Consider the following 115,343-nt stretch of genomic DNA (forward strand, 5'->3'; position numbering starts at 1 on the left):
CGCTGCGCATCGTCCAATTCATCCATCACCACCTGGCGCTCGCGGCGCATGGCCGGAAATGCCGCCACACCGCCTTCGCGTGCCAGCCGTAGCGTCATGCCCGCATCCACTGGCGGCCGTTGTGGACTCACGCGAGCACGCCCACGTCGCGCCAGGCCTGTTGCACCATTTTCGACTCGCTGCTGCCGACGCCGTAATCGGCGCTGGCCACGCTGACGGTCAATCCGGCAAAGGTGGCGAAGTCAGCACTGGCGGCGAGCTCGCCGCCAATGAGCGCGCGGTACCAGATGCGGCCAGTCTTTTCCCATGCAGCGCCGCCGATCGCGACCGCTGCGCGATAAAACGCGTGATTGGGAATGCCGGAGTTGTAGTGCACGCCGCCATCGTCCTCCTGCGTATCGATATAACCGGCCATGGTGGGCGATTGCGGATCTTTGCCCAAGGCAGGGTCATCGTACGCGGTGCCGGGTGTTTGCATCGAGCGCAAGCCCACGCCTTTGATGTCGGGCATCAGCAAGCCTGCGCCGATGATCCAGTCGGCCTCGCTGGCGGTCTGGCGCAGTGCGTATTGCTTGATCAATACGCCAAACACATCCGACAGCGATTCGTTCAAAGCGCCCGACTGCCCTCGATAGATCAAGTTTGCAGTGCGCTCGGTCACACCGTGAGTCAGCTCATGCCCGACCACATCGATGGCGATGGTGAAGCGGTTGAAGATCTCGCCGTCGCCATCGCCGAACACCATTTGCTCGCCGTTCCAGAACGCGTTGTCGTAGCCGCGCGCGTAATGCACGGTGCCGATCAACGGCATGCCCGCACCGTCGATCGAATTGCGCCCGTACACGGTCTGGAAGAAATCGTGGGTCGCGCCGAGGTAGTCGTAAGCCTCGGTCACTGCAACGTCATTGGTCGCAGCCACAGCTTCGTCGCGAACGAGCGTGCCGGGCAGCGCGGAGCCTTGGTACGCGTCGTAAATGCGCCGCTGCACCGCTTGCGTGGTGTGGCTTGCAGCCGCAGCGTCGGCACGTGCAAGCAGACCAAGCGCGCTCTGCTGACGCAGCTGGGCGGTGAGCTGACGGGACAGCAGCACACACTCTCGCACATGCTCGGGCGCCGTCTGCGCCACGTGGTCGAGCAGATACGGCGGCAGGATCCCGGCGGGGCGCTGGGTAAGGAACGCGGACATAAGCGACCTCCATAGTGGCTGCGCCCGCGACTATGCGGGCGCCGGCTTCAGAAATTCGTTAGCACGGGCGCGCGGCGCACGCGCTGTTTGTCGCGCTGATGCCTGGCATTCATTGCAGCTGCGACAACGCCTCCTGGATCGGCGTCTGCCCGTCGACAAAACCCACCGTTTTGCCGATGGTGGCCGGTGTTGCAAAAGCAGCGGCGATCACCTTCGCCACGTTGGTACGCGACACGCCGCCATCGGCGCCAGCCGACCACACCACTGCATCGTGGCCCGCGCACTGCACGGAGATGGCATCGGTGTGTTCGATATCGAACACCACCGGCGTGGCGCCATCGGCAATCATGTCCTCTTCGTGGTCGGGATTGCGGAATAACGCCGTCGCCCGATACCCGCCGCGCACCAGCGGCGATGCAAGCAAACGCGCGACCTTGCCATGGCCGCCGATCAACACGATATGCGTCATCCACATCTCCAACAGTGCGCGACGCCAAGTCGCCGTATGCGGCCATCCTCGCCAATACGGTGCTAACGCGGTGTCATCGCAACGTCCACCGACGGCCAACGCATGCTGCTTCATTGAGAGCACCGATTTGCATCGCTTCCCGTCCTGATCACCACCATGATCAACGCATGCGGTACGGCGTCGAAACTGCATATTGCATAGGGCACGCTACGCACGGGCAGCCGTCAGCACACCACTACAAGACACGCAAGCCGCAATGACCGCATCGATCGCATCTGGGACACTACGCCCCCCCTATTTGCGAGATGCCGTATGTCCACCTCCACCGAGTTCGGTCCCCGCGTTGGCTGTGGCGCTTTCATTCGCCGTGGCGATGGCCGCCTGCTGCTGGTGCAACGCGGGCGTGCGCCCGAGCAAGGCCATTGGGGATTGCCCGGCGGCAAAGTGGACTGGATGGAGACGGTGGAACACGCAGTGGTACGCGAAGTGCTTGAAGAAACCGGATTGCGTGTCCAGTTACAAGGTGTGCTGTGCGTGGTCAGTTACCTCGAGCCGGCGCTGTCGCCGCCAGAGCACTGGGTGGCGCCAGTGTATCTGGCCGCGATCGAAGGCAGCGAACAAGCCGTGCGGCGCGAGCCGGAAGCGATCCTGAGCATTGGCTGGTTCGCGCTGGATGCGCTGCCATCGCCGTTGACCACCTCCACATTGCAGGCACTGCAGCAGTTGCACGCGACCAGCGCCGCTGCCCCTGGCGTCTGAGTGGCGCCTCATCGGGCAATGGATATCGGCGGCGTCCATTGGAAACTGCAGCCACACGATCTTCTTCGTACCCATCGCTACGCTGGCGGTTGCTTTCTGTCGTGGGTCGCACCGTCTTCCGATCTTCGCGCCTTTGTGGTTCGTGCCGTCATCGTGTGCATTGTTCGGTATCGGTATCGGCATCGTGCCCGGCCGTGTCGGTGCGTTGTTGGCCGCACCGCTGACGGTGGTGAGCTTTGTAATTGATCAAACGTCTGTACGTGCAGGAAGCGTTGGATACACCGACGGCGATTGCTGGGCAGAAACAGACGTGACACGCGCGTTTTTGCAGTGGTGGATCTGGGGCGTGAATCAGGTCTGCATGTCATGGGACCGGCCGGGGCATGCGTTCCATCTGACCGATAAACTGCCGGAAAGCCAGCAGGCACTGCGCGTGGCCGCACTTTTTTTGAGCAGCCATCTGGGTCTGCCACTACCGCCGCTGGCGACATCGCTCTAACGCCGCGCTGACGCCGGCTAGGCGCGGCGCTTACATCCTTTTGCCTAGGTTGAGGCCGACTAGGTGCTGCACATGCAGCGCCGATATTGATCAGGAGAAATCGGATGAGTCTGCAAATTCCTCAAGGTGCGCTGGTTGTGGTGGCCGACGGCGGCGAAGCGCGTTGGTTCACCAACACCGGTAATGAAGCCAAGGTGGTGCTGCGTCAGCATGCGCGCACCGATGTACAGAACGTCGATGACGACGGCCCCGCCGGCAAGGCGCCGCAGGATCTCACAGGGGCAGACCTGGACGAAATGACCTTCGCCAAGCAGCTGTCGCATGCCTTGAACGATGGCGCGCTGAAGCAGGAGTATACGCACTTGGTGCTGGTTGCCGACCCGACCACGCTAGGCCGCGTGCGCCCGCTGTTGCACAAGGAAACCCAGCAGCGCCTGGTGGGCGACCTTGCCAAGGACTTAACCAACCTGCCGTTGGCAGATATCCAGCGCGCATTGTCATAAAATTGCTAACAAAACGTCGCGAACAGTCGCCAGCTGGGTGCGGGCGGCGCGGAGAAACCACAATGTAAGCGCCGTACATGCCGATTCCGGGCAGCGGGCGCGCCCGCATGGCGGTGAGCGCAGTGGTTTTGTTAGCCACTCTTGGAGCGCAACCGGGCTTATCGATACAACCAAGCTACCACCGTCGCGTTTTTTTGGTGCGGTCGATCTGAGGACTGGTATTCGGCCCGCTCGGCGACCGTTATGGGGCGATGGCAGATCTCAAGATTCATCTTGTGGGCTTTCGCTGCGTAGACGCCGATGATCACGCATTGTGGCTGAAAATTGCGGCATTGCCGCGATAGTGTCCAGTTCGCTCGTCCAGCGCTCACGTGGCGCTGAGTACCATCGGCCCAGGCCCCAACGAACAAGAACAGGCATGACGATGCTTCCGATACCGGTGATGGACGCTGCCGCGCAGCGCGATTTGGTCATAGCCCACGCATTGCTGGAAAACCCCGGCGTAGCGGCGCAATTGGCCAACGCGCTGGGCGCGCCGATCGAGAGTCTGATCACCCGGCGGCTGCCCAAAATAATCACCCGCAGCATCGACGGCGCCACGCGCCGTGTACTGCAGGTGGCGATGAAATCAGCCTTGCTGAGCTTGCGCGACAAAGCCGATACGCAGCGGCCCGCGTCTACCGCGCGCCACATCATGGTGGTGGCAGTGGCCGGCGGTGCAGGTGGCTTTTTCGGACTGCCCGGCCTGATGGTGGAGCTGCCGGTGACCACCACAGTGATGCTGCGCTCCATCGCCGATATTGCGCGTTCCGAAGGCGAATCGCTGCAGAACCCGGAGACCGCACTGGCCTGTCTGGAAGTGCTGGCACACGGCGGGCGCAGTATCAGCGATGATGGCGCCGAATCGGGCTATTTCGCATTGCGTGCGGCGATGGCGCAGCAGCTCAGCGCCGCCACGCATTACGTGGCGGCGCATGGATTCGCCAGCAAGGGCGCACCGGCACTGGTGTCGTTGGTGTCGCGTGTTGCCGCCAAATTTTCGATAAACGTGGGCGAAAAACTCGCCGTGCAGGCGGTGCCGCTGGTCGGTGCGGTGAGTGGCGCCACGCTCAACACGTTGTTTATGCGCCACTTCCAGTCAATGGCGCGCGGGCATTTCATCGTGCGTCGGTTGGAGCGGCGTTTTGGCAAAGAGGCAGTGCGACGTGCGTATGCGGCGTTGCCCGCGTCGGGTTGAACGACTGCGTCTCGCAGTCGCGGAAGATGCTGATCAGGATCATCATCGCATGAGCGGCCAGGCGATGAGCTCGGCGAGGTGTGGGATATTGCTCAAGGTCACCTCCAAAAACCTCGAATCCATCAATTGCGCGCTATGCGCATCAATGACTTGCAAGTGCCTTGGTCGAGTCTTTTGGGGTTATCAGAGGTGCCCATAAGATCGTCAGGACATTTTTCGATGACCAAGCCATTTTCGCCTGCTTCTGCACGTAATCGCGACCCGATCCTGAACGTGTTGCGCACGCACTTTGCCGATCGACATCACGTGCTGGAAATCGGTGCGGGCACCGGCCAGCACGCGGTGCATTTTGCGGCGGCAATGCCGTGGTTGCGTTGGCAGGCCAGCGATCATCCGGACCATCTACCGGGTATGCGTCAGTGGTTGGACGAGGCAGCGCTACCGAATACGCCGCCGCCGATCCCATTGCAGGCGGTGTTGACGCCCATGCCAGGTTTGGCACCAGCACCGCCATTGCCGCCTGTGCAGTCGGGCGAACCGGTTGGCTATGACGCAGTTTATAGCGCCAACACTTTGCACATCATGGGCTGGCCGCAGGTGCAGGCGTTGTTCGCGGGATTGCCTGCGGTGATGGGGCTGCAGGCGGTGTTGGTGGTCTATGGGCCGTTCAATCGCGATGGACAATTCACCAGCGAGAGCAACCGGGCGTTCGATGCGATGTTGCGTGAGCGAGATGCAGCCTCTGGAATCCGCGATGCGGAAGCGGTAGACGGGGTGGCGGCGGAGGTGGGATTGCGGTTGGTTGAGGAAGTGGCAATGCCGGCAAATAATTTTTGTCGGGTGTGGCGACGGAGTAAATAGTAGGGTCTGAACAAGTATGCGGCAGCAGCAACCCGCACCACCGATGTCGGACAAGGTGGCGAAGGTACGACGGTCCATAGCGGTTCTCCGTTCACTGCGCGCATCCCATTGCCGGACGCCAGTGGTTGAGCCGCACGGCGCGGGCGGGTTTGGTCAAGTGCAGATGACCGCCCGTTTTGGTATCCCGTATGCCGGGCCAGAATTCAAGTCGCCCATACCGAACGCGACTGCTGCTTGTGGCAACGGCCAATCCTCTAGCATGCACCGGGGCGATGGTTGAGCGCATCGCAGCCGCCCTCGTTCGTGTGTATCTGCGGCAGGCACACGCTCTATCTCTGCCGCATCACTTTTTTGGACTCTTCGATGAACACAGTTTCGCGTGCCGCGTTGGCAATCGCGTTTAACGTTGCCGCGCTGCCTTCGATGGCATTGGCCGCCGATTGGTACGTCTCTGCGACAGGTTCTGACAGCAATCCCGGAACACTCGCCGCACCGTTTTCCAGCATCATGGCCGCGCAAACTGCGGCATCCGCTGGCGACACGGTCTACCTGCGCGGCGGCACCTATCGTCTGAGCAATACCAGCATCAGCACCGTCGGACCAGTACGTGCGGTGGTCAACAATATTGTAAAAAACGGCATTTCCTACGTCGGCTATGCGGAAGAATGGCCGGTGTTCGATTTTTCCTCGGTTACTCCAACGGATCGGCGCGTGGTGGCCTTTCGCGTAGCCGCCAGCAACTGTGTCTTCAAAGGCTTTGACGTCGTTGGCGTTCGCATCACCATCGCCGACCGGCCGACCCAGTCGAAAGCCTTCTTTGTCGACGGCGGCAATAGCAACCTGTTCGAAAACCTCGCCATCCATGACGGCAATGCGATTGGCTGGTATGTGGTCGCTGGCAGCAACAATCGCGTACGCAATGTCGATGCGTACAACAACAAGGGTTTGAACGCATTTTCGGATGGCAATATCGATGGATTTGGGGCGCATCCGACTCTTGCGGGAAGTACCGGCAACATCATTGAGACCAGCCGCGCTTGGTTCAACAGCGATGATGGCTTCGACCTCATCAATGACGCTGCGGCAGTCACCCTGCAGAACAATTGGTCGTTCTATAACGGGTACGACACCGATTTTACTCCGCTGGGCAACGGCGCCGGTTTCAAGGCAGGTGGCTATGGCCGCAATGGTGCAGCCTATCCCAAGCCGGTGCCACGCCACGTGGTTCGCTTCAATCTCGCCGTTCGCAATCGCACCAACGGTCTTTATGCCAATCACCACATCGGCGGGCAAGACTGGATCAGCAATACGGGGATCAGTAACGGACGCGCCAACTACGATATGCAATCCACGCTCGATGACAATCGTACCGATGTCCCGGGCTACGATCACTATCTGGCCAATAACCTCGCTTACGGTACCCGTCTGGAAATCACCAACCTGGGATCGGCGGCGGAAAACGACATAGGACGCAATTCCTTCACCCTGCCGCTGAGCGTTGTGACCAGTGATTTCGTCAGCCTGGATGACCGGCAACTCATGCGTCCACGCCAGCGTAACGGCTATCTGCCCGCGATCACCTTCGCGATACCAGCGCCAGGCAGCGCACTGATCGATGCCGGCACCAATACCGGAAACCCCTTCAACGGACGCGCACCGGATCTTGGTGCATTTGAATCCCGGTAAATGCGGCACAGATGCAATGGTGCTGCGGCACAGCATCAGCGTGGCAACACTGCTCACAGAAGCTGCGTTGCAACCGCTGCACGTGGCGAGGCATCGGTATGAGGCAGGCCAGGCAGGCAGTCCTGGACGCTGTGGTGCAATCCGTTGTGGAGCCGGCGCGCACGTCTAGTGAGACGTGAAAGTTGATTGGGCCGCGACGGGCCGCAGCCTTGCGGCTTGTCGCAGATGCGCACAACACCACCCGAACGCTGGTGTTGTGCTGTTAATCAATCTTGGTCTGATGCCGGCCCGGCGCACATCCTTGACCCTGCGCCTCATCAAATTCAAGGTGATACCGCGTGGCCTCATTCACTTCGTTCTTCGAGCCCAAAAACACCGGCACACGTTGATGCAACTGCGTGGGTTGAATATCCAGAATGCGTTTGCGCCCCGTGGTCGCGGCGCCGCCGGCCTGTTCGACCAGCATGCTCATCGGGTTGGCTTCGTACATCAGGCGCAGTTTGCCGGGCTTGGATGCGTCTTTCTTGTCCCAGGGATAGATGAAGATGCCGCCGCGGGTGAGGATGCGGTGCACGTCGGCGACCATGCTGGCGATCCAACGCATGTTGAAGTCCTTGCCGCGGCTGCCCTCCTTGCCGGCGAGCAGGTCGCCTACATAGGACTGCATGGCCGGTTCCCAGTGACGTTGGTTGGACATGTTGATAGCGTATTCAGCAGCGTCGTCGGGCACGCGCATGTTGGCCTGGGTCAGCAGGAAGCTGCCTTCTTCGCGCTCCAGGGTGAAGGCGTGGGTACCGTGGCCGAGCGTAAGCACCAGCATCGTGCTGGGGCCATAGATGCAGTAGCCGGCGGCAACCTGTTGGGTGCCCGGCTGCAGGAAGTGTTCGTCGCCCGGCTTCTGGGTGCCTTCCGGAGCGCGCAGCACAGAGAAGATGGTGCCGACCGAGACGTTGACGTCGATGTTGGAGCTGCCATCCAGCGGATCGAACAGCAGCAGGAAATCGCCGCTGGGGTATTGGTCGGGTACCGGTTGGCTGTGGTCCATTTCTTCCGACGCGCACGCAGCCAGATGGCCGCCCCAGGCGTTGGCTTCGAGCAGGATGTCGTTACTGAGCACATCGAGCTTTTTCTGCGCCTCGCCCTGCACGTTGCCGGTGCCGGCATCGCCGAGCACGCCGCCCAGGGCACCCTTGCTCACGGCAATGGAGATGCGCTTGCAGGCGCGCGAGACGATGGTGATCAGCTGGCGCAATTCCGGGTCGATACGGCCGGCGTGTTGCTCTTCGATCAGGAAGCGGGTCAGCGAGGGACGCGACATGGGAGTGGGCAGCCTGTGTAGGAAGTGGTCCGTCATTGTCGCCATTGCGCTGTTAGATTTCGATTACTTGATGCGCGTTTTGCATCGAAACTGATCGAACGTGCGCGAATGTTGCGGGCGACCTTGGAGGCCGACATGCTCCATCTGCCCTTCGTCCCCCTTCCCACCGCAGGTGGGAGAAGGAGCGGCGAACGGCCACGAAAAACCGGAAGGCTTGCGCGCTCCCGGTCTGGTGTTTCAAGCAAGCGCTGCGATCACATCCGGCTGACAGTCGCCACCGCCTGTGCCACATAGTCGAGGTTGCGCTGGCTCAGTGCGGCCACGCAGATGCGGCCCGTGCCGACGGCGTAGATCGCAAACTCGTCACGCAGGCGATCCACCTGCGTTCTGGTCAGGCCCGAGTACGAGAACATGCCGGCCTGGCGCTGGATGAAGTCGAACTCCGGTGCGCCCAGCGTGGCGAGTTTTTCCACCAGTCCGGCACGCAAGGCGTGGATGCGCTCGCGCATTTCGGTGAGTTCCTGCTCCCACAGATCGCGCAGCTCCGGGCTGGTCAGCACCCCGGCCACCAGTGCAGCGCCATGCGTGGACGGGCTGGAATAGATCGTGCGGATGATGCGCTTGACCTGCGACTGCACGGCCTTGGCTTCGGCGGCGGTAGCCGAGACCACCGACAGCGCGCCCACACGTTCGCCATACAGCGAGAACGATTTGGAGTAAGAGCTGGCGACGACGTAGTTGTCGATGCCTTCGGCAGCGAGCAGACGCACCGCGTAGGCATCGGCCTCGATGCCCTTGTCGAAGCCCTGGTAGGCGATGTCGACGAACGGGAACAGTGTGCGTTCCTTCAACACGCCGGCGACCTGCTTCCACTGTTGCTTGCTCAGATCCGCACCGGTCGGGTTGTGGCAGCAGGCGTGCAGCAGCACCACGGTGCCCGGCGCGAGCTTGGCCAGATCGGCGAGCATGCCGTCGAAGTTCAGACCATGGCTGGCGGCATCGAAATAGGTGTAGTCGACAACCTCGAAGCCGGCCGCGCCGAATACCGCGCGATGGTTTTCCCAGCTGGGGTTGCTGATGGCGATGGTGGAAGTGGGCAGCAGCTTTTTGAGCAGGTCTGCGCCCACGCGCAGTGCACCGCTACCGCCGACGGTCTGCGAGGTCGCCACGCGGCCGGCGGCCACCAGCGCCGACTCGGCGCCGAACAGCAGCTCCTGGGTGGCCTTGTCGTACGCGGCCAGGCCGTCGATCGGCAGATAGCCGCGCGGTTTGGCGTCCTGCGCGAGCTGCTGCTCGATCTTGTGCACGGCGCGCAACAGCGGGATGCGCCCGTTTTCGTCGTAATAGATGCCCACACCCAGGTTGACCTTGTTGGGGCGGCTATCGGCGTTGTAGGCATCGGTCAGGCCCAGGATGGGGTCGCCTGGAACCTGTTCCACGTTTGCAAAGAAGGACACGGCATGACTCGCTGAAGGACGAAAAAGTGAAGGACTTCCGGGGTGCTCGACCGCGGCAGGGTCAAAGCCCTCCATCGTATCAGGGCATGGCAGGCAGAGCATGCTTGGTTCCGTACGCAACGATATCGATGCAGCGATACGCAATGGACGCACCCGTCACATCTTCATTTCGGCGTGTGTGGCGCGGCTGATGCGCGCAACGCCGCCACTCGCATGGACTGGACGCCGGTGAGCGATTTCATCGTCGGCGACCGCGATGCGCTGCCCGGCGTGTTGTTTCAGTTACCTTTTCAGTGGTCTGTCTCGGCTGAAGGCGCGGTACCCGGCTTCTTGGCCGGCGTGTCGCCATCGGCCGGAATCAACCGCTCGGGCGCATCGCCCGCACCGCGGTCTTCGTAGTGTTCGGCATCGCGTTTGCCGTGCTGTTCGCCCAGTTGGGCGGGCTGGTCGCGCAGTGGGTCGCGGGACATGGCGTACTCCTGGATGCAAGATGGGCAGCCAGTTCACCGCGCGCGCGGTGAAGAGCACGCAAATCGCAAGACGCATGTGTATTTCTCACGCATGGATCACCGCAGCGGCATTACTGATGTGGCCCCCCAACGCCGCACCGTGGAGCAGACCCATGCGCCGCCTGGACCGCCGCCCCGATCGTCGCCTGTTCACTGCTCATGTCCACCCCGCGCCGGTCGACCCCACGCTGGCCAAGCGCGCTGCAGTCAACCATGGCAATACGACAACGGCCACCGATGCATCTGCACGCAAGACACCAACCGAACGCGTGCGTTCGACGACATCCAAGGCCACTGCAACATCGACAACGACGGCGTCCGGATCCACCGCCTCCAAATCCGCATCCTCCACCTCCGCATCTGCAGACGGGGTGACCATCACCCATCCCGAGCGCGTGGTGTTCCCCATTATGCGAATCAGCAAGAGCGATGTGGCCGACTATTACCGCGCAGTGGCACCGCTGATAGTGGCGGAGATTGCACGTCGCCCTTTGTCGTTGCTGCGTTGCCCGGACGGCGCCGGTGGCGACTGTTTTTTCCAGAAGCACAAAGGCCGTCACTTGGGCGCACATATCAAGGCGATCGCACTGCAGCAAAAAAGCGGCACTGTGGATTATCTGTACGTCGAAGATATCGCCGGCCTGCTGGAGCTGGTACAGATGAACACGCTGGAGCTGCATCCATGGGGCGCGCAAGTCGACGACCCGGAGCATCCCGATCGGTTGGTCTTGGACCTAGACCCTGGCGAAGAAGTCGCATGGCCAGGCGTGGTTGCTGCAGCGCGCGAAATTCGCGCCAGGTTGCGTGCAGCCGGGCTCGAAAGCGCAGTGCGCCTGTCCGGCGGCAAGGGCCTGCACGTGGTGGTGCCGATCGTACCGGAAGCGAGCTGGGACCAGGCACGTGACTTCTGCTAAGCCTTCGCGCAAGCGTTGGCGACGCAGGCACCAGAGCGCTACATGGCAACCATGAGCAAGGCCAAGCGCCACGGGGTGATCTTCGTCGACTGGCTACGCAACGGCCGCGGCAATACCAGCGTGTGCTCGTGGTCGCTACGCGCCCGCGACAAGGCCACTGTGGCAGTGCCGTTACGCTGGGAAGAGCTCGGCAAGATCAGCGGGCCGGATGCGTTCCCGATGGACAAGGCATTGCAGCGTGCCCAGCGTCAGCGCGCAGATCCATGGGCATCGGTACTGGCGCTCAAGCAACGCCTGCCGACGGGCAATGAAAAAAATTAGCGACAGCGACCAGACGCAACGCCACCGTCGTCGTGTTTTGCCCGAGCCGCAGGCCATGCATGCGGCCGGAGTCGCATTGTCACCGGTCGATTTCCGAGTCGATTCCCGTCAAGGCGAAACCACAGTCTCCCGCGTCACCCGGCTCAGCGCATCGCCGCTGATCTCGGCAATCGAATGCGTACCGGTCAAGGTCATCGCCACGCGTATCTCGCGCTCGATCAGGGAGAGCAGATTCTCCACACCGGCCTGGCCAGCGGCCGCCAGTGCGTACACGAACGCACGCCCGAGCAGCACCGCGTCGGCGCCCAGCGCGAGCATGCGAACCACGTCCAGGCCGCTGCGGATGCCCGAGTCGGCCAGGATCTTCAGCTGCCCCTTCACCGCATCGGCAATCGCCGGCAACGCACGCGCGCTGGACAACACGCCGTCGAGCTGGCGGCCGCCATGGTTGGACACCACGATGCCGTCGGCGCCGAAACGCACCGCATCGCGCGCATCCTCCGGGTCGAGGATGCCCTTGATCACCATCGGCCCGGTCCAGAACTCGCGGATCCATTCCAGGTCTTTCCAGGCGATGGACGGGTCGAAATTGGCGCCCAACCAGCCGATGTAATCCTGCAACCCGGTCGGGCTGCCGCGATAGGTCGAGATGTTGCCCAGATCGTGCGGCTTGCCGAGCAAGCCAACATCCCACGCCCAGCGTGGATGCGTCACCGCCTGCAACATGCGCCGCAGCGCCGCGTTGGGCCCGCTCATGCCCGAGTGCGCATCGCGGTAGCGCGCGCCGGGCGTAGGCATGTCCACGGTGAACACCAGCGTGGTCACCCCAGCGGCCCTGGCGCGCTCCAGCGCGTTGCGCATGAACCCGCGGTCCCTGAGCACATATAGTTGGAACCACATCGGTCGCTCGATCGCCGGCGCCACTTCTTCGATCGGGCACACCGACACCGTGGACAACGTAAACGGAATCCCGCACGCGGCCGCCGCACGCGCCGCCTGCACTTCGCCACGTCGCGCGTACATGCCGGTCAGGCCGACCGGCGCCAACACCACCGGCATCGCCAGGGTTTGGCCGAATAACTCGGTACTCATGCTCAAATCGGACATATTGCGCAGCACCCGCTGGCGTAGTGCGATATCGGCCAGATCCGAGACGTTGCGCCGCAAGGTGTGCTCGGCATAAGCGCCGCCATCGATATAATGAAACAAAAACGGCGGCAAGCGCGCCTGCGCGGCAGCACGGTAATCGGAAGCGGCAGAAATGATCATCGAAGACGAACGGCAGCTGCGGGGTGTCTCTGAGTGTAAGACGATCCGTGGTGCGGGTGGACCGCGCTGTCGTGCATGCTGATGTGTGCCTGGGCCGTAGCAGTCGATCAACGCGAAGAGCGATGAGAACGAGATTGGAGTTCCCAAACGTGCTCCAGCGCAATCTACTGCACTAAGGAAGGTCTGAACAACTCCCTCTGATCCTGCGACAATCGCACAGAGCCCAAGGAGACGACGACGATGCAACTGTCTTTCGGCGACGCGGAGTACAACGGCAAGCGCAAGCGGACGCGTCGGGAGGTGTTTCTGTCGGAGATGGATCAGGTGGTGCCGTGGAAGAGCCTGCTGGAACTGATCGAGCCACACTACCCGAAGTTAGGCCAGCCGGGCCGACAGCCTTACCCGCTGGAAACGATGCTGCGCATCCACTTTTTGCAGCAGTGGTATGCACTGAGCGACCTAGGGGCCGAAGAAGCCTTGTACGACACGGTGTCGATGCGCCGTTTCGCGAAGATCGGCGGGCTAGACGATGTGCCGGACGAGACCACGATCCTCAGCTTCCGCCGGCTGCTGGAGACGCACGATCTGGCGCGCAAGCTGTTCAACCGGGTCAATGCGCATCTGTCGCGCAAAGGGCAGAGCCTGCGCGGCGGAACCATCGTGGACGCCACGATTATTGCCGCGCCCAGTTCGACCAAGAACCGGGACGGGCAACGTGATCCGGATATGCACCAGACGAAGAAAGGCAACTAGTACTATTTCGGGATGAAGGTGCACATCGGCGTGGATGGTCAATCCGGCCTGGTGCACCACGTGGAATGTACGGCGGCCAACGCTGCGGACATCACGCAGGCGCACAAGTTGCTGCACAGCTAAGGAAGATACGGTGTGCGGGGACAGCGGCTACACCGGACTGGAGAAGCGCGAGGAGATGGCGACCAAGCGCGAGCTGCGCTACCTGATCGCGGAAAAGCCCTCGAAGCTGAAGCAGATCAAGAACAAGCGCGAATTGAAATGGGCCAAGCGTTGGGAGCACGCCAAGGCCAGCCTGCGGGCGAAGGTGGAGCATCCGTTTCGAGTGATCAAGCGTCAGTTTGGCTACGTCAAGGTGCGCTATCGCGGCCTGGCGAAGAATACGGCGCAGGTGCTGACGCTGTTTGCGCTGTCGAACCTGTGGCTGAAACGAAAGCAGTTACTACCTGCTGTGGGAAGCGTGCGCCTGTAGCCCGGGGATTCCCCTCGAAATGCGCCGAAAATGGCGCAAAATCCGATGATCCGAACGCGACTTTGAGCAACGATGCCACATCCCGCGTTCTCAGGCCTCGTTGATCAGAGCATCCTTAGCTAACGGCTACATTCAAAATTTGTAGAAGATATTTTTACGCAACCAACGCTCGAAAAGCGTCGGATCGCGCATCCAAGGTTGTTAGTGCGTGATTATGGTCTCGCATAGTCTTTTTCTCGTTTAGCGGCCCAAGTGGGGTTTTTGATAAGGATAGTGTCGAATTCATAATTCGACCTGTGGGTGTATGCGTTGCAGCTGAGGCAGCAGCCGGTGCCGGCTCGATCCTGAGGCCGAAAGTACAATCGCCACCGGCGCGGTGATTCAGGCAGCGGCAGCAAAATGTCCATGGAATCCTAACGGCAGCGCGTACGGCAGCCATGCTTCGGCAATCGGCCCGGCATCGATGTGGCGTGCGTCCAGCACCATCAGCCAACTGCGTGCGCGAGTGGTGTCCAGCACGGTGCCGACCAACCACCCGTCGTCGGGGCGCTCACTACCGGGCTTGGGCACGAACACGTGCTCTTCGGCCAGCACATCGGCACCATAGCGATGCACCTGGCGGCGGTCACGCTCCAGGTCGTAGCCGGCGACTGCGCTGAGAAATGGCGACGCATTGGCCCCATCGCTGCACGGCGCATACAGGCGGGCGCCACGCGTGCCTAAGGTGCGTGCGTCAAATGTCGGCAGTTCTAGATTATCCACTGCATGCGGCTGCCAGCGCGCGCTGCCGTCGGCCAGATCCAGATGCAGGCTGCGCAGTTGCACCGCAGCAGGTTGCGCCGACGCGTCGCCCAGCATGGCGGCACGCATCGGTGAGCGCGCCTCCTCCGGGTCGGTATGCACCACAGCGCGCACGACGATGCGTTTGCGGTGTTCGTAGGCATCGGCGAAATGATAGGCCACCGCAAAGTCGGCCTCGAACCAGCGTGGCTGGTCCAGCGCTTCCTTGGGCACCACTGCGATCCGACACGGCGCATCCGGTGTGAAACGCATCTGCTCGAAGAAAGCGCCGTCGCCGTCGAGCCGTCGATACGGCGCCAGAACAAAGACCAGATGGCGTTCGGTCATCGCAAAGCTGTGCAGGTAGCCGGGCGCATCGGTGCGCATCAGCTGCACCGTACGTAGCGTGGCGTTGGCATTGAGGTGCCAGATCACCACACCGGTGGCGCCGATCAGGCCGATCGAGCCGAAGTTCCAGACACTGCCGTCGTGATCGATCAGCGGGTGCGCGGAGAACGGCATCGCGGCCAGATCGTCGCGCCAGGTCACCGGACCAAGCGTGTCCAGTGCGTCCGGGTCCAGCTCGATCGCCGATCCCGCCTCCCAAAGCGCGAACAGCCGGCCATTGAGCATCGCCACTGAAGTATTGGCGGTGTTGACGTCATCGTTGTTGCGCGCTGGCTGCATGTCCGGCACCGAGGTTCCGGCAGCGCGATAGAGGAAGCGACCTGCCTGCTGTTCCTGGGTGAACTTGTGCGTGGCCACCATGCGTGCACGGTGCTGCACCTGGGCACCATTGAGCCGCCAGCGGTGCACCATACCGTCGCCGTCGGACCAGTGCGCGTAGCGAAAACCCGCCCGTTCGGTCCATGCCGGACTGTTGCGATACAAGCTGCCAGCAAGGCCGTCTGGCAGCTTGCCGCGCAGGGCTGCGGTGGTCGGTCCGAATGTCGGGCTGGTCACGCTGCGCCATCTCAGCAGCCACGGCGTGCGCTGCAGCTGATCGTGAAACCGCGCCGCCTCGGCAGCCTGCGCTGGCAGGCTGCGCAGCGCCAAACCGCCAAATGCTGCACTGCCGGTAGCGGCCAACAAGGACTGTAGGAAACGACGGCGGTGCATGCACGGCTCCTTATGGCCAGCTCAGAGAACTCAGCGCATTTCCACGCTGATGTGTTTGCCGCTCGCAGGCAGGTCGAAGGCCGCCTCGTCGAACGTTGGCTTGCGCATTGTGTGTGGGTTATTGCTGAAACCGTAACCTTCCACCGGCATGCCAATCAGATTGGTTTCGAGCTTGCCGTTGCTGTTCTCGTCGTGATTGACCATCACCGCGTAACGGCCGGGCGGAAGGTTCTTGAACTGGATGTGCGGCGTGCTGCTGGTGATCGGTACGGTCTGCGCCTGCACCGGTCGTTGTGCACCATCCAGCTGTGCGGTTGAGGCAATCACCACCACACGCAACATGCCTTGCTGTGAGCGCAGGCCGCTCAAGCCCACGTCCAGATCCGCGGCGTGCGCGATGCCGCCGAGGAGCAAGCCCAAGATGCCGACCAGGGTGCAGGTCCTATACCGCATGCAAGTCTCCTTCAGTGCGCCGGATGCAACACGTACCCGGCCGTGCTACGCAACTGGGCAGGTCCTTGCAGTGGCGACCATCGCAGTCTCGATCCGCGCAACAATGCCTTGCGATGCACAGTGCCGCCATCGCGTTGAGCACGCGCGCCGCAAACCGACGCCATGCGCGGTTCCAGCACGATGGTCTGGCCGTTGCCTCCATACAGCAGCGTGTGTTGCGCATCCGGCTGTTTCGCGCGCAGGCCAGCGATTAAGATGCCCCCAGCATCCTGCTGACGAGGAGAACACGTTGATCATCCATCCCAAAGTGCGCGGCTTCATCTGCACCACCACGCACCCGCTTGGCTGCGAGCGCAATGTACTTGAGCAGATCGCCGCAACCCGTGCGCGCGGCGTGCGTCACGACGGCCCGAAAAAGGTGCTGGTGATCGGCGCGTCCAGCGGCTACGGCCTGGCCTCGCGCATCACCGCCGCGTTCGGCTTCGGCGCCGACACACTGGGCGTGTTCTTCGAAAAACACGGCAGCGCCACCAAGGCCGGCACCGCCGGCTGGTACAACTCGGCAGCCTTCGACACGCAGGCCAAGGCTGCAGGCCTGTACAGCAAGTCGATCAATGGCGATGCGTTTTCGGATGCCGCGCGCGCGCAGGTGATCGAGTTGATCAAGACCGAGATGGGCGGGCAGGTCGACCTGGTGGTGTACTCGCTGGCTTCGCCGGTGCGCAAGCTGCCGGGCACGGGTGAAGTGAAGCGTTCTGCGCTCAAGCCGATCGGGCAGACCTACACCGCCACCGCCATCGACACCAACAAAGACACCATCATCCAGGCCTCGATCGAGCCGGCCACCGAGCAGGAGATCGAAGACACCATCAACGTGATGGGCGGGCAGGATTGGGAATTGTGGATCGATGCGCTGGAAGGCGCCGGCGTGCTCGCCGATGGCGCGCGCAGCGTGGCCTTCAGCTATATCGGCACCGAGATCACCTGGCCGATCTATTGGCACGGCGCACTGGGCAAGGCCAAGGTCGATCTGGACCACACCGCGCAGCGCTTGAACGCGCGCCTGAGCAAGTATGGTGGCAGCGCCAATGTGGCGGTGCTCAAGTCGGTGGTGACCCAGGCCAGCGCCGCGATCCCGGTGATGCCGCTGTACATTTCCATGGTCTACAAGATCATGAAGGAAAAGGGCCTGCACGAAGGCACCATCGAGCAGCTCGACCGCCTGTTCCGCGAGCGCCTGTATCGCGAAGATGGCCAGCCTGCCGAAGTGGACGATGAGAACCGCCTGCGCCTGGACGACTGGGAACTGCGCGACGACGTGCAGGACGCCTGCAAGGCGCTGTGGCCGCAGGTCACCACCGAAAACTTATTCGCACTGACCGACTACGCCGGCTACAAATACGAGTTCCTCAAACTGTTCGGCTTCGAGCGCAACGACGTGGATTACGACGCCGATGTTGCGACGGACGTGACCTTGGATTGCATCGAGCTGGGTTGATTGCCGGGAGGGGAGATTCGGGACCGGGGATTCGCAACCGCGGCGTGTTGCGTCGCTGATCTTCAGCCAACCCGAAGACGTTGCAGCGACGGCAGCCGGCATTCGATGCCGGTTGTCGTTGGCTGATGTAACGAATCTCCTCTCTCCAATCCCGAATCCCCGGGAAGGCAATCGCCAATCTTGCGGTCACTACGGCCGTGGTGGTGGCATGACTTAGTCGCCCCTGAAAAACCCCAACCACCCAACGACCGCAAGGCCTTGATGTCTGCACCGGCGTTGATACGCCCAGGGTTTCCTAGACATCTCAAGGCCATGGAAAATGGTCGATTCGGAGGTGTCCATGAGCAGCAAGCGGTATACGGATGAATTCAAGATCGAGGCGGTCCGGCAAGTGACCAATCGTGGTTTCAAGGTGGCAGAAGTCGCGGAGCGACTAGGTGTCACCACGCACAGCCTTTATGCCTGGCTGCGCAAGTTCGGCAAGCCTGGCGTGGTGCAGCGCGCCGAGGTTCGGCGGCTGAAGGCAGAGTTGCGTCGAGTGACCGAGGAGCGCGACATCCTAAAAAAGGCCGCCGCGTACTTTGCCAAGGGGTAAGGGCAAAGTACGCCTTCATGCAAGCCCACTGTGGGGAATTCAGGGTGTGTGCGATGTGCCGGGTATTGCGGGTCAACCGGTCGGGCTATTACGCCTGGTTGTGCTCGCCCAACAGTGAGCGCGCCAAGGAAGATGAGCGCTTGCTTGGACTGATCAAGCACCACTGGCTGGCCAACGGCAGTGTCTATGGGCATCGCAAGATCACCAGGGATCTGCGCGATCTGGGTGAGCGTTGCAGTCGCCATCGGGTGCATCGGCTGATGCGCACCGAGGGACTGCGTGCCCAGGTGGGCTATGGTCGCAAACCGCGCTTCCATGGAGGAATGCAGTGCAAGGCGGCGGCCAACCTGCTTGACCGACAGTTCGACGTGACTGAGCCGGACACGACCTGGGCGAGCGATTTCACCTTCATCCGCACGCATGAAGGCTGGATGTACCTGGCTGTTGTGATCGATCTGTTTTCCCGGCAGGTTGTCGGCTGGGCGATGCGCGATCGGGCCGACACCGAGTTGGTCGTGTAGGCCTTGTTGTCTGCGGTGTGGCGGCGCAAACCCAACGCTGGTTGCTTGGTTCATTCGGACCAAGGGTCTGTCTACACCAGCGATGACTGGCGCAGTTTCCTGGCGTCCCATGGCTTGGTGTGCAGCATGAGTCGGCGTGGCAACTGCCACGACAACGCACCCATGGAGAGCTTCTTCGGACTGCTCAAACGCGAGCGGATCAGGCGGCGGACCTATTCCACCAAGGACGCCGCTCGCGCCGAGGTATTCGACTACATCGAGATGTTCTACAACCCCAACCGCCGCCACGGTTCAACTGGCGACCTGTCCCCTGTAGAGTTTGAACGGCGCTACGCGCAACGAGGGTCTTGAGTGTCTACGGAACCCTGGGCGTATCACCTACGAAGAAGGCATCAACCTCAACAGCGCCCTGCTGTATCTCAACTGGGGCGACCCGCGCACCGTCGAGCGCCTGATGCAAACCGTCAAAGCCTTCGACACCATTATCCAAGTGAATCCGCAGCGCCACCTGCTATTCGCCAGCAACTGGTTCGGCGGCCGCAAGGTCTACCGCGAACCCAACTGGCAATGGCAAAAGCCCTATTCCTTTCCCATCGTGCACCCCGCCCTGCTGCTGGGCGGCTATAACGCCGACCCCAACAGCCGCCGCATCGTCACAGGATTAGCCGACGGCTATCTCGCCCACGCCTACACCAACGCCAAGGGCAACTGGGCGCTGCCCAACGAGATCAACTGGCAAACCGGCAAAACCCGCGGCGGCGAACTGTTCGAAGGCAGCGGCGGCGCCGACACCTTGCACACCTTCTGGGCCGCCTACCGCTGGACCGGCGAGGCGCGTTATCTCAAACCGATTAACTACCGCGTCGCCAACAGCGGCCCCACTGGCCTGGCACTGCTCAACGAAAACTTTCTCGATGTCATGGGCAAGCGTAGCGCATGGAGCGGCAAGCTCATCGACGCTGTGAACAAACAAGACGGCAGCACCCCGGATTTTCCGCACCATGTAGCCTGGGAACAGACCGGCAACCTCGATTATCTCGCCACCATTTACCGCGCCGAAACTCGCGAGAAACTGCAAAACGTCTACATGAACACCGAAGGCCACTGGTGGAGCGACCGTGTCGAATCCCCCACCGTCAACCTGCAACGCGCACGCCTTGGTGGCGTGGCCCTCAAGCGCAATCAAACCTACCCCGGCCACACCGTGAGCTGGCGCTTCAATGACCCGGAAGCCGCCACCCAAGTCGCCATCGCCATCCCCGCCCCACAGCAAGGGCGTTTCACCGTCATCGCCTACAACAGCGCACGCATGACAGGCTGGAATGTGGCGCCGGGCCAATGGCGCATCACCCAAGGCGTGGACCGCGATAACGATGGCAAGATCGACGGTGCAGGCAAAACGTATGAGGTCGCTTTCGAGAAAAGTGCCTCGCTAGATATCGAATTCCCCGCGGGCCGCACCACCCTTCTGCAACTCGAACGCATTGCCGAAGCTAGCCCGGTGGAGCTGCGCCCGGATCTGGGTATCGGCTATGGCGATGTGCGCGTGACTGAAGATGCCATTGAAGTGACGGTGCATAGCCTCGGCCATGCCGATGCGCCGGCCGGGTTTGTGGTGCTGGAGAATGTGCGTGGGAGGGAGCTGGTGCGGGTGGGGTTTCCGGCACTAGCAGCCCCACGCGATCTGCACCCAATAACAATGCAGGTACGGCTGCTGCTATCCAATGCGGCAAACAAGCAAGCTGCGCAATTGCGCTTGATCATCGAGGGCGAGGTGGCAGAGATTACCGAACGCAACAATACGCTTCCACTATTGGCGCCAACCAACTTGATAACGCCAAAACAAAGCCGGTAGTCCCGACAAGCCTTAAGCCTTTCTCCCGCCTGCGGGAGAAGGTGCCCGAAGGGTGGATGAGGGAAAAGTAGACGGAATTCTCGTCAGTTGCTCAAGCAGATTGACGCAGCCCCCAAACTCAGCGAGGATCATCAATCGCCATATTTATGTTCATATTTTCTCTATTCCAAAGCCATGAACCTGAGCAAATCAGATATAGCAAAACGTCAAATTGAGACAGCCTGTGAGATCTTTCTCAACGAAGGTGATTTTCTCGCCATCGTGACGCTTGCTGGCGCAGCCGAGGAAATTCTTGGGAATCTCCTGAAGCGTGCCGGTAAAGCAAACAGCATGGACGACATCGTCGCACTGGATCAGCGGCTTTCTGGCGGGCTTCCTTTTAAAGATGTAATCGCTGAGGTCAACGCTGCCCGTAATGCCCTCAAGCATGCCCGTGATGCATCCGAGGACACCGTGCAGGTGCGTCCCGAGGATGCTCATGCAATGCTCTCAAGAGCTATCTCAAATTATGTTTCGCTCACGGAAGACATATCGGAATCCATGCTTTTTGTATTTAACAGAATTATTGCCCTGCATCATCCCAGCGTTGCTGGCTAACCATTTATTCAGGCCAGCTCCGCCTCACGGCGCGACTTAACCAAGGTATTAGCCATCATGAAAAATGATCGCCGCGTTTTCATTGACGCCGAAATTCTGGTGCTTGGGCAGCGCCGCTTCATAAAATCGGTAGCTATTCCTCTATATGAGCAGCTGGAAGAAATAGCGCCGAATTTTCCTGAGCCTGATGACAATGACCATTTCGAAAATATAGTTCACTCAAATCTGCAGGCCTTTTTCAATGAACTTGGTGGTGTTGCAACGGTTGGGGTTTTCTTAAGCGAGTGGGCAGCAAAAAAGCTGCTGGATGAGATATACGAAGCAACAATTAGACCTCGCTTCAAAAAAGTCTTTGAGGATTTTTTTAATAGATCAAGCAATGGTAAATTTTATTCCACCGCAATTTCAGCCAAAAGCAGATTAGATAATAACATAATTCTTGTTCTATCCATTGGCCGCAGCATGGAAGAAATTGAAGCTTGCAACAACCTTGTTTCTACCGCCTTCCAGAAAGGAATAGATCAGATCAAGGATCATCCAGATGGGACCGTCCGCTCCTATATCATCGAAGATCGCAACATCAGATTCAGCGGGCATTACCAGTCAAGAGTTCAAGCAGTAGATGCGTTGGCAAAGTCCATGTCGCCTTTTGGAACGATCAAGGCAATGCGACATGATGGCTAACAATTCGTTCAAGCTGATGCCGCTTCGCGGCACGGCTTAACTCATACATTAGGGTGCACTCAGATGATCACGCGATCTATGGAAGAAAAACGTGCCGATTACATCTCATCAATGGGAGAGGAGCTTGGTACTAGCTTCTACGAGCTCTTCCGGAAATTGATCGAGCTTCACGTCCTTTGGCAGCAGTACCGCCAGCTGTTTGAAGATGACACTACGATTCACTTGCTCAATCGAACCGCTGGCTTGTTCTTCAAGATCGTGCAAGACGAGCTTTGGGACAGTGTCTTGCTTGGGATTTCGCGGATGACAGATCCGACAGCAACAGGCAAGAAAAAGAACCTTACAATACAGTCATTGCCTCCGTTGATTATGGATACAGTGATGCGGGCTGAGGTTCAATCACTTTGCAACAAATCGTTGGAGTCAGCCGAATTTGCCCGCGAGCATCGCAACAAGCGCATTGTTCATCAAGATCACGACTACCACAGCAAACGAGATTTGGATCCTCTTAATGGCATAAGCAGGGCTCACGTGGAGCAGATGCTAGCGGCGTTGCAGGCTGTTCTAAACCGAATCGATTCATATTTCAGAGGCATCACTGTTATGTACGAGAAATTTGTGGATGCGAGCGGGGCTAGGACTCTAGTCAACAAACTGAGAGAGCTAGAACGGCTACAGGCTGGGGTCACTTGAGTTGTGCCGCAGGCTCGCCGTAGCTGGCGGGACCTAATAATCCATTCAACCTGTGGCGTGTGTTGATGCACAAGTGCAGAAACGGATGCCATTCCACCTCTGGTGACGCGGCGCGAGTTGTAGCAACACGAGTTGACATCCCAACCAACCCACAGCAATCTCTACCCCAAGGAGCGTAGAAACTCCTCAGACAGCGGTACCCACCTCCGAGATACCGGTGGGTTTTTTGTGCCCGTAGTTTCTTGCGAGCGCAACCGACGCGATGCCTGCGTCGGGAGGGCGGCTAATACAACACCCTTCGGGGGAATATGCCCGCCGTCTGTCTGCGGTTTCTAACCTCCCGACATCCCGTCGCCGGCCGGCGGCGGGGCCTGTTCGTCAAGGAGGCCCTTTGCCATGCGTCAGCCGCCATCTCGCACCACCACCACCGCCCGCAAGCGGGCACCACGCCAACCACCGCGCGACGCGGTCTGGCACATCAGAGAGTCGCCGCGCACCCTGATGCTCACGCCCGAGCAAGTGGCCGCCGCCAACGCGGCCGATCTTGCCAAACAACAGCGCGCACTACGCCGCCCGCGCCCACCGCAACACTGCACCGTCGGCTATGGATATTACCCCGCCAGCGGCCAACGCATCCCCACGCTGCGACTACGCGGCCGCTGGCTGGAACAACTGGGCTTTGCCATCGGCTGCAAACTCCACATCCGCCTGCGCGACGGCGAGCTGGTCGTCAGCGTTGCAAGCGCAGATTGAAAGGGGGAGTCGACAGCTGCACCGCGCTTGAAACGCAGGCGTGTGCGTCCGGCATATGCCGGACAACGAATGCCCTACGGCCAACGCCAATGGTAAAGCGCGCAATAGCACGTGGCTTTGATGCCGTTGCGTGCAAAGAACGTTGGCATCGCTCATCCCGCTTGCAACTGCACGGCATGCACGCGCATCACGTTCTCTCGTCGGCTTCAGATGGTCATCGCATCCACGCCATCTGGCGCTGTCTTGCCGCTGGCGGAAGAGAGCCAGTGCTGATCAGGAACAGTTTTCACCGCATCCGCATCCGCATCCGCATTGCGATGTGATGTGATGTGATGTGATGTGATGTGATGTGATGCGAGAGCAACCCATACATGCAATGCGTATACACAACGCGTGTGGCTGTTTCGCATTTTTGAGGCTGCATGACGGTGGCGTGCCGGGTGGCGTTATTGCCCGGCTGCTGCTGTGCCGGGTCTGCACATGCCGGGCTTTGATGGCAGGCACGTTCGGGGATACGGCCCGGTGAGCTGCGACACATCGTCTGGCAGGCTGCCGTGGACGCGCCGCCTCTGAGGCTGGTGGCCCCCTGAGGCCGCAATTGGGGCGGTGAAAGCCGCGTCAGACTGAATGGAATTATTCGAAGCATTTACACACCCAGCGCTCTAGATCGCCCATATACTTCGGATTGCGTCACGCTTCCATAGTGATCTGTGTCGCTTATTCTAGGTAGACAAAGGATCTGGATATGATTGACGACACGTTAGACATGGTGGTGCTGCCACCGGTTGGGTCGCTGGCCGTCGGCCGGCTGTTGGCGTCGCTGCCGGCGCCCTCACTTACTTGCGCAACCCGGCAAGCTGCAGGGCTACCTGCCCCGTATGCAGCGCCCGTCAGTGCGCCGACGCTCAAGCGGTTGCTTCGCAAAGGTGTGCGCCGGCTGGTCAGGACGCTGCCTTGGCGGCACCAGGACCGGATCTATTATTTCAATACGTTTGGCCGGCTTCCGAATCTGTACAACCCGACGTGCTTCAATGAGAAAGTGCTGTATCGCAAGTGCGTGCACGGCGATTACCCGGTCTATCAGCGCCTGGCGGACAAGGTCGCGGTGCGGCCGTATGTGGCCTCCAGGATCGGCAATGCGCATCTGATTCCGTTGCTGCTGGACAGCAACAACCCGGAAGACCTGCTCAGCCTGCCGCGCTGGCGGCAGACGGTGATCAAGGCCAACCACGGCGCGAGCATGGTGGAGATTGTGCGCGACGAGCCGGATGCGGTGCAGCGGCGACGCATCATCGAGCGCTGCGGCCAGTGGCTGCGCCGCGACTTCTCCGAAATGGAACGCGAGATCCATTACCGCAACATCCCGCCGCGCATTCTGGTGGAGCACTACATCGGCGATGCGCAAAACGCGCCGGTGGACTACAAGTTCCATATGTTCCGCCAGGTGGATGGCAGCTTTCACTATGTGCTGCAAGTAATCTACGGCCGCTTCGACACGCCGGCGTTGTCGATGACCTTCTTCGTTGGCAACCTGCACGAGGCTTTCCACCGCATCCGCGACGACGGCCGGCAACCTCCGTGCGCACCGCAGCTACTGGAGCAGGCGCTGGAACTGAGCAAAGTGCTGGCCAGCGATTTCGATTATGTGCGGGTGGATTGGTATATCCAGAACGGCCAAATCTATTTTGGCGAACTCACCTTCACACCGGGCGCCGGCCTGGTCACAGGCTTGGGCCGCGGGCTGGACCGGATCATGGGCGATATGTGGGTGCAACGGCGTGCGCCGGTGGAGCCGTGTTTTGCGACGGCGCGCAGGTCGTAGGCATGCTTGAGATAAAGCAAACCTGCCATCAAACGCACCGGCAGTGCGGGACGACCGCCAGCGGCCGCAGTGGCCGGAAAATGTGGCCAAAGCGCCTGTTCCAAGGCGGCCCACGGCATGCGTTGGCTCAGCTGCGAGAGTGGATGACGCAGGTCGATTTGATTTTCCGGCCGCGAACGAAACAACTCGTCGGCGCAAATGCGCCTAGCAGTAGGACGGCGTATCCGCATGGGCGGAAACTGCAAGAAATCAGGCATCAGCGTAGCGAAAACCGGCAGTTCTGGCACGCCTGTGCGGCTTATAAAGCGTGGCGGTGATTGAGTGTTGAGGGTTTTTCAGGGGCGAGTAAGTCAGATGATGGAGTAGGCAAGCGACAGCCACGCCAGATGGAGATCGATCCGTCGCTCGAAGCGGAAGCGTCGCATACCGAATCCGACGAACCAGGCATATGTGCGTTCGACCACCCAGCGGTGCCGTACGAGTTGGTCGTTGCGTTCGATCCCTGACGAGCGATGCGTGAAATGCTGATGCGTGAAATGCTGATGCGTGAAATGCTGTCGCGCCGCTTGCGGTGATCGCGACCGCGGTCTGCATCGCGCGCTACCTTGTGTAGGAGCGGCGCCGCAGACGATAGGTTGTCGCAGGCGGGATGTTCCAATACGTCCGCCCGATCCTGACAGCCTCCAGATCGAGCGCATCGAGAATGTGCGCCGGAACCGAGCATTTGAAGCCGTAGGTAAACAGATACATACGGCCGCCCGGTTTGAGATGCATAAAGGCGCCACGCACGATGGCAGCCACCTGATGCGCCGGCATGTTCAGAAAGCCAAGGCCGCAGACCACCGCATCGACGCAGCTCCCATCGAAGCGGGGCACCGATTCAAGATTGCAGACATCCATCTGCCGCAACGTCGCATGCGGAAAGCGTTGCTTGAGCAACGACGAGAACGTCTGGTTGTACTCGAGCAGAATGAGGTTTTTTTCGCGCACGCCTTTGTCGATCATCGCGCGGGTAAAAACGCCGGTACCAGGCCCAAGTTCGAGGACGCGCCCGGTGCGTTCCGATAGCTCGGACGTGATGGTGGAGGCGAGCGCACGCCCGGAGGGGACGATCGCTGCAATGGAGCAGGGTGCTGTGATCCATTCGCGAAAAAACGAAACCATATACGAACGAGCCATCTATCCTCACAACGTTGAAAGAGTTCGGCCAACCTGCCGTGGGCGCAACTGCCATCCGATCATTGGACGGCAAGCATTCGGCAACGCAGGGCGAGTGCATCAATCTGTCCGCAGTCTATCTTCGATGCCCGATTATTTGGAAAGCGCAGCTGCTCATCAGCATCGACGACCTATCGGCATCAACGCATTGTCGCAATGTTGAGACTGTGCGTCGTAGCAAACTCGTTAAGCGATTGCCGATAGATGTCATTGGCCGAATGCAACGCGGCTGATGAAACTGCACGTCAGACAGGCGAAAGACAACAGCGCAGATCGGCTGCACCGCGCTCGCCGCTGAGTCTGAACGCTTCGCGCAGCGGCATGGCTGCACTTCAAGAATTCTTCAACTGGCTAAATATTCTTTAACAGCCGGCTGAAACGATGCCACGCAGTCACAGTTTGCTGGTGCTTCAGACCCGCTGTTGCTCCATAGCGTTGCGCATGTCGTCAATGTTATCGGTTGATCCACTGTCCCTTGCAACGCCATCCATCGCTCACGCGCGCAGGCATGGCGCGTTGCCTGGTGCGACGTTGGCAGTCGCGCGCAATGGCACACCCGCGGCGTAAGCCATGCAGCGGCTTGATGCAATGCCGCCACCCATCCACTCGACAGTGCGCTCCGGCGCCTGTCTGTTTCTTGCCTCAGAGCTCGCAATGACCATGAATCCAACAGACACAACGGCCAGCGAACACGCCGCCGCTGGTGCATCCAAAGGCGGACAGCGACGCTTCGCATTGCCAGTGGCGTTTTTTCTGTTGGCCAGTGGCGTCATCGCTGCGGGCTGGTGGTGGTCCGCGCGCGCGCAGCCGGAAGCCGAGGATCTTCCGATCGCCGAGTTGTCGGTCACTGCGGTGGCGCCACGGCAGGTGGAATGGCCAGGCACGTTATCGGCGACCGGCATCGTGGCGCCCTGGCAGGAAGCGGTGATCGGTTCGCAAAGCAACGGGTTGCGCCTGTTGACGCTCAACGTGGCGGTTGGTGATGCGGTGAAGCGCGGGCAGCTGCTGGCCCATTTCGATAACGCAACCTTGCTCGCGGCAAGAGATGCCAACTGCCTGCAGCTGCAGCAAGCCGACATCACTGCCCCTGACGATGGGCTCATCAGCGCGCAGAGCGCGACGCTAGGTGCGGTGGCCAACAGCGGCCAGGAACTGTTTCGCCTGGTGCGGCAGGGGCGTTTGGAATGGCGTGGCGAATTCACTCCGGAGCAGATCGCGCGGATCGCGGTGGGCCAGCAGGTCAGCCTCAGGCTGCCCGACGGGAGCGCTGCGGTTGCACGCGTGCGCCAGATCGCGCCGCTGCTGGATGCGCGCTCCCGACTCGGTGTGGTGTATGCGGATCTCCAGCCCGGCAGTCTGCTGCGTGGCGGGATGTACGTCGACGGCGCGGTGGCGTTGCCGGCCACCCGCGCGCTGGTGGTGCCGGCGTCCAGTGTGGTGGTGCGCGATGGCTGCAGTACCGTGTTCCGCATCGTCGGCAGCGGTGCCCAATCCAAAGTGCGCGCGCAACAGGTGGCGGTTTGGGCGGCGCGTCAGTACCGAGGTCGAACTCCTGCAACCGTTGACTGAAGGTGAGCGCATCGTGGCGCAAGGCGCCGGGCTGCTGGCCGATGGCGATACGGTATTGGTCAAAGCGACATCGACCGGCCCACTGGTCGGCATGCAGCTCATTCCACGTGCGCCGCGATGCACGTTGCTACCTGGTCGCTGCGCAATCCCATTCCTGTGGTATTGCTTTCTTTCCTGCTGACGCCGGCGGGCCTGTACGGCTTCAAGAACCTCTCCATCCAGGCGCTGCCGGATCTGGAGTTACCCACCGTCAACGTCACCTTGTTGCAGCCAGGAGCGGCACCAGCGCAGCTGGAAACCGACGTTGCGCGCAAGGTGGAAGACTCGATCGCCACGGTCGGCGGCCTGCGGCACCTGCGCACCACCATCAGCGATGGGCAGGTGCAGATCGTGGCCGAATTCCGGCTGGAAAAATCGCTGTCCGATGCATTGATCGAAACCAAGGACGCGGTCGACCGGGTGCGCTCGTCATTGCTACCGGAACTGCTGCAGCCGGCCATCAGCGCGGTGACCGAGAACAGCACGCCGATCCTGACCTATGCGGTGACCTCGACAACGCTGGATGAAACCCAGTTGTCCTGGCACGTCGACGATGGTGTAGGTGAAGGTGCCCGGCGTGGGGCGCGTGCAGCGCCTGGGTGGTGTGCAGCGCGAGATCCGGGTCGAGGTGGATCCGGTGCAGATGACCGCACTCGGCGTTACCACCGCCGATGTTTCGCGCGCGCTGCAACAGACGCAGCAGTATTCCTCCGGCGGACGCGCGCAACTAAGAGCGGCTAACAAAACGACTATGCTCACCGTCAAACGGGCGGGGCCGGTGCCTGGAATCGGCATGTACCACTCGTACACTGCGTTTCCTCTGCACCGTCCGCACCCACCTGGCGACTGCTCGCTACGTTTTGTTAGCCGCTCTAAGTGGCGCCAAGCAATCGGTGCGCATGGTGGCAGGCGTGCGACAGGCCGCGCAGTTGCCGGGCATGTCGATTGCGCTCGCCACTGGCGGCAGCGTGCGCCTGGATCAGATCGCGCGCGTGCGCGACGGCTACGCCGACCGCCGGCAGGCCGCGCTTCTCGACGGCAAGCCGGTGATCGGGCTCAGCATCTATCGCACCGAGGGCTTCGACGAAACGCAGATCGCCAACGGCGTTGCGCAGGCGCTGCAGCATCTGCAGCAGACCGGCACCCAGCTGCGCATCACTCCGGTCTCCAGCACCGTGGCCTACACCTTGGAGCAGTTCGAAGGGTCGATGTCCATGCTCTACGAGGGCGCGCTGCTGGCGGTGCTGGTGGTGTGGCTGTTCCTGCGCGACTGGCGCGCGACCCTGATCGCCGCATCGGCGCTGCCGCTGCCCATCCTGCCCGCGTTCGCGGTGATGTGGTGACTGGACTACTTGCTCAATACGCTCACCTTGCTGGCCTTGGCGATGGTGGTCGGCATCCTGGTCGATGACGCTATCGTCGAGATCGAAAACATCGAGCACCATCGGCGTATGGGCAAATCGGCCTTTCAGGCCACTGCCGATGCCGTCAACGAAATCGCATTGGTGGTCACGGCCACCACCGCAACCCTGGTGGTGGTGTTTGTACCGACCACGTTGATGGGCGGCATCCCGGGGCTGTTCTTCAAACAGTTCGGGTGGACCGCAGTGATCGCCGTGGTCGCCTCGTTGCTGGTGGCGCGCCTGATCACCCCGATCATGGCCGCCAGATTTCTCAGTTCACGCTACAGCGATCGTCCGGAACCGGCGACCGGCGCAGTGACTGCCAGCTATTTGCGGATGGTGCAGTGGAGCCTGCGCCACCGCGCTGCGACGTTGGGCGCTGCCGGCGTGTTTCTACTGTTGTCGCTAGCCTTGTTGCCGTTGCTCTCCAAAGGTCTGGTGCCGCCCAGCGACCGCGGCACCATCACCGTCAAGGTCGAGCTTGGGCCGGAAAGCGACATCGACCAGACCCGTCAGGTCACCGAGCGGGTACGCGCCGCGGTTGACCGCATCGACGGCGTCGGTGCGGTGTTCACCAACATCGGCGGCAATGCAGCCGGGCGTGATGCCCAGGTCGCGGAAGTGCGCAAGGCTGAGATGACTTTGGTGCTGTCCGAACGCAAAACACGTGCACCGCAAACGCAGATCGAGCGCGAGGTGCGGCGAGTGTTGGTCAATATCACAGGCGCACGCGCCACCGTGAGTGGCAGCGGGCCGGGCGAGCAGCTGTCGATGATTCTGACCAGCGATTCGGAAGACGCGCTCAACGCGACCGCCTCTGCATTCGCAGGCGAATTGCGGGCGGCCGGCTTGTCCGGCGTGCGCACCCCCGCAAGTCTGGAACGCCCGGAACTGGTTGCGCGGCCGATCGAGAGCCAGACCGCCCGTTATGGAGTGAGCAGCGCCGATATCCGCCAGACCTTGCGTACCGCGACCAGCGGCGATTTCGAACCGCAACTTGCCAAGCTCAATCTGGACAACCGGCAGATCAACATCCGCGTGCAGGTGCCTGACCGGGTCAGTGCCGATCTGGATGCGTTGTCTAATCTACGCGTGCAATCACGCGATGGCCTGATGCCTTTGTCCAGTGTCGCGGTATTGGCAATGGAAAGCGGCCCCACCCAGATCGACCGCGACGATCGCCAACGCTACGTCACGGTGAGCGCCGACCTGAGCGACATGCCGTTGAGCAAGGCGCTGGCGCTGGCCAACACGCGCGCCTCCATCCAGCACCTGCCCTCGAATGTGTCGCTGATCCAGTCCGGCGATGCCGAAGTGGCGGCGGATTTGTCGTCGGGATTACTGCTGGCAATCGTGATCGCCAGCGTGTGCATGCTGTGCGTGCTGATTCTGCTGTTCAGCGACTTCTTCCAGCCGCTGACGATCCTGTCGGCCATTCCGCTTTCGCTCGGCGGCGCGTTTGTGGCGCTATTGCTCTTCGGCAGCGAGCTCGATGTGCCGTCGATGATCGGCCTGGTGATGCTGATGGGCATCGTTACCAAAAACTCGATTCTCTTGGTGGAATACGCCGTGATTGCGATCCGCGATGGGGCAGCGTCCGTAGAAGCCGCCTTAATCGATGCATACCACAAGCGCGCCCGCCCGATCGTGATGACCACCATGGCGATGATCGCCGGCATGCTGCCGATCGCATTGGGCTTCGGCGCGGATGCCAGTTTTCGCCAGCCCATGGCCATCGCGGTGATCGGGGGCTTGATCAGCTCGACGTTGCTGTGCCTGGTGGTGGTTCCCGCTGTGTTTAGCTGCATCCACGATGTCCAAGCATGGGTCCATCGACGCTGGCGTAGTGCAGTCGGCACGCAGGCTGATCCAGCAGATTCGCAGGGCCGTGGATGATGTACTGCAAGCGATGCACGTCGCACGCCGGGAGCTCGTCGCGCCCACCGTGCGCGCTTGGCGCAACGCAGGCGCGTTAACGCAGATGCTCAGATCAGATGCTCAGATGCTGCATTCAATGATGAGCGATGCAGCAAGGTTGCAATCACGCGAAAGAACGACGCATGCAGACAACGCCGCATGCGCCCGCTGCCGCAGCCGTCAGACGCACGGCTGCTAGCGGCCGCTATGATCGCAACGCATCTCAGCCACAGTAGATCGCGGTGATGTTGTCGTTCGGGCCGGTCTCGACGGTGAGGTGATCGCCGCCGCTTTCGCTGGCGCCCTGGGCCGGGTCGGCCAGGCCGCTGGCGGTGGTGCCGCCGGTGGCGCGTTCGCCGCGGCGCACGCTGACCTGCAGGCTGTCGCTATCCACGCGCGCACGTTCGATGGTCTGCGCCGCCGCAGCCAGGCCGACCGCACCGCGCACCTTGTCGATATGGCACTGGCCGGAGATGACACCGTCGATGGGCTGCACCTGTGCGACCTGAGTGGATGCACAAGCCGACAACAACACAACGGCAGCGAACGGAGCGAGGGTGCGGATCATCGGGGATCTCCAGCGGAACAATGGTGCAAGCGTGAAGGTGACGTTGTCGGTGTGGCATGAAGACGCCCAGCCGCGGCGCGCGATGGGGCGATCCTGGTGCTGCATGGGATCGTATGCGACCGTGTATGCCGCGCCGACGGCTAGAGCGTGTTATGAACTTTGCCCTTGTCACGCTAACGTATACGGATGAAGCCTCGTAAGCCTTATTCCACCGATATTTCCGACGAAGAATGGGCCTTTGCGGCTCCCTATTTGACGCTGATGGACGTGCAGGCACCGCAGCGCAAGTATGAGCTACGCGCGATGTTCAACGCACTGCGGTGGATCGCGCGCGCCGGCGCACCATGGCGATTGCTTCCCAACGATTTTCCGCCCTGGGAAGCGGTGTATCAGCAAACACAGCGCTGGCTGCAAGCGGGCTGCTTTGAGGCCATGGTCAGTGATCTGCGCTCACTCTTGCGTGTGGCGCAAGGGAAAAAAGGCCAGCCGAGCGCGGTCATTTTCGATGCTCGCACGCTGCAGTCCACCTGCGAAAGCGGGCCGCGTGCTGGATACGATGGCTATAAACGCAAGAAAGGCAGCAAGGTACACATGGCCGTCGATACGCTTGGACATCTGCTCGCTGTCCAGGTGACGCCGGCTAATGAGCAGGAGCGCGCGCAAGTCCGATCGTTGGCACAAGAGGTACAACACGTGACCGGTGAAACGGTCAAGATCGCCTTTGTTGATCAGGGCTACACCGGTCAAGAACCGGCGCAGGCGGCCACGGAAGAAGGCATTGAGTTGCACGTGATCAAGCTGCAAGAAGCGAAAAAAGGCTTTGTCTTGCTGCCGCGCCGTTGGGTTGTCGAGCGCAGCTTCGGATGGGCCAATCGTTTCAGACGGCTGGCACGCGACTACGAGCGATTGCCGGAAACCTTGGCCGGTTTGCACTTCGTCGTCTTCACGATCCTGATGCTTGGAAATGCAGCCACCCTCTTTCAAAGTTCATAACACGCTCTAGAAGATATCCGCTTATGACGCCAGCGCTTTCGGGCAGTGCGCCGTATGACCATCCGACAGACTCAGGCTGTGGCGCGATCCATTGCAGGCAAGCGGTAAGTGACGCATGACCATCGATGCTTCGCGTCCTGCATTGTGCCTGGCTTGCAGCGCACTCGCGCCTGCATGCGGCAACGGCGCCGGTACATTCGACCATGACGCTGGCCGCACTGGAACGAACGGCGCAGATCCGCGTGGACCATTGGGGTGTGGCCCATCAACCCAAGAGTGGCTAACCAACGTAGCGAACAGTCGCCAAGTGGGTGCGGACGGCGCGGAGGAACCGCAGTGTTCGCGTGGTACATGCGCCGATTCCAAGCACCGGACGCGCCCGCCTGGCGGTGAGCGCAGCAGTTTTGTTACCTACTCTAAAGCGCCATGAAGCAAAGCCCCTCTCCTACGGGGAGGGGCTTTGCACTGCGGCACGGTGATGCTTGAAGCCATGATTGAAGTGCACGCCTGAAACAGCGAACCGCACTCGCATAGGCCCAGACACGTCTCCAAACTCAAACCCTCACACCTCACGCACCGCACGAAACGCGTACATATCAGTGAACGTACAAAAGTGGAAATGCGGTACTGTGATCGGGCCGGCAGCAGCCAGCCGCGCTAGCCAGTCGCTCAACGCGAGGCGATACGCCGCCTGTTCTGCTGCATCAAGCGTGTTGCACAGGTAGCCCAGCGTGATATGAAATTGGAAGTTGGTGTAATCCGGTCGCTGCAAGCGGGTCAGCGTCATCAGCGCCTGACGTGCCGCTTGCAGGCGCTGCGCGGTCTGCCCATCAGCGGGCTGTAACGGAATGAGCAGATTGTCGTTGCCACCGGTCCTCGCCGCAGCGGGATCGACCAGGAAGCGGCATGCGCCCAGCGGCGCGGCGGTGCGGTGCGTCAGCCGCGCAAGGAAGCTGGCATTGATGTCGCTTAACGCCACATCGCGCCCCAGATCGCTCGGCCATGGCCCGCGCGCGCGGTCGATTTCATTGACCCCACCGAATAACGTCACGTGGTAACTGCTCGGCGGCAGCAACGCGAGCTTGTTGGCGAAGCGGTGCTCGGGCAGTTCGCGGTAGATATCCAGCACGCGGTCGAAGCTGTCATAGCCATCGCCCTGTTGTTCAAGATGGCCAACAAACGTATTGCCGGCAAACGTCATCGGCCGTCTGGAGCGCAGGAACTTGCGGCCCACATCCGGCAGTGGCGTTGTCTTGGCGAGCGTTGGCAGGGCGGTAGCCGACACCGCGGCGCCGGCAGCGGCAGCCAACAGGCGGCGTCGGCTGATGGTGGTGTCCAGAAGTGACGACATGCGGAGTTCCTCAGAGTTTGACATTGACGCCGACCATCACGGTGGGGGCCATCTTCCAGGCCGATTGCACATATTCCTGATGGCGGCCGATGCGGTATTCGTAGCCCTGGCCGGCCAGATTGAGGACGTCCAGGCTCACTGCCACCGCTGGCGATACATCCCAGGCCAGCTTCAGATCGATGCGATCCAGCGGTTGCTGGTAGCGGTTGCGATAAAACTCCTGCTGGTTGCTGTAGTTGGGGTAGCGGTCGTCCCATACCTCGCCGGTATGGCTCCAGGCCAGCGAGGTGCGCAGCGAGCCACGCGCATAGTTCAGGGTCAGATTCCATAGCTGCTTGGGCTGCTGTGGCAGCACCGCCAGCGTGGTGCGGGTGCCATCGCCAAGCATCACTGGGTAGTCCACATCCAGGAACGTGACATTGGCACCGACCGACAGGCCAGCGAGCGCGGGCAGCCACGGGCCTATTTCCTTGATCGCACCGAGTTCGGCACCACGTATGCGCACCGGCCGGTCGGTATTGCGTGGCTGGGTGACCAGTACCTGCTCGCTGTCGATGCTTTGCAGCTGGCCGTAACGGAAAATCTCATTGTGGATGGTCTTCTGGAACAGCGCGATCGACAGCAGGCTGCCGCCATCGTCGAAGGTCCAGTCGTGGCCAAGGTCCAGGTTCTGCGAGCGGCGCGGTTGCAGGTCAGGGTTGCCCCGGTTGAGCGTTGGCGGGTTGCTGCCCAGCGCGAGCACGCCGCCGTTCAAGGCCATCTGGTCCAGGCGCGGTCGCCCGATCGAACGAGATACTCCAAAGCGCAGCGTTCCGTTGGTGCTGGTCTGCAGTTGGCCAGCAAGCGATGGCAGCCAGTTGCCGTAAGTTCGCACCGCAGTGACGGGCGTCCAGGCGGTTCCGCTCAATTGCTGGCCGGTGCTGCCAAAACGCGTCTGCTCCAGGCGCACGCCGCCAGCCAACCGCCAGCGTTCACCGCGCCATTGCGCCTGGGCGAAGCCGGCGCGCACCTGCTCATCGACGCCGTAACTGCCGCTGTTATGCGCATTGGTGTCCACTACCCCGCTCGCATCGCCAGCGTCGGCATCCCAGCGTGCGTCGGCCAGTGCCGGGTCGATGGTCATCATCGGCATGGTGCAGCCCAGGGCGCAGGTCGGACTGCCCAGCACGTCGGCCAATTTGTAAGGCAACCCATTCCAGGTGGTGCGCTGTACCGATGTCTGCATGTGCGTGCGCACCTGTCGCACGCCCCACGCCAGACCAAACCCACGGCTGTCCTCGTCCATGTTGCGACGCAGCTCCAGTTGCAGGTCGCTGACCCGTTCGGCGTAGCCGGTGCGCTCCTGCTGGTGATAGAGGTTTGGATAGCGCGCCGGGTCATCGGCCAGCGCGGGGTCCAGAGGCGTGAATGCGGGCAGGGTGCCGCTCCAGTCGAAACCGTATGCCAGGCGATTTTGCTGAAAGCGATCCCAAGTTTGCGGGTTGTCCACCGTGGCGCGCGAGGTGCTTGCGCGCAGTGCGCCGCGCCACTGTGCCGGCAGCTCGGCCAGCAGCTCGCCATTGATACCGGTCAGCCCGCGCTTCCAGCGCAGCTGCCCCAGCTCGACGACCTGGTTGAGGTTGTCCAGCGCGCCGCTTTGCGGGCCGGTGCGGGTCAGGCGTGCGTCGTTCTGCACCTGGGCAGACTGAGTGTCGCGGTCGGAGGCCTCGCGCTGGCGGAACGCATAACCGGATACATGGCCGCTGAGCGGGCCATCCGGCTGCCAATCCACGCGCATGGTCACGCCGCGGCGTTCGCGGGTGTTGTCGTAGTTGTACCAACGGCGTTCGCTGGGCACTGCATCACCAACCCCGCCATAGGCCACCGGAGCGCGCGTGCCATCGGCGTTGTACCAGTTCAAGCCGCCACCGTTTTCCTGCTGCGGCACCGAGATCACCCGACGCCAGACACTGGCCGCGCCCAAAAACGCAAACTCACCGTCGCGCCCGAAGCGCTTGCCCCACTTCAACTCTCCTTCGCCCACCGGCGTGCGGCCGCCATAGCGCTGTTCCATCAAGTTGGCGCCACCCTTTGCCGAGAAGGTCAGCAGGCCGTCTGGGCGGCCAAAGCCAGTCGCGGTGACCAGGTTGGTGGCACCACCGATCGCGCCGCCGTCGTTTTCCGGCAGCAGTGACTTCACCACATCGATGCGGTCGACAAAGTTCGCCGGCAGCACATCCATCATTGCCTGGCGGCTACCGATGTCGTTGCTGGCGAAAGCAAAGCCATCGATCAGCATGCTGTTGTAGTTGCCGTTGAGACCGCGCACCGTCACGTAGCGCGGTTCGCCCTGGTACTCCACGGTGCTCACGCCGGTGACGCGTCGCAGTGCATCGCCGACGTTAAAATCCGGCAGTTGCCCGATGCTGTCGGCGGCGACCGAATCCACGATGGTGGGCGCGGCCTGCTTGGTGGCGATGGCACGTGTGTTCTGCGACTGGAACGAGGTGCGTACCTGCACCGAATCCATCGTCTGCGCGTCGGCCTCGGCGGGCGCCTCGGCAGCGCTGGCCGATGGGGGAAGCCAGCCGGTCAAGGCCAGCCCCAGCGCAAGCGACAACGCATGCCGGGACTGTGGGTAAGGCCGGGGGGGACGAGGAGGGCGGGAATAAGAATGCAACAAGCACATGGCACGATCCGACGTCGGGCGGCCCCAGCGTGGGGCCGCAGGCGGATCAAATTAAGCGGCTTACTTAAAACGATTATGACAACGGCGGACGTTTCGCCCCGCACGCGCCCCCTCTTCGCAAAACAGGCCATCCGCTCGCATTACCGTCGCCGCAGCGAGCGCATGCTGCTGGATCTGATCCGATGGATCTGATCCGACGCACCGGGCAGGTCCCGAGCGCTGATCTGCCGCGCGCCAGTGGGCTCAGCGTGCCCGGTAGCACCGGTCTGAATGGACAACGATACCCATTGCGCAGCATTGGCGGAGGAGGTGTACGGGATTGGCCACCAATCGCCGGACTTGGTCTATCTGTACATCGCCGCAGGGTTCGCCGCTGGTGTGATCGCTGCGGGTAGCGTGCGCCGCAGCGCGCATGCAAACGCGGCGCGCTTGGCCGGATCGTTGCATCGCCGTATCCCACATTGCTGGTCGGGCAGGTGCAGGCGCACGCCACCGTGCTGGGCGCGGCCACGCTGCCGTTCAAGGAAACGCTGTTCTAGAGCCGGCGCTGGACCACGCAATGCGCTGCACCGGTGTTGCCGGGAGGCGTCGTTTCGCATCGCAGCGGCATACTTCGCCTTGGTTGCGAATTGTCATATGGCACGCGGTTTACTGGCCGCCCGCAGTGCTCTTGAGGTCGTCATGCGTATTGCTCCATTGCAACCAGCCGCCACGCCCACCACCGTGCTGGCAACACCGACGCACACCGGTGCGATCACCCCGATGGAGGTGCCGCACGTGCCAGGGGGCAACCCGCCATTGCGTGCACGGCCGCGTCGCCAGGCTGCCGTGCCACCGCCGCTGGTGCAATTGAAAGAAAGCGCGATGACCGGCGAGCCGGCATTGGTGGCGCTGGACAGCGAGTTCTCCGAGCAGCGCCTGGTCGAAGTGCAGGCAAGGCAGATCACCGTGCAGGCAGCGCAAAGCAAGCTTGCCAGCCATCTCGCGCAGGCCGGCACCGCGCCCGCACCGGACAGCATCGCGGCACGCTTTGCCGCCGGAACGCTGGAGCCGGTCTACCTGGATACCGCCGCGTTCAACGCCATGGCGCGCAGCCTGCCCGGACGCGAAGGTGCAACGGCCGACCCGGTGCTGGTCGATGCGCAGCAAGGCCGAATCATTTTCGATCTGCAGCGCGCATTTGCGCCTGGCGACACCTTCAGCGACGCAGCACGCACCGCGTTGCGCAAGGCGCTGGATCTGCCCGGTCATGGGCTGCCACCGCCGGGCTGGCTACAGCCCGCCACACCCAGGCAGCCGCGTCGCAAGGTGCAGCAGGCTGCGCGCTACCACGGCCACGAGGTGCCGGCGCGCGATGGCGGCGCAGCCTTCTTCAAGGCCAACGACCATCATCTGGTGGCCGGCAAGGACGCGCTGCTGCGCAAGCACCGCAAAGAACTCGTTCATGACCAGTATTTCCAGGTGCCGAGCACGCGCGCGCTGGGTAAGGACGTGATGATACATCGTGGCTTGTTCGACAACCACGCCGGCATTCCGGAAAACTCGCTTGTCGCCATTGATCGCGCCTACGCGCAGGGGTATCGCACCATGGAGCTGGATGTCGAAGTCAGTGCCGACGGCGTGCCGGTATTGATGCACGACTTCACCATTGGCCGCATGACCGACGACCCGCAGAACAGATTGGTTTCGCAGGTGCCGTTTGCCCAGTTGCGTGACATGCCGCTGGTGATCCGCAACCCGGTCGATGGCAACTTCATCAAGACCGATCAGACCATTGCCGCCGTGGAGCAGGCGCTGGAGCACGCGTGGCAAAAGCCGGAGCCGATCTCGGTGGCGCTGGATTGCAAGGAAGACACCGCCGAGGCGGTGGCGATGCTGCTGATGCGCCGGCCGGATCTGCGCCAGGGGGCCGCGATCAAGTTGTATGCCAAGTACTACACAGGCGGCTTCGATCAATTTCTGTCCAACCTGTACAAGCACTATCAGATCAATCCGCTGCACTCCGATGATGCGCCGCGCCGTGCTGCGCTAGATCGCCTGCTGGCCAAGATCAATGTGGTGCCGGTCTTCAGCCAGGGCATGCTGGCCGACCCGCAGGTGCGCGACTTTTTCCCGGGCAAGGACGATGGCCCCGAGGGTCTGGCCGAAACCGCGGTGCAATGGCTGGAAAGCTGGAAAAGGATGCGCCCGGTCATGGTTGAGGCGGTGGCCACCGATCAGCAAAGCAATGCGGGCAAGGCCATGGAACTGACACGCACACGATTGCGTCAGCCGGACTCGGCTTACGCGCAGGCGGCGTTTTCGGCCGGCTACCGCTATGAGGATTTCTCCCTGCCACGCGCCAACCACGACAAGGACTATTACGTCTGGCGCAACTTCGGCGAGATGCAAAAGCTCACCAGCGAAGCCTTTGGTATCCAGCGCACCACCGCCGGTGCCTTTCGCAACGCTGGTGAAAGCCTGTTGACCGACCAAGTCGACGAAGAACTGCTCGCGCTGCTGGAAAACCGCACGCTGGCGCGCGGCCATACCGGCATGGAACTGGACCTGCCGCCAGAGACCCCCATCGACACCGCACGCGATGCGGAGATCGTGCAGCAGCGCACCAGCGAATTCCGCGCCGCGTCCAAGCCAGCCGACCCGGCCCATGTCGCAGCAGTGCGCGAAGGCAGCCTGCTGGATCGTTCGGCAGACCTGCCGCACTACGCCCCAGCAAGGCGCGCGGTGGATGCCCGCGCCGAATCCCTGGGGCGGTTGACCGATCAATACCGTGGCGCACCGGTGACCCATTACCTCAACGAACAAGCCAAACAGATTGAGCCGGAGGAGTAATCCCGACGCCATGATCCTGCACTGGCACGGCGTCGCCCGGCGGCATGCGGGCGCGCCGTGCCAGCGCTGGCGGCAGCCTGACATGGCGCACGGTACGAGTGCCGGATGCATCGTTCGGATGGTGGCATGTCCGGCATGGGCGCATGGTCTAGCGCGACGAGTGCCGGTTCCGGTGTCTACGCGTAACGGCAGTGCTTCTTGTGAGCACATACGCAGTCGCACTGGCGGCGCTGTGCGTGTGCCACCGCCAGCGGAGTGAGCCGCACCCCACACACTCGCGTGACGCCAGCGCGCCACTGCCGCAGTTGATCCGGAGTTATGGCGTCTCCAGCATCGGAATCACCTCGCGGTCCTGCGCTTCCACCGCCACCAGGCGCTGCATCAAGAGCGACAAGGTCACTACGTCCTGATGGTTGTGCTCGGCCACAAGGCGCAGGTTGCGCGCACTGCCGCCGCGCAGGTAACTCAACCATGCGGCCGGCGCTTCGAAGCCGGGCAGATTGTCTTCGCGCACCACGCGCAGCAGGTGCCGCTCGATGGTGGCCAGCTTGCAGTTCTCCCAGGTGCCGCGATACCGGCGACGGGTGGGAAAGAGCAGATCGACATGATCCAGCGCGGAAATCGGATCGCCGCGGCGTGCCAGCCGGTAGCGCATCTTCAACAACGGCGCGTCGTAGCAGCGGCCGTTATAGCTGGACAGCACCGTCTGCGGCGACAGCCAGTTGCGGAACAGATCCAGCATCGCGCTTTCGGCGGCCATCGTGGACATCATCAACTGACGCACGCGCAGGCCGCTGCCGTGTGCATCATGCACCTGCCAATCGGCCACGCCGATCATGAAGGCGCGCGTGCCGGTGCCGCCGGCCAGGCCGGTGGTTTCGGTATCAAAGAACAGCAGATCCATCGGGTCCACGGCGTCTTCGCGTTTGGCGAAGGCCAACGACAACGCGTCACGTGGAATCGGTTGCGGCAAAAAGGCTTCGATCAGATGCAGGCCGGGTGCGATCTCGTTGCCGGGCAGATGGCGATCGGTAGAGGCTGCACGCACTGGGGCGTGCGCCGAGACCGCACGCTCGCGCAGGCCGATCATCCTGCGCAAGCCGGCGATGTCGGTGCGCGGTTGCGGTGCAGGTGGCGGCGCGATGGACGTTTTGCGCGATGCGGGCAGACGCTTTGCGGCGACGGCGACGGCAACGGCAGCGGCATTGTCAGTCGACGGCGAGGCCGGCTTGTGGCGCACCTGGTGCTCCACCCAGGCGAACACCGACGCATCGCGTGCCGGCGCTGCCGCAACCGGCGCCTGCAAGGCGCGGCGTGTCATGGCCGGGGCGTGGGCCGGGGTACGCTGATCGTGTGCAAGGTTCGCGGTCCCCGCCTGCGCGCTTTGTGCAGCAGCATCGCGTGCAGAAGAGCGCCACGCCTGCGAAGCGGCACCCGGCGAAGGCTGACGCTGCGCGCGCGTGGGCAGTACCGCATCGTCCTTGCGCGGTGCAGGCGTCAGTCCGCCGACTTGGCGGCGTAGCAAGCGCAAACGTTCTGCGCTCTCGCCAGGATCGCTGCCAGGCGCCGGTCCCGCCGGCTCGCCCGGCGGCGGCGGCGCTGCAGGTAGTTCACTTGCGCCACGCGTGCGCGCATCGCCTGCAACAGCGCTCACACCAGCTGCATCACCAGATGGTCGCCTGGCCGCTGCGAGGTGCGTCTGCGTTGCATCGGTATCCGCCTCAACGACCGCAGGCGACGCATCCGCACCAGGCAGTGCATCGCCATGTGCAACCACCGCCGGCATACGCACATCCGCATGGCCTGCCTGGCGGCGCAGCAAACGCAGCCGGTCCGCACTTACCGTCATGCAAGCACATCCAGCCCCAGGTCGTCGTCCATCTGGCTGGCGTGACGCAACGGCGCATCCGCATCGAACAGCAGCGCCAGCACCGTCAACGCCAGCGACTTGGGCGATTCGCCCTTGCCTGCTTCGTGCGCGGCCAGCACCGGCCCCACACAGGCCGGGCAACCGGCGCTGCAATCGCAACGCCGCACCAATTCGTCCGCGCGCTGCAACAGCTCGGCCTGGCGCAGCCACAGCGGCTCGCTCAAGCCCACCCCGCCAGGGAAGTTGTCGTACAGATACACCGTGGGCACGAACGCCTGCGGCAGTTCCACCGTGGCTGCGTCGCCTTCTTCCACGCCACGCAGTTGCCCGCGCCCGGTCTGGTCGGCCACCGCAAACCACGCACCGTCGCCATTGCCCACGGCCTTTTGCAGGTCGCGCGCATCGGCCATCACCGCCACCGTGGCCACCACATGCAGCGCGTAGGCAGCACCCAGAAATCCGTCCAGCGCATCCTGCTTGGAGGCGAACGCCTTGCCCAAGGTCGCCTGCGGCAACTGCCACCACACCGCAGTGGTGTGCAATTCCTGATCGGGCAGATTGACCGGCCCGTAGCCGATGTTTTCATGCGTGTAGTAGCGGATCTTCTTGTAGCCGGACACACGCCGCACCACATGCACCTCGCCGTGATGACAGTCGCCGCGCCCGGCCATGCCGCCATCGAAGCGGTCCAGCACCTTCAACTTGGTGTAGTCGATGCTGTCGGTGTAGTAGTCCACATGCGTACGCGTCACGTACGCCTTGCGGCCCTCCCAATCCAGCCGCTCCACTTGGTACGGCGTGCTCTGCACCATGTGGATGGCACCTTCGTACAAGGTCAGCGCGGCGGCCGAATAATCCACCTCGGCAATGATCTGCTGCTTGCCGTCGGTCTTGTCCACCACCACGAAATTGCCATCGGCCACCGAGCGCAGGCTCACCGCATTGGCCGGGTAACTGTCGGCGATCCATTCCCAGCGATCGCCTTCCTGGTGGATCACCTCGCTCTCGGCCAGCGCTTCCAGGAACACCAGCGGGTCGATCGGCCCGAACGGCTCGCTGGCAATGAATGGCAGCTCGAACGCGGCGCAGCGGATGTGATCGAACAGGATCAGCGGCTGGTCCGGCGCAATACGCGCATGCTCGGGTGAGGCATCGGCGAAGAAATCCGGATGCCGCACCACGTATTGATCCAGCGGTTGCGAACTCGCTACCAGCACGCTCAGCGCCAGTTGCTGGCGACGCCCGGCGCGGCCGAAGCGCTGCCAGGTCGCCGCCACGCTACCGGGGTAACCGTTGAGGATCACCACGTCCAGCGCGCCGATATCTACGCCCAGTTCCAGTGCCGAGGTCGACACGATGCCGTCGATGTTGCCCGCCCGCATCGCACGTTCCACCTCGCGCCGCTCGGTGGGCAGATAGCCGCCGCGATACGCACGGATGCGCAGCGGCTTGCGCGGGTCGTTGTCGAAGATGTCCTTCAGGTATTTGGTCAGCACTTCCACCATCAAGCGCGTCTGTGCGAACACCAGCGTCTTGAGCCCGCTCTTGATCGCGATGCGCGCAATGCGGTTGCTCTGCGAACGCGCCGATGCACGCAGCCCCAGATCCGCATTGACCACCGGCGGGTTCCACAACAGCACGTGCTTGTCGCCGGTGGGCGCGCCGGATTCGGTGATCGCATGCACGCGTTCTTCGATCAAGGCCTGCGCGTGCGCATGCGGGTTGCCGATGGTGGCCGAGCACAACATAAATTGCGGGTTGGCGCCATAGAACGCGCAGATGCGCTTGAGCCGGCGCAGCACATTGGTGACATGGCTGCCGAACACGCCGCGGTAGGTGTGGATCTCGTCGATCACCACATAGCGCAGGTTCTCGAAGAACTGCGCCCACTTGGTGTGATGCGGCAGGATCGCCTGATGCAGCATGTCCGGGTTGCTCACCACGATGTCGCCATGCAGGCGGATCGCCTGGCGCGCATCGCCGGGCGTGTCGCCGTCGAAGGTGAAGGCCTTCACCCCCAATTCGCCGGCGCGGTTCAACTCCAGCAGCTCGGCCACCTGATCCTGCGCCAGCGCCTTGGTGGGGAACAGGTACAGCGCCTTGGCGCCGGCGGTCATCGCCGCACTCACCACCGGCAGCGTGTAGCACAGCGACTTGCCCGACGCGGTGGGCGTCACGATCGCCACATGCTCGCCGCGCTGGCTCGCCGCCCATGCTTCGACTTGATGACTGTAGAGCTGGGTGATGCCGCGCGCATGCAATGCATCGGCCAGCGCGCTGGGCACATCGGCCGGGATCGGCGCATAGCTGCCGTCGCGGCCGGGAAGGGTGAAGCTGCCGGTGATGCGGTCGTGGTAGCGCCGTTCCAGGCGCTGCGTGAGCAGCGCGCCATCGCGGCTGGGCCGCCCATCGGTAGTGGCCAGCGCGCGTTCGGCGGTTTCGGTGCGGGCAGCAAGGGCAAACGGAGGCATACGGCAAGGCTCCCAAAGAGGGAGATCAAATAAAAAGCATGTCTCAGGGCATGAGACCAGCGCCCAGCCTGCGTCACTGAGAAGATTCGGCAAGCCGGGTATCCTTTCCCCCCCCCCATTGCGTCACCGTTACCTCGCACGCTGTGGGCTCCCCTACATTGAAGAGCTGCCGTGCCCGTGTCCCACAACGTCACTGCTCCGCATTACAAGACCGCTTCCGCCCGCCGCGCCGATGTCCTCGTGCATGCCACCGGCCTCTTTTGGGCCATTGTCGGCGGCGCCTGGATGGTCTGGCGCGCCCACGCAAGCCAGACGATGCTGCCGGCCATCTGCGTCTACGCGCTTGGGCTGCTGGTGATGTTCGCCTGCTCGGCTGCCTACAACTTCGCCCCGTCGCAGCGCCAACCGATGCTGCGCAAGTTCGACCACGCCGGCATCTTCGTCATGATCGCCGGCTCCTACACACCGTTTTTTCTTGTCACGCTCGACGGCACCTGGCGCTGGGCGATGCTGGTGGCGGTCTGGAGTGTGGCCTTGTTCGGCGTGTTCGCCAAGTTGTGCTTGCCCGGCATCGCCAAGAGCTTCTGGGTGGCGATCTACCTGTTGCTGGGCTGGGCCGGCATCGTGGTGATCAAACCGATCATAGCCGGCCTGGACAGCACCGTGCTCTGGCTCATCGCCGTTGGCGGCGCGTTCTACACCGTGGGCGTGACCTTCTACGTGCGTAAATCGATGGTGTACAACCGCGCCATCTGGCACGCCCACGTGCTGGGCGGCGCCTTGTCGCACTGGTATGCGATCTGGCTGTGTCTGCAGCCGTTGGGTGGGGTTTAGGAGGGGGCTAACAAAACGTAGCGAGCAGTCGTCAGGTGGGCGCAGAGGAACCGGAGTGTACGCGTGGTACGTGAGGATTCCGAGCACCGGCCGCGCCCGCCTGGCGGCGGCGCAGTAGTTTTGTTAGCCGCTCTTACTTGAACCTCTTTCTCGTCAGGAAATCTAGTAAGCCCATCGACTGGCATCACATTCATACCAACAGATTGCAAGGCATCGGTATCGACTACGTAAATCCATCCCAGCTTTATCCCTGCGCCAGTAGCAAACTTGACTACAACATCTTTCCTTCGAGAAAAAACACGAAAGCAGCCGGGTATTTTTCACTATTAAAACTGTGTGCGAATTGGGCATTGTGTTGGCATTTTCCGATTTACCAGGGATCGCCTGCGTGTATATTCATGTCGCCAGCATAAAACTCAAGCTCGGCCTCGCGCCCTTTCGCTATTATTCGACCGCTATTTCTTTCATCCAGCTGCGCACTCACTCCTTGATATATTAGAGCCATCTTTCTCTCCAAACCAACGAGTAGGCAGCAAACAAAACTGCAGCTTTGAGTTTGCCTCAGAGCTGGCTCTTGACCGCAGTTTCTACCTGCGCCGGCGACTGGAAGCCGGGCAGGCGCGCCACTTCGCTGCCATCGCGGTACAGCGCCAACGTGGGGGTCTGGCGCAGGCCCAGATTACGGAAGAACTCCTCGCCCACCACTTCCAGCTTGACCTTCAACAGGGCCACGCCGTCGGCCGCCGCGCTGGCGGCGAACTTGCTCAGCGACATGTCGAGCATGCGGCAACCGGGGCAGTTGTCCTTGTAAAAATCCACCAGCGCGCGCGGATGCGCGGCCAAGCTGGTGGTGTAGTGCTCAGGCGACGTGACGGTAATGGTTTGCATCATGGGGATCGTGCTTGCATTGGGCCAGAACCTCGTCGGTCCAGGCGGCGATGGCCTGCGCGTCGCGCAGGCCGTGGGGCATCTGTTCGATGGTCAAACGCGGAAACGGGCTGGCGAAGAACTGCGCAATGCGATGTACCGCGCCGCAGAAAAAATCCTCACCCCACTGCGTTTCGCCGGTGCCAAACACCGCAACGCGCGGTGGCTTGCCCAGCGTCTCGACCAAGTCGACGATGAAACGTTTCATCTCTGCCGGCGTGCGGCCACCGTTGTCGGTCCAGGTGCCGAGCAGGAACAGGTCGTATCGTCCCGGCGCGTGCGGCACTTGCGCCAATATCTGCACATCGGTTTCCACCCAGGTCACTGTGTGACCGGCCGCTTCGCAACGCAGCGCCACCGCACGCGCCAGATCGCGCGTGTTGCCGCTCAACGATGCGAGTGCGAGCAGAATATTCATTTAGGCGGGGAATATTGGAATGGAGAATAGGGAATCGGATGAGCGCGGTGCTGTTGGCTGTTGGCTGTTGGCTGTTGGCTGTTGGCTGTTGGCTGTTGGCTGTTGGCTGTTGGCTGTTGGCTGTTGGCTGTTGGCTGTTGGCTGTTGGCTGTTGGCTTTTTCCATTCTCTATTCCCGATTACTCACAAATCGTCAAAGCCGTTATCCGAGTTGGTCTTCTTGTACGAGGCATTGCGCATCTCGAAGAAGTCGGTCTTGGTCTCGGTGAAGTTGTCGGCGTAGGCCTTGATCCACGGCATCACGTTGTCGTTGGCGCCTTCGTACAGCTTCTCGATGCCGAGCATGCCGGCCATCTTGTTGGCGCGGTACTTTACGTAGCGGATCATCTCGTCCACATCGATGCCGTCGATGCCGTCCAGCACTTCGGCGGTCCACTGGGTTTCCAGGTCGATCGCGTGCTCGAAGGCTTTGTGCACGTAATCGGTGAGCTGGTCGCCTTGCAGCGCCTGGTTCTCGCCGATGATGGCGCGGATCAGTTCGCTGATGAACTTGGAATGCGCCAGCTCGTCGCGGTTGATGAAGCTGATGATCTTGCCGGTGCCGGTCATGCGGTTCTGACGGACCAGATTGTAGAAATACGCAAAGCCGGAATAGAAGTTGATGCCTTCAAGGATCGAAGACTGGATCAGCGCGCGGATCAGCGTTTCGGCTGTTTTGTCGCGCATGAAGTCTTCGTAGGCGCCCATAATCGGCGCGTTGCGCTTGATGATGGTCGGGTGCGTGCGCGCAATCTCGAACACGCGGTTCTGATCGGCCAGGCCGGTGATCGAGGCCAGCACATAGCTGTAGCTCTCGTTATGGATCACTTCCTGCTGGCCGATGATCGCGGCATTGGCATGCGCGGCCGGGTCGGTGATGTATTCGGCGACGTTGTAGATGAAGCGCGTCTGCGGCGAATCCAGCGTGGCCAGCAAGCCGATAATCGAATCGTAGGCATTTTTCTCGCGCGCTGACAGCTCGTTGTACTGGCGTGCGTCGCCCTTCATGTCCACCTCGTCGGGGATCCAGAAGTTGGTCGACAGTTCCTTGTAGGCCCGATAGAAGGACGGGTACGGGATGTCGTTCCAGTTGAGGATGCCGGAGGTCTGGCCATTGATGATGGCGGTGGAGCGATTGGGGTAACGCGGCTCCAGGATCTTGATACGCTCAAGCGGTGTTGCGGACATGGGTCTCTACTCGTGTTCCGGGCGGTCGCCCTCGTGTGGAGCGGTGACAGCGACAGCAAATCGTTCTGGGGAAAGAGCCCCCTGAGTCAGAGGGCGCGCCGAAGGCGCGGGGTCTGGATGCTGGTGAGGCAGGGTCAACGATTCGGGATGCGAAGTGCGAATGCGCTTAGCTACTGCACCACTCGCATTCGCTGATGTCGATGTCGTTGGAACGCACGTAGTACGTGGTCTTCAACCCTTCGCGCCAAGCGGTCATGTGCAGATCCAGCAACGTGCTGGCGCGGATGGTGCTGGGCACGTAGAAGTTGAAGCTGATCGACTGGTCGATGTGACGCTGACGCCGCGCGTTCTGGCGCACGCTGGCGAACTGGTCGACCTTGTAGGCGCCCTTTTCGTAGTACGGCCAGGTGTCCAGCGACAGGCCGGGAGCGGCGACCGGACGACGGAAATCCTTCTTTTCTTCGTAGTAGAACGCGCTGTAGATCGGGTCGATCGAGGCAGTGGAACCGGCGATCTGCGCGGTGCTCATGTTCGGTGCCACCGCCAGCATCCAGGCATTGCGCACGCCATTGACAGCCACCTGCGCGGACAACTCCAGCCACTGCGGGCTGTTGTAGTCGCGTGCACGGAAGTACTCGCCGGTGTGCCAGTCGCTGCCGCGGAACACGCTGTAGGTGCCCTTTTCCTTGGCCAGCTCCATGCTCGCATGGATGGTCAGATAGTTGATGCGCTCATACAGCTCGTCGCTGTAATCCTCGGCTTCCTTGGCATTCCAGTGGATGCGCTTCTGCGCCAGCAGGTGATGCCAACCGAAGGTGCCCAGACCGATTGCGCGATACTTCTGATTGGTGATGGTGGCCTGCGGCACGGGCAACTGATTGAGATCGATCACGTTGTCGAGCATGCGTACCTGGATCGGAATCAACCGCTCCAGCACGTCGGCGCCCAGCAGATCAGCCTGGTCGTCCTGCGCGGTGATTGCGCGGCCCAGGTTGATCGAAGACAGATTGCACACGACAAAATCGCCCGCTTTCTTGGTGGTGACGATCTGATTGCCGCTGATGATCTCCTGCATCATCCGCGTCGGGCTCATGTTCTGCAGGATCTCGGTGCACAGGTTGGACGAATAGACCATGCCCTCGTGCTTATTCGGATTCTTGCGATTGACTTCATCGCGATAGAACATGAACGGGTTGCCGGTTTCCAGCTGGCTGACCATGATCCGCTTGAAGATCTCGATGGCCTTGACCGTCTTGCGGGTGATGCGCTCGTCGGCAACCACTTCTTCGTACTTGCGACGGAAGCTGCTGTTTGCGTCGCCCTTCTTCTCATCAAAGAAGTCCTGCAGGTACCAGCCCTTGATCCGCTTCACTTCGTGCGGATCGAACAGGTACCAGTCGCCGCGACGCTCGACCGCTTCCATGAACAGGTCCGGGATGCACACCGAGGTAAACACGTCATGCGCGCGCAGACGCTGGTCGCCGTTGTTCAGGCGCAGGTCCAGGAACGACTCGATGTCGCGGTGGAAGATGTCCAGATAGACCGCAATGGCGCCCTTGCGCTGGCCCAGCTGATCCACCGACACGGCGGTGTTGTTGAGCTGCTTGATCCACGGCACCACGCCGCCGGACGAATTAGACACGCCGCGGATCGCAGACCCCGACGAACGCACATAACCCAGATACGCGCCTACGCCGCCGCCGTGCTTGGACACGCGCGCCACGTCGGTATTGGAGTCGTAGATACCCTGCAGGCTGTCGTCAACGGTGTCGATGAAGCAGCTAGACAGCTGGCCACCGACCTTGCCCGCGTTGGCCAGCGTCGGGGTAGCCACGGTCATATAGAGATTGGACAGCGCCCAATAGGCCTCACCCACCAGCTGCATGCGGCGCTCGCGGCTGCCTTTGCCGTTGCCGACTTCATCCTGCATCAGGTACAGCGCGATGGTCAGCCAGCGCTCCTGCGGCAGCTCAAACACGCCACGCGAGCTGTCGGTGGCCAGGTAACGGGTGGCCAGCAGGTAGAGGCCGTTGTAGGCGAACAAGGTGTCGCGCTCGGGCGCGATCATCTTGCCTGCTTCGATCAACTCTTCCTTGGAGTAGCTGCGCAGAATGTCGTTGGAATAGATATTGCGGTCGGCCAGGCTCTCCTGCAGGCCAACGAACGAGCCGTACTTCTGGCTGGCGTCGTAGAAACGGTTGCGGCTGGCGCGCTTGTACAGGCGGCGCAGATACAGACGCGCAGCGAAGTGCTCCCACTCCGGAGTGGTCAGATCAACGCGGGCCTCGGCCTCGCGGATCAGATGGTCTACCAGGTCGTCAGCATTGACGCTGTCCTTGCGCTCCACGAAACCGAACACCGAACGCTTGTAGTCGGCCACGTCCAGCTGCGGGAATTCGGCATGGATCTGGTCGATGGCGCGCTCCAGGCGCTGCGGCTCGAACGGGATCCGGCGGTTGCCGGCTTCTTTGGTGATCCAGGTGGCGACGGTTTGTTCTTCGATTGTCTGTGCGTGCATTGCAATGGCTTGGCGGGGAGGCGGCACGACATCCGACGGATCGGTCAATTCCGGCGCGCCGCGACCAGGCGCGCTGACGCTGGTGGGAACGCTGGTGGGTGTTGCGGTACCGGCGGCGATCGCGGCAAGGGTGTCGTTGGTGGTCATGCGTCCTCCATGCGTAGGCACACGAACCCGGCTGGGGACGGGCTGCGGCCGGATCCGGATTCCCTGGCCAGCGATGGCGGTGCGCGACGACCGGCACGCAAGACCCACAGTCTGCGGCGGCATCGATCGCACCAGCCATCTCCTTACCGGAGATTCCACGGCCGCCACCGCGCGGTGTGCTGTCGCGTGGTGGTCGGTGGCAAGACAACAGCGGCGCAACGAAACCACGCCGCCTGCTCCATGCCGAAGCCCGGGTGGCTGTAGTCATACATTGCGGCCGCGGCTGGAAGTGCATTTGGACCGCAGCCATGCCGCACATCCTGCTCCCACTGGTCCGGACGCCTTGGGGGGCGCCCAACCACCGACGCCCCCAAGATAGTGGGGTACCTGGGAGGGGTCAACACCAAATGTGGGAAAAACCCGCAAACCCTTGTGGCACAAAGCACTCTCTGACGAACGGTCGTTGCAAGGGCGCGAACCAGCCAATTCGACTGCGCAGTCAAGGCCCAAACCGGCATTTCTGTCGACCAGTGGGGTCCGGTTGGGTTGGCTGCCACACGCGCCGATACTAAAGCTGATCACAGTTGTATGAACTCTGCCTCAGCCACCGAGCGGGCCCATGCCGACGGCACCAGAGCGCATCTGCCCGCCTGCCACCGCCCATACGCAAAGGCCGCCTTGAGAGGCGGCCTTTGCGCGGCATCAGATCTCGGTCGGGCCGATATGGTGGCGCTTGCGGTAGCGGATCGACGACCACACCGAGGCGGCGATGAAGGCCACACCGATCAGGCCGGTCAGCACTTCCGGCACGTGGTAGACGGTGCCCACCAGCATGATGATCGCCAGCACGCCGATGGCGTAATGGGCGCCGTGCTCCAGGAATACGAATTCGTCCAACGTGCCCTTGTGCACCAGGTAGACCGTCATCGAGCGCACGAACATCGCGCCGATTGCCAGGCCCAGCATGATGATCACCACATCGCGGGTGATCGCGAATGCACCGATCACACCGTCGAACGAGAACGAGGCATCCAGCACTTCCAGATACAAAAAGGCGGCAATGCCCGAGCGCTTGGCCGGGCCCATGCCGTCTTCGCTCTCTTCGGCCTCGAACAGGGCATCCACGCTGCCCACCAGCAGATACAGCAGAATGCCGCCCAACCCGGCGAACAGCACGCTCTGGAAGATGTCATTGGGCAAAAACAGCCTGGTGCCCAGCAGCACCGACACCGCCACGATCACCGACATCGCATCGGCCTTGCCCAGCTTACCGACCAACCGCTCCACCAGGCCGAGCCAATGCAGCTTGCGGTCCTTATCGAACAGGAAGTTGAGGAACACCAGCAGCAGGAACATGCCACCGAAGGCGGCGATCGACGGGTAATGATCGGTCAGCACCTGGCTGTAGCGGTCCGGCTCCTTCAACGCCATCTGCATCACCGGCCCCAGGCCCATGCCGGTGGCCACCGACACGATCACGATCGGGAACACCAGGCGCATGCCGAACACCGCGATCAGGATGCCGACGGTGAGGAACAACTTTTGCCAGAACGCGTTCAGGTGTTTGAGCACGCCGGCGTTGACCACCGCGTTGTCGAACGACAACGACACTTCCAGCACGCTCAGCACCAGGCACAGCCATAGCGCCTGCCAGATGCCCATGGCGGAGGTGTGGCCCCACCAGGCGGCGAGGCCAAGGCAGATCGCTGTGACCAAGAACGACATTCTGAAATCGCGAAACATTGACACTCCCAGGCGGGCCGAGACGATCGCCGGACGAATCGGGCAAGGCGGAGGATGCCTGGCAGTCCGGCGTGCGGTGGAGGATGGAAAACCGCGGCGTGACGCAACGTCAGGCCGGGCGCAACTCACTCATTATAGTGAGTGTCACCGCCATCAGGGTCGCATCGTCCGGATCCGGGCGTGCGCCAAAGCCCAGGCTCTGGCACATCACCAGCATGGTGCGGTTCTCGCGCAGCACCTGGCCTTCGATCTGTTTGAGGCCCAGCCAGCGCGCGTACTCGATCATGATGCGCATCAGTTGCCAGCCGATACCGTGGCCCTTGAGGTCGGAACGGATCAAAATGCCGTACTCGCCACGCTGGTAATCGGCATCGGCATGCAGACGCACCGCGCCGAGCATGTCGCCGCTCTTGGGGTCGATGGCCACCAGCGCGATCGAACGCGCGTAGTCCAGCTGGGTCAGCCGCGCGATGAATTCGTGGCTGAAATGCTTGACGGACTGGAAGAAGCGCAGCCGCATGTCTTCATCGGTGACCCGCGCGAAGAACGCGCGGAACAACGCGTCGTCCTCGGGGCGCACCGGGCGCACCAGCGCGTGCGTGCCATCGCCCAGCCCGATCTGGCGTTCCCATTCCTTGGGATACGGAAAGATCGCAAAGCGCGGATGGCCACGGCCTTTATGCAGTTTGCGCGCCGGTGCCACCGCCACGCGTGCGCCCAGCGCGATCACCCCATCGTGGTCGGCCAGCAGCGGGTTGATGTCCAACTCGGTGATTTCGGGGATGTCGGCGGCCAGCTGCGCCAGCTTGACCAGCACCAAGGCCACCGCGCGCTCATCGGCCGCCGGCACATCGCGGTAGGCCTTGAGGATGCGCGAGACGCGGGTGCGGCCGATCAACTCGTGGGCCAGGCGCAGGTCCAGCGGCGGTAATGCCAGTTCGCGATCGTTGATGACTTCCACGGCGGTGCCGCCGCGCCCGAACACGATCGCGGGGCCGAACACCGGGTCGTCGGCGATGCCAGCAATCAATTCGCGCGCCTTGGGCCGCACCACGGTGGGCTGCACGATCACCGCTTCGATGATGGTGTCGGCGTGCCCGGCACGTGAACGCGCCAGGAGGCCGGTTGCTGCTTCGCGCACCGCCGCTACGCTGGACAGGTTCAAGCGCACGCCATCGACATCGGACGTGTGCGCGCTGTCGCTGGGCAGAACTTTCAAGGTCACCGTGCGGCCGATGGCCAGCAGCGGGTCGGCCAGCAAGGCGGCCTCGTTGGCGGTGGCGGCGACTTGCAAGGGCACGATCGGAATGCCGTAGGCGGCCAGCAACCGGTTGGTGGCGACCGGATCCAGCCAACGCCGGCCTGCGGTAAGGGCTTCATCGACCACTGCACGGGCGATGCCGGCATCCACCACAAAATCTTGCGGCAGGCTGGGCGGCGTTTCCATCAACGCCGCCTGCGCTTCGCGATAGCGCACCAGATGGGTGAAGCCGCGCACCGCATCCGATTCGGTGGCATAAGTGGGCACGCGCGCGGCATTGAGCGCGGCAATCGCCTGATCGTCCTGGCCCAACCACACCGCAAACACCGGTTTTTCGCGCTGACAGCGGCTGCGCTGGTCCAGCGCGCGGGTCAGCGCCTTGGCCGCATCGGCCGAGGAGGTAAACGCAGTCGGCACGTTGACCACCAGCAGCGCGTCGTTCTCCGGGTCGTCCAGCAAGGCTTCGATCGCTGCGGCGTACCGCGGCCCGTCGGCATCGACAATGATGTCCACTGGATTGCTGCGCGACCAGCCTTGCGGCAACGATTGATCCAGCCGCTCTAGGGTCTTGGCCGACAACTCGGCCAGGGTGCCGCCGCGCAACACCAGCTGATCCACCGCCAGGTGCCCCACCCCGCCGCCATTGCTGAGAATGGCCAGCCGCCGGCCCGGAAAACTGCCGAGCCGGCCCAGTGTCTCGGCCGCGGCAAACAATTCGTCCAACGCGCCTACCCGCAACAGCCCGGCACGCGCGAACGCTGCGCCATACACCGCATCCCAGCCAGCCAGGGCCTGCGCATGGGTGTCGGCATCGGGATTGATGCGGAACTGGCGGCCGGATTTGACCACCACCACCGGTTTGGCGCGCGCGGCGGCGCGTGCGGCCGACATGAACTTGCGCGCATCGCCGATGCGCTCGACGTAAAGCAGGATCGCGCGGGTGCGGTAGTCGGTGGCGAAGTAGTCGAGCAGATCGCCAAAGTCGACATCCAGCGTATCGCCCAGCGACACCACCGCCGAAAACCCGACCGAGCGCGCCACGCCCCACTCCACCAGCGCGGCGGCAATCGCGCTGGATTCGGAAATCAGTGCCAGATCGCCGGCCTGCGGGCAATGCGCGGCGATGCTGGCGTTGAGCCGTGCGTGCGGGGCGATCACGCCCAGGCAGTGCGGGCCAAGGATGCGCATGCCCTTGGCGCGCGCCGCCGCTTCCATCCGCGCGGCCGGCGAGCCCGTGCCGCTGCCCAGTCCCGCGGTCAGGATAATCGCCACCGCGACCCCGCGCCGCGCCGCGATGGAGACGATGCGCGGCACGATCCGCGCCGGGGCGGTGATCACCACAAGATCCGGCACCCAGGCCAGATCGGTCAACCGCGCCACCGTGCGCACGCCGTCGATCTCGCTATAACGCGGGCTCACCCAACCGATCTGCCCGGGAAACCCGGCCGCCCGCAGATTACGCACCACCGCGCGCCCGGCCGAGCGATCGCGCGGACTGCCACCCACCACCGCCACGGTGTCGGGACGAAAGACCTGCTGCAGGTGGTACGTACTCATTGGACGGGGGACGCGAATGCCATCGCATTACGGTACACGCACTGGTGTGCGGCGGCGTGGATGTGTCGCGTGCGGTGCGTGCCGAGTTAGCCGCTGCATGCGCCGGGCATGCAGCGGCGCCTGAAGGCGGCGCGGCGGTGCGCTGAGATCCGACCGGTGCTACAACAACGTGCCGCTGAGGATCGCGGCAGCGATACTGAAATAAATCACCAGTCCGGTGACGTCGACCAAGGTGGCAACGAACGGCGCGGAGGCACTGGCCGGGTCGAAGCCGAAGCGTTGCAGCACGAACGGCAGCATCGAGCCGGACAGCGAACCGAAGGTGACGATGCCGATCAGCGCTGCGCCGATGGTCAACGCCACCATCTGCCAGTGCGGGCCGTAGTCGTACAGGCCGGCAGTCTGCCAGATGGTGATGCGCACGATCGCCAGAACGCCGAGAATGGTGCCCAGGGTGAGCCCGGTCGGCAGCTCGCGCAGCGCCACTTTCCACCAGTCGCCCAGGCGTAACTCGCGAAGTGCCAGCGAACGGATCAGCAGCGAGGTGGCCTGCGAGCCGGAGTTGCCACCCGAGCTCATGATCAGCGGAATGAACAAGGTCAGCACCACCGCCTTGGAGAGCTCGTCTTCGAAGTGCTGCATCGCGCTGGCGGTGAGCATTTCGCCCAGGAACAGCACGCTCAGCCAGCCGGCGCGCTTCTTGATCATCTGGCCGAAGCCAATTTGCATGTAGGGCTTGTCCAGCGCTTCCATGCCGCCGAACTTGTGCACGTCCTCGGTGGATTCGGCGATCAATGCGTCGAGCACATCGTCCACGGTGACGATGCCGAGCATGTGGCCATGCGCATCCACCACCGGGATGGCAAGCAGGTCGTGGCGACGGATCAGCCGTGCGACTTCTTCCTGGTCCAGCGCCGGGTTCACCGTGACTGGCGGATTGACCTGTGCCACGTCCAGGATCGACGCCTCTGGCGCACCGGTAATCAGCCGGCGCATGGTCACCATTTGGTTGAGCACGCGGGTGTGCGGATCGAGCAGATAGATGGCATATACCGTCTCGCGGCTGCGCTCCACCTCGCGGATGTGCTGCAGGGTGCGGCCCACCGTCCAGTCGGCCGGCACCGCCACGAACTCAGTGGTCATCAGCGCGCCGGCGGTATTGGGCGGGTAGCGCATCAGCGCCTGGATCGACAGCCGCGCCTCGGCACTGAGCAGCCACAGCAACGGCTGGCGCTGGTCGGCATCCAGGCCATGGAAAATGTCGGTGGCACGGTCGTCGGCCATCTGCCCGAGCAGGAACGCGGCCTGCTCGGCCGGCAGTTGCGCGACCAGGCCACTGGCATCGTGCAGCTCGGGTTGTTCGAGCAACTTCACCGCACGCGGCTGCGGCAACGCGGCCAGCACCTGCGCTGCGTCGTCGCGGTCGAGGGTGTTGAGATATTCCACCGCATCGGCCGTGTTGAGCTCGGCCAGGGGTGCGGTCAGTGCATCGACGCCTTGGGTAAGGCGCAGGGTCTCGTTGTACATGGGGTTCGCCTGGTGACGACCGTCGTCGATGACAGCTGGCGAACCTCAAGCCTCAGGCGCGCGTCAGTTGGGTCATCGACCCGGGTCTAGGGTGACTGTCGCTGGACATGAGAAAGGGCTCCGGTGAAGTGCGTACCGACCGGTGATCCGGGCGGCGGCGCGGCGCAGTCTGCGCGCCTCAGTCGGCTTGGTCAATGCCCTATGCGATCGCCGCTTAAGTGGGCTTCCAGGAAGCCGATCCGGCAGACCGCGATGGCCTCGCGGGCGCCGGCTGCCAACGATCAGGCAGTCGCCGTGGACTGGAGCCATCTCAGTCCCACTGCTGAATTGGCCTGCAGCGATCATGCTGACGGCGCGCGACACCCTGAGGCGATCGCCATACGTCGCCTGGTCACCGGCAATGCCGGTGCTGTCTGACATCCGGGCACGCGGCGACTGGTGCACCGACACGGACAAGGCGCGCCGTGCGTGACCAGACTGTAATGACGGCCACGGCTCCTTGCTACGATCCGCTTCCCTGCACCCCCTACATCACGTTGCCCGCTGCCATTGCGTCGGCCATCGCATCCACGTCGCATCGCTGCTCCTCAGGAGTTATCCATGTGGTCTTCCAGGTCTTTTCTGTTACGTCGCATCAGCCCGGTGTGCCTGTGCGTGGCCGCTGGCTGGAGCGCGATTGGCATGGCGCAGGCCAGGCTTCCCGACAGTACGCCTGTGGAGTCGCATGAAACCGCACCACACACAGCGCACGAGTGGGGCTACACCGGTCCGGAAGGCGCCGAGCACTGGTCAAAACTGGCAAAAGAAAACGTGCTGTGCGGCAACGGCCAGCAGAACAGTCCCATCGATTTGAAAGACGCCATCGACGCCGATCTGGGCAGCTTGTTGCTGGATTACGCCGCCGTGCCGCTAGCGGTGCGCAACACCGGCCACTCCATCCAACTGGATCTGCATGACGGCGGCAGGATGTGGACCGGCGGCAAACACTACGAGGCATTGCAACTGCATTTCCATCATCCAAGCGAGCACTTGTTGAACGGCCGGCGTTTCCCGATGGAGGCGCATATCGTGCACCAGAGCCCGGACGGAACGCTGGGCGTGCTGGCAATCTTCTTTGAAACCGGCACCGCCAATCCCGCCTTCCAGCGTGTGTTGGACGCCATGCCGAAAGACAAGAATCACACGCAACTGGTCGCCAACGCCTTGATACGCGCCAGTGATTTTCTTCCGCCCAAGAATCAGCGCAGCTTCTATCGCTACGAAGGATCGTTGACCACGCCGCCTTGCAGCGAGACGGTGGACTGGGTGGTGCTCACTCAACCGGTGCAGGTGTCGGAGGCGCAGATCAACGCATTTGAACGCATCTATTCATTCAACGCCCGCCCGCTGCAGCCGCTGGATCGCCGCTTTCTGCTCAAAAGCAGATGATTGTTTGATCCGACCGTTTACAGCTCACTGCACACGGCGCGGTTGCCACACAAGCGCGCACGTTACGCCGGTATCTAAGGTGATGCGCCATTCGGTGTTCGGCGCTGGCGCTACCCAGGTGGTGGTGACTGCGGTGATCCTGGGCAGCTTGCTGAGGGCGGGCGATCTGGGCTGGAAAAGCGCGCTGATCATCAGCCTTGCACTGGCGCTGTCGTCCACCGCAGTGGGCCTGCAACTGCTGGCCTAACGCGCTGCTGGTCGGGATCGGCAGCCTGGCCAAGCTGCCACTGCGTGGCAGCCTAATGCTGGGTAGCGTGTTGTGGCTGGGCGGCGAATTCGCCTTCGTGGTGTTCAACGAGGCCGACCGGGTCGGCTTGCTGGAGCCGGCCAATCACGACCGCCTGGTGGCGATCGTCGACGTCTCGATGGCGCTCACGCCGCTGTTGTTGCTCGGCATGCAACGCATCCTCAACGGGCCGCTGCGCGTGCATGCGCCCAAGTCCGATCGCCCGTTCGACACCATCGACGCGCAGACGCCCAAGGTGCTGGTCGCCGGCATGGGCCGCTTTGGCCAGGTCGTGGCACGCCTGCTCACCGCGCGGCACGTGCCGTTCGTGGCGCTGGAACACAACCCGGACACCATGGAAGACCTGCGCCGGTTCGGCAGCCAGCTCTATTACGGCGACCCGACACGCCCCGAGTTACTGCGCGCCGCCGATGCCGACCGCATCAAGGTGTTCGTGATCGCGGTGGACGACCCGGAGACCAACATCAAGACGGTGCGACTGATCCGCCGCCTGTATCCGAATGCCACCGTGCTGGCGCGCGCACGCAACCGCCAGCACGCCTGGAAACTGATGGACCTGGGCGCCGAACCCTTCCGCGAAGTGTTCGCCTCCAGCCTGGAACTGGGCGAACGCGTGCTGACCTCGCTCGGCCTGGGCGAAGCGCTCGCGCAGGATCACGTCAAACGCTTCCGCCAGCACGACGAAGACCTGCTGCGCTGCCAGCATCTGGTCTACGACGACGACGCCAAGGTGATCCAGACCTCACGCGACGCGCGTGCCGACCTGATGAATCTGTTCGAAGCCGACGTCAAGGCCGATGTGGAGGTGGAACCCGCATCAACCACGCAAGATCGCTGAGCCGTTCGTAGGAGCGTGCCTGCGCGCGATGAAGCTTTACCGATAAAGCCACGTCGCGCGCAGGAACACTCCTACGCGGGTTTCCTGCAGCCGCAACGGCTGCATGTCGCGCGCATCCCTCAGCGACGCGTTGTGTGCGCTGCGGTCTTGCTGGCCGACTTCTTCACCGCGCTTTTGTCGGCCGCAGCTTTGCCGACGGTTTTCGCAGCGGCCTTTGCGACCTTTTTGCTTGCACGTTTGGTCACTGCTTTCTTTACGGCACTGCCCGACGACGCAGTCGCGCCTTGCGACGGTTTTGCTGCAGCGACCGATGCGCGCTTGGCTGCCGCCTTGCTCGCTTTTTTTGCAGTCTTCTTACTGGCTTTCTTGATCGGCGTTGCGGCGCTGCCGCGTGCTTCCGGCGGGCGGCGCGGCGGCGGTTTGCGACCAGGCGTCAATGCACGCCAGGCATGTCCGCCGTTCATCGCCAGCAAGGCATCGGCGGCCGAGGGGCCGGCGCTGCCGGCGGCGTAATTGGGGAAATCGCTCGGCGGTTGTTTCCAGGCATCCAGGATCGGTTGCACGATGCGCCAGGCGCCTTCCACCATCGCCGCGTCCTGGAACAGGCCGGCTTCGCCCTTCATGCAGTCCTGCAGCAGGCGCTCGTAGCCCACGGCGTATTCCTTGGGAAACCAGTCGCGGTAGCGGAAGTCCATGCGCACCGGCGCCAGCGCGACCTGCGCGCCCGGGCGCTTGACGTCGAACTGCAGCGAAATGCCTTCATCAGGCTGGATATGCAGCACCAGCCAGTCGGGGCCGTAACCGCCCACTTCGGTACTGCGGAACGGCGCCAGCGGCGCCGGCTTGAAGCGGATCGCGATCTCGGTGGTGCGCTCGCGCAGGCGCTTGCCGGTGCGCAAATAGAACGGCACGCCGGCCCACCGCCAGGTGTCGACCTGCAGTTTCATCGCCACATAGGTTTCGGTTTCCGAATCCTCCGGCACCGTGTCTTCTTCGCGATAACCCGGCACCGCGTTGCGGCTCACCGCGCCGGAGGCATATTGCCCACGCACCACGTCTTCGGGCTTGATCGGGCGCACCGCTTCGATCACTTCGGCGCGGCGGCGATGCATCGCTTCGGTGGTGAATGCCGCCGGCGGTTCCATCGCAATCATCGCCAGCAACTGGAACAGATGGTTGGGCACCATGTCGCGCAGGCAACCGGTGGGATCGTAGAACCGTCCACGGCCTTCCACGCCGATGGTTTCGGCGGCGGTGATCTGCACATGGTCGATGCGATCGCGATTCCACACCGGCTCGAACAAGCCGTTGGCGAAGCGGAACGCCAGGATGTTCTGCACGGTTTCCTTGCCGAGGAAATGGTCGATGCGGAACACCTGATTTTCGTGCAGCACCTTGGCGACGGTGGCATTGAGATGCTTGGCGCTGGGCAGATCGTGGCCAAAGGGTTTTTCCACGATCACCCGACGCCAGCCTTCGCCTTCGCGTTGTTTGACCAGCCCGGCTTCGCCCAGATTGAGCAGCACCGGCTCGAAGAAACGCGCCGCCGTTGCGAGATAGAACAGCACATTGCCCTGGGTGCCGTAGCGCTTGTGCAGTTTCTCCAGCACACCATCCAGCGCCTGATATGCACCCAGGTCGGTGAAATCGCCGCGCAGATAATGCATGCGCTCGCGTAGCCAGTCCCAGGTGTCGGTATCGAATTCATCGGTCTGGAATTCGGCATCGCGGCTGCCGAGCAGTTCGGTCATCGACTGCCCCATGTTGGTCCGCCACGCGCGTTCGCTGATGTCGCCGTGGTCCATGCCGACGATGGCGAACGGTTCGCCCAACGCGCCGGCACGACGCAAGTTGTACAACGCCGGCATCACCAAGCGCTTGGTCAGGTCGCCGCGTGCGCCGAACACCACGATGATGCACGGCGGTGTGGTCTCTTGCTCATTCATGGATGTGTTTCCTTTTCGCCCATGCGTCCGTGCAGGCGTAATGCCGCATTGACCAGGGCCACGTGGGAATACCCTTGCGGGAAGTTGCCGAGCATGCGTTTGCTGCGTGGGTCGTACTCTTCGGCGAGCAGACCCACGTCGTTGCACAACCCGAGCAGACGCTCGAGCAGTACGCGTGCCTGCTCGGTTCGCCCGAGCAGCGCATAGTTGTCCACCAGCCAGAAACTGCAGGCCAGGAAAGTGCCCTCGCCAGCCGGCAGGCCATCGGCGCTGTCGTCGGCGCGATAGCGTTCGACCAATCCATCGATGGTCAGGTCGCGCGCGATTGCATCGGCGGTCGCGGCGATACGCGGATCCTCCGGCGGCAAAAAGCCTACGACCGGGATCAGCAGGAGCGAGGCATCCAGACGATCGGAGCCATAGCTCTGCACGAAGTGGCCATCGGGATGCACGCCTTTTTCCAGCACTTCGGCGTGGATCTCATCGGCGATCCGGCCCCAGTGCGCACGCTTTGCGGCGTCGGCATTGGTGATGCCGTCGCGCGCGCCGCAATTGAAAGCCAACCAGGCCATCACCTTGGAATGCACGAAATGACGCCGCTCGTCGCGAATTTCCCAGATGCCTTCATCAGTTTCGCGCCACAGCGTTTCGAGCGTATCCAGAATCTTTTCCAGCAACGAGGCGGACGAGCCATCGTCGTCGGCTGGCGGCCCCACGCCTTTTTCGCGTGCGTAATGAAAGGCGCCGATCAACTCGCCATAGACATCGAGCTGGAACTGGTCCACCGCACCGTTGCCGATGCGCACCGGGCCGGAGTTTTCATAGCCGGGCAGCCAATGCGCCTGCCATTCCTGCAGCCGGCGTTCGCCGCCGATGCCGTACAGCGCCTGCAACTGGTCCGGGGAGCCGGCAATGGTGCGCTGGACCCAGTCGCGAAACGCCGCAGCTTCGTCGCGATAGCCGGCCTGCAGCAGCGCGATCAGCGTGAAGACCGAATCGCGCAGCCAGCAGTAGCGGTAATCCCAATTGCGGGTGCCGCCCAGATGCTCGGGCAACGAGGCGGTTGGCGCGGCGACAATGCCGCCGGTGGGCAGATAGCTCAGCCCCTTCAACACCACCAACGAACGCCGCACCTGCTTGGTCCACGGGCCAACATCGGTACACCGGCGTGCCCAGCCATGCCAGAACGCGGTGGTGCGTTGCAGGGCCTGCTCGGCATCGATCAGCGGCGGCGTGGGTTGGTGCGAGGCGCCATGGCTGAGCAGGAACCAGGTACTTTCGCCTTCGCGCAGGGTGAAGTCGGCTTCGGTACCCATGTCTTCGCCGTGCAGGGTCTGCGGCGTGCGCAGGGCAAGTTGGTCGGGGCCGGCGATGGCGCGAATGCCATCGACGATGCGCGTGACCCACGGTACCGTGCGGCCGTAATTGAAACGGAAGGTCAGGCGCATGTGCATCGGCACCTGGCCTTGCACGCAGCGCACGATACGCACCAGATGCTGATGGATATCGCCGTTTTCGCTGGCGACCATGAAGTCGACCAGTTCCACCGTGCCACTGTCGGTGGTTAGCCGCGTACGCAGAACCAGACTATCGTCTTCGTAGGCGCGTTCGCTACGGAAGTCGGCGGCAGGCGCCAGCGCCCATTGGCCGTGTTGCTCATCGCCCAGCAACGCTGCGAAGACGGCATCGGAATCGAACCGTGGCAGACACAGCCAGTCGATGGTGCCGCAGTGATCGACCAGGGCCGCACTGTGGCAATTGCCCAGCATGGCGTGGTCCTCGATACGCACGCTCATTGGATGGGCGCTTCCTTCCGGCGAAAGAATGCGCAGTTTTACATGCGCGGTGTCGGGATCAAGTTACGAATGCGCCGGCAAGCGCAGCAGTGGTGGCACCGTGTGTTCCAGGCGGCGTATCAGTGCCGGATCCATATAGAGATAGTCGTCGGAAATCTGCAGGCAGATCACCCGGCAATGGCGCAGATGCGCGGCGAAGCGTTTGCGCAGCAATTGCAGATGGCGGCGTTCCATCGCCAGCACCAGGTCTGCTTCGTGTAACAGTTCCGGGGTGACCTGCACCTCGGCATCTGCGGCCAGCCCGGCCGATTGGGTCTGCACGCCGGGCCAGTCGGCGAACATGCGTTCGGCGGTGGGGCTGCGCAAGCGATTGCGGCTGCACACGAACAGCACCCGCAGCGGTTGACTGCTGCGCTGGCTCAGCGGCCTTCGCGCAGGAAGCGCGCCATCGAGGAGACGCCCGGCAACGCAGGTTCGAACTGCCCGGCCACATCGATGAAGCCGCGCATGATCGCGATCTCGCGCGGGGTGCGGTTGAGCGCGTCACGGCGATCGGCATCGGCGCCGGCGCGCAGCAGGCGCTGCACCAGCAACGGCAGGCCATGCAGTGCGGCCAGATGCAACGGACCGAAGCCGCGTTGATCGGCCACCTCCAGCGAGACGTCTTCGTCGAGCAGGCGTTCGACGCCGGCCAGCACCACGTGTTCGTCGCAGGCGGTGCCCGGTTCGGCACGCGCGCCCAGCAACAACAGCAACGGGCTGACCCGGCCGCCGGCCAGGTAGTCCGGGTCGGCGCCGGCCAGCAGCAAGGTGTCCAGCAACGCCAGCAGGCGGCTCTTGTCGCGCGCGGCGAAACCGTACAGCGCGGCGCAATGCAGTGGCGCCAGACCCTGGTCGTCGTTGGCGTGCAGATCGGCCGCGGCGGTGAGCAGGCGCGCCACGATGTCCGGCAGGCCCAGCGCGCAGGCCAGCATCAGCACGGTGACGCCGTCGGGCAGGCGGTGTTCGATCCGCGCACCGGCTTGCAGCAAGGCGGCCACGATCTCGGTCTGGCGCATGCTCACCGCCGCCGACAACGGCGTGGCGCCACTATTGGCGGCGCGTTGCGGATCGGCGCCGCGGCCGAGCAACTGCGCGACCACGCTCAGATGACCGCCACCGGCGGCACGCAGCAACGCAGTGCAGCCTTGTGCGTCGACGGAATCGACCGGCAGGCCGAGGTCGATCAGGCGACGCACCGCATCGGTGTCGCCGGTCATCGCTGCGGCCGGCACGTCCGCTTCGCGCAATGTGCGGCGCGGCAGCGACCAGATGCGCCAATCCAGCCAATCGGCCAGATCGCGACGACCGATCGACAGCGCAACACCCAGCGGGGTCTGCCCATCGGCAGCGCGCGCTTCCGGCGAGGCGCCTTGCTTGACCAGCAATTTCAGCGAGGCTTCACGGCCTAGCGCGGTGGCCAGATGCAGTGCAGTCATGCCGTGGCTGTCGCGTGCTTCGCGGTCCACGCCATGTTCCAGCAACCACTGCTGCAGGCTCAGCCAGCCCAGACGCACCGCAAGCGACAACGGCGGATCCCCGGCCGCCGAGGGGGCGAACGGGTCGGCGCCGCGTTCGAGCAATTCCAGCGCGAACTGTTCCAGCCCGCGCGATGCCGCATCGTGCTGCACGCAGGCGCTGAGCAAACGCGTCAAACCGCCTGCGCCAGCCGGTGACACGCCATGATGCAGCAGCGCCTGCAATGCCGGCACCGCCTCCACGCCACGTGAGAGCAACGCAAACATCGGGACATCACCGCAGGCATCGCGCACTTCGGCATCGGCGCCGTGGCGCAGCAGCCAGTCGACCGCTTCGGCGTTCGAGGCCAGATGCGCGTCGTGCAGCAGGCCGCCGAGTTCTTCCGGGCCGCAAAGCCGGGCCAGCGCGACCAACCCATCGCGTTGCCCGAACTGCAGACCTTCACGCAGCAGCACCAGTGGCGGACGATCGGGCAGCGCGGCACTCCCCGGGGTATCGCCTTGCACGTCGCTTACCGCAGCCGGCAGTGGGTAGCTGGGGTCGAGCAATTGCACGATCGCCCAGCGCCCGGCTTCGGCGGCCACATCCACGGCGCGACGGCCGTGCACATCGGCGCTGTCGGCGGGCACCTGCAGATCTAGCAGGCGCCGGATCAATGCCGGCGACACGCTGTCGGCGGCGCAGGCCAGCATCACGGCATTGCGGCCGTCGCCATCGATGGCCAACACATCGGCCTTGCGTGCGACCAGGCATTCGAGCACCGCGCTGCGCGCCTGCCGCGCCGCGTCCAGCCACGGGGTACGACCGAGCAGGTCGCGCGCTTCCAGATTGGCGCCGGCCGATAACAACGCTTCGACAATATCGCCGTGCCCGGCCAATGCAGCTTCGTGCAAGGCACTGCGGCGCTGACTGTCGCGCGCATCCACGCGCGCCTTGTGCTTGAGCAGCAAGTGCACGCCGGCCGGGTCGTCTTCTTCGGTGCCGGCCGCGGCCAGCAGCACTGGTGCGCCGCCTTCCGGTTCGGAGTGTGCACTGCGTTCCAGCAGAAACTTGGCCAGACGCCAGTTGCCGACCTGACAAGCCATCGCCAGGGGCGAGTGGCCTTCGTTATTGAGCGCGTCGAGTTCGGCGGCGGCATCGCGCAACAGCGCGGCCACGCCTGGGTCGGAACTGCGCACCGCGTGATGCAATGGGGTGTTGCCGTCATTGTCGGTGGCGCGCGGGTCGGCACCGTTGGCCAACAACGTCATTACCGCATCCGGGCGGCCATGCCAGCTGTCGCGTGTGGCGGCCAGCAATGGGGTCATGCCGCGATGCGGTTGGTTGACGTCGACGCGGCGCACGATCAACGCGCGCAGCAGGCGCAGATCCGGCAGCACTGCCGCCAGTGCGGGCAGGCTGCGTTGATCGCGCCACTCCGGCAGCGGCATTGCCTGCGGGTCGGCACCGGCCTCCAGCAACTGCAGCGCACGATCAACGCGGCCGCTGCGGGCGGCTTCGAACAATTCGGGCACCAGCTGATGCTGGGCAACCGGCTCCAGTGGGCGCGGTTCGGCAGCGGCTTCGGAGAAAAAATCGGCGGCGCGCAACGCGGCCGGCGCATCGCTGCGCGCCGGTGCGGCGGTGCGTTGCAGCAGCAGATGCGCAACCGGCAGCAGCACGCTGGCGGCAATCGTCAAGCCCCAACGCAGGCCGCCAGACAACCAGCCCGGCCAGGCCAGCGCCACGGCCAGCGTACACATTGCCAGCACCAGCGCGGCCGCCAGCAGGCCGCGCCAGGCATGCAATTGCTGCGTGGCCAGCGCGTGCCAACGCGGCGCCAGGGCACCACCATCGCGTTCGACCTCGCCCCATAGCGGCCAGGTCCGCCACAGCCCAAGCAAGGCGGCGCTGACCGCCACGCTCAAGGCCAACGCGGCGGCCAGACTGCCGCTATCGCGCAGGGCGGTCAGCGGCCAACTGATCAAGGCAGCCAGAGCCAACAGGCCTACTCCCCAGATCGTCAGCAACGGCGGCAGTGACTGCGCAATTGCACGCGCCTGTGTCGGCAGTGCGCGCGTTCCGCGTGCCCACGAAGCCGCCAGCGCGAAAGCCGGTTGCGCCAGCCACAACGTGACGGCAGCAACGCTGCCTCCGATGCCACCGAGCAAGCACAACGCCGCACCTGCCACGCCGGCCAGCGCTGCGGCCCGCCACCGCGCGGTACGCTGCGGCTCAGTCATAGTCGCACTCGCCCGCCAGTACCACCGTCTTGGGCAGTTGCAGGTAGAAGCCGTGCTTGCTCAGCGCCTCGCGCACCGTTGCCACGTCGGCCTGCGCCAGACGGCGCTCCGGCGTCAGCGCCACCTCCAGCACGAACGCGAACGGCGACAGCTGCGCGCGCACAGCGTCGGGAAGACCGGAGAAGTCGTCACGCGTGGCGAGATAGACGAAGGTGTCCTGCTTGCGTTGGCTTTTATAAACGTAGGCGTGCATGCGCGCGTGGTCGCGCTCGAAGGAAGGTGTGTCGCAGGATTGTGTCCCAATTGCGCCGACGGCGAAAGCGCGGCACGCGCGAAAATCCCAGCCGCGTCAGCGACATGACCGTCACGTTCAGTTGCGCCATCCACGGGAGACGGACACGCCGTCGATATACTGAGAGCACTTTTTGCCAGCCAGACCATCGTGAGCCAAGCGCAGCATTCGTCCCAGATGGCCCCGGTCGCCGTCACCGCGTTCACTTCCACCACAGCGCTCGGCGCCGGGCTCGCCGCCCAGGTGGCCGCGCTGACTGCCCGCCGCAGTGGCCTGCGTCGCAACGATTTCGGCCCGCAACCGCTGCACTGCTGGATCGGACGCGTCGACGGCGTGGAAGACGTCGTGCTGCCCGATGCCTTGCAAGGCTGGGACTGCCGCAACAATCGCCTGGCCTGGCTGGCCCTGCAGCAGGATGGCCTGGCCGCTGCGGTGCAGGCCGCAGCGCAGCGCTACGGTGCTGCGCGCGTGGCGGTGCTCATGGGCACCTCGACCTCCAGCGTCGGCGCCAGCGAAGAGGCGTATACGCGCTTGATCGAAGATGCCGACGGCGCACGTTTTCCGGACGATCTGGATCGCCTGATCGTGCACACCCCGCATTCGCTGGGCGACTTCGTGCAGCACGCCAACGGCCTGGGCGGCCCGTGCGTGACCGTGGCCACGGCGTGCTCGTCCAGCGCCAAGGTGTTTGCCCAGGCCGCGAGGCTGATCGACGCCGGAGTCGTCGACGCGGCTCTGGTCGGCGGTGTGGACACGTTGTGCGGCAGCGTGCTGTTCGGCTTCAACGCACTACAGGTGGTCGCACAGGAGCCGTGTCAGCCGTTCGACGCGCGCCGAGTCGGCCTAAGCCTGGGTGAGGCCGGCGGCTTTGCGTTGCTCGAACGCCCCGCCGCTGCACCGGACGCGGCGCTGTGGCTTTATGGCTATGGTGAATCCAGCGATGCGCACCATATGTCCGCACCGCATCCGCAAGGCCTGGGCGCGCAAATGGCAATGCGCGGCGCACTCGAGCGCGCTGGTCTGCAGCCTGCAGCGGTGGGCTATCTGAATCTGCACGGCACCGCCACGCCGGCCAACGACAGCGTGGAAGCGGCGGCGGTGGCTGCGGTTTTCCCCGACACCCTTCACGCCAGTTCGACCAAAGCCTGGGCCGGCCATACGCTGGGCGCGGCCGGCATTGTGGAATCGGTGATTGCGCTGCTGGCACTGCGCGACGGCGTGCTGCCGGGCACGCTCAACAGTGAGGTGCCCGACCCCGCCTGCGGCCCGCAGATCCGTTTCGACAACGCTTATTGCCGGATCGATTACGCAATGAACAATTCGTTTGGTTTTGGCGGCAATAACTGCTCGCTGCTGTTCGGGCGGGCACGCTGATGCTGGCTGCCACCATCGAAGGGATCGGGTTCTGGACTCAGGGCCTGCCCACCTGGGACGCTGCGGTCGCCTTCGTGCGCGGCGGCGAACTGCAGGAAACCTCGGCACGCCCGGCGCCGCAGTTGCTGGCCGCCAACGAACGGCGCCGTGCGCCAGACACGGTAGCAGTGTCGCTGGAAGCCGCGCTGGCGGCCTGCACCGCTGCCGGCCGCGAGCCTGCACGCCTGCCGTCGGTGTTCACCTCCACCTATGGCGATCTGGCCATCGCTGATTATATGTGCACCACCCTGGCCAGCGACCCGACGGCAATCTCGCCGACCAAGTTCCACAATTCGGTGCACAACGCCGCTGCAGGCTACTGGACCATCGGTACCGGGGCGATGACCCCGGCCACGGCAATCAGCGCCAGTCGGGCAAGCTTTGCGCAGGGCCTGCTCGAGGCGCTGGTGCAGCTCACCGCCAGCATGGACGCGGTGTTGCTGGCCGCTTACGACGCCCGCTCGATCGGGCCGCTGGGCCGGGTTGCGCCCAGCCAGGGCCTGCTCGGGGCGGCGCTGGTGTTGGGCGCGCCGGCTCAGGCCGGCAAACCACAGCTGCAGGTGCGTCTGGACGAAGGCGTGCCGTCGTCCGCTGATGGACCGTTGTCGCGGCATGCCGCCGGCAATGCGATGGCGCCGATGCTGCCACTGTTCAACCTGCTCGCCGGCAGCGGCGAAAGCGTCGCGCTGTACGCCGGCCCAGGCCGCGTGCTGCGCGTGGAGGTCCAGCGATGAGCCGGCTGCCGTTGAGCCGCGAGGACACCGCGATTTTAGTGCCGGCCTTGAATGAGGCGCTGCGCATCCGCGAAGTGGTCAACGATGCGCTGACTTATTGCTCGCACGTGATCGTGATCGATGACGGCTCCGACGATGGCACTGCCGATTGCATTGCCGATCTGCCGATCACCTTGATCCGCCATCCGCAGCGCATGGGTAAAGGCGCCGCGTTACGTAGCGGTTTTACGCAGGCCCAGCGCCTGGGCATGCGCGCAGTGATGACCATGGACGGCGATGGCCAACACAAGGCGGCCGATTTTCCACGTCTGCTGGCTGCCGCCAACCGTCACCCCGGTTGTGTAATCGTCGGCGCTCGCATGCGCAAGCGCGCCACCCAGCCCACCCTCCGCCGCATCGGCAACGATTTTGGCGACTGGGGCATCGCCTGGGCCTGCGGCTTCCAATTGGTAGACAGCCAGAGCGGCCAACGGCTGTATCCGGCATCGGTGTTCACCTTGCCCAATGTGCCCGGCGAAGGCTTCGTGTTCGAAGCGCAAATATTGATTTCCGCCGCACGCCAGGCCGGCGCGCGCGTGGTCGCGGTACCGATCGAAACCCGTTATGCCGGCACTTCGCCGGGAACGTTTCGCAAGAGCCATTTCCGGCTGGTGCGCGATCTGTGGAACATCACCTCGCACGTGGTCGTCCATGTCTGGACGTACGGACATATTTGGCGCGAATACCGCCGCGTGCTCGCCAACCCGGTGCTGATTGACGACCCCGATGGCGAATTTGCTACTGTGCCCGCGTTCACCAAGAGTAACCGACCCACATGAATGTACAGCGCACCGATGTCGTTATTACCGGTGGTGGCCTGGCCGGCCTGAGCCTGGCTCTGCAGTTGAAGCAACGCGATCCCGCGCTGGCGATCACCGTGCTGGAACGATGCGCGCACCCGGTGCGCGAAGCTGCCTTCAAGGTGGGCGAATCCACGGTGGAGATCGGCGCGCATTATTTTGCCAACGTGCTGGGCCTGCGCGAGCATCTGGAGACCGAGCAGATACGCAAGTTCGGTTTCCGCTTCTTCTTCTCCGACAAGCGGCAGGACATCGACCGCTGCACCGAACTGGGCGTCAGCCAGATCCTGCCGACGCCGTCGTGGCAGATCGATCGCGGCCGCTTCGAAAATTTTCTGGGCGAACGCGCCCGCGCGCAAGGGATCAACTTTGTCGATAGCTGCAGCGTCAAAGGCGTGGATCTGTCCGACGACGACAGCGACCACGCGGTGCGCTACGAGCGCGACAGCGCAGCCGGCACGCTCAGCACACGTTGGGTAGTGGACGCCAGCGGCCGCGCCGGCCTGCTCAAGCGCAAGCTCGGCCTGGCGCAGGACAATGACCATCATGCCAACGCGGTGTGGTGGCGCCTGGAAGGTTTGATCGACCCCAATGGATGGTCGCAGGACAGCAGCTGGCTGCAGCGCTGCACTCCGCCGGATCGCTGGCGCTCGACCAATCACATGTGCGGGCCGGGCTATTGGTTCTGGCTGATTCCGCTCTCCTCCGGTGCGCATTCGCTGGGCATCGTCTGCGATGCGGACGTGCATCCGCTGGAGACGATGAACACGCACGAGAAGGCGATGACTTGGCTGCGCACGCATCAGCCGCAGGTCGCCGCCACGCTCGACAAGGCTGACTACCGGTTGCAGGATTTTTTGTTCCTGCGCAATTTTTCGTACAGCTGCAAGCAGGTGTTCTCGCCGCAGCGCTGGGCACTGACCGGCGAAGCCGGGTTGTTCTTGGACCCGTTCTATTCGCCCGGCAGCGACTTCATCGCCATCTCCAATACCTACATCTGCGAACTGATCGGCCGCGACCGCGCCGGTAAATCGCTCAGCCCGTATGCCGAGCTGTATCAGCAGCTGTATTTCTCGTTCTACGAGAGCACCCTGACCCTGTATCAAGATCAGTACGCACTGTTCGGCGACGAACAGGTCATGCCGGTCAAGGTGATCTGGGATTACACCTATTATTGGTCGCTGCTGGCGCCGCTGTTCTGCAGCGGGCGCATTGCCGATCTCAGCTTGCTGGCGCGCATGAAGACCGACTTTCTGTACGCGCGCGACATGAATCTGGCGATGCAACGCGTGCTGCACGACTGGGGCGTGCACAACACGGCGCAGGGCATGCCCACCGGCCACGGACGCTTGCTCGATCAATATCTGATCGGCTGGTTCAACGAACTCAATGGCGCGTTGAACGACACCCTTGACGATGACGCTTTTGCCGCGAGCATCCACAGCAACCTCGCGCAGATGGCGGTACTGGCGCGCGAGATCCTGCAGCAGGCACGTCAACGCCACCCTGGCCTGCCCGACCATGGCCTGGACGCATTAACCGCCAACGCCAGCGGCAACCAGATCCTCACCGCGACTTGGTATGCCGATGCGGCATAGTGACTCGAACGCGCTGGCAACGGCCGTTCGTTTGTCGAGTCGCGCGCGATGCAAGCCGCGCGACCGGATCGTGATCTCGATGAGACTGACGGCTAACCGCTTTGCACTGCGCGATGGCAGCTGCGCATTGTCGTCCTTGGATTAGCGTCTTCGTTACAAACGCGACACGCGTTCTACAACGCCTGCGTATAGCTGCTCTCAACCCATCCCACCATTGATGCCGATAACCTGGCCATTGATGTAACCGGCAGCCTCCGAGCATAGGAAAGCGACCAGCGCGGCCACTTCGTCGGGTTTGCCGACGCGCCCGGCCGGCACCAGTTGCTTGATTACTTCGGGCGCAAAACTTTCGCCCACCATTTCACTTTCGATCACGCCAGGCGCAACAACATTCACCGCAATGCCGCGGCTGGCCATTTCGCGCGAGAGCGATTTGCTGGCGCCGTGCAACGCTGCTTTAGCGGCGGCGTAGTTGGTCTGCCCGCGATTGCCCAGCACCGCCGCCACCGACGACACGCTGACGATACGGCCCCAGCGCGTGCGTGCCATCGGCAGCAACAGCGGCTGAGTGACGTTGAAGAACCCGTGCAGCGACACATCGATGACCCGATGCCATTGCTCGGCGCTCATGCCGGCCATCGGCGCATCGTCATGGATGCCGGCGTTGTTGACCACGATCTGGATCGGGCCTACTTCCAGCAAGGTGGACAGTGCAGCGGCACTGGCTTGCGCATCGGCCACATCGAACGCCACCGCTTCTGCGCTACCGCCGTCGGCGAGGATCGCTGCAACTACTTCTTCGGCTCGGGCGATATTGCGATTGGCATGCACGATCACGTGCCGGCCCTGCGCTGCCAGCTGCCGGCAGATCGCACCGCCAAGATCGCCGCTACCGCCGGTGACAAGGGCGCGGCGCTGAGGAACGGATGTGCTCATGGAAACCTCGGTGGAAGCCGTAGAAACGACGGCGGAAAGATCATCATCCTAGCGATTCCGGCCCGACCGAGGAAACACGGCGTAAGAGCCTGTTCACGATCTTTTGAGTAGAAGCGCCAAGAAGGCCAGATGGATGAACTGCAAGCTGGTGTTGAGTTTGCGCTCGCAGTTCTTCCACAGCCTTCGGTTTTTCTCCAGCCAGGCAAAACTGCGCTCGACGATCCAGCGCTTGGGCATGACCTTGAAGGTGTGCAGTTCGCTGCGCTTGGCAATCTGCACCGTGAGCTGCTCGCCTAGAATCTCTCGTACGCCTTCGGCAAACGGTACTCCGGTGTAACCACTGTCGCACAGCAGGCTTTGTACATGCGTCAAGTTTGACTGACAGCGCTCCAGCGCCCGCAGCGCACCTTTGCGGTCGGTCACCTCCGCCGTCGTCACCGCGATGGCATGGGGCAACCCCTGGGTATCAACAGCGATATGCCGCTTGATGCCCGACACCTTTTTGCCCGCGTCATATCCCTTTTGCCCGGCTGTGTCCGTGTTCTTGACGCTCTGCGCGTCCACGATCAAGAACCTGCTGAAGATGTTGCGCTCCTGTTTCTGGCGGGCCACGCCAACCTGATTTTTTGAGCGCCCGCTCCAGCAGGCTCACTCCTTCATCGTCGCACTCGCTCCACTTGGCAAAGTACGCGTGCACGGTCCGCCACTTCGGAAAGTCGCTGGGTAGCGCTCGCCATTGGCAACCGGTTCGCAGCACGTACAACACTGCGCACCACACCTCATACATATCCACTCGGCGTGGCTTGGTGCGCTTGCGCGCTTGTTCCAGGATCGGGAGGATGTGTTCGAAACGCTCCCGGCTCATGTCGCTCGGATAGGTTTTTTGGCGCATCCGCAGAGTCTGCACCAATCAGGAAAGATCGTGAACAGGTTCTAAGAGCGCGCTCGCGTACGAAGCCTTGGCGGAACGGTAATGCTTTATCGCGCGCCAGCAAGCTTCTGCGGAATCACTGTACGACCAGTCAGGCCTGCGCCGCGACCAACATCACCGTGGCGCGCCCTTCGCCGAGCAGTTGCGCTTGATGCGTTAAACGGAAACTGTATTGCTGGCTGTCCTCGCCCTGCATCAACACCTGTGCCTCGCACACGATCGCATCCGGCAGGTCGTCCAGATAGGCGACGTGCAACTCTACTGCACGCAGCGCCACCAGCAAGCCGAGGCGCGCCGGCTTGTCCGATTTTCGGCCCAGCAAGCCGCCATGCACGGCCATGGCTTGGGCGCCGTATTCGCACAAATGCAGCGCGCGCAAGCGGCCATCGGCGCGTAGCGGATGCATATCGCTGCGATGCGCGTGACTACGCAGCACGATGCGCTGCGCATCCCACTCGGCCACGTCCTCCCACAGGCACATGCTGCCCTGGTGGGGAATCAGTGTTGCAATCGCGTCACGTCCCCGCATACGTCTCTCCGCTATTGGTGCGCTCCAGTGCCGGCTCGCGCGACACCAGCAGGGCCAGAATGAAATTGAACAACACGCCCAGCGCCACCGTGCTGCCAATCGCGCGCAGCACCGGAATACTGGACGCGGCCAGCAAGGCGAACACCAGCAAGGTCATCAGGCTGCACACCATGAGCGCATGCAGCGTGCGTAGCTGATCGGCGTGATCGTCGCCGGCATGATCGAAAAACAGCGCGTAATCCAGCCCCAGCCCGGCCGCCAGAATCAGTGCGACCAGATGGAACAGATTGAGCTCCACACCGGTACCGCGCAGGATCGCCAGGATCAGCACGGTGGTCAGCGCCATCGGCAACAGCACGCGCACGACCCGGCGCGGGCTGCGCAGCGCGATCGCCACCGTCACCGCCAGCAGCAATGCGGCCAGCACCAGAGCACCAAGCACGCGTGCGCGATAAGCGGCAACCAACGATTCGGACGCATCTTTCAGATCCAGCAATTGCGCGCCGCTGCCCTGCACGGCCGCAGCCAACACCGCCGGATCGCGCAGACCTGTCAGCGAGACCAATGCGGTGCTGCGATCGCCGCGCCCCAGCAACAGCCCACCCACCGACGTCGCTAGCGGCGAGCCGGCCAGATCCTTCGGCAGTAGCGGCGCAGCCTGCTTTGCGGCGTCCAGATCCTGCAGGAACGGCGTAAACGCATCGCTGCGAAACGGCGTGGCGGCTACTGCGCTTTCGGTTTGCGCGCGCGCTTGCGCGGCATCCGGCAACGCTGCCTGGCGCGCATGCTGCGTCTTGGCACTGGGCAGATAACGCGCGGCCATGTCGTAGCCGGTCAGCGCGCTATCGCGCACCAACGCATCCAACCGCGGGCGCAATTGCTCGCTGGCCTGGAGCGCCGCCTCGTCATTGGCTGCGGGAAGCGCGAGCACGTAACGCACATCCGGCGCGCCCAGTTCCTGGCGCAGATGCGTGTCTTGCGCCAACGCCTTGGGCGGCACCGGGGTCAACGTCGACAGATCGTTTTGCCAGAACTGCCCTGGCGCAAACGCAATCACAGCAATACCGATGACGGCGATCACCGCCAGACTGGCACGCGGCCGCGGCAGACGCGCAATGCCACGCCACAGCGCGGCCAGAATGCGCGAATCGGCATAGTCGCGCGGGGCCGGATCGATCAACGAGGGCAACATCCAACGTGTGGTGATCGCAGCAGTCGCCAAGCCCGCGATGGTGAACACCGCCAGCTGCCGTAAACCGTCCACACCCGAAAACAGAAAGGTGACGTAGGCAATGCAGGTGGAGACCACGCCGGTGGCCAGCGTCGGCCACAGCTGCCGCGCGTTGTCGCGCGGATCCAGGCCGGGACGCTGATGACTGAACAAGTGGATCGGATAATCCTGCACCACACCGATCAGCGTGAACCCGAACGCCACGGTAATGCCATGCACACCATCGAACAACAATGCTACCGCGCCCAAGCCGGCCAGCCCCGCGCTTGCCAGCGGCAACACTCCGAGCACCGGAATCTTCCAGCTGCGGTAGGCAACCAGCAGCAGCAAGACCAAGCCCACGGTATCCAACGTCCCGATCCACTGCGCCTCGCCCTGCGTGCGCGCGGTGATTTCCACCGCGAATGCGCCTGGGCCGGTCAGCGTCAGTCGTGTCTTGCTGCCTTTGCTGACCCTGGCGAAGGCCGCTTGTACGGCGTCGTAAGCCAGCTGCTGGGCGGTGGGGTCGAACCCGGCCGCTCGCGTCTGCACGATCAGCAAGGCCGAGGTACCGGCACGATCGAACCACACTGCGTTGCGCGTCTGCGGTGCGGCGGCCGGCTGCAAGGTTTCTGCAAGATGCAGCACTTCCAGCGTGGGATCGCGCGGCAACAGCGGCTCCACCATCGCGGCTGCTGGCGAGCCCAGATCCTGCACCCGCGATTGCAATGCGGCTTTCAAGGTTTGCGTATCCAGCGGCGTCTTGTCGAAGCTGTCGCTGAGCAGATAACGGTACGGCAGCAAGCGCTCGGGAACCGCATCAAGCCCCGCATTTCCACCATTGCCCACCAGCTCGAACAACTCCGGCTGTGCGGCCAGGGCGTGCTGCAATTGTTGCGACTGCTCCGCCAGCGTGGCCGGGTCACTATTGGATAAGGACATCAGCAACAGCCGCGCACCAGGGCCTTCGCCAAGTTCTTCAATGAGAAGTTTTTGCGCAGGCGTGCGCGGGGCTGGCATGAATTTGCGAAGGTCGCCTGACACCCTGAGCGTCTGGCTCAACCAGAAACCTGCGACCACCAGCAGTGCCAGCCACAGCAGCGCCAGCCCGATGCGGCGGTTTGCATTCAATTTAAGCGGCATACCAAAGCCCTGCTACGACGGCAGAATGTGTCGGCCGGCCACGCGCGCGCGATAGCGCCGCCGAGGCGTCTTTCTTCTGCTGGGCGCGTACGGCACCAGCGCCTCTTTCTTGCCGAGGACGGTCGTTTGTCTGTTGCTAAAAGCGTGTCCCGACTGCGCACGCAAGACCCACACGCAATGCGTCACGCGCCAGACCCATGGCACAACGTAGTCAGCGCTGCCGCATCGATGACGCTTGCCGCGTCACGTGCCGCGCCGGCCAGCAGCGTGCGTTGCACGTCGCCCTTGGCAGGCAGGCTTTCGATGCAACGCAGCTCATCGTTGCGTCCGTACAGACGCAACTCGCGCACCTGCTTGGCGACGGCGGCGTCCTTGGGCTGCAGCGTCAGTTGCCACGCCTCAGGCTGGCCTTGTCCACTGACGCGGTATTGCTGTTCCAGCAGCGCGCGGTCGCCGACCAGCAACGCGCCGAAGCCGGACTTTAATCCGGCCAATTGGGGCACGCGGCTCAGCGAAAAGCGCCGCGGCGCTTTGCCTTCGCGTTCCAGCACGCCTTCGTCGCCTTTCAAGGTGGTGGTCTCGCGATACGGTGCGCTGACTTCGCGCACCAACGTCTGCGCATCCGGGCGACGGTAGTGGCCCTGCACGCGCAGCGGCGTCTTCAGCAGAGCAGACCCACGCAGTTCGACAAACTCGGTACTGACCGGCGCGGGGCGAGCCAAGCCCTGCAGCACTTGACCGACGTCCAGCGTCTCAGGCGGTGCGGCGCATAGCGGTGCGGCGCTGAACAGCAGTATCAGCATCCACGGCAGGGTGCGGCACATCGGCATGGTGGGTGTTCCAGAAATCGTAGAAGTTGAACCAGTTGTAAGGCGCGCAGCGCGTGTAATGTTCCAGCCTGGCGGCGTAATCGCGCATGAGTAATGCAAGCGCCGGCGCACGCTGGCGACGCGGTAGGTCCAGGCCTTCGCTGAACGTCTCGAACGCAAGTTCGTAATGATTGCCGCCGCGATACAGGCCGAACGCCAGCACCACCGGCACCTTGAGCGCAGCGGCGATCAGCCATGGCGAGGTCGGAAACATCGCGTTACGGCCGAGGAACATAGCAGGTAGCGCCGGGTCGCCCTCGCGTGGGCGATCGATCAGCAGCGCGACCAGCGCACCGGCGTCGGTAGCCTCCTTGATCGCCATGACGATCGAGGTGGCATCCATGCCGGCATCGATGATATTGGCGGCCAACTGCGGATTGAGCGCGCCCAGCAGATCGGTCATGGCGCGGTTGTGCGCCTTGTCCAGCACCACCTTGACCTGCACGTCCGGGCGTTCGGTGGCCAGCACGCGCAGCGCGTCGAAGCTGCCCAGATGCGAGCCGAAGATCAGCACGCCGCAGCTGCGATCCATCTGCGTGTGCAGTTGATCCAGCCCGGTAATGTCGACACGGAAGCGCTGCATCTGCCCGCGCAGCATGTACACGCGGTCCAGAATCGTCGAGGCGAAGGTGTGGATATGCCGAGCTACATCGCGCAGCCTGGCCGGGCGTCCCAACACGCGCGTCAGGTAGGCGCGCGACGCGGCGCGCTCGGGCGCACGCACCAGCAGAAAGTAAAGCGTGATCGGGTATAGCAGCGCCCGTCCCACCGACCGTCCGGCGTGCCGGGCGATGCCGCGAATCAACCACAACGCAAAACGCCCGCCACCTTCCGGACGCTTCTTCCAATGCTTACTCATGCCGCCGCCTCCGCTACCAGTTCGCCACTGACCAGCAACACGCCTGCGCGTTGCACGCGGAAACGCCAACGCGGGCCATCGCCATCCAGCGTCACCGAGGCGGTCTGGCCGGGCAGCAAGGGCTGCACGAACTTTACCTGCGGCAAACGTGCTGCGGCCCGTGGACCATGCAGCGCTTCCACCGCCTGCAGCACATGGTCGAGCACAACCACGCCAGGCACCACGGGGCGACCGGGAAAATGCCCGGGTAGGCAGGGATGATCATGCGGCACAACGAAGTCCATAAGCGCAGAACTCAGATCCTGGGTTGAAGCATTGCAGCCACGGCCTTGTGTGCCTGCTCGGTCAGTTGTTGGCGGTCCGGCGCATCCGGCACGGTCACCGCGATCGGGTCGCCAATGCGTACGCGAATGATGCCGGGGCGCACCCTGAACAGACCATCCACCGGCAGCACCTTGCCGCAGCCATCCACGGCAACCGGCACGACCTGCACACCAGCATCGATAGCGGCCTGCAGCAGCCCGGCCTTGAATGGCAACAGTGCGCCAGTACGACTGCGCGTGCCCTCGGGAAACAAACACAACTGTTTACCCTCGCGCAGCAGCGCAGCGGCCTGGCGTCGCACCATCGCCCCGGCACGGCGGCTGTCGCGGTCCAGAAACAGCATGCCGGTGGCCCGCGCATACCAATTCACGAATGGCACCTTGAGCATTTCGTCTTTGAGCAGAAACCGCAGCGGCACCGGCAGGGCCATGAACAGCACGCAGATGTCGATGACGGACTGATGATTGCTGACGAACAGATAATTCCTGGACCAGTCCACCCGCTCGCGGCCTTCCACGATCAGTTTGGCCCCGGCGCCACGCAGCAGCACCGGCGACCACATCCAGCCGCCCATGCGCAGCAGCCGATCAGCATCACGCGTGATCGCCAGCACCGCCAATGCATACACGATCCCGCCCGCGGTGAACGTCAGCGTGAAGGCTAATTGCAATAGGTTGAACACAGCCCACGCCAATCGCAACGGCATCCTTGGCAACGGCATTTTGTCTTGTCCCCGAAAATATGCACGTACGTCGCTATCCATGGCCACGCACTCAGCGCAGCAGATCGCGCCAGAATTCCGGACCGAGTCGCGCCATCTGGCGCAGGAAGTCTGGCAGATTACGATAGGGACGCTGTGGAAACCAGCGGCCGCGCAATAGATATTCAGCCACAAAGAAGCCGCCAACTACGCTATAGGCCAGCAGATTGGCGAACAGCGAGGCACGTGCATCGCTGATTGGCAGCGGAGAAGCGGAGCCCAATTGCACCAGCACGCCACTGGGTTCGGCACATAGACCGAGCACTAGGTTGACCAGGGTCAGCCCGCACAACAGCAGCGCCCAGGCCAGGGTGAGACGGCGGGTATAGCGGTATTGCTCGGGCGAGATCGGCATGCCGGCCCGGCGATACAGTCCTTCGACAATGCAAGTGATCAGTGGCGTGCGCCCGCGGCGCAGGCTGCGCCCGAAGAACCAGGCGATCCCGCCGGTGAACACCACCGGCGGCGCGGCCAGCAGCAACATCGCGTACGGCGAGCGCCACAACGCGCCCAGGCCGGCCAATGTCAACAGCGCCAACGCCCAGGCCCAGGCCCGGCGCGCGGCTATCGGTTCGATCAACACCATCAGCACCAATAAACCGCCCGCGATGACGGCCAGATCGGGGCGATGGCTTGCATTAGCCCAATGCGCCAACGGCGAATACGCCAGCGCCAACAGCACACCCAGCCCAAGCACCCACGGGGGCGCATCGCTAGGCGCTGACGTCGAGACCTCAGACGGTCTTGTGGGCTTGGACATGCGCCGACAATGCGCGCAGCGACGCGAAGATACGACGATTTTCATCAGTGTCCGAGCGCAGCTGGAAGCCGTAGCGCTTGCTGATCGCCAGGGCCAGTTCCAGCGCGTCGATCGAGTCGAGCCCCAACCCGGTATTGAACAGCGGGGCCTCCGGATCGATGTCGGCAGGCTGGACGTCTTCCACGTTCAGACTTTCGACCAGGAGTTCGGCCAGTTCACGTTCGGCGGCGGTTTGCGAGGACATCCGGAGCTTCCACAGGTGAGGGTCGGGCGACCAGATTCAGAACAAGCAACAAGCATCGCGGGCGACCATTGGATTTCGATGGGCACCGCGTCGATCCGCAGTGTACGTTGCCGCACCTGCCGATCCGAGCACCGACCACGTTCGACTGGCGGCCGCACTGCCATGTTGTCGGCCGTTCTTCGAAGTGGATCGGCGGCCGGCACAGCTGTCCGGACCGTCTATCAGGCTATCATGACTGAATGATGCTCGCTCGCTGCAGGTTCGTTCCAAGATGACTTCCACTGCTGTTAGCTCAACCCCGGAAGCTGGGCCGGCCCCAGGCCCCGAGTGTCCGGACGTCTTGATCATCGGTGGCGGTCCGGCAGGTTGCGCCGCGGCCATCGCGCTTGCCGAGCTCGGCTGGTCGGTCACCCTGCTCGAAAAAGAGCAGCACCCGCGCTTCCATATCGGCGAATCGTTGCTGCCGATGAACATGCCGATCCTTGAGCGCCTGGGTGTGCTCGAAGACGTGCGTGATATCGGTGTGCTCAAGCGTGGCGCCGATTTCCCCAACGATAGCGGCGGCTACAACACCTTCCGTTTTTCGCATGCGCTCGATGCCAAGGCCGATTACGCCTTCCAGGTACCGCGTGCGCAGTTCGATCAGGTGCTGTTCAAGCGCGCGCGCGCGGTAGGCGTGGATGCGCGCGAGCAGGTCAAGGTCGAGCAAGTGTGGTTCGATGGCAAACAGCCGGTGCTGCAGGCACGCACTGTGGACGGCGACGTGCAGCACTTCCGCCCGCGCTATCTGCTCGATGCCAGCGGTCGCGATACTTTTTTGGGCAACCGCTTCAAGCTAAAACGCGCCAATGCCAAGCATCAATCGGCCGCATTGTTCAGCCATTTTCGTGGGGTGGCGCGCCGAACGGGCGAGGATGCCGGCAACATCAGCATCTACCGGCACGCGCATGGCTGGATGTGGCTGATCCCGCTGCCGGACGACATCATGAGCGTGGGCGCGGTCTGCTACCCGGAATACATAAAGACGCGCAAGGGCGACAGCGAAGGCTTTTTCATGCGCACGCTGGCGCTCAATCCGGAACTCAGTGCGCGCATGATGGGCGCCGAGCGCGTGGCACCTGTGCACGCCACCGGTAACTATGCCTACGAATGCACGCAGATGGCCGGGCCGCGTTGGTTGATGCTTGGCGATGCCTATACGTTCGTCGACCCGATGTTTTCGTCCGGCGTGTATCTGGCCATGCATAGCGCCGAGCGCGGCGCAGCAATGGTGGATCAGGCTCTGCGCGTGCCGCAGCACGAGGCAAAACTGCAACGCGCGTTGCAGCGCGACCTCACGCGCGGCGTGGATGAATTCAAATGGTTCATCTACCGCTTCACCTCGCCGACCATGCGCGCCTTGTTCGCACAACCGCAGAACACCTTGCAAATGGAACAGGCGATGGTCGCGATGCTGGCCGGCGATGTCTTCGACAGCCCGAAAGTGCGCCTGCGCCTGCGTGCCTTCCGCGCCATTTATGCACTCACCACCTTGTCGATGATGCCGCACGCCTGGCACTCCTGGCGCCGACGCCGACGCCAGGCCAAGCTCGGTTTCGACGGCGACACCTTGCAACGAGACACGCAATGACCGCTTCCCAGGCCCAGACCACGGGCGCTGTGCGCCATCCCCGCCTGCAGGTCGATTATGTCGACCAGACCGACCCATCCACACTGCTGGCCGATCCGCACGTATTGGCCGTGTTCGGCTTCGGCGATGCCGCACCACGCCTGGACGACCCGCGTTATCTGCGCGTGCCGTTGCAGCCGTATCAGGCCAGCGTGCTGGAAGTGTGGCGCACCGATGTGTCGGTGCGCAGTGGCCGCGACGGCAACATCGCCTGGTCCAGCGACGGGCACCTGCAATTCGGCGTGATCGAGATCGACGAGCAGGATGTCGACATCGAAGGAGCCGCTGCGAAAGCGTACGCGCAGATCACTGCGTTCGTCAGCGGCAGCCAGACACCGCGCCTGCTGCGTATCTGGAATTGCCTGAATGCGATCACTCTGGGCACCGGTGACCGCGAACGCTATCGGCAATTCTGCGTGGGCCGCGCACGTGGCCTGGGCGCGTTCGATACCGCACAGTTGCCCGCCGCCACTGCGGTCGGGCGCTGTGATGCCGAACGCATCATCCAGATCTACTGGCTGGCCGCCGCCGATGCCGGCACTCCGCTGGAAAATCCACGCCAGGTCAGCGCATACAACTACCCGCGCCAGTACGGCCCGCAGCCGCCAAGTTTTGCACGCGCCATGCTGCCACCTGCCGGCAGCGACATGCCGCTGCTGCTGTCAGGCACCGCCGCCGTGGTCGGGCACGCCTCAATGCACGCCGGTCAATTACTGACGCAGCTGGAAGAAGCCTTCGCCAACTTCGACGCCCTGCTCGGCGCCGCGCGTCAGCACGCACCGGCCCTACCCGCGCAGTTCGGCGCAGGCACGCGCCTGAAGGTCTACGTGCGCGAACACGACGACCTGCCCAAGGTCGCGCAAGCCCTGGACGCCCGCTTCGGCGATGCCGTTCCGCGCTTATTGCTGCGTGCAGTGATCTGCCGCTCTGAGCTGGCGGTGGAGATCGATGGGGTGCATGGGTGTGATGTGCAGGCAGTCAAATCCTGACGCTTGATACAGCACACCGGTAACGCTCCATATGAGACCCGCAATCAGCCGTTGAGCAACCCCAGCACCACCTCGCGAGGCAATTTGCCGGTTTCGTTGCGTGGGAGCGCGGCAAGTTTGCGCAGGCGGCGTGGGAGGAAGACGGTGTCGACGCTGAGGCGTAGTGCGTCCAGAATCTGTGCTTCGTCCAGGCTTGGGGCAACCACCAGTGCGGCGATGCGACCGACCGCCTGACCAGGGTCGGGTGCGAGTTGCACGATGGTACCGTCGACGACGCCGGGAATGGCGAGGAGGCGACGGGTGAGATCAGCCAGCGATGCGCGTTTTCCGGCAATTTCCAGCGAATCGGCTTGCCGGCCGCGCACCTGAAAGCGGCCGTCGTCGGCCACATCCATCCTGTCGGCCAGCAACACTGGCGTGGCCAGATGCGGCGCGTACACCAGGGTGCCGGTCGCCTGCGTCTCAAGACGCACGCCCGGCAGTGGTGTCCAGACGGCTTCCAGCGCGGTGCGGCGCACAGCGAACACGCAGGTTTCGGTGGAGCCGAACATCTCGCGCACTTCACCGCCAAAACGCGCTTCGGCAGCGACCGCAATTTCGTGCGCCAGCGGCGCGGTAGCGGACACGATGCCAACCAGCGGCGGCAACCGCACGCCGGATTCGATCAACGCACGCAGATGTACTGGTGCAGTCACCAACACGCGAGGTTCGGGGACATCGGCCAGCGCGTGCGCCACATCGTCCGGGAAAAACGGCCGCCCGGCATGCACCGCCAGTGAGGTCACCATCGGCAGCAGCACCGACAGTTCCATGCCGTACATATGCTGCGGCGGCACCGTGGCGACCACATGCGGCACCGCGTCGGTGTGCGCCCACAGGCTTTGCAGCGCGACCAGATCCTGGCGCGTGCTGGTTAAGAAACTGCCCCAGGTTTTTGGATTGGGCTGCGGGGTGCCGGTGCTGCCGGAGGTGAAGCCGATCGCCACCAAAGCATCATCGGCCAACTGTGGAATCGGTCCCTCGGCCTGCGGCAACTCGGCCGGCAGCTGCCAATAGCGTGGCGGTGCCAACTCCAGCGCCAGATCGCCCAGGCAATACGCGTCGGCATGGCGCGCCTGCACTTCGCCGACCACAGCCGGTGCGCGCGAGGATGGCAGCAGCGACACCTGACCACGCAGCGCGCAGGCGTAGAAAGCGACCATGAAGCGGTAGCGGTCTTCACACAGATTCACCGCGTACTGGCCGTCCGGCAATTGCTGGGCCAGACCGTGCACGTGCGCGATGAAGGTGGCCAGAGCGACCGACTGCCCCGCGCGCCAGGCCAGCGGCCGGTCAGGCGCGCCAACGGCCATCGGATGGAAAACAGCAGAAGCGGGCAGGCTGGACATGTGAACCGACAGTCGCAAAATCGCGCTAGCTTGGCCGCCACCCGGGCTGCTGGCAAGTCGGGCGGTTTCCGTGTGCGGCGAAGAGCATCTGTCGAAACGACGACGCAGCTGCCGGGTGGGCACCGCCAGCGTTCGGACGTGTACCGGCGGCGTTTTGCGCGTTCCTTCCACATCCGCCTGGCTAATGCCTGCGACGTTTTTGGTCGCCGCTTTCAAAGTGAGTTGGTCAGAGCATCTGCACTGCACTTCTGGCGCGCGTTGTTCGTCGAAGCTGGCACGCCACAACACGCAGCGTGTGTTATGCGCGCGTCGTCAAACATCCATCGCGTCACGCTCCCTACGTCCCTAAACCCGTCTTCGCATAATTGGCGCAACGCTCCTTGTTCGAACGTGTGCAATGCGTTCGTAACTCCGAGATGTCGATTAAACGACGCCAAGTCCAAGCGCTGAGCATGTCGATTACGCAGCACGCAGGCGCAACTGTATACGCATCGCAGTCGGAGAGTTTAAGTATTCATTAGCACACCGTGTTGTCGCAGCGTGGTGCGCCCGCCATGCAGCTGTTTACTGCATCTGCCATCGTTGCCCAGCACACCGAATGGCCGGGTTCGCCATTTTCAATGGCTCTGCATTTCGACGAGGCGACATCTATAGCCCACACACATGACCTGTAGCCCAAGCCCGCTGCGTAAGCGAACTGCTAGGCTTGCCCGCTCTCCATCTGCGTCCGTTCGTTTCCGATGCCCAGATTGTTGCCGTTGACTCTTTTGCTGGTGGCCGCCACTGCGCATTCGCAATCGGCCGCACCGCTCACCATCGAACAGGTGATGGCCGACCCGGATTGGATCGGGCCGTCGGTGGAACAGGCTTGGTGGCAGTGGGACGGCAAGCAGGTGCAATACCTGCTCAAACGCAATGGCAGCCCTGTGCGCGACACCTATCGCCGGAGCACCAGCGGTGCCGCGGCAGAACGCGTGGCCGACAACGCCCGTGCCGGCCTGGATGCGGCGAACCCTAGCTACGACGCAACCCGGCAACGCATGCTGTTTGCGCGCAATGATGACGTTTTTTTGCGCGATCTGCGCTCCGGTGCGCTGACTCAGCTGACCCGCAGCAATGAGGTCGAATCGCGCCCGCAGTTCGCCAGCGATGGCGGTGCGATCTGGCGTGCGGGCAACAACTGGTATCACTGGCGCGCCGATGGCGGCACTGCGCTGGTGGCGGTGGTCAAGGCCGAGCGCGATCCCAACGCCGCGCCCAAAGCCGATGTATTGCGCGATCAGCAACTGGCCACCCTGGCCACCTTGCGCCGCGATCGCGAGCAACGCGACGCATTGCGCACGCAGGAAGATGCCTGGCGCCGCGCCGACGCTACCCGCGCGGCGGCGCCGGTCTATCTCGGCGATGAGGTGGAAATCGTCGACAGCGCGTTGTCGCCCGATGGCCGCCATCTGCTGGTGGTCACCCAGGCCAAGAGTGCCGAAGAAGGCCAGGCCGGCAAGATGCCCAAGTACGTGACCGAATCCGGTTACGAAGAATTCCAGGAAGTGCGCACCCGCGTCGGCCGCAATGCGCCGGTGGCGCATGCGCTGTGGCTGGTCGATGTCAGTGCCGGCACGGCAAGATCGCTGTCTTTTGACATGCTGCCGGGCATCGCCACCGATCCGCTGGCGGCGCTGCGCAAAGCGGCCAAGCGCGATGCGCTCAAGGGCAACCGGGCCGTGCGTGTTGAAAGCGATGGCGACGGCAGCGGGCCGGCGGTGCATTGGAGCGATGACGGCCGCAACGTGGCGGTCGAAATCCGCGCGGTGGACAACAAGGACCGCTGGATCGCCAGCGTGGATCTGGACAACGCCAGGCTGCAGCCGCGCCATCGCCTGAGCGACAGCGCCTGGATCAACTGGGACTTCAACGACTTCGGCTGGCTGCCCGACAATCGCACGCTGTGGCTGCTGTCGGAAGAATCCGGCTATTCGCAGCTGTACACGGTGGAAGGCAACGGTAAGCCACGCCAGCGCACCCGCGGCAAATGGGAAGTGTCGATGCCGGTACCCAACGCCGATGGCAGCGGCATGTTCTTTTTGTGTAATCAGAAATGGCCAGGTGATTACGAAGTCTGCAAGCTCGATCTGCGCACAGATCAAACCACTGAAGTCACCGCCTTGAATGGCGTGGAAGGCTTCAGCCTGTCGCCGAACGGGCAGCAGTTGCTGGTGCGCTATTCCGGCAGTTATCTGCCGGCGCAGCTGGCGGTGGTGCCGGCAACCGGCGGCCAGGCCACGGTGCTCACCGACACGCGCACGCCGGCGTTCAAGGCGCAAGCGTGGATCGCGCCGCAGTACGTGCAAGTGCCGTCCAAACACGGTGCCGGCACGGTGTGGGGCAAGTATTACGGCCCGAAAAATCCCGAGCCCGGCAAACAGTATCCGATCGTGATGTTCGTGCACGGCGCCGGTTATCTGCAGAACGTATCGGAGCGCTACACGCCGTATTTCCGCGAGCAGATGTTCCACAACCTGCTGGTGCAGCAGGGCTACATCGTGCTCGATCTGGACTACCGCGCCTCGGAAGGCTACGGCCGCGATTGGCGTACCGCGATCTACCGCAACATGGGTCACCCCGAGCTGGAAGACTATCTGGACGGTCTGGACTGGCTGGCCACGCAGAAGCAGGGCGACCGCACGCGCGCCGGCATCTACGGCGGCTCGTACGGCGGCTTCATGACCTACATGGCGCTGTTCCGCAGCCCCGGCACGTTCAAGGCCGGTGCGGCGCTGCGTCCGGTCGGTGACTGGATGCAGTACAACCACGAATACACCTCCAATATCCTCAACACGCCCGAGCTCGACCCGGAGGCGTACAAGACCTCTTCGCCGATCAACTACGCCGACGGGTTGCGCGACCATCTGCTGATCGCGCACGGCATGCTCGACGACAACGTGTTCTTCAAGGACTCGGTCGACATGACGCAGAAGCTGATGGAGCTGCACAAGGACAACTGGCAGATGGCGGCATATCCGCTGGAACGCCACGGCTTCACGCGTGCCGATTCGTGGCTGGACGAGTACAAGCGCATCCTCAAGCTGTTCAACGAGCAGGTGAAGCCGTAAGGCTGGCGGTGACGGTGGGGTGATGCGCGGTGCAGGCTTTGGCCGTGCCGATGCGACGACAACGGAGCCTGCCGCGGCGCATCCATCGTGCCGCGCATGGCGACAAGCTGCGGGTGCGACCGCACGCAAGGTGGCACGCATCGCCTCATCGCGTGACAGCATGCGTCGCACTCACCTCAACCTACGCATCTGGCTCTAAGCTTGTTGCAGGACCCGCGGATCGCTGGCGCATTGCGCTTGCCCCTGCACCGGTCCACCGCCTGACCGGTGCGCCGCCGACACAGCGGCAGCCTTCCACTCACCGACCGGCGCGCACAAGGTAGATGCGATGGGCCTGTGGGACCGTTTATTTGGACGCAAGACCGCAGCGGCGAAGCCGCCGCGCACGGAACCGGCAGCAGCGCCCTCGCCTACCGCGGACGATGCGGAAGCTTCCGTGGATATCGACCCCGCATTGCAGCCGGCGCTGGCAGCTTTTCAGCGTGGCGATCATGTGGGTGCCTACAACGCCGCCCAGGCACAGCTGCAGGTCGGTGCCGAGGCGCAACGCTTGTGCGCCCTGGCATTGAGCGCGCTGGACCGGTATCGCGAGGCGTATCCGCACTGGCTGGCGCTGTACGCGCTGGAGCCCACCGCGCACAACGCGCTGCAATTGGCGAGCACCTCGGTAATGTGCAACGAGATCGATCGTGGCGAACAGTGGCTGTTGACCTTCGACGATCTGAACGCACAGGAACGCTCGACCTCGCCGGCCACGGCGCGTACCAGTTTCCTCACCGCGCTGACCCGCGCCGGCCACGGAGCGCATGCGCTGCCGCACCTGGAGTGGTTGCGCGAGGCATACGCAGGAATGTCGATCACCGACGGTCATTTCCTGTACGTGCGCGGGCTGCCGTTTCTGGAGGCGTTTCTTGAGCGCAGCACGCCGTTGTTGCGCCAGTGCCTGCCGGCCGATGCGCTGCCCGGTTGGTACGCACAACTGCAACCGTCGCTGGATCCTCCGGGCCAGGCCGCGGTGGCCGCACATATCGCGTCGCTGCAATGAGCACGGCAGCCGCCGCGTCCTCACGACCACGCGGCGGCTTCGTCACGCCGCTGGCGTGGGTGTCGTTGTTGCTGGGGGTGGTCAGTGCGATGGCCAATCTGCTGCAGATCGCAATGCTCGCGCTGATGCCAGACGCCGCGTCGCTGCTGCCGGAGGGGATCGTCCTGCCGGCGTCATGGCAGTGGCTGATCGATCATGCGTTGTCGTTGTCGGTTGTGGGTGTGGTGCTGTCGGCCGCCTTTGCGTGGTTGAGCTGGGCCTTGCTGCAGCGACGCGAATGGGCGCGGGTGGGGTTCGTGGCGGTGTTGCTGGCGACAGGGCTACTCAATTTCGGCGGGCTGGCGTTGATCGGGCCGTTGTTTGAAGGTGTGCAGGCGCTGTTGCCGGCCGATGTGCTGCACAGCCCCGAGTGGCCGCAGATGCAGGCACGTCTGCACGCGACCCGCCAGGCTGCGTTGCTGTTGACCGGTTTGGGCGCCTTGGCAATCGGCTGCGTGCATGCGGCGCTGGCATGGCGGTTGTGTACGCCTGCCGTGCGCGCGGAGTTTGCGTCGTCGGGCCCGCATCAAAAGCGGCTAACAAAACGTAGCGAGCAGTCGCCAGGTGAGTGCGGACGGGGCTGAGCAACCGCAGAGTGCACGTGGTACATGCCGATTCCGGGCACCGGCCGCGCCAGTCTGGCGGTGAGCGCAATCGTTTTGTTAGCCCCTCTTAAGCGTTTGCTGAGGTTAGTGGCGTTGGGTACGGACGGCCTAGACGGCGCACCACTTCAAGACGTCGAGATTGCGAGCCTTAGCGTCGTTTGGCTGCCCCGAGCCTTGTAGGTCGAGGGCGCTGTGGCTACGCGAAGCATTGTCTCGCCCTGCGACGAACTAGCGCAATGGGACGCACGCACCGTGTGCGATGCACGGCTTAGAATTGGGACATGAACGAATTCGACCGTGTACGCGATTATCTGACCAGCTTGCAGGATCGTATCTGCGCTGCCGTGGAAGCCGCCGATGGGCAGGCGCGATTTGCCGAGGACCTCTGGCAACGCGAGGAAGGCGGCGGTGGGCGCACCCGCATCCTGCGCGATGGCGCGGTTTTCGAGCAGGCCGGCATCGGCTTTTCGGATGTGTCCGGCTCGCGCTTGCCGCCTTCGGCCAGTGCGCACCGGCCCGAACTGGCCGGGGCCACCTGGCGTGCCTGCGGGGTGTCGTTGGTGTTCCATCCGCACAATCCGCACATTCCGACCACCCACGCCAACGTGCGTTACTTCCGCGCCGAGCGCGATGGCGAGGTGGTGGCGGCCTGGTTCGGTGGCGGCTTCGATCTGACCCCGTTCTATCCGGTCGACGAAGACGTGCTGCACTGGCACCGTACCGCGCAGGCACTGTGTGCGCCGTTCGGCGAGGAGCGTTATGCGGCGCACAAGCGTTGGTGCGATGAGTACTTTTTCCTACGCCACCGCAACGAGACGCGTGGCGTGGGCGGGTTGTTCTTCGACGATCTGGGCCAGGACTTTGAGCGTGACTTCGCCTACCAGCGCGCGGTCGGCGATGGCTTTCTGGACGCCTACCTGCCGATCGTCGAGCGCCGCAAGGGCACGCCCTACGGCGAGCGTGAGCGCGAGTTCCAGCTTTACCGTCGTGGCCGCTACGTGGAGTTCAATCTGGTCTACGACCGCGGCACCCTGTTCGGGCTGCAGAGCGGCGGGCGCGCTGAAAGCATCTTGATGAGCCTGCCGCCGCGGGTGCGCTGGGAGTACGGCTTCGAGGCGGAACCGGGCAGCGCCGAGGCGCGGCTGATGGACTTTCTGGTACCGCGTGATTGGCTGGGCTGAGCTTGTCGATTAAATATACAGAATTGAATTAAACGCCGTACTGAGTAAGCGAGTTAATCGCGCCTGTGTAAATTTGTAATTGCCAGCGCGGCCAATGTATTCGGCCATTCGACGGATGTCTGACGCTACATTGCGAGAAAATTCAGGACTAAAAATAAAAAGCCCCGCAGACCAGGGGGAGGTCGGCGGGGCCAGGGAACGGAAACTTGGGGAGGAGTTTCCGTTCCGAGATCTGCTCCAGGGGATGGGAGAGATCTAGCGACAGGCGTTGCGCCCGTCGAGCGATATAACAACATTCTCTACATTGATGGATCGTGAAGATAACTGTTAAAGATCTGCAGAATTTAGCGATTATTCATGCCATCTATATTTGCTGAATTCTTACCCTGTCAGGTCTGCACATCCAGCATCTCAGAGCGATTTGCTGCGTCAGTGGGCTTGGTCCCAGTTAACGCCAACACCGGAATCGACTACAAGCGGGACACGCAACTCGGCGGCCGACGACATCCGCGTGGTGACCTCACTCAGCAGCGTGTCGACAAAATCGGCATCGGCCTCAAATACCAGTTCATCGTGCACTTGCAGAATCATCAACGCGCGCTCGGCGTGGCCGGCGATCCAGCCATCCACGCTGACCATGGCGCGCTTGATGATGTCGGCGGCGGTGCCCTGCATCGGCGCGTTGATGGCCGCGCGCTCGGCGCCGGCGCGCTGGCCCTGGCTGCCGGCGTTGATGAAGTCCAGGTATAGCCGGCGGCCGAACACCGTTTCCACGTAGCCCTTGTCGCGCGCCTGCTGGCGGGTGGTTTCCATGAAATCGCGCACGCCCGGGTAGCGGCTGAAATACAGCGCGATGTAGTCCTGCGCCTCGCCACGACCGATGCCAAGTTGCCGGGCCAGGCCGAACGCGCTCATGCCGTACATCAGGCCGAAATTGATCGCCTTGGCGGCGCGGCGCTCATCAACGCTGACGGTGTCGATCGTGCGGCCGAACACTTCCGCTGCAGTGGCGCGGTGCACGTCGGCGCCGGACTCGAACGCGCCTACCAGCCCAGGGTCGCCGGACAGGTGCGCCATGATGCGTAGTTCGATCTGCGAGTAGTCGCAGGCGATCAGCTTGCGCCCGGCCGGGGCGACGAAGGCACGGCGGATGCGGCGGCCGTCTTCGGTGCGGATCGGGATGTTCTGCAGATTCGGATCGGACGAGGACAAACGCCCGGTCGCGGCACCGGCCTGGTGGTAGCTGGTGTGCACCCGCCCGGACTGCGGGTGGATCATTTCCGGCAGCTTGTCGGTGTAGGTGCTGCGCAGCTTGGTCAGGCCGCGGTACTCCAGGATCACCCGCGGCAGCGCGTGTTGGTCGGCGATGGCTTCCAGCGCTTCTTCGTTGGTCGAGGGCTGGCCCTTGGGCGTCTTGATCACGGCCGGTAGCTTGAGCTCATCGAACAACAACGCCTGCAGCTGTTTGGGAGAATCCATGTTGAAGGTGCGCCCGGCCAGCTCGGTGGCCTTTTGCTGAGCGGCGAGCATGCGCTTGGACAGGTCGGCGCTTTGCCGGCGCAGTTCGGCTGCGTCCACACACACGCCGTTGGCCTCGATACGCGCCAGCACTTCCACTAGCGGGATCTCGATGTCGCGATAGACGCGCTCCAGCCCCGGCTCGGCAGCCAGCTTGGGGCCGAGCACGTGGTGCAGGCGCAGGGTGATGTCGGCATCTTCGGCGGCGTAGCGGGTGGCGTCGTCCAGGCTGATCTGCGCGAACGGGATCTGCTTGGTGCCCTTGCCGCAGACGTCTTCGTATTTGACGGTGTCATAGCCCAGATAGCGCTTGGCCAGGCTATCCAAGTCGTGGCGGGCGCTCCCGGAATTGAGCACAAAGCTCTCCAGCAAGGTGTCCTCGCTGTAGCCGGCCAGGGCGATGCCGTGGCGGCGCATCACGTGCAGATCGTACTTGCCGTGCTGGCCGAGCTTGCGCACGGCAGGGTCGGTGAGCAACGGCGCCAGCTGGGCCAGCGCCTGGGTGCGGTCGAGCTGGGCCGGGACGCCGGGGAAGGTGTGGCCGAACGGCAGATACGCTGCCTGGCCGGGCTCGGCGGCCACGCTCAGGCCGATCAGATCGGCCTGCAACGGGTCCAGGCTGTCGGTTTCGGTATCAAAGGCGAACTCGCCTGTGGCGCGCAGACGCGCAATCCAGCTGTCGAGCTGTTCCTGGGTCAGGATGGTGTCGTACTGCCCGGGTGCGGACAGCGCGGGGTCCATTTCCACCGGCGGGCTGACCGGGCCGGACACGAAGCCGGTGCCGCGCGCGCGACCGGGCTCGGTACGGGCACTGGCTGCGGCTGCGGCAGCGCCCAGCGCCATCGGCTCGATCGACAGACCGGCCTGAGCTGCAGCGCCGCCGAGTTCGCGTAGCGCTTGAGTGAAGCCGTGGCGTGCGTACAGCACCGCCAGCGTTTCGGCATTGGGCTCGCGCAGATCCAGCGCGCGCGGGCCGCTGGCCAGCGTCACGTCGGTCTTGATGGTGACCAGCTCGCGATTGAGCGGCAGGCGTGGCAGCGCGGCGCGCAGGTTCTCGCCGATCTTGCCCTTGATCTTGTCGGCGTTGGCGATCACGCCATCAAGCGAGTCGTATTCGGCAAGCCACTTGACGGCGGTCTTGGGGCCGCACTTCTCCACGCCGGGCACGTTGTCGACGGTGTCGCCCATCAGCGCCAGCAGGTCGACGATCTGGTTCGGGCGCACGCCGAACTTGGCGATCACCGCCTCGGCCGAATCCATGCGGCTGCCGCTCATGGTGTTGACCAGTTCGATGCCCGGGCGCACCAGCTGTGCGAAGTCCTTATCGCCGGTGGAGATGGTGACGCTCAAGCCATCGGCGGCGGCCTGCAGGGCCAGCGTACCGATCACATCGTCGGCTTCCACGCCATCGATGCGCAAGATGTCGATGCCCAACGCATGCACGATGTCGCACATCGGCTGCATCTGCGCGCGCAGGTCATCGGGCATCGAGGGGCGATTGGCTTTGTAATCGGCATACAAGTCGTCACGAAACGTCTTGCCTGGCGCATCCACCACGAACGCGATGTAGGCCGGGCGTTCCTTCAAGGTGGCGCGCAGCATGTTGACCACGCCGAACAATGCACCAGTGGGCTCGCCCTGGGCATTGGTCAGCGGCGGAAGCGCGTGGAACGCGCGATACAGGTAACTGGACCCGTCGATCAGGACTAATCTGCTCATGCGCCAATTCTACGCTGCACGCCCAAGCCGCACCGCCCAGCGCATACTGGCCGGCGACCTGGAACGGACAAACGACGATGAACAGAGCGAGTCTTTTACTGCTACCGTTACTGCTGCTCGGCGGCTGCGCCACCGGTAGTGCGAGTGTCGGCGGCGATGTACCGGCCGGTGCGGATGTCACCAGCAAGACCATGGGCAACGGCGACAAGGTCGACGAATATCGGGTCAACGGCCAGTTGGAAACGGTGCGCGTGACGCCCGCACGCGGTGCGCCCTACTTCCTGTACGACCGCAACCACGACGGCCACACCGATGCCGAGAAAGACAAGGTCAACAAGGTGTACTGGAAGCTCTATAGCTGGTGATTCCGGAATCGGGAATCGGGAATCGGGAATCGTAGAGCGTGAGCACAACAGCTGTGCGGCCGCTCGTCCCGGTAACGCCAACCTTGCGTGGCGTCTGCGGGATGCGATGGCTCGCCGGTTTCGGTACGCCGCAGCACGTCAGTGACAGGTATCGCTGGTGCTGTTGGTCTGGGGCATCTGACCTGGCTGAGCGCAATGCTCAGCTTTCTTCAAGCGGGCCGGTGACGCGTTGCAGTTCGTCGATGCCGCCCGGCGCCAGCTCTTTCATCAGCGCCAGAAAGTCGCAGCCGACCAGGCGCTGCGCGCGTCGCAGCAACATCGGCACCGGGCTGGAAGGCACGTTGCGCGCGTAATAGGCCCATATCTCTTGTCGCTGGGCGGAAAACAAGACTTCAGATAATTGCCTTACTCTGATTTTGATCACGACATCGTCAGCCCGCCCCTGCCTGGATCATCAGGACCACCGTCGCGCGCTTGCGCAAGCTCTTGCAATCGCGTCTGCTCCTGCATATCGCGGGCCTGGTTTGCGGCCAGATAGCGTTGTTCCGGCGCTGCGGCAAGTGCCTCGCTGGTAGGCATGCGAGCAATGGGGTCGAAAGGATTCAGATAACTCCCAGGGTGGGTACGCGTCACGAACATCGTCACTCCTCCTGGCTGTTTATCGCTCGGCACATTCAAGGCAACGCTCACCTTGTCACTCGGCTGGAATCCAGCCTCCACTGCCAATTTGTATGCACTCGCGTACCATACAATCACTCCGGTCATACCAAGGCTTATTGACGCTTTCATCGAGCTTGGCGATTGACAAGCGTATCTGCTCTACCAACGCGGCGTCTTGCGGTTTTGGACCCACCGCGCTCTGAAGATTTACGGGGCGCTGATCGCCAAGATGCCAATCCACCAATGCAGTCGAGTGGCTCGCTAAACGAGCAGCCGGTGCTGCAATTTTCCGCGTAGTCGCGCTGGTAGACGCATCTGTTGCGGGCGCTAGGGAAGGTCTGAACAACGCACCAGACCTCTAAAATTCGAGCCTGCTGCGTGCCAATAGCGCACAGAGTTGATGCGTACGATACGATTTCTACGGTTTCTTGCGGCGTTGGCTGGCGCCAGACAGCATTATCCCCTGGCCGGCAGCAACTGCCGGCGCACCATCCACAGATTGGATAGTGCGAACAGGGTCAGCACATGCGCGGTGTTCTTGGCCAGGCCGCGATAGCGGACCTTGGTGTAGCCAAACTGGCGTTTGATCACGCGGAATGGATGCTCCACCTTCGCACGCACACTTGCTTTGAAGTATTCCCAACGTTCTTCCTGGCGGCGCTCGCGTTTGTTGCCAATGGCTTGAATCGTCGAACGCTTGGCGGCAATGAAAAAACCAGCCTTGCAGGTCTGCAGTTCTTCGCGTTTGTCCGCACCGGTGTAGCCGCTGTCGCCGAACACACTGTCTTCTTTGCCGTGCAGCAATGCGTGGGTCACCGTGACATCGGCCACATTGGCAGCCGTACAACGGACGTGGTGCACCAGCCCGGAAAACTCATCCACGCCGATGGGTGCCTTCATCCCAAAATACCACTGATTGCCTTTCTTGGTCTGATGCATTTCAGGGTCGCGCGCGCGGTCGGTGTTCTTGGTCGAACTGGGCGCAGCGATCAGGGTTGCATCGACGATCGTGCCGGACCGCAGGCTCTGACCCTTGCGCACCAGATCCGCGTTGACGGCCTCCAGCATCCGCGCTGCAAGGCCATGGGTTTCCAGCAAGCGGCGAAAGTTGAGAATCGTGGTCTCGTCGGGAACATTGTCCAAACCACCGAGCCGGGCAAAACGGCGCAAGGTCCGGATCTCGTGCAACGCTTCTTCCATCGCCGGATCGCTCAACGCATACCACTGCTGCAGCAAATGAATCGGCAACATCGTCGCCAGTGCGTACGGCTGTCGACCAGGCCGCCCCGACACCGGATAGTGCGGCGCGATCAGTCCGAGCAAATGCCTCCACGGAACCACCTGCTCCATCTCGGCCAGGAAGATCTCGCAGCAAGTCTGCTTGCGCTTGCCCCAACCTTCAGCGTCACCGAACGTCAGTTGCATGGATGACTCCTCAACGTAGGTGTGTAGTGTCGCGCATTTGAAGTGCGTTGTTCAGAGGTTCCCTAGCGAGCAGGTGCGGACGGCGCGGAGCAACCGCAGTGTTCGCCTGGCAAATGCGTTTCGACGCACCGGCCGCGCCTGCCTGGCGGTGAGCGCAGACGTTTTGTTAGCCACTCTTAGAATGTTGCTCAACTGCGACGATCGTCCATGCTGAAAATAACGCTCTTACGCATAGCGGCGATTGCCTCGGTTGTCGATCGAGAGCGCATCGAAGAGTTATTCAGAGCTTCCCAAACGCGTCACCCACGCCGCAACACGCGATGGCTGCTCGCGCTGCGGCATCTGCCGCAGCGCGAGCGGGGCGCTCTGCGCGATCAGCCCAACGGTTCGTCGGACAGATAGGTGTAACCGGTCAGCCCGGCTTCCAGTGCATCGCTGAGTTGCTGTGCACGCTCCGGCGACAGCTGCGCGGCGGCGATGCGCTCGGCATAGGTCGCACGCAGCGTGTCCAGCTGATAGCCCACGTAGTCCAGCATTACGTCGGTGGTATCGCCACGGCGCTGCTGGGCGATGCGGTAGCCATCGCCATCCACGGTCACTTCCACTGCATCTGTATCGCCGAACAGGTTGTGGATATCGCCGAGAATTTCCTGATAGGCGCCGACCAGGAAAAACCCGATGCGATAGCTCTCGCCCGCGTTCAACGTATGCAGGGGCAACGAGCTGTCCAGGCTTTCGTTCTCGACATAGGTCTTGACCATGCCGTCCGAATCGCAGGTCATGTCGGCGATGATGCCGCGCCGCTGCGGCGCTTCGTTCAGGCGCTCGATCGGCAGAATCGGAAACACCTGATCGATCGCCCATACATCCGGGATCGACTCGAATACGCTGAAATTGACGAAGTACTTGTCCACCAGCCGCTCGTTGAGCTCGTCCAGCACCTGGCGGTGGCTCTTTTCGTCGAAGCTCAGGCGTGCACGCACGCCGTGCGCGATGGCATAGAACAAGTCGTCGATACGCGCGCGATGGATGAGATCGATCTGACCCAGCGCATATGCACTCACGCCTTCGGCATGGAAGTGCTGCGCCTCTTGGAACAACTCCACCGCAGGGCGCACATCGAGTTCATCGTGGATCGCGCGCAAGTGGCGAATCGCCGTTGGTTCGTCGTCGTGCGCGTCGGGCACGCGGCCTTCCGGCGCCTGCTCCACTTCGGACACGTTGGCGATCAGCACCGCGTGGTGCGCAGTCATTGCGCGGCCGCACTCGGTGACGATGCGCGGCGGAACCAGGCCGTGCTCTTCGCAAGCGCTCGCCAATGGCTGCACGATGTTGCTGGCATACGAATGCAGACCGTAGTTGATCGAGCAATAGCTACGCGAACGGGTGCCTTCGTAATCGATGCCCAGGCCGCCACCGACATCGACGTGGCTGATTTTGGCGCCCAGGCGCGAGAGCTCTACGAAGTAACGCGTTGCCTCGCGCATGCCGTTGGCGATGTCGCGTACATTGGAGATCTGCGAGCCCATGTGGAAGTGCAGCAACTGCAGGCTGTCGGCGTACTCGGTGTCGCGCAGCGTCTTCCACAGGTCCAGCACCTGGCGCGGCGACAGCCCGAACTTGGCCTTGTCGCCGCCGCTGTTCTGCCACTTGCCCGCGCCAAGCGAGGCCAAGCGCATACGCACGCCCAGGCCGGGCTTGAGGTCCAGCGCGCGCGCTTCTTCCAGCACCAGCTTCAACTCGGAGGGCTTTTCGATGACGATGAAGGTCTGTAGGCCGAGCTTGCGGCCGATCAGCGCCAGGCGGATGTATTCGCGGTCCTTGTAGCCGTTGCAAACGATCAGCCCGCCCGGGCGCGAGAGCGCCAGCACCGCCATCAACTCCGGCTTGCTGCCCGCTTCCAGCCCGAAACCGTCGCCGTGGTGGCTGGCCAGCGTGCCGGCCACACCGCGATGCTGGTTGACCTTGATCGGGTAAACGGCCGTGTAGCCACCGGCGTAGTCCCATTCGGACTGGGCCTGCGCGAACGCCGCCTGCAACTTGCCCAGGCGCTGGCCAAGAATGTCCGGGAAGCGCACCAACAGCGGCAATTTGGCGCCGGCCGCACGCGCTGCATCAACGACTTCGGGCAGCGACACCGACGGACCATCGCTGGTCGGTGTGACCACTACATGTCCGGCGTCGTTCACATCGAAGTACCCATCGGCCCAATGCGGGATCGAGTAGGTCTTGCGGGCTTGGTCGAGGGACCAATCGCTCATCTCGCTGACTCGGCTGGAATAAAAAGGGCGTGAAGTGTAACGCCTGGCACGCGCAGGGTCCGTTACAATCCGCGCCGACTTTCCGCCCCTCTCTGCTGGCAGGAGCAGGACAAAATGCGGTTCAGCCGCCGCGCAATTTGGCTGTATGCGACTGCGCCCGAACCTCCTCCTGCGCTTTGCGCCACCTTCTTCCGGTGGGAGAAGGAACAGCCTCCATTTCTCTCCAGGATTAACGCATGAGCGCCAACGACAACTGGTACATCGAACACTTCCAGCCGACCGGCTCGGCCATTGGCTTTCGCGTCAGCGGCAAACTGGACGAGGTGCAGTCCCCGTTCCAGAAAATCGAGATCTACCAGACCACCGACTGGGGCAAGTTGATGCTCATCGACGGCGCGGTGATGCTGACCAGCCGCGACAACTTTTTCTATCACGAGATGATCAGTCACCCGGCGCTGTTCACCCACCCCGCGCCCAAGCGGGTGGTGATCATCGGCGGCGGCGACTGCGGCACGCTGCGCGAGGTGCTCAAGCACCCAGGCGTGCAAAGCGCCACCCAGTGCGATATCGATGAGCAGGTCACCCGCATGTCGGAAACATATTTCCCCGAACTGTGCGATTCCAACCACGATGCGCGTGCCGAACTCCTGTTCGACGACGGCGTGGCCTACATGGCCAACTGCCCGGCCGGCAGCGTGGACATCGTGATCGTTGATTCCACCGACCCGGTCGGCCCGGCCGAAGGCCTGTTCAACAAGGCGTTCTATGAAAGCTGCTTCAAGGCGTTGAAGGACGACGGCATTCTGGTGCAGCAATCTGAATCGCCGCTGGCGCTGCTGGACCTGATCAAGGAAATGCGCACCGAAATGGGCAAGGCCGGCTTCCAGTCGTTTAAGACCCTGCCGTTCCCGCAGCCGTGCTACCCCACCGGCTGGTGGAGCGTGACCATGGCCAGCAAGCAGGCCAACGCCGATTTTGCGTTCCGCCAGGACGCGGCGCAGGCCAAGGGCTTCGAGACGCTATACTACAACGCGCACCTGCACACTGGCGTGCTGGTTGCGCCGCCATTCGTGGCCAAGGCACTGGGCGAGTTAAGCGCTGGCAGCGACACATAGCGAGCAGTCGCCAGAGCGACATGGCCGGCACGCAGCACTCGCCATGGCCGCGTAACAGGCGAGTGCGCGTAGCCGCTGCGCTCGCCTGCTGGCTGCACAACGGTGTTGACGCTGTGCCCAGTCACCCGCGGCCGGCGTTGCGATCTGTGCGCCGGCTGCTGCAAGAGCAGAGCACCGCAGACCGCCGCTTCAAGCGCCTACCAGAACAACTGCGTGCACCGCCGGCCGCGGTGCCTGGTGCGGCGTGTACCAGACGTGCACGTTGGTTCCCGCGCAGTCCACGCCAGCTGACGGCTGCCTGCTACGCCTGTCAGCCGCTCTTACAGGCGCGCCAGCACCTCGGCTTTTTTGGCGTCGAACTTTTCTTGAGTGACCAGTCCCGCATCGAGCAGTTGCTTGAGTTTGCTCAGCACATGCATCGGATCGTCCATGGCGGGCGGAGCCGAAGGCGCGGCGCCAGGCGGCGTGGGTGCGTGCACCACCACGCCGCCGGCTGACGCGCGCAACTTGTCGATTTCCAGCTGCTGGCGCTTTTCGTATGCAGATTCTTCCACTTGCTGCGCATACGCATATACCCGCCGCGCCTGCTTCTTCGGAAGGCTGTCGATGGACGCGTAGCTGCCCTGCGTGGTGCGGCACATGATCGTCGCCCCCAGCATCTGTTCGCTCATGTGCACATTGAGCACGTCGCGCCAGGGGAAATCCCAAAACGTCATGCCGAACGGCTTGGGGTGCACCACGATGAACCTGCGGTTGGTCAGCACCACTGCATCCGGCGAGAGATTCATCACCATCTTCTTTTGCACGGCGATATATTCGACCTGCTCATCGCGCGTCAGTAACTCGGTCACCTTTGGCAGGATTTTGCCCACTGCCGCTGAATCCTGCTCGTCGGTCAGGAATTGTGCAAAGACATCCATACCGCCCTCATCGTGATTGGTTGAGCCGAAGCGTTGCCGTGTATGACACCACATCTGCGCCGCTTATTGCCGATACCAGACAAAACGGAAGAGCGCGCAGGTGTCGGATCGCTGAGCGCTTCATACCGCCCAAACGACGACATGGCGGATGCCGCCATCCGCCATGTTGGCTGCATAACGATGCTGTCGATCGCTGACTAAGAAGCGCACTTCGGCACGATGAATCGTGATGTCTTCGCCGTTGTCGTAATACGCGTTGGCGTAGACGTCATGCATAAAGCGCGCGCTTGGGCTGACATGCTTGCCGATATCCACGCCGAGCCCGGCACCCACTTACGCGCCATAAACGTGCGCGTTGCAGTCCTCACCTTTTGCCTCGCCGCCCCAGCAACCCATCCGCACGACAGTAAATACCGGAGGTATGGCCGAAGTCGAAGCGCGCCGCTCCATCGATGCTGCCGAAGTCCACCGTTGGAATGACGACAAAGCCATCCTCGTTCTTCGAATCATCTACTTTCTAGAAAATGCGTCAGCGCCTGACCGGCATCGCGCCCACTGCCGACGAGGCCGCACGCAGTGCCGAACCGGCTTAGGTACGCGGCCTGCACAGTGGCTGGAAGCGGCTGTAGCGCTGCCTCAAGGGCGGCGCGTCAACCGCGGCCAACTCGCTAATCCGTCAACGCGCAGCCGCAGCCGCAGGATCTGACGCCCTCGGCACCGGGTACGCGATCAGCGTCGGTGCGTCCGCTACGAAACGATCGAGTACCCCATCGGCAATTTTGACCGGCCCGCCGAAACGCGTGGCGCCGGGAATCGACGGAATCGCGGCGGCGGCGGCGGCGATTCCGGCTGCATCGGCAAACAAGCGCGGCGCCTCGGCGTCGCCGCGATTGGCGGCATCCAACCCCGCGGCGGTCTGCTGTAACGCACGGCCCCAACGCTGCATCGCGTCCAGCCAGGGGCGCGACTGCTCGGCGAACCCTGGATCGGCCATGCCCGCGCGGATGATCTCCGGCGCGGCCGCAACCTCGTCCGCAGTGCGCGCCAGCTCGGCGATCGCCTGGCTACGCGCCGCCTCATCGCCCAACGCAAACGCCTCGCGAACGCGGTCCAGCACCCCCTTCAACCGCGGCGCCTGTTCTTGCCACGGCTGGCTACCAAAGGTGGGCGCCAGATGCTGGGTATCGAAGAAAGTGAGCAGCGCGGCGGTCACCCGCGCGTCGCCACCGGCAAGATCGCGCGCGGCCGCATGCCAGGTGCGCTCGGCGTCGTAGCCCTTGTCGTTCCACGCGAACGCGGTCAGCCCCATCACTGCGACGCGGCTGGGCACTTCCTGATTCATCGGGTTGGAGACGATGCCCGACAACTCGGCCGACAAGCCCGCTTCGCGCCGCGCGTACGGCGCCATCAGCAAACGACCGGCGGAGGTTTGGAAATCGTTGACCGGATAGTTGTCCCACAGCAGCGTCTTGCGTCCGAACGCCTTGGTCGCTGCGCGTGCATCGGGCAGGGAAATGGCCGGTGGCACCACGTCGGTGCCGGTCCACTGCACGACGACCTTCGGGTCCAGATGCTTGCGCAGCGCTTCCTTGTACGGGCTTTCCTTGGCGTCGTAATACTCGGTCGGCACCATGATCAGTTCGGATGCCGCATCGTGGCGGGCAACCAGATTCGCTTGCACCAGATTGAGCAGATGCGACTGTGCGATGCCAGCCGCCTGAGCACCGGAGTCGCCGAAGGCGGTCTTGTCGCGCTCGCAATTCCACTTGGTGTATTCGATATCGTCCAGCGCCACATAGAAGCTGCGCACGCCCAAGGCGCGGAATGCATCGAACTTGCGCAGCAACGCTTTGGCATCGGCCGGATTGGAGAAGCACGCAGTCGGTCCTGGCGAGATCGCATAGACGAAATCGACGTGGTTGCGCTTGGCGGTGGCCGCCAACTTGCCCAGCGCCTTCAAGGTCGCGGCCGGGTATGGCTCGCGCCAGCGGTCGCGCGCGTACGGGTCGTCCTTCGGGCTGTAGATGAACGTGTTGGCCTTGGTCCGGGCGAGAAATTCTAGATGGTTGGCGCGATCGGTCATCGACCAGGGCGCGCCGTAGAAGCCTTCGATCGTGCCGCGGATCGGCATCGCCGGGTAATCCTGGATCACCAGCGCTGGGATGGCCGGACGTTCAACCAGCTGACGCAGCGTCTGCGCCGCATGGAACAGCCCGTCGTCGTCGTGGCCGGCCAGCGTGATCAGGCTGCCGCTACCCAGCGCCACGCTAGCGAGCGTGTAGCCCTCCTTGTGCGTGTCCTGCACCGCCTTGCTGCGGGTCAGCGCATCGCGCACCGCCGCCGCACCGCCGGTGCCGATGACGATGTACAAGCGGTCGAGTGTGGCAGGCAAGCGCGCGGCGGTTGCGATCTTGGCAACGCCAGCCGAGCTGAGAATGCGGCGGACCAGGACAACCGACTCCGGGTCCGTGCCCGGCGCCACGACCAGCACCGCCGACCGACCGAGCGTGACCGTGCCGCCCTCCAGCGCGATCGACACCGGGGTCGGAAAGATCGCCGGCTGCGTGACCGGTTGCGCCAAGCCCGGTACGCTCAAACCCAACGCCACCAGAACCCAGAGCAGGCGCAAGCCCGACTTCCTATCGCGTTGCTTCATGTCCGAACTCCGGTATCGAAATGGTATTACGGCCTAGAGTAGGCAAGTCGTGGCGCGGCGACAAGCGCATTAGCCAACTGGCTTGGCATATTCGGTCGTTTTCGGGCAAGCGGTGGGCATCCGGGATCTGGACCCGATCCGCGAACAGCGCGGTTTGGGAGTGACCTCCGGTATTGAAGTGGTATGACTACTTGGAGTGACCGGAATGTTCTGGCTGGGTGCCGGCACGTGGTCGCGACCGTGTGGTGGTGGTCCTTCATCGCGCCTATGGCCAGTGCGGAAGCACTTGAGCAAGTCTCGATGCGGATCGCGCGCAACTGCGCAGGCTCAGCGTCCAGGCCTCGGGTACGAAATCGAAGGTGCGCCAGGATCTGACTGGTATCGCTTCAACTCAGCGGAACGCACTCGACATCACGCGCGATGTCTGCAAACCCATAAGGACTTCCGGCCGGCATTGTCGAATTAGCGAAAGGCTGCTCCTTCGCAACCCAACCGCGACTGCAGCGCCACGACGCAGCAGACAGGCCATCGCGCTACAGCACTGAGGTCCGCGTTGCACATCGAACCTGACAAGCCGACACACGCATCGCTAAAACCTACAACGCGTCGCTATCCAGCTCGCCGGTGCGGATACGCACCACGGTACCCAGGTCGTACATAAACACCTTGCCATCGCCGATCTTGCCGGTACCTGCCGCCGCAATGATCGCCTCGACCACGCGCTCGGCCTGGTCGTCGGTTACTGCCACTTCGATCTTCACCTTGGGCAGGAAGTCGACCACGTATTCGGCGCCGCGATACAGCTCGGTGTGGCCCTTCTGACGACCGAAGCCCTTGACCTCGGTCACCGTGATGCCCGCCACGCCGCAGCCAGAGAGTGCTTCGCGCACATCGTCGAGCTTGAACGGTTTGACGATGGCCATGATCATTTTCATCGGTGCAGGTTCCAGGGCATGACGGGGGCGCAGCATACCGTGGACAGGGGCAACGCTCATCCCGTCGCGCGCGGCCGTCACCGCGGCCGACAGCCGAATGGGACTATCCTTACCGCCTGCCGACCGCCTTGCCGATGCCCCGCGTGTGGCGGCCTGCACTAGGCTTCCTACTGACCTGCGGAGAACACCATGATCGATTTCAATCAGCTCGATGACCTTGCCCGCCGCCTCAGCAATCTGGTGCCGCCGGGCCTGCGTCAATCGCGCGAAGAACTGCAGAGCACCTTCAAGGGCGCGCTGCAGGCCGGCCTGGGCAAGCTGGACCTGGTCACCCGCGAAGAGTTCGACGTGCAGCGCGCGGTACTGCTGCGCACGCGCGAAAAGCTCGACGCATTGGAAAAAGCCGTCGCCGCGCTGGAAGCCCGCGCGCCCGGCACGCCGCCCGCTGCACTACCCACAACTCCCTGACGCGAGCCTTCCACCATGAGTCTGGCGCTGGTGCACAGCCGTGCCCGCGTGGGGGTGCATGCGCCTGAAGTTCGGGTGGAAGTGCATCTCTCCGGCGGCCTCCCTTCCACCCAGATCGTGGGTCTGCCCGAGGCCGCGGTGCGTGAGTCGCGCGAACGCGTACGTGCGGCATTGCTGTGCGCACAGTTCGAATTCCCGGCCCGGCGCATCACCATCAACCTGGCGCCAGCCGATTTGCCGAAGGAAGGCGGCCGCTTCGACTTGCCGATCGCGCTCGGCATCCTGGCCGCCAGCGGGCAGATCGACCGGCAAGCGTTGGCCGACTACGAATTTCTAGGCGAGCTTGCACTCACCGGCGAGTTACGCGGCGTCGATGGGGTGCTGCCTGCCGCTTTGGCAGCCGCGCAGGCCGGGCGAAGGTTGATCGTGCCGCTGGCCAATGGCGCCGAAGCCGCGATCGCCGGGCATGTGGAAGCCTTCACCGCGCGCACCTTGCTGGAAGTCTGCGCCGCACTCAACGGCACTCAGCAAGCGCCAGCGGCAGAGGTGGCGATCCTGGCGCCAGGCGCACGTGCCCTACCGGATATGGCCGATGTGCGCGGCCAACCGCATGCGCGTCGCGCGTTGGAGATTGCCGCAGCAGGAGGTCACCACCTGCTGCTGGTCGGCAGCCCCGGGTGCGGCAAGACCTTGCTCGCCTCACGCCTGCCTGGGCTGCTGCCGGAAGCCAGCGAAGCCGAAGCGCTGGAGACTGCCGCCATCACCTCGATCAGCGGCCGCGGGCTGGATCTCGCCCGCTGGCGACAGCGGCCCTATCGCGCGCCCCATCACACCGCCAGTGCGGCCGCTTTGGTCGGTGGTGGCACCCATCCGCGTCCCGGCGAGATCTCCCTGGCCCACAACGGCGTGCTGTTTTTGGATGAGCTGCCCGAGTGGCAACGGCAGACCTTGGAAGTGCTGCGCGAGCCGCTGGAGTCGGGCCTAGTCACCATCTCGCGCGCTGCGCGCAGTGTGGATTTCCCGGCTCGTTTCCAACTAGTTGCTGCGATGAACCCCTGCCCATGTGGCTGGGCCGGTGATGGCAGCGGGCGTTGCCGCTGCAGCAGCGACAGTATTCGTCGCTATCGCAGCCGTATCTCTGGTCCATTGCTGGACCGTATCGATCTGCATGTCGAAGTGCCGCGACTGCCGCCGCAAGCATTGCGCAGCGGCAACGTCGGCGAGGACAGCGCCAGCGTGCGTGCACGCGTGGTCGCAGCCCGTGAACGACAGCTTGCGCGCGCCACCGTGCCCAATGCGCAACTCGACCAGGCAGACACCGATCGCCACTGCCGCCTGCAGGGCGACGATCAGCTGCTGCTGGAGCGCGCGATCGAGCATCTGCAGCTGTCCGCACGCTCGATGCACCGCATCCTGCGCGTGGCACGCACCATCGCCGATCTCGACGACAGCGCGGGGATCGCCACGCGCCATCTGACCGAAGCGATCGGCTACCGCAAACTGGATCGCACGTTGAGCGCAGCGAGCGCGGCGTAACAGCGCTGATCCAGCGGTATAAGGCGCGACGGCAGTCGACGACAGGGCAACGACTCCGCTTTGCCTGGATAGGCCGCCAAGCAGTTTACGACGGCCCTGCGGCGCAGCTGCACGACCGTATTGCTGACCTCGTCACTAGTGCGTTCGACCGCGCAGGTTGGTCCGCTGCACCCTAAAAGTCGGCGCAGCACCGCCCGGTACCGGCCCCGCTTGAAGTGGCTGAAAAAACGCACAGAGCAGTCATCAGGTGATGCAGGCACCGCGCAGGAACCGGGCTAAACGAGCGGTACATAAGGATCCGAGCGCTGGCGGTGCGACATCTGGCGATAAGCGCCGCTGTTCGCCGGCCGCGACATCCCAACATCCACTTCATGGCGATCCACGTACAACATCGGTCAATCCATTCCGCAGAGGCCGTCATGAGCAGACTTCCCGAGCTGTCTACCGTCCCATCGCTGGATCTGAACCGCTATCTCGGCACTTGGTACGAAATCGCCCGGCTGCCGATTCGCTTCGAGAACGCAGACTGCACCGATGTGTCGGCGCACTACTCGCTGGACGGGGACGGCAGCGTACGCGTGCAAAACCGCTGCCTGACTGCGGAGGGCGAATTGGAAGAAGCGACTGGGCAGGCGCGTGCCATCGACGACACGCATGCTCGGCTGGAAGTCACCTTCCTGCCCGAGGGCCTGCGCTGGATCCCCTTCACCAAGGGCGACTACTGGGTGATGCGAATCGATGCGGACTACACCGCTGCACTGGTCGGCAGCCCCGATCGCACACACCTATGGCTACTTGCACGCCTGCCGCAGTTGGACGAAAACATCGCGCAATCTTATCTGGCGCATGCGCGCGAACAGGGTTTCGACCTGGCGCCGCTGATCCATACCCCACACACAGGGCGGCTGACCGAGCAACCGCTTTCGTAAGAGCGGCCAACAAAACCTGGCCAGCGTTGGCAGCAAGTAGCAGTCGTCGGACAGTGCTGCCGGCGCGCCCAGAACCAGAACTTCCGCCTGTTCCATGTCACCGAGCACCGGCCGCGCATTCCAGATGGCTGCGCAGGAGCTGTTGTAGGTCGTTCCAGCAGCCCGCCCACGCCGCGAGCAGATCGTCATTGGCAACTGCCAACAACACGCGGCCGGCACGCGAAACCGCAGTGCATGTGGCATTGCGATTGCGCGCACCGGCCGCCCTGGTGTGTCGATCACACGACAGCCTGCCGACGCGCTCTCAATCGTTCAACGTGCCCAGATCCTTGGCTGCGGCCTGGGCACCTTCGAGGCTGTCGAAGGCCACACCGGTGTTGCCGACAACGTACTTGGTCAGCTCGCCGTCGCGTGTGGTTTCCTGCATCTTGAAGATCGGCACCGCGTCGGTGCCGCCGACGCGTTCTTTCTGCGTTGTCATAGGTGATTCCTCCAGTGAAAGCGCCTTGCATGGGACCGGATTGTCCCGCCCCCGTGCGGGAGCGCAGACGAGCCGACCCTAGCGCGCCATCGCGTGCAGGCGTGTGAATCCATCGACCTACCCAATGCCGCAGCGCAGCGAATGATGAGCGGCAAAAAGATCACATCCGCTTCGCTCCACAAACGCGCGCAATGCACGCATCTGGCGTACATTCGTGACGTGCAGCCTCATCAGTCCATGCCTCTGGTCACCAACCGCTGCGTGCGAGGCGTCCGCGCGCGCCTGGGCAGCCCTGCGTCGGCCATCTGTCGACGCGCGTCCTGTCCGCATTGCCCCGGGAGCCGTGCGTGAACTGGCAACCACACAGATGCGGGTGGTGAGGTGAAGCGTCAACGCATCATCAGTGTGACTGTGCTGTTGGTAGTGCTGTGCGCAACTCTCCCGATCGGCCTGTCCTACTACTTGGCGTGGCGGCTGGCGCTATCGCGCGAAGAGAGCAGGCTCAGCCAGCTGGCGACACTATCGATCCGACGTACCGAAAGCGCCTTCGACGAGGCGCATGGCGCGCTGTTGAACTTGGCTGGCTCGCAGCTGCCGCCCTGCTCGCCAGCACATCTGGCGCAGATGCGCGCGCTGGTAATGACCAGCCATTACGTTGTGGAACTGGGGCATTTTCAGCAACGCCGGTTGCGCTGTACTTCGTGGGGGCAGCTGCTCGACAGCATTCCACAGAGCATGCCGGACTTTGTGGTCAAGCGCGGCATCGCGGTGACCACGCGGCTTCGCCCGCTGGCCAATCCGCAGCATCCGCTGATGGCCTTGCAGTTGGGCAACTACAACGTACTGATCAACCCGAACATGCTGACCGACATCAACATCCCACCCGGCCTGCAATTGGCAATCGGCACACCGAGCGGGCAGATCCTCAGCAGCACCGGCACCACCGCCGAACAATTGCTGATCGAGCCCTCGTCTGACACCTCGGCCGATGGCTCCACGCTGCGGCAGGTGTTATCCGGCCGCGACCGGCGTGGCGACTGGGCCGCCGTGGTCACCGAGCCGTTGGCGTATCTGCGTGGGCCGTTGGCGGCTGCGCGGCTGCAGGTGGTGCCGGTCGGCATCGCAGTGGCGCTGCTGCTGGTCAGCCTGGTGATCTGGGTGTCGCGGCGGCGCTTGTCGCCGCTGGCGCGGCTGGAAATCGCCGTGCAGCGTGGCGAGTTCATCGTGCATTACCAACCGATCATCGCGCTCGATACCGGTACCTGCGTCGGTGCCGAAGCGCTGGTACGTTGGCAGCAACCCGATGGCGTGCTGGTGCCGCCGGATGCCTTCATTCCACTGGCCGAAGAAAGCGGTTTGATCCAGCCGATCACCGACTTGGTGGTCGCCGAAGTCATCCGCGAACTCGGCCCGACCTTGTCAACGGATCCGTCGTTGCACGTAGCAATCAACGTGTCGGCCGGAGACATCAAGAGCGGTCGCGTGCAGAGCGTGCTTGCGCAGGCACTGCAGGGCACCGGGGTGAACAGCGGGCAGTTGTGGGTGGAAGCGACCGAGCGCAGCCTGATGGACATCGATGCCGCGCGCACCACCATCACCCATCTGCGTAACGCCGGCCACACGGTATCGATCGACGACTTCGGCACCGGCTATTCGAGCTTGCAATATCTGCAAGGCTTGCCGCTGGATGCATTGAAGATCGACAAGTCGTTCGTGGACACCATCGGCACTCACTCGGCCACCAGTGCGGTGACCTCGCACATCATCGAAATGGCCAAAACACTGAAGCTGCGCACCATTGCCGAAGGTGTCGAGCGGCAGGAGCAACTCGACTATCTGCGCGCGCACGGCGTAGACCTGGCGCAGGGCTGGCTGTTCTCACGCGCGTTGCCGGCAACCGGCTTTATCGCCTATCACGCGCAGATGCGCAGCGCGACACACTAATCAACGTCAGCGCCACATGCGGCCGATAACACCAGCAAGCTGTGGCAGATAAGTGCGGACTGAGCGCAGGCATCGCTGGCTACGCGGCACACCGATTCCGAACACCGGCGTTGCACACTTGGCGGCGACAATAGTGTTGTTCGTCGCTCTACGCAAATCCGATAAAGCCAATAAAAAAGGCCGCCAATCACGGCGGCCTCTTCGATCAAGCGCTTTGCAAAGCGCTTTCGCGTTGGTGGCGCACCGGCTTGGGAAGGCTTGGGAAGGCATGCCGCACGATCCGCCACATCACCTGACCGAACTGACGCGGCAGCGAGCCTGTGTTGTAGTGCTGACCGTAGCGCGCACAGATCTGCTTCACTTCGACCGCGATCTGCGCATAGCGATTGGCCGGCAGGTCTGGGAAGAAGTGGTGCTCGATCTGGTGGCTCAGATTGCCCGACAGCACATTCATCAGCTTGCCGCCGGTCAGATTCGACGAACCGCGCAGCTGACGCAGATACCAATGGCCGCGCGACTCGTTGCGGATCGATTCCTTCGGGAACACTTCCGCATCGGCGGTGAAATGGCCGCAGAAGATGATCACGAAGGTCCATATGCTGCGCAGCACGTTAGCAGCCAGGTTACCCAACAGCACGGTCAGGAAGAACGGACCGGCCAGCAGCGGGAACACGATGTAGTCCTTGAGCATCTGGCGGCCCATCTTGCGGCCGACCGGAAGGAATAAAGCGCGCAGCTCGCCCGATTTCATCTTGCCGGCAAACCAGCGGCCCAGACGCAGGTCCTGGATGGCCACGCCCCATTCGAACAGCAGCGCGAACACCACCGCCACGAACGGCTGCATCAGGTAGAACGGGCGCCAGCGCTGCTCGGGGAAGATACGCAGCAGGCCGTAGCCGATGTCGTCGTCCATGCCGCGCACATTCGTGTAGGTGTGGTGCTTGAAGTTGTGCGTCTTGCGCCAATTGTCGCCGGTGGCAACGATGTCCCATTCGTAGGTATTGCCGTTGAGTTGCGGGTCGCCCATCCAGTCGTACTGGCCGTGCATCACGTTATGGCCCAGTTCCATGTTCTCCAGAATCTTGGACAGCGTCAGCAGCACCACGCCGGCGATCCACGCGGGGATCAACACGCTGTGCACGAACGCACCGAGAAACAGCAGCGCGCGGCCGGCCACACCGGTCCAGCGCACGGCCGCCACAATGCGGCGGATGTAACGCGCATCGTCGGCGCCCACCTGACTTTGCACGCGGGCACGGATGGCATCGAGTTCGTCGCCGAAAGACTGCAGTTCAGCAGCGGACAGGGCACGGTTGTGGACTCGGCTCATGAAGATTCCTTACAGATCCAGGATCAGGTCAGTGCTCGGGGCACTGATGCACAGGCGGACCTGTGCGGTGGGTTCGTTGCTGCGCTCACCGGTCAACAGGTGGCGCGTGGTGCCGGACTGGCGCGCACAGGCGCAGCTATTACAAATGCCCATGCGGCAGCCATGTTTGGGGCGCAGGCCCTGCGCTTCCAGCCCTTCCAGCAGCGACTTGCCGCGCGGCAGCGTGAACGTGCGGCCGCTGCGTGACAGCTGGACCTGCACGTCACCCTCCTCGCTATTGTCAAGCGCCGGTACGCTGAACGCTTCGGCCTGGAACGCGGCCACGCGGCACTGCAAGCGCTCGCGCGCTGCCTGCACGAAACCGCCGGGGCCGCAAACCATGACGTGGCGATTGGATAGATCGGCGATCTGCTCTAACGGATAGGTGTTCACGCGCGCGGCCGGCGTATCGCCTTCGCGGGTGGTGAGCAGACGCACACGCAAGCGCGGATGCGCAGCGGCCATCGCGTCGAATTCTTCGACAAAACAGGCTTCGTCGCGCTGGCGCACCCAATACAGCAGGTCCACATCCATCGGCATGCCGGCCTGCGCCGCGGCTTGCAACAAGGCGCGCATCGGCGTGATGCCCGAGCCGGCCGCCAGCAGCAATAGCGATGTTGGAATGGTCGGCAGCAGCATGTCGCCGAATGCCGAGTCAAGCGACACCACCGTGCCCAACGCTGCATCGTCCGCCAGGTAGCGGCTCACCAGCCCACCCTCGATCGCCTTGACCGTGATCGCCAGGCGACCATCGGCCAGCACGGTCGGGCTGTAGCTGCGCAGCAGGCGGCGGCCGTCAATCTCCACGCCCAGGCTCACGTGCTGCCCGGCGCGCAGGCCCTGCCAATGCGCGTTGGGCTGAAATACCAAGGTGACCGCGTCGCGGCTGGCCGCGCTACGGTCGACCAGGCGGGCCATCGGCCGCTCCAGCGTCCACAACGGGTTGATCCGGCTTGCCCAGAAATCGAACAATTGCGGCGACACCAACCGACGCGCCAGGCGTGCGGGCAACGGGGACTTAAACTTGGGAGTGGATGCCAGACTCATAGGACACACTATACGCATGCATGCACAGACGTGTATACAGTTGTATATCTGCTGAAGGGGCTATGATTCACACCCACGCCCGGCTGTGCCCACATGACCCCCATCGCCCTGCCTACCCACGACGCGCCGCCGTTACGCAAGCCGGCGATTTCCCGCGAGGATCTGATCGCCGCGGCGCTGTCGTTGATCGGGCCGCACCGCAGCCTGTCCACGCTGAGCCTGCGCGAAGTGGCGCGTGAAGCCGGCATCGCGCCAAACAGCTTCTATCGCCAGTTCCGCGATATGGACGAGCTTGCTGTGGCCCTGATCGATCTGGCCGGGCGTTCGCTGCGCACCATCATCGGCCAAGCCCGCCAACGCGCCACCTCCACCGACCGCAGCGTCATCCGCGTCTCGGTCGAGGCGTTCATGGAGCAACTGCGCGCCGACGACAAGTTGCTGCACGTGCTGCTGCGCGAGGGCGCGGTGGGATCGGATGCGTTCAAGCAGGCGGTAGAGCACGAGCTCAGTTATTTCGAAGACGAGCTGCGCGTGGACCTGATCCGCCTGGCCGCCGCCGACAACGCCAAGTTGCACGCACCGGCGCTGGTGTCCAAGGCGATCACCCGGCTGGTGTTTGCGATGGGCGCGGTCGCAATGGACTCGCCTCCGGAGAAAGATCCCGAACTGGTCGAGCAGATCTCGCAGATGCTGCGCATGATTTTGACCGGCGCGCGCACATTGGGCACGCACAGCGGTTGATTTTTTGGGTGTGTGTCTGCGATACCCAAACTACATCGTGCGTGGGGCCGATAACGCAGAGAGCTTCTACAGCGGCAGCCACGGCGCGGGCCGGGTGATGAGCGGAACCGCTGCACGTCAGCAGATCACGCTGGCACAGCACCGCAAGGCCACCGCGCACGTGAAATGCTGCAAGGACGCGGCCGTGATCGCCGAATCGCCAGCGGCGTACAAGTCGATCGATGCTGTCATGGCCGCGCAACGGGACCTGGTCGATGTACTGCATACGCTGCGCCAGGTGCTGTGCGTCAAGGGGTCAACAACAGCCACGCCTGCGCTCTTTCCTCGTGGCGACAACGCGCTAGCGACCTCATCTTCGATGGCGGATGCACAGTTCAGTCTTGTCGTGATGACACTCACATCCAAGCACACGCGTTTCACCCTGGCGACGCCATGGTTGCGCCACGTTAGCGGCCTGTCTCCACAGGACGCATCCATCAGGCAACCGGAGGCGGCATGAGCAATCTCGACAAGCAGGAACGCAAAGCAGAAGCACAGGACTTGAACCGTGACCCGATCTCAGGTGCACCCGGATCGCATCCGGTTGGCGTAAGCATCGGTGGCATTGCTGGCGGTGCAGCGGCAGGCGCGGTGGCCGGCACCGTGTTCGGCCCGCTCGGCACCTTGATCGGCGCAGTGGCAGGTGTGGTCGCCGGTGCCGCAGCCGGCAAGGGCTTGGCCGAGCGCCTCGACCCGACGGTGGAGACCGAATACTGGCGCCAGGAGCATCGGAACCGTTCTTAGAACCTGTTCACGATCTTTCCTGATTGGTGCAGACTCTGCGGATGCGCCAAAAAACCTATCCGAGCGACATGAGCCGGGAGCGTTTCGAACACATCCTCCCGATCCTGGAACAAGCGCGCAAGCGCACCAAGCCACGCCGAGTGGATATGTATGAGGTGTGGTGCGCAGTGTTGTACGTGCTGCGAACCGGTTGCCAATGGCGAGCGCTACCCAGCGACTTTCCGAAGTGGCGGACCGTGCACGCGTACTTTGCCAAGTGGAGCGAGTGCGACGATGAAGGAGTGAGCCTGCTGGAGCGGGCGCTCAAAAAATCAGGTTGGCGTGGCCCGCCAGAAACAGGAGCGCAACATCTTCAGCAGGTTCTTGATCGTGGACGCGCAGAGCGTCAAGAACACGGACACAGCCGGGCAAAAGGGATATGACGCGGGCAAAAAGGTGTCGGGCATCAAGCGGCATATCGCTGTTGATACCCAGGGTGCCCTATGCCATCGCGGTGACGACGGCGGAGGTGACCGACCGCAAAGGTGCGCTGCGGGCGCTGGAGCGCTGTCAGTCAAACTTGACGCATGTACAAAGCCTGCTGTGCGACAGTGGTTACACCGGAGTACCGTTTGCCGAAGGCGTGCGAGAGATTCTAGGCGAGCAGCTCACGGTGCAGATTGCCAAGCGCAGCGAACTGCACACCTTCAAGGTCATGCCCAAGCGCTGGATCGTCGAGCGCAGTTTTGCCTGGCTGGAGAAAAACCGAAGGCTGTGGAAGAACTGCGAGCGCAAACTCAACACCAGCTTGCAGTTCATCCATCTGGCCTTCTTGGCGCTTCTACTCAAAAGATCGTGAACAGGCTCTAAGAGCGGCTAACAAAACCCAGGAAGAAGCCGTAAGCAGATGATGGAGCAAGCAAGCGAGAGCAACGCCAAGTGGAGATCGATGCGGCGTTCAAAGCGGATGCGCAGTTTGCCCATGCCTGCGAACCAGGCATGGGTGCGCTCGACGACCCAGCGATGACGGCCCAACCGGTCGTTGCGCGCGATCCCCTTGCGTGCGATCCGCGCAATGATGCCGCGCTGCTTGAGGAAGGCGCGACAGCGGTCGATGTCGTAAGCCTTGTCGGCGTGCAATTTGTCTGGCCAACGTCGCGGGCGCCCTGGTTTGCCACCAATTGGCGGCAAGGCGTCGATCAACTCCTCGAACACGACCGAGTCGTGCCGATTGGCGCCGGTGACGCACACCGCCAAGGGGATGCCGTTGCGATCGACGATCAGATGCCGTTTGCTGCCGCGTTTGCCGCGATCGGTCGGGTTCGGCCCGGTATATGGGCCCCCCGGGGGGAGGCTACGCTAGCGGCGTCCAGACCAGCTCGGCTCAGGTCCAGCGTCTGAGCGCGACGTCGCTCGGCCAGCAACACCTGATGCAGACGATGCCACACACCGGCGGCCTGCCAATCACGCAACCGGCGCCAGCAGGTCATGCCGCTGCCGTACCCAGCTCCATAGGCAGGTCTTCCCACGGCACGCCCGTGCGCAGGACATAGACGATGCCGTTGAGGGCTTGCTGATCACTGATACGCGGCCGTCCACCTTTGGGCGAACGCTTCACTTGCGGAATCAGTGGCTCGATGCGCTTCCACAGCGCAATGGGGATCTCTTTGCGACGTGTCATGTCCGCAATTTTGCCACCGGCGAGACAAGATTCAAGGGGTTTTGTTAGACGCTCTTATTACAAGGAGGGCACCGACTACGATCGCGATTACGCAACCATGTATGGCTTCGGCCTGCAGGCCCGCGAAACCCGCCCCACCAGCACCTGGGAAGAAACTGAGGCCACGCTGGCTGGCGAATGGCCGCGTACCCGTGGCGAATCGCGCCTGGAGTGGGAAGAGGCACGCTTGGCTGCGCGCGATGCCTGGGAACGCGCTGATCGCACCCACACGGTGTATCGCGATAGCGACACCCACTACGAAGGCCGCTTCGATAGCGCCAGCTATCGCGACGATGAGTACTCCTATGACGACTATCGTCCGGCGTATCGCTATGGCATGCAGGCACGTCAGCAGCACGCCGGCCGGCAGTGGGACGAGCATTTGGAACGCGACCTGGGCGACGGCTGGGACAGCTTCAAGGCAAACTCGCACCTGAGTTGGGAAAAGGCCAAGCATGCGGTGCGCGAGGCATTCGACTCTGAGCATCACAACGAGGCTGCACGCCCCAACCCGACCGATCCCCGCGTGTAACTGCTGGGGCAGCACATCACTATGCTGAAGCTGTGCAAGTGTTATGAGTAGAAACAGAACGGGCTCAATTGGGCCCGT

At 63.2% G+C, this 115,343-nt stretch carries 85 protein-coding genes, 7 other RNA genes and 19 pseudogenes (1 of these 111 cut by a window edge); 52 read left to right on the forward strand and 59 right to left on the reverse strand.

All coding sequences use genetic code 11. The features are described 5' to 3' along the window. From PD885_RS17840 to PD885_RS17850, 3 genes are all read right to left on the reverse strand, one after another. Positions 1-131: the beginning of a protealysin inhibitor emfourin gene (locus PD885_RS17840; RefSeq protein ID WP_002809816.1), read on the reverse strand. Its footprint begins 181 nt before the window's first position; 131 of the gene's 312 nt are visible here — the first part of the coding sequence; it begins with the start codon at positions 129-131; its stop codon lies off the left edge, out of view. Beyond that, positions 128-1,186: a M4 family metallopeptidase gene (locus PD885_RS17845; RefSeq protein WP_002809814.1), complete on the reverse strand. Its 1,059-nt coding sequence runs from the start codon at positions 1,184-1,186 to the stop codon at positions 128-130. Before PD885_RS17845 ends, PD885_RS17840 begins: the two co-directional genes overlap by 4 nt. A gap of 109 nt (positions 1,187-1,295) precedes the next feature. Beyond that, a complete protein-coding gene (locus tag PD885_RS17850) occupies positions 1,296-1,655 on the reverse strand; it encodes an NAD(P)H-binding protein (RefSeq protein ID WP_040762762.1) in 360 nt (119 codons plus the stop codon). Between the two features lie 312 nt (positions 1,656-1,967). On the opposite strand from PD885_RS17850, the gene PD885_RS17855 reads away from it, so the two are divergent. From PD885_RS17855 to PD885_RS17860, 3 genes and pseudogenes are all read left to right on the forward strand, one after another. After that, positions 1,968-2,414, forward strand: a complete 447-nt coding sequence (locus PD885_RS17855) for an NUDIX hydrolase (RefSeq protein WP_088057026.1) — start codon at positions 1,968-1,970, stop codon at positions 2,412-2,414. A gap of 330 nt (positions 2,415-2,744) precedes the next feature. Beyond that, positions 2,745-2,913: pseudogene (locus PD885_RS22235) on the forward strand (alpha/beta hydrolase); the annotation flags it as partial. A gap of 104 nt (positions 2,914-3,017) precedes the next feature. Further along, positions 3,018-3,416 (forward strand): host attachment family protein, encoded by a 399-nt coding sequence (locus PD885_RS17860; RefSeq protein WP_002809798.1) that lies wholly within the window; start codon positions 3,018-3,020, stop codon positions 3,414-3,416. Positions 3,417-3,419: 3 nt separating this feature from the next. Here PD885_RS17860 and PD885_RS17865 read toward each other — a convergent pair. Then, positions 3,420-3,495: non-coding RNA, sX9 sRNA (locus PD885_RS17865), on the reverse strand. Positions 3,496-3,834: 339 nt separating this feature from the next. Here PD885_RS17865 and PD885_RS17870 point away from each other — a divergent pair. The 3 genes from PD885_RS17870 (at position 3,835) to PD885_RS17880 (ending at position 7,200) form a co-directional block, all read left to right on the forward strand. Further along, positions 3,835-4,653, forward strand: coding sequence for an EcsC family protein (locus tag PD885_RS17870; protein WP_088057027.1), 819 nt, complete (start codon positions 3,835-3,837; stop codon positions 4,651-4,653). A 219-nt stretch (positions 4,654-4,872) separates the two neighbouring features. Then, positions 4,873-5,514, forward strand: a complete 642-nt coding sequence (locus tag PD885_RS17875; protein ID WP_002809790.1) for a DUF938 domain-containing protein — start codon at positions 4,873-4,875, stop codon at positions 5,512-5,514. A 363-nt stretch (positions 5,515-5,877) separates the two neighbouring features. Beyond that, on the forward strand, positions 5,878-7,200 hold the full coding sequence (locus PD885_RS17880; RefSeq protein ID WP_088057028.1) for a right-handed parallel beta-helix repeat-containing protein: 1,323 nt from the start codon (positions 5,878-5,880) through the stop codon (positions 7,198-7,200). Positions 7,201-7,462: 262 nt separating this feature from the next. On the opposite strand, the gene PD885_RS17885 is transcribed toward PD885_RS17880, so the two are convergent. From PD885_RS17885 to PD885_RS17895, 3 genes are all read right to left on the reverse strand, one after another. After that, positions 7,463-8,518, reverse strand: coding sequence for a class 1 fructose-bisphosphatase (locus tag PD885_RS17885; protein ID WP_002809786.1), 1,056 nt, complete (start codon positions 8,516-8,518; stop codon positions 7,463-7,465). 254 nt (positions 8,519-8,772) lie between these two features. Beyond that, positions 8,773-9,975, reverse strand: a complete 1,203-nt coding sequence (locus PD885_RS17890; protein ID WP_002809784.1) for an amino acid aminotransferase — start codon at positions 9,973-9,975, stop codon at positions 8,773-8,775. 290 nt (positions 9,976-10,265) lie between these two features. Continuing rightward, on the reverse strand, positions 10,266-10,445 hold the full coding sequence (locus tag PD885_RS17895) for a hypothetical protein (RefSeq protein WP_002809782.1): 180 nt from the start codon (positions 10,443-10,445) through the stop codon (positions 10,266-10,268). 392 nt (positions 10,446-10,837) lie between these two features. Between PD885_RS17895 and ligD the strand changes: the two are divergent. Continuing rightward, a pseudogene (gene ligD, locus PD885_RS17900) lies at positions 10,838-11,719 on the forward strand (non-homologous end-joining DNA ligase); the annotation flags it as partial. Between the two features lie 108 nt (positions 11,720-11,827). Here the strand turns inward: ligD and lldD are convergent. Further along, entirely contained in the window at positions 11,828-12,988 is a 1,161-nt protein-coding gene (gene lldD / locus PD885_RS17905) for an FMN-dependent L-lactate dehydrogenase LldD (protein ID WP_088057029.1), read from the reverse strand. A gap of 240 nt (positions 12,989-13,228) precedes the next feature. On the opposite strand from lldD, the gene PD885_RS22240 reads away from it, so the two are divergent. Together PD885_RS22240 and PD885_RS22245 are read left to right on the forward strand one after the other, a co-directional pair. Then, positions 13,229-13,741, forward strand: a complete 513-nt coding sequence (locus PD885_RS22240) for an IS5 family transposase (RefSeq protein ID WP_231895756.1) — start codon at positions 13,229-13,231, stop codon at positions 13,739-13,741. 12 nt (positions 13,742-13,753) lie between these two features. Beyond that, positions 13,754-14,213: pseudogene (locus tag PD885_RS22245) on the forward strand (transposase). A gap of 381 nt (positions 14,214-14,594) precedes the next feature. On the opposite strand, the gene PD885_RS17915 reads toward PD885_RS22245, so the two are convergent. Together PD885_RS17915 and PD885_RS17920 are read right to left on the reverse strand one after the other, a co-directional pair. After that, on the reverse strand, positions 14,595-16,112 hold the full coding sequence (locus PD885_RS17915; RefSeq protein WP_088057030.1) for a carotenoid oxygenase family protein: 1,518 nt from the start codon (positions 16,110-16,112) through the stop codon (positions 14,595-14,597). Between the two features lie 30 nt (positions 16,113-16,142). Then, a complete protein-coding gene (locus PD885_RS17920) occupies positions 16,143-16,565 on the reverse strand; it encodes a DUF2141 domain-containing protein (RefSeq protein ID WP_002809769.1) in 423 nt (140 codons plus the stop codon). Positions 16,566-16,854: 289 nt separating this feature from the next. Here PD885_RS17920 and fabV point away from each other — a divergent pair, with 289 nt between their 5' ends. The 7 genes and pseudogenes from fabV (at position 16,855) to PD885_RS17960 (ending at position 23,761) form a co-directional block, all read left to right on the forward strand. Then, complete coding sequence (fabV, locus tag PD885_RS17925; RefSeq protein ID WP_088057031.1) at positions 16,855-18,063, forward strand: enoyl-ACP reductase FabV; 1,209 nt, start codon at positions 16,855-16,857, stop codon at positions 18,061-18,063. A 340-nt stretch (positions 18,064-18,403) separates the two neighbouring features. Further along, positions 18,404-19,530 (forward strand): annotated as a pseudogene (locus tag PD885_RS17930) (IS3 family transposase). Continuing rightward, a pseudogene (locus tag PD885_RS17935) lies at positions 19,502-21,034 on the forward strand (hypothetical protein); the annotation flags it as partial. The pseudogenes PD885_RS17930 and PD885_RS17935, both read left to right, overlap by 29 nt. A gap of 87 nt (positions 21,035-21,121) precedes the next feature. Beyond that, the gene (locus PD885_RS21075; RefSeq protein ID WP_145954110.1) at positions 21,122-21,631 is read left to right on the forward strand and encodes a hypothetical protein; all 510 of its coding nucleotides are present in this window, start codon (positions 21,122-21,124) and stop codon (positions 21,629-21,631) included. A gap of 57 nt (positions 21,632-21,688) precedes the next feature. Continuing rightward, complete coding sequence (locus tag PD885_RS17945; RefSeq protein ID WP_088057034.1) at positions 21,689-22,315, forward strand: hypothetical protein; 627 nt, start codon at positions 21,689-21,691, stop codon at positions 22,313-22,315. Between the two features lie 63 nt (positions 22,316-22,378). After that, a complete protein-coding gene (locus PD885_RS17950; RefSeq protein WP_088057035.1) occupies positions 22,379-23,008 on the forward strand; it encodes an AbiU2 domain-containing protein in 630 nt (209 codons plus the stop codon). A gap of 396 nt (positions 23,009-23,404) precedes the next feature. Further along, positions 23,405-23,761, forward strand: coding sequence for a SymE family type I addiction module toxin (locus PD885_RS17960; protein ID WP_002809755.1), 357 nt, complete (start codon positions 23,405-23,407; stop codon positions 23,759-23,761). Positions 23,762-23,967: 206 nt separating this feature from the next. Here PD885_RS17960 and PD885_RS21080 read toward each other — a convergent pair whose 3' ends face one another. Further along, entirely contained in the window at positions 23,968-24,171 is a 204-nt protein-coding gene (locus tag PD885_RS21080) for a hypothetical protein (RefSeq protein ID WP_145954111.1), read from the reverse strand. Positions 24,172-24,506: 335 nt separating this feature from the next. Here PD885_RS21080 and PD885_RS17965 point away from each other — a divergent pair, with 335 nt between their 5' ends. Continuing rightward, positions 24,507-25,583: an ATP-grasp fold amidoligase family protein gene (locus PD885_RS17965; protein WP_040762736.1), complete on the forward strand. Its 1,077-nt coding sequence runs from the start codon at positions 24,507-24,509 to the stop codon at positions 25,581-25,583. On the opposite strand, the pseudogene PD885_RS21085 reads toward PD885_RS17965, so the two are convergent. The 3 genes and pseudogenes from PD885_RS21085 to PD885_RS17970 form a co-directional block, all read right to left on the reverse strand. Continuing rightward, a pseudogene (locus PD885_RS21085) lies at positions 25,574-25,813 on the reverse strand (transposase); the annotation flags it as partial. The gene PD885_RS17965 and the pseudogene PD885_RS21085 overlap by 10 nt on opposite strands. A gap of 120 nt (positions 25,814-25,933) precedes the next feature. Further along, on the reverse strand, positions 25,934-26,281 hold the full coding sequence (locus tag PD885_RS22540) for a transposase (RefSeq protein WP_324994420.1): 348 nt from the start codon (positions 26,279-26,281) through the stop codon (positions 25,934-25,936). Beyond that, on the reverse strand, positions 26,184-26,762 hold the full coding sequence (locus PD885_RS17970) for a class I SAM-dependent methyltransferase (RefSeq protein WP_040762735.1): 579 nt from the start codon (positions 26,760-26,762) through the stop codon (positions 26,184-26,186). Before PD885_RS17970 ends, PD885_RS22540 begins: the two co-directional genes overlap by 98 nt. 693 nt (positions 26,763-27,455) lie before the next feature. Here PD885_RS17970 and PD885_RS17975 point away from each other — a divergent pair. The 6 genes and pseudogenes from PD885_RS17975 (at position 27,456) to PD885_RS17990 (ending at position 31,708) form a co-directional block, all read left to right on the forward strand. Next, positions 27,456-28,370 carry an efflux RND transporter periplasmic adaptor subunit gene (locus tag PD885_RS17975; protein WP_002809744.1) on the forward strand — a complete coding sequence of 305 codons (915 nt, stop codon included), beginning with the start codon at positions 27,456-27,458 and terminating at the stop codon, positions 28,368-28,370. A 117-nt stretch (positions 28,371-28,487) separates the two neighbouring features. Continuing rightward, positions 28,488-28,904, forward strand: a pseudogene (locus PD885_RS17980) (efflux RND transporter permease subunit); the annotation flags it as partial. Between the two features lie 109 nt (positions 28,905-29,013). Next, positions 29,014-29,079, forward strand: a pseudogene (locus PD885_RS22365) (hypothetical protein); the annotation flags it as partial. A gap of 123 nt (positions 29,080-29,202) precedes the next feature. Next, a non-coding RNA gene (locus tag PD885_RS17985) (sX9 sRNA) lies at positions 29,203-29,278 on the forward strand. Positions 29,279-29,308: 30 nt separating this feature from the next. Then, the gene (locus PD885_RS21760; protein WP_065975040.1) at positions 29,309-29,752 is read left to right on the forward strand and encodes an efflux RND transporter permease subunit; all 444 of its coding nucleotides are present in this window, start codon (positions 29,309-29,311) and stop codon (positions 29,750-29,752) included. Between the two features lie 9 nt (positions 29,753-29,761). Continuing rightward, a complete protein-coding gene (locus PD885_RS17990; RefSeq protein ID WP_052032146.1) occupies positions 29,762-31,708 on the forward strand; it encodes an efflux RND transporter permease subunit in 1,947 nt (648 codons plus the stop codon). A gap of 244 nt (positions 31,709-31,952) precedes the next feature. Here PD885_RS17990 and PD885_RS17995 read toward each other — a convergent pair whose 3' ends face one another. After that, complete coding sequence (locus tag PD885_RS17995; protein WP_002809743.1) at positions 31,953-32,297, reverse strand: hypothetical protein; 345 nt, start codon at positions 32,295-32,297, stop codon at positions 31,953-31,955. A gap of 186 nt (positions 32,298-32,483) precedes the next feature. Here PD885_RS17995 and PD885_RS18000 point away from each other — a divergent pair, with 186 nt between their 5' ends. After that, a complete protein-coding gene (locus PD885_RS18000; protein ID WP_002801519.1) occupies positions 32,484-33,290 on the forward strand; it encodes an IS5 family transposase in 807 nt (268 codons plus the stop codon). A 278-nt stretch (positions 33,291-33,568) separates the two neighbouring features. Here PD885_RS18000 and PD885_RS18005 read toward each other — a convergent pair. The 3 genes from PD885_RS18005 to PD885_RS18015 form a co-directional block, all read right to left on the reverse strand. Then, positions 33,569-33,643: non-coding RNA, sX9 sRNA (locus PD885_RS18005), on the reverse strand. Positions 33,644-33,852: 209 nt separating this feature from the next. Further along, positions 33,853-34,641: a DUF1868 domain-containing protein gene (locus tag PD885_RS18010; RefSeq protein ID WP_002809742.1), complete on the reverse strand. Its 789-nt coding sequence runs from the start codon at positions 34,639-34,641 to the stop codon at positions 33,853-33,855. Positions 34,642-34,651: 10 nt separating this feature from the next. Next, complete coding sequence (locus PD885_RS18015) at positions 34,652-37,309, reverse strand: TonB-dependent receptor (RefSeq protein WP_172404517.1); 2,658 nt, start codon at positions 37,307-37,309, stop codon at positions 34,652-34,654. A 270-nt stretch (positions 37,310-37,579) separates the two neighbouring features. Between PD885_RS18015 and PD885_RS22255 the strand changes: the two are divergent. Continuing rightward, positions 37,580-37,848 (forward strand): annotated as a pseudogene (locus PD885_RS22255) (ROK family protein); the annotation flags it as partial. A gap of 142 nt (positions 37,849-37,990) precedes the next feature. Continuing rightward, positions 37,991-40,141 carry a type III secretion system effector avirulence protein AvrBs2 gene (avrBs2, locus tag PD885_RS18025; RefSeq protein WP_002809739.1) on the forward strand — a complete coding sequence of 717 codons (2,151 nt, stop codon included), beginning with the start codon at positions 37,991-37,993 and terminating at the stop codon, positions 40,139-40,141. A gap of 316 nt (positions 40,142-40,457) precedes the next feature. Here the strand turns inward: avrBs2 and PD885_RS18030 are convergent, their stop codons facing one another. Together PD885_RS18030 and PD885_RS18035 are read right to left on the reverse strand one after the other, a co-directional pair. Continuing rightward, positions 40,458-41,990 carry a ribonuclease H-like domain-containing protein gene (locus tag PD885_RS18030; RefSeq protein WP_088057038.1) on the reverse strand — a complete coding sequence of 511 codons (1,533 nt, stop codon included), beginning with the start codon at positions 41,988-41,990 and terminating at the stop codon, positions 40,458-40,460. Next, positions 41,987-44,482 carry a DEAD/DEAH box helicase gene (locus PD885_RS18035; protein WP_172404518.1) on the reverse strand — a complete coding sequence of 832 codons (2,496 nt, stop codon included), beginning with the start codon at positions 44,480-44,482 and terminating at the stop codon, positions 41,987-41,989. The genes PD885_RS18030 and PD885_RS18035 overlap by 4 nt, the downstream gene beginning before the upstream one ends. Positions 44,483-44,653: 171 nt before the next feature. On the opposite strand from PD885_RS18035, the gene trhA reads away from it, so the two are divergent. Continuing rightward, positions 44,654-45,316, forward strand: coding sequence for a PAQR family membrane homeostasis protein TrhA (trhA, locus tag PD885_RS18040; protein WP_002809731.1), 663 nt, complete (start codon positions 44,654-44,656; stop codon positions 45,314-45,316). Positions 45,317-45,321: 5 nt separating this feature from the next. Here trhA and PD885_RS18045 read toward each other — a convergent pair. From PD885_RS18045 to mgtE, 8 genes are all read right to left on the reverse strand, one after another. After that, a non-coding RNA gene (locus PD885_RS18045) (sX9 sRNA) lies at positions 45,322-45,388 on the reverse strand. 489 nt (positions 45,389-45,877) lie between these two features. Beyond that, positions 45,878-46,204: a thioredoxin family protein gene (locus PD885_RS18050; RefSeq protein WP_002809726.1), complete on the reverse strand. Its 327-nt coding sequence runs from the start codon at positions 46,202-46,204 to the stop codon at positions 45,878-45,880. Continuing rightward, complete coding sequence (locus PD885_RS18055) at positions 46,176-46,661, reverse strand: flavodoxin (RefSeq protein ID WP_002809724.1); 486 nt, start codon at positions 46,659-46,661, stop codon at positions 46,176-46,178. The genes PD885_RS18050 and PD885_RS18055 overlap by 29 nt, the downstream gene beginning before the upstream one ends. A gap of 182 nt (positions 46,662-46,843) precedes the next feature. Continuing rightward, positions 46,844-47,887: a ribonucleotide-diphosphate reductase subunit beta gene (locus PD885_RS18060; protein ID WP_002809721.1), complete on the reverse strand. Its 1,044-nt coding sequence runs from the start codon at positions 47,885-47,887 to the stop codon at positions 46,844-46,846. Between the two features lie 166 nt (positions 47,888-48,053). Continuing rightward, complete coding sequence (locus PD885_RS18065; RefSeq protein WP_002809717.1) at positions 48,054-50,552, reverse strand: ribonucleoside-diphosphate reductase subunit alpha; 2,499 nt, start codon at positions 50,550-50,552, stop codon at positions 48,054-48,056. 702 nt (positions 50,553-51,254) lie between these two features. Beyond that, on the reverse strand, positions 51,255-52,295 hold the full coding sequence (locus PD885_RS18070; RefSeq protein ID WP_002809715.1) for a DUF475 domain-containing protein: 1,041 nt from the start codon (positions 52,293-52,295) through the stop codon (positions 51,255-51,257). Between the two features lie 109 nt (positions 52,296-52,404). Beyond that, positions 52,405-55,113 carry a bifunctional acetate--CoA ligase family protein/GNAT family N-acetyltransferase gene (locus tag PD885_RS18075; RefSeq protein WP_002809712.1) on the reverse strand — a complete coding sequence of 903 codons (2,709 nt, stop codon included), beginning with the start codon at positions 55,111-55,113 and terminating at the stop codon, positions 52,405-52,407. Positions 55,114-55,272: 159 nt separating this feature from the next. Beyond that, positions 55,273-56,640, reverse strand: a complete 1,368-nt coding sequence (gene mgtE / locus PD885_RS18080; protein WP_088057039.1) for a magnesium transporter — start codon at positions 56,638-56,640, stop codon at positions 55,273-55,275. Positions 56,641-57,240: 600 nt separating this feature from the next. Between mgtE and PD885_RS18085 the strand changes: the two genes are divergently transcribed. Next, positions 57,241-58,068, forward strand: coding sequence for a carbonic anhydrase (locus PD885_RS18085; protein WP_088057040.1), 828 nt, complete (start codon positions 57,241-57,243; stop codon positions 58,066-58,068). A gap of 76 nt (positions 58,069-58,144) precedes the next feature. Then, a pseudogene (locus PD885_RS18090) lies at positions 58,145-59,213 on the forward strand (NAD-binding protein); the annotation flags it as partial. Positions 59,214-59,332: 119 nt separating this feature from the next. On the opposite strand, the gene zwf reads toward PD885_RS18090, so the two are convergent. From zwf to PD885_RS18115, 5 genes are all read right to left on the reverse strand, one after another. Further along, positions 59,333-61,159: a glucose-6-phosphate dehydrogenase gene (zwf, locus tag PD885_RS18095; protein ID WP_002809704.1), complete on the reverse strand. Its 1,827-nt coding sequence runs from the start codon at positions 61,157-61,159 to the stop codon at positions 59,333-59,335. Then, positions 61,156-62,955, reverse strand: a complete 1,800-nt coding sequence (locus PD885_RS18100; RefSeq protein ID WP_002809702.1) for a glycoside hydrolase family 15 protein — start codon at positions 62,953-62,955, stop codon at positions 61,156-61,158. Before PD885_RS18100 ends, zwf begins: the two co-directional genes overlap by 4 nt. 63 nt (positions 62,956-63,018) lie before the next feature. After that, positions 63,019-63,348 (reverse strand): low molecular weight protein tyrosine phosphatase family protein, encoded by a 330-nt coding sequence (locus tag PD885_RS18105; protein WP_002809700.1) that lies wholly within the window; start codon positions 63,346-63,348, stop codon positions 63,019-63,021. Between the two features lie 26 nt (positions 63,349-63,374). Further along, positions 63,375-66,695 (reverse strand): ankyrin repeat domain-containing protein, encoded by a 3,321-nt coding sequence (locus PD885_RS18110; RefSeq protein WP_002809697.1) that lies wholly within the window; start codon positions 66,693-66,695, stop codon positions 63,375-63,377. Then, positions 66,688-66,948 (reverse strand): YcgL domain-containing protein, encoded by a 261-nt coding sequence (locus tag PD885_RS18115; protein ID WP_002809695.1) that lies wholly within the window; start codon positions 66,946-66,948, stop codon positions 66,688-66,690. The genes PD885_RS18110 and PD885_RS18115 overlap by 8 nt, the downstream gene beginning before the upstream one ends. Positions 66,949-67,164: 216 nt before the next feature. On the opposite strand from PD885_RS18115, the gene PD885_RS18120 reads away from it, so the two are divergent. Genes PD885_RS18120 through PD885_RS18135 form a run of 4 tightly spaced genes read left to right on the forward strand, consistent with a single transcriptional unit; the run spans position 67,165 to position 71,571 of the window. After that, positions 67,165-68,361: a beta-ketoacyl-[acyl-carrier-protein] synthase family protein gene (locus tag PD885_RS18120; RefSeq protein WP_002809692.1), complete on the forward strand. Its 1,197-nt coding sequence runs from the start codon at positions 67,165-67,167 to the stop codon at positions 68,359-68,361. Beyond that, positions 68,361-69,134: a beta-ketoacyl synthase chain length factor gene (locus tag PD885_RS18125; RefSeq protein ID WP_002809690.1), complete on the forward strand. Its 774-nt coding sequence runs from the start codon at positions 68,361-68,363 to the stop codon at positions 69,132-69,134. Before PD885_RS18120 ends, PD885_RS18125 begins: the two co-directional genes overlap by 1 nt. Further along, positions 69,131-69,952: a glycosyltransferase family 2 protein gene (locus tag PD885_RS18130; protein WP_002809688.1), complete on the forward strand. Its 822-nt coding sequence runs from the start codon at positions 69,131-69,133 to the stop codon at positions 69,950-69,952. Before PD885_RS18125 ends, PD885_RS18130 begins: the two co-directional genes overlap by 4 nt. After that, entirely contained in the window at positions 69,949-71,571 is a 1,623-nt protein-coding gene (locus PD885_RS18135) for an NAD(P)/FAD-dependent oxidoreductase (RefSeq protein WP_002809685.1), read from the forward strand. Before PD885_RS18130 ends, PD885_RS18135 begins: the two co-directional genes overlap by 4 nt. A gap of 198 nt (positions 71,572-71,769) precedes the next feature. Here the strand turns inward: PD885_RS18135 and fabG are convergent, their stop codons facing one another. The 10 genes from fabG to xanC form a co-directional block, all read right to left on the reverse strand. After that, positions 71,770-72,507: a 3-oxoacyl-ACP reductase FabG gene (gene fabG, locus PD885_RS18140; RefSeq protein WP_002809682.1), complete on the reverse strand. Its 738-nt coding sequence runs from the start codon at positions 72,505-72,507 to the stop codon at positions 71,770-71,772. A gap of 93 nt (positions 72,508-72,600) precedes the next feature. Continuing rightward, a protein-coding gene (locus PD885_RS18145; protein WP_087946428.1) for an IS5 family transposase occupies positions 72,601-73,399 on the reverse strand; the annotation gives its coding sequence in 2 pieces (ribosomal slippage) (positions 72,601-73,129 and positions 73,128-73,399; 801 coding nt in all). 130 nt (positions 73,400-73,529) lie between these two features. Further along, positions 73,530-73,967 (reverse strand): hotdog family protein, encoded by a 438-nt coding sequence (locus tag PD885_RS18150; RefSeq protein WP_002809677.1) that lies wholly within the window; start codon positions 73,965-73,967, stop codon positions 73,530-73,532. Beyond that, positions 73,954-76,320, reverse strand: a complete 2,367-nt coding sequence (locus PD885_RS18155; protein WP_088057041.1) for an MMPL family transporter — start codon at positions 76,318-76,320, stop codon at positions 73,954-73,956. Before PD885_RS18155 ends, PD885_RS18150 begins: the two co-directional genes overlap by 14 nt. Positions 76,321-76,502: 182 nt before the next feature. Then, on the reverse strand, positions 76,503-77,150 hold the full coding sequence (locus PD885_RS18160) for a LolA-related protein (RefSeq protein WP_002809672.1): 648 nt from the start codon (positions 77,148-77,150) through the stop codon (positions 76,503-76,505). Continuing rightward, positions 77,074-78,048, reverse strand: coding sequence for a lysophospholipid acyltransferase family protein (locus tag PD885_RS18165; RefSeq protein WP_002809659.1), 975 nt, complete (start codon positions 78,046-78,048; stop codon positions 77,074-77,076). Before PD885_RS18165 ends, PD885_RS18160 begins: the two co-directional genes overlap by 77 nt. Beyond that, complete coding sequence (locus PD885_RS18170; RefSeq protein ID WP_002809656.1) at positions 78,045-78,332, reverse strand: ApeI family dehydratase; 288 nt, start codon at positions 78,330-78,332, stop codon at positions 78,045-78,047. The genes PD885_RS18165 and PD885_RS18170 overlap by 4 nt, the downstream gene beginning before the upstream one ends. Positions 78,333-78,343: 11 nt before the next feature. Next, complete coding sequence (locus PD885_RS18175) at positions 78,344-79,093, reverse strand: lysophospholipid acyltransferase family protein (protein ID WP_002809639.1); 750 nt, start codon at positions 79,091-79,093, stop codon at positions 78,344-78,346. Between the two features lie 52 nt (positions 79,094-79,145). Continuing rightward, positions 79,146-79,829 carry a COG4648 family protein gene (locus tag PD885_RS18180; protein ID WP_082244278.1) on the reverse strand — a complete coding sequence of 228 codons (684 nt, stop codon included), beginning with the start codon at positions 79,827-79,829 and terminating at the stop codon, positions 79,146-79,148. A 37-nt stretch (positions 79,830-79,866) separates the two neighbouring features. Next, complete coding sequence (gene xanC, locus PD885_RS18185) at positions 79,867-80,136, reverse strand: xanthomonadin biosynthesis acyl carrier protein XanC (RefSeq protein WP_002809636.1); 270 nt, start codon at positions 80,134-80,136, stop codon at positions 79,867-79,869. Between the two features lie 271 nt (positions 80,137-80,407). Here xanC and PD885_RS18190 point away from each other — a divergent pair, with 271 nt between their 5' ends. Further along, on the forward strand, positions 80,408-81,766 hold the full coding sequence (locus PD885_RS18190; protein WP_040762729.1) for an NAD(P)/FAD-dependent oxidoreductase: 1,359 nt from the start codon (positions 80,408-80,410) through the stop codon (positions 81,764-81,766). Next, the gene (locus tag PD885_RS18195; RefSeq protein ID WP_002809632.1) at positions 81,763-82,794 is read left to right on the forward strand and encodes a chorismate transformation FkbO/Hyg5 family protein; all 1,032 of its coding nucleotides are present in this window, start codon (positions 81,763-81,765) and stop codon (positions 82,792-82,794) included. Before PD885_RS18190 ends, PD885_RS18195 begins: the two co-directional genes overlap by 4 nt. Positions 82,795-82,838: 44 nt before the next feature. Here PD885_RS18195 and PD885_RS18200 read toward each other — a convergent pair whose 3' ends face one another. Beyond that, positions 82,839-84,182 (reverse strand): AMP-binding protein, encoded by a 1,344-nt coding sequence (locus PD885_RS18200; protein WP_040762728.1) that lies wholly within the window; start codon positions 84,180-84,182, stop codon positions 82,839-82,841. Between the two features lie 749 nt (positions 84,183-84,931). Between PD885_RS18200 and PD885_RS18205 the strand changes: the two genes are divergently transcribed. The 3 genes and pseudogenes from PD885_RS18205 to PD885_RS18215 form a co-directional block, all read left to right on the forward strand. Further along, a complete protein-coding gene (locus tag PD885_RS18205; RefSeq protein WP_002809629.1) occupies positions 84,932-87,292 on the forward strand; it encodes a S9 family peptidase in 2,361 nt (786 codons plus the stop codon). Positions 87,293-87,620: 328 nt separating this feature from the next. Continuing rightward, on the forward strand, positions 87,621-88,337 hold the full coding sequence (locus PD885_RS18210) for a hypothetical protein (RefSeq protein WP_002809627.1): 717 nt from the start codon (positions 87,621-87,623) through the stop codon (positions 88,335-88,337). Then, a pseudogene (locus tag PD885_RS18215) lies at positions 88,334-88,894 on the forward strand (hypothetical protein); the annotation flags it as partial. The gene PD885_RS18210 and the pseudogene PD885_RS18215, both read left to right, overlap by 4 nt. A 16-nt stretch (positions 88,895-88,910) precedes the next feature. Here the strand turns inward: PD885_RS18215 and PD885_RS18220 are convergent. Beyond that, positions 88,911-88,986, reverse strand: a non-coding RNA gene (locus tag PD885_RS18220) — sX9 sRNA. A gap of 276 nt (positions 88,987-89,262) precedes the next feature. Here PD885_RS18220 and hemF point away from each other — a divergent pair. Next, on the forward strand, positions 89,263-90,162 hold the full coding sequence (hemF, locus tag PD885_RS18225; protein ID WP_002809623.1) for an oxygen-dependent coproporphyrinogen oxidase: 900 nt from the start codon (positions 89,263-89,265) through the stop codon (positions 90,160-90,162). Positions 90,163-90,591: 429 nt separating this feature from the next. On the opposite strand, the gene polA is transcribed toward hemF, so the two are convergent. Continuing rightward, entirely contained in the window at positions 90,592-93,399 is a 2,808-nt protein-coding gene (gene polA / locus PD885_RS18230) for a DNA polymerase I (RefSeq protein WP_002809620.1), read from the reverse strand. 77 nt (positions 93,400-93,476) lie between these two features. Here polA and PD885_RS18235 point away from each other — a divergent pair, with 77 nt between their 5' ends. After that, complete coding sequence (locus PD885_RS18235) at positions 93,477-93,764, forward strand: DUF2782 domain-containing protein (protein ID WP_002809617.1); 288 nt, start codon at positions 93,477-93,479, stop codon at positions 93,762-93,764. A gap of 199 nt (positions 93,765-93,963) precedes the next feature. On the opposite strand, the pseudogene PD885_RS18240 reads toward PD885_RS18235, so the two are convergent. The 4 genes and pseudogenes from PD885_RS18240 to speA all read right to left on the reverse strand — a co-directional run. After that, positions 93,964-94,131: pseudogene (locus tag PD885_RS18240) on the reverse strand (type VI secretion system protein TssA); the annotation flags it as partial. 53 nt (positions 94,132-94,184) lie between these two features. Next, on the reverse strand, positions 94,185-94,403 hold the full coding sequence (locus tag PD885_RS21765; RefSeq protein ID WP_197493705.1) for a hypothetical protein: 219 nt from the start codon (positions 94,401-94,403) through the stop codon (positions 94,185-94,187). Between the two features lie 477 nt (positions 94,404-94,880). Beyond that, positions 94,881-95,849 carry an IS5 family transposase gene (locus PD885_RS18250; protein WP_088057042.1) on the reverse strand — a complete coding sequence of 323 codons (969 nt, stop codon included), beginning with the start codon at positions 95,847-95,849 and terminating at the stop codon, positions 94,881-94,883. Between the two features lie 374 nt (positions 95,850-96,223). Next, positions 96,224-98,110: an arginine decarboxylase gene (gene speA / locus PD885_RS18255; protein ID WP_002809610.1), complete on the reverse strand. Its 1,887-nt coding sequence runs from the start codon at positions 98,108-98,110 to the stop codon at positions 96,224-96,226. Positions 98,111-98,346: 236 nt separating this feature from the next. Here speA and speE point away from each other — a divergent pair, with 236 nt between their 5' ends. Then, complete coding sequence (speE, locus tag PD885_RS18260; RefSeq protein ID WP_002809607.1) at positions 98,347-99,225, forward strand: polyamine aminopropyltransferase; 879 nt, start codon at positions 98,347-98,349, stop codon at positions 99,223-99,225. A gap of 244 nt (positions 99,226-99,469) precedes the next feature. Then, positions 99,470-99,541, forward strand: a non-coding RNA gene (locus PD885_RS18265) — sX9 sRNA. Positions 99,542-99,545: 4 nt separating this feature from the next. Here the strand turns inward: PD885_RS18265 and PD885_RS18270 are convergent. Further along, positions 99,546-100,145 (reverse strand): PH domain-containing protein, encoded by a 600-nt coding sequence (locus PD885_RS18270; protein WP_088057043.1) that lies wholly within the window; start codon positions 100,143-100,145, stop codon positions 99,546-99,548. A gap of 207 nt (positions 100,146-100,352) precedes the next feature. Beyond that, positions 100,353-100,662, reverse strand: a pseudogene (locus PD885_RS18275) (outer membrane beta-barrel protein); the annotation flags it as partial. A gap of 4 nt (positions 100,663-100,666) precedes the next feature. On the opposite strand from PD885_RS18275, the pseudogene PD885_RS22840 reads away from it, so the two are divergent. Next, positions 100,667-100,738: pseudogene (locus tag PD885_RS22840) on the forward strand (kinase); the annotation flags it as partial. An 83-nt stretch (positions 100,739-100,821) separates the two neighbouring features. Here the strand turns inward: PD885_RS22840 and PD885_RS18280 are convergent. Continuing rightward, positions 100,822-102,801, reverse strand: coding sequence for a glycoside hydrolase family 84 protein (locus tag PD885_RS18280; RefSeq protein WP_002809603.1), 1,980 nt, complete (start codon positions 102,799-102,801; stop codon positions 100,822-100,824). 596 nt (positions 102,802-103,397) lie between these two features. Further along, positions 103,398-103,772, reverse strand: coding sequence for a P-II family nitrogen regulator (locus PD885_RS18285; RefSeq protein ID WP_197493710.1), 375 nt, complete (start codon positions 103,770-103,772; stop codon positions 103,398-103,400). 153 nt (positions 103,773-103,925) lie between these two features. On the opposite strand from PD885_RS18285, the gene ubiK reads away from it, so the two are divergent. Both ubiK and PD885_RS18295 read left to right on the forward strand, forming a co-directional pair. After that, positions 103,926-104,204, forward strand: a complete 279-nt coding sequence (gene ubiK / locus PD885_RS18290; protein ID WP_002809601.1) for a ubiquinone biosynthesis accessory factor UbiK — start codon at positions 103,926-103,928, stop codon at positions 104,202-104,204. 15 nt (positions 104,205-104,219) lie between these two features. Continuing rightward, positions 104,220-105,740, forward strand: coding sequence for a YifB family Mg chelatase-like AAA ATPase (locus PD885_RS18295; RefSeq protein WP_002809600.1), 1,521 nt, complete (start codon positions 104,220-104,222; stop codon positions 105,738-105,740). 217 nt (positions 105,741-105,957) lie between these two features. Here PD885_RS18295 and PD885_RS18300 read toward each other — a convergent pair. After that, positions 105,958-106,032: non-coding RNA, sX9 sRNA (locus PD885_RS18300), on the reverse strand. Positions 106,033-106,159: 127 nt separating this feature from the next. Between PD885_RS18300 and PD885_RS18305 the strand changes: the two genes are divergently transcribed. Further along, positions 106,160-106,669 carry a lipocalin family protein gene (locus PD885_RS18305; protein ID WP_040762726.1) on the forward strand — a complete coding sequence of 170 codons (510 nt, stop codon included), beginning with the start codon at positions 106,160-106,162 and terminating at the stop codon, positions 106,667-106,669. Between the two features lie 304 nt (positions 106,670-106,973). Here the strand turns inward: PD885_RS18305 and PD885_RS18310 are convergent, their stop codons facing one another. After that, positions 106,974-107,150 carry a hypothetical protein gene (locus PD885_RS18310; protein WP_002809598.1) on the reverse strand — a complete coding sequence of 59 codons (177 nt, stop codon included), beginning with the start codon at positions 107,148-107,150 and terminating at the stop codon, positions 106,974-106,976. A 381-nt stretch (positions 107,151-107,531) separates the two neighbouring features. Between PD885_RS18310 and PD885_RS18315 the strand changes: the two genes are divergently transcribed. Continuing rightward, positions 107,532-109,094: an EAL domain-containing protein gene (locus tag PD885_RS18315; protein ID WP_002809597.1), complete on the forward strand. Its 1,563-nt coding sequence runs from the start codon at positions 107,532-107,534 to the stop codon at positions 109,092-109,094. Between the two features lie 205 nt (positions 109,095-109,299). Here the strand turns inward: PD885_RS18315 and PD885_RS18320 are convergent, their stop codons facing one another. Then, positions 109,300-110,424, reverse strand: a complete 1,125-nt coding sequence (locus PD885_RS18320; protein WP_002809593.1) for a fatty acid desaturase family protein — start codon at positions 110,422-110,424, stop codon at positions 109,300-109,302. A 9-nt stretch (positions 110,425-110,433) separates the two neighbouring features. Next, a complete protein-coding gene (locus tag PD885_RS18325) occupies positions 110,434-111,510 on the reverse strand; it encodes a ferredoxin reductase (protein ID WP_002809590.1) in 1,077 nt (358 codons plus the stop codon). A 93-nt stretch (positions 111,511-111,603) separates the two neighbouring features. On the opposite strand from PD885_RS18325, the gene fabR reads away from it, so the two are divergent. The 4 genes and pseudogenes from fabR (at position 111,604) to PD885_RS18345 (ending at position 113,872) form a co-directional block, all read left to right on the forward strand. Further along, positions 111,604-112,251 (forward strand): HTH-type transcriptional repressor FabR, encoded by a 648-nt coding sequence (fabR, locus tag PD885_RS18330; protein ID WP_002809589.1) that lies wholly within the window; start codon positions 111,604-111,606, stop codon positions 112,249-112,251. Positions 112,252-112,279: 28 nt separating this feature from the next. Next, positions 112,280-112,546 (forward strand): annotated as a pseudogene (locus PD885_RS18335) (RtcB family protein); the annotation flags it as partial. Between the two features lie 200 nt (positions 112,547-112,746). Next, a pseudogene (locus PD885_RS18340) lies at positions 112,747-113,028 on the forward strand (hypothetical protein); the annotation flags it as partial. Between the two features lie 47 nt (positions 113,029-113,075). Beyond that, a pseudogene (locus tag PD885_RS18345) lies at positions 113,076-113,872 on the forward strand (IS5 family transposase). Between the two features lie 17 nt (positions 113,873-113,889). On the opposite strand, the pseudogene PD885_RS18350 reads toward PD885_RS18345, so the two are convergent. Beyond that, positions 113,890-114,694 (reverse strand): annotated as a pseudogene (locus tag PD885_RS18350) (IS5 family transposase). 49 nt (positions 114,695-114,743) lie between these two features. Between PD885_RS18350 and PD885_RS18355 the strand changes: the two are divergent. Then, a pseudogene (locus PD885_RS18355) lies at positions 114,744-115,265 on the forward strand (hypothetical protein); the annotation flags it as partial. Positions 115,266-115,343 lie beyond the last annotated feature (78 nt).

Source organism: Xanthomonas fragariae, assembly GCF_900183975.1.
GTDB lineage: Bacteria > Pseudomonadota > Gammaproteobacteria > Xanthomonadales > Xanthomonadaceae > Xanthomonas > Xanthomonas fragariae.

Coding starts and splice junctions, on each gene's coding strand:
- PD885_RS17845 (WP_002809814.1), bottom strand. CDS start 1,186: ATGTCCGCGTTCCTTACCCAGCGCCCCGCCGGGATCCTGCCGCCGTAT.
- PD885_RS17850 (WP_040762762.1), bottom strand. CDS start 1,655: ATGACGCATATCGTGTTGATCGGCGGCCATGGCAAGGTCGCGCGTTTG.
- PD885_RS17855 (WP_088057026.1), top strand. CDS start 1,968: ATGTCCACCTCCACCGAGTTCGGTCCCCGCGTTGGCTGTGGCGCTTTC.
- PD885_RS17860 (WP_002809798.1), top strand. CDS start 3,018: ATGAGTCTGCAAATTCCTCAAGGTGCGCTGGTTGTGGTGGCCGACGGC.
- PD885_RS17870 (WP_088057027.1), top strand. CDS start 3,835: ATGACGATGCTTCCGATACCGGTGATGGACGCTGCCGCGCAGCGCGAT.
- PD885_RS17875 (WP_002809790.1), top strand. CDS start 4,873: ATGACCAAGCCATTTTCGCCTGCTTCTGCACGTAATCGCGACCCGATC.
- PD885_RS17880 (WP_088057028.1), top strand. CDS start 5,878: ATGAACACAGTTTCGCGTGCCGCGTTGGCAATCGCGTTTAACGTTGCC.
- PD885_RS17885 (WP_002809786.1), bottom strand. CDS start 8,518: ATGTCGCGTCCCTCGCTGACCCGCTTCCTGATCGAAGAGCAACACGCC.
- PD885_RS17895 (WP_002809782.1), bottom strand. CDS start 10,445: ATGTCCCGCGACCCACTGCGCGACCAGCCCGCCCAACTGGGCGAACAG.
- lldD (WP_088057029.1), bottom strand. CDS start 12,988: ATGATCATTTCTGCCGCTTCCGATTACCGTGCTGCCGCGCAGGCGCGC.
- PD885_RS22240 (WP_231895756.1), top strand. CDS start 13,229: ATGCAACTGTCTTTCGGCGACGCGGAGTACAACGGCAAGCGCAAGCGG.
- PD885_RS17915 (WP_088057030.1), bottom strand. CDS start 16,112: ATGCACCGCCGTCGTTTCCTACAGTCCTTGTTGGCCGCTACCGGCAGT.
- PD885_RS17920 (WP_002809769.1), bottom strand. CDS start 16,565: ATGCGGTATAGGACCTGCACCCTGGTCGGCATCTTGGGCTTGCTCCTC.
- PD885_RS17945 (WP_088057034.1), top strand. CDS start 21,689: ATGAAAAATGATCGCCGCGTTTTCATTGACGCCGAAATTCTGGTGCTT.
- PD885_RS17950 (WP_088057035.1), top strand. CDS start 22,379: ATGATCACGCGATCTATGGAAGAAAAACGTGCCGATTACATCTCATCA.
- PD885_RS17960 (WP_002809755.1), top strand. CDS start 23,405: ATGCGTCAGCCGCCATCTCGCACCACCACCACCGCCCGCAAGCGGGCA.
- PD885_RS21080 (WP_145954111.1), bottom strand. CDS start 24,171: ATGCGAAACAGCCACACGCGTTGTGTATACGCATTGCATGTATGGGTT.
- PD885_RS17965 (WP_040762736.1), top strand. CDS start 24,507: ATGATTGACGACACGTTAGACATGGTGGTGCTGCCACCGGTTGGGTCG.
- PD885_RS22540 (WP_324994420.1), bottom strand. CDS start 26,281: ATGCGCTCGATCTGGAGGCTGTCAGGATCGGGCGGACGTATTGGAACA.
- PD885_RS17970 (WP_040762735.1), bottom strand. CDS start 26,762: ATGGCTCGTTCGTATATGGTTTCGTTTTTTCGCGAATGGATCACAGCA.
- PD885_RS17975 (WP_002809744.1), top strand. CDS start 27,456: ATGACCATGAATCCAACAGACACAACGGCCAGCGAACACGCCGCCGCT.
- PD885_RS21760 (WP_065975040.1), top strand. CDS start 29,309: ATGGTGGCAGGCGTGCGACAGGCCGCGCAGTTGCCGGGCATGTCGATT.
- PD885_RS17995 (WP_002809743.1), bottom strand. CDS start 32,297: ATGATCCGCACCCTCGCTCCGTTCGCTGCCGTTGTGTTGTTGTCGGCT.
- PD885_RS18000 (WP_002801519.1), top strand. CDS start 32,484: ATGAAGCCTCGTAAGCCTTATTCCACCGATATTTCCGACGAAGAATGG.
- PD885_RS18010 (WP_002809742.1), bottom strand. CDS start 34,641: ATGTCGTCACTTCTGGACACCACCATCAGCCGACGCCGCCTGTTGGCT.
- PD885_RS18015 (WP_172404517.1), bottom strand. CDS start 37,309: ATGTGCTTGTTGCATTCTTATTCCCGCCCTCCTCGTCCCCCCCGGCCT.
- avrBs2 (WP_002809739.1), top strand. CDS start 37,991: ATGCGTATTGCTCCATTGCAACCAGCCGCCACGCCCACCACCGTGCTG.
- PD885_RS18030 (WP_088057038.1), bottom strand. CDS start 41,990: ATGACGGTAAGTGCGGACCGGCTGCGTTTGCTGCGCCGCCAGGCAGGC.
- PD885_RS18035 (WP_172404518.1), bottom strand. CDS start 44,482: ATGCCTCCGTTTGCCCTTGCTGCCCGCACCGAAACCGCCGAACGCGCG.
- PD885_RS18050 (WP_002809726.1), bottom strand. CDS start 46,204: ATGCAAACCATTACCGTCACGTCGCCTGAGCACTACACCACCAGCTTG.
- PD885_RS18055 (WP_002809724.1), bottom strand. CDS start 46,661: ATGAATATTCTGCTCGCACTCGCATCGTTGAGCGGCAACACGCGCGAT.
- PD885_RS18060 (WP_002809721.1), bottom strand. CDS start 47,887: ATGTCCGCAACACCGCTTGAGCGTATCAAGATCCTGGAGCCGCGTTAC.
- PD885_RS18065 (WP_002809717.1), bottom strand. CDS start 50,552: ATGACCACCAACGACACCCTTGCCGCGATCGCCGCCGGTACCGCAACA.
- PD885_RS18070 (WP_002809715.1), bottom strand. CDS start 52,295: ATGTTTCGCGATTTCAGAATGTCGTTCTTGGTCACAGCGATCTGCCTT.
- PD885_RS18075 (WP_002809712.1), bottom strand. CDS start 55,113: ATGAGTACGTACCACCTGCAGCAGGTCTTTCGTCCCGACACCGTGGCG.
- mgtE (WP_088057039.1), bottom strand. CDS start 56,640: ATGTACAACGAGACCCTGCGCCTTACCCAAGGCGTCGATGCACTGACC.
- PD885_RS18085 (WP_088057040.1), top strand. CDS start 57,241: ATGTGGTCTTCCAGGTCTTTTCTGTTACGTCGCATCAGCCCGGTGTGC.
- zwf (WP_002809704.1), bottom strand. CDS start 61,159: ATGAATGAGCAAGAGACCACACCGCCGTGCATCATCGTGGTGTTCGGC.
- PD885_RS18100 (WP_002809702.1), bottom strand. CDS start 62,955: ATGAGCGTGCGTATCGAGGACCACGCCATGCTGGGCAATTGCCACAGT.
- PD885_RS18110 (WP_002809697.1), bottom strand. CDS start 66,695: ATGACTGAGCCGCAGCGTACCGCGCGGTGGCGGGCCGCAGCGCTGGCC.
- PD885_RS18115 (WP_002809695.1), bottom strand. CDS start 66,948: ATGCACGCCTACGTTTATAAAAGCCAACGCAAGCAGGACACCTTCGTC.
- PD885_RS18120 (WP_002809692.1), top strand. CDS start 67,165: ATGGCCCCGGTCGCCGTCACCGCGTTCACTTCCACCACAGCGCTCGGC.
- PD885_RS18125 (WP_002809690.1), top strand. CDS start 68,361: ATGCTGGCTGCCACCATCGAAGGGATCGGGTTCTGGACTCAGGGCCTG.
- PD885_RS18130 (WP_002809688.1), top strand. CDS start 69,131: ATGAGCCGGCTGCCGTTGAGCCGCGAGGACACCGCGATTTTAGTGCCG.
- PD885_RS18135 (WP_002809685.1), top strand. CDS start 69,949: ATGAATGTACAGCGCACCGATGTCGTTATTACCGGTGGTGGCCTGGCC.
- fabG (WP_002809682.1), bottom strand. CDS start 72,507: ATGAGCACATCCGTTCCTCAGCGCCGCGCCCTTGTCACCGGCGGTAGC.
- PD885_RS18150 (WP_002809677.1), bottom strand. CDS start 73,967: ATGCGGGGACGTGACGCGATTGCAACACTGATTCCCCACCAGGGCAGC.
- PD885_RS18155 (WP_088057041.1), bottom strand. CDS start 76,320: ATGCCGCTTAAATTGAATGCAAACCGCCGCATCGGGCTGGCGCTGCTG.
- PD885_RS18160 (WP_002809672.1), bottom strand. CDS start 77,150: ATGCCGATGTGCCGCACCCTGCCGTGGATGCTGATACTGCTGTTCAGC.
- PD885_RS18165 (WP_002809659.1), bottom strand. CDS start 78,048: ATGAGTAAGCATTGGAAGAAGCGTCCGGAAGGTGGCGGGCGTTTTGCG.
- PD885_RS18170 (WP_002809656.1), bottom strand. CDS start 78,332: ATGGACTTCGTTGTGCCGCATGATCATCCCTGCCTACCCGGGCATTTT.
- PD885_RS18175 (WP_002809639.1), bottom strand. CDS start 79,093: ATGCCGTTGCCAAGGATGCCGTTGCGATTGGCGTGGGCTGTGTTCAAC.
- xanC (WP_002809636.1), bottom strand. CDS start 80,136: ATGTCCTCGCAAACCGCCGCCGAACGTGAACTGGCCGAACTCCTGGTC.
- PD885_RS18190 (WP_040762729.1), top strand. CDS start 80,408: ATGACTTCCACTGCTGTTAGCTCAACCCCGGAAGCTGGGCCGGCCCCA.
- PD885_RS18195 (WP_002809632.1), top strand. CDS start 81,763: ATGACCGCTTCCCAGGCCCAGACCACGGGCGCTGTGCGCCATCCCCGC.
- PD885_RS18200 (WP_040762728.1), bottom strand. CDS start 84,182: ATGTCCAGCCTGCCCGCTTCTGCTGTTTTCCATCCGATGGCCGTTGGC.
- PD885_RS18210 (WP_002809627.1), top strand. CDS start 87,621: ATGGGCCTGTGGGACCGTTTATTTGGACGCAAGACCGCAGCGGCGAAG.
- hemF (WP_002809623.1), top strand. CDS start 89,263: ATGAACGAATTCGACCGTGTACGCGATTATCTGACCAGCTTGCAGGAT.
- polA (WP_002809620.1), bottom strand. CDS start 93,399: ATGAGCAGATTAGTCCTGATCGACGGGTCCAGTTACCTGTATCGCGCG.
- PD885_RS18235 (WP_002809617.1), top strand. CDS start 93,477: ATGAACAGAGCGAGTCTTTTACTGCTACCGTTACTGCTGCTCGGCGGC.
- PD885_RS21765 (WP_197493705.1), bottom strand. CDS start 94,403: ATGTTCGTGACGCGTACCCACCCTGGGAGTTATCTGAATCCTTTCGAC.
- PD885_RS18250 (WP_088057042.1), bottom strand. CDS start 95,849: ATGCAACTGACGTTCGGTGACGCTGAAGGTTGGGGCAAGCGCAAGCAG.
- speA (WP_002809610.1), bottom strand. CDS start 98,110: ATGAGCGATTGGTCCCTCGACCAAGCCCGCAAGACCTACTCGATCCCG.
- speE (WP_002809607.1), top strand. CDS start 98,347: ATGAGCGCCAACGACAACTGGTACATCGAACACTTCCAGCCGACCGGC.
- PD885_RS18270 (WP_088057043.1), bottom strand. CDS start 100,145: ATGGATGTCTTTGCACAATTCCTGACCGACGAGCAGGATTCAGCGGCA.
- PD885_RS18280 (WP_002809603.1), bottom strand. CDS start 102,801: ATGAAGCAACGCGATAGGAAGTCGGGCTTGCGCCTGCTCTGGGTTCTG.
- PD885_RS18285 (WP_197493710.1), bottom strand. CDS start 103,772: ATGCTGCGCCCCCGTCATGCCCTGGAACCTGCACCGATGAAAATGATC.
- ubiK (WP_002809601.1), top strand. CDS start 103,926: ATGATCGATTTCAATCAGCTCGATGACCTTGCCCGCCGCCTCAGCAAT.
- PD885_RS18295 (WP_002809600.1), top strand. CDS start 104,220: ATGAGTCTGGCGCTGGTGCACAGCCGTGCCCGCGTGGGGGTGCATGCG.
- PD885_RS18305 (WP_040762726.1), top strand. CDS start 106,160: ATGAGCAGACTTCCCGAGCTGTCTACCGTCCCATCGCTGGATCTGAAC.
- PD885_RS18310 (WP_002809598.1), bottom strand. CDS start 107,150: ATGACAACGCAGAAAGAACGCGTCGGCGGCACCGACGCGGTGCCGATC.
- PD885_RS18320 (WP_002809593.1), bottom strand. CDS start 110,424: ATGAGCCGAGTCCACAACCGTGCCCTGTCCGCTGCTGAACTGCAGTCT.
- PD885_RS18325 (WP_002809590.1), bottom strand. CDS start 111,510: ATGAGTCTGGCATCCACTCCCAAGTTTAAGTCCCCGTTGCCCGCACGC.
- fabR (WP_002809589.1), top strand. CDS start 111,604: ATGACCCCCATCGCCCTGCCTACCCACGACGCGCCGCCGTTACGCAAG.